Here is a 111,404-nt window from a genome sequence, read left to right as displayed (position 1 = left end):
CTGCGGGAGGCGGTCGCCGTCGACGACGCGCCCACGCTGGTCCGCTTCCCGAAGGAGTCGGTGGGACCCCGGATCCCGGCGGTCGACCAGGTCGGGGGCATGGACGTCCTGCACCGCTCCGCCGGGCGGCCGCAGGTCCTGCTGGTCGCCGTCGGTGTGATGGCGCCGGTGTGCCTCCAGGCCGCCGACCTGCTGGAGGCCCGCGGCATCACCTGCACGGTCGTCGACCCCCGCTGGGTCAAACCCGTCGACCCGGCGCTTCCGGGCCTGGCCTCGGCACACCGCCTGGTCGCCGTCGTGGAGGACAACAGCCGCGCGGCCGGGGTCGGCGCGGCGGTGGCGCTGGCGCTGGGCGACGCCGAGGTCGACGTACCGGTGCGGCGGTTCGGCATCCCGGAGCAGTTCCTCGCGCACGCCAAGCGCGGGGAGGTGCTCGCCGACATCGGCCTCACCCCCGTCGAGGTGGCCGGCCGGATCAGCGCGAGCCTGGCCGTCAGGGAGCGGGCCGGGGGCGGCCAGCACAGTCCCGCCGGCGTGCCGGTCACCGTCGTGCCAGTCAAGGAGAAGGCCGAATGACCAAGGAGTTCGACCTCGGCGCGCTGCTGGCCGAACGCGGGGCCGAGCGCTACGAGCTGCACAGCAAGTACCTCAACCACCAGCTCCCGCGCATGCTGCACACGATCGGCTTCGACAAGGTCTACGAGCGGGCCGAGGGCGCCCACTTCTGGGACGCCGACGGCAACGACTACCTGGACATGCTCGCCGGGTTCGGCGTGATGGGGCTGGGGCGCCACCACCCCGTCGTCCGCCAGGCGCTGCACGACGTCCTCGACGCCCAGCTCGCCGACCTCACCCGCTTCGACTGCCAGCCGCTGCCCGGGCTGCTGGCCGAGAAGCTCCTCACGCACAGCCCGCACCTGGACCGGGTGTTCTTCGGCAACAGCGGTACGGAGGCGGTCGAGACCGCGCTGAAGTTCGCCCGGTACGCCACCGGCAGGCCCCGGATCCTGTACTGCGACCACGCCTTCCACGGCCTGACGACCGGCTCGCTCTCGGTCAACGGCGAGGACGGCTTCCGGGACGGCTTCGCCCCGCTGCTGCCCGACACGGCCGTGCCGCTCGGCGATCTCGACGCCCTGGCGCGGGAGTTGAAGAAGGGCGACGTGGCCGCCCTGGTCGTCGAGCCGATCCAGGGCAAGGGCGTGCACGAGGCGCCGCCCGGATACCTGCGCGCCGCCCAGGAGCTGCTGCGCCGGCACAAGGCCCTGCTCATCGCGGACGAGGTGCAGACGGGTCTGGGCCGGACCGGCGACTTCTACGCCTATCAGCGCGAGGAGGGCGTCGAACCGGACCTGGTGTGCGTGGCCAAGGCGCTCTCAGGCGGCTATGTGCCGGTCGGGGCCACCCTCGGCAAGGACTGGATCTTCAAGAAGGTCTACTCGTCGATGGACCGGGTCCTGGTCCACTCGGCGAGTTTCGGGTCCAACGCGCAGGCCATGGCGGCGGGCCTGGCCGTGCTGTCCGTCATGGAGAACGAGCAGATCGTCGCGAACGCCCGCACCACCGGCGACCTGCTCAGGTCCCGGCTCGCGGCGCTGACCGACACGTACGAGCTGCTCGCCGACGTCCGCGGCCGGGGCCTGATGATCGGCATCGAGTTCGGCCGACCCAGGTCGCTGAAGCTGCGCGGCCGCTGGACGATGCTGCAGGCTGCCCGCAAGGGGCTGTTCGCGCAGATGGTCGTCGTGCCGCTGCTGCAGCGGCACCGGATCCTGACCCAGGTCTCCGGCGACCACCTGGAGGTGATCAAGCTGATCCCGCCGCTGGTCGTCGACGAGCGGGATGTCGACCGGTTCGTCGACGCGTTCACGGCCGTGATGGACGACGCGCACAGCGGCGGCGGGCTGATGTGGGACTTCAGCCGGACGCTCGTCAAGCAGGCGGTCGCGAACCGGTAGGACGGAGGCTTTTGCCTTTGGGGCAAAAAATTTGCCGCAGAGGCAAACCTGCGGCTCAATGGAGTGCATGAGCTCTCCGGAAGCCGAGAACCAGCTGCCGGCCGGAACGGTCGCCGACCTTCCCGCCGTCGCCCCGCAGCTCCGCTCGCTGCGCCGCCGGGCCTCCCTCACCCTGGAGGCCGCGGCCCGCACCGCCGGTCTGTCGCCCGCCCACCTCTCCCGGCTGGAGACGGGGCAGCGGCAGCCCTCGCTGCCGATGCTGCTGGCGCTCGCCCGTATCTACGGTACGACGGTCTCGGAACTTCTCGGCGAGACGCTCGCCGAACGGGACGCCGTCGTGCGCGGAGCCGACATGGAGCCCACCGAGGCGGGCGGCTGGACCTACTGGCCGGCCGGCGCCCCGGGGCGGGGCATGCAGGCCCTGCGGGTGCACGTCCCCCACGGCTCCCAGGGCGACATCGTGCGCGTACACCCCGGCGAGGAGTGGCTCCACGTCCTGCGGGGCCGGCTGCGGCTGCGCCTGGGGGACGCCACGCACCGGCTCGACGCGGGGGACAGCGCGCACTTCGACTCGCTGACCCCGCACCGCATCGCCGCCGTCGACCCGGACGGGGTCGACCTGCTGTTCGTCCACACCCTGCTGCAGAGCCCCACAGCCGCGCTGTGCCTGGGCCCCATCACTGGAGAGACATCATGAGCGAACGCAACATCGAGGAGAAGTTCCCCCGCGCCCTGTGGGTGCGCCTGATCATCTACATCGCGGTGGGACACGTCTTCGCCGCCTTCCTCTACCTGCTGTTCGAGGTGGGCGCGAAGTAACCGCGGCCTGCCGCACCGGGGCGGGGCGGCCTCGGTGGCGGGCGGCTCAGTCGAGCAGTCGCTCCCGCAGGCGTTCCCGGATCTCCGGGGTGATCCCCAGCCCCTGCTCCAGGTAGGCGTCGACGCCGCCCCAGGTCTCCTCGATGGTGTCGAAGGCCGCCGCCAGATACTCGGCGCGCGCGTCGAACAGGGGACTGAGCAGTTCCATGACCTCGGGGGAGTACGCCGAGGAAGAGCTGCCGCTGCGGCGCACCTTGTAGCGGCGGTGCCGGGCGTTGGACTTCAGGTAGTCGGCCACGATGGCCTCGCGCTCCACGCCCAGGGCGAGCAGCGTCACCGCCACGGACAGTCCCGCGCGGTCCTTGCCGGCCGCGCAGTGCATCAGGGCCGGGACGCTGTCCTCGGCCAGCGCGCGCAGAACCAGTGAGTGCACGGCGGTGCGCTCCTTGACGATCTTGCGGTAGGACCTGATCATCCGGCCCGCGCCCTTGCCGTCGTCGAGGATCGCGCGCAGTTCGTCGATCTCGCCGTCGCGGACCATCTTCCAGAACTCGGAGCCGTCGGCCGGGTCGCTCAGCGGCAGGTTCACATTGCGCACACCCCGCAGTTCGACGTCGGGGCCCTCGAGCCTCTGGTCGGCCGCGTTGCGGAAGTCGAAGATCGTGTGCAGGCCCAGGGTGTCGAGGAACGCGGCGTCCTCCGGCGTCGCGTGCGCGAGGTGACCGCTGCGGAACAGCACTCCGTGTCGCACCCGGCGACCGTCCACCGTCGGCAGTCCGCCCACGTCACGGAAGTTGCGCACACCGGCCAGCTCGGGCTCGGTGGACGGGACCTGCTGCGTCACGGGGCTCCTCCCGGTCGGTCCCGCCGACGCGGCTCATCGGCGGGCTCCCCGACGACCATACGACATGCGTTCCTGGGGCAATCAGTTGTCCACAGGCGTTGCCTCACAGGCCCATGGCCGATGATGATGTTGATCCTTGAGCGCACCTGTCCGTATCTGTGAGGGCCCGATGCTGGAAATCGCCGAAAACGGCCGTACGTGGCTTCTGTCCGGGCCGGCCAGCAGTTACGCCGTCCATCTGACCGAGACCGACGAACTGCTGCACCTGCACTGGGGTTCGCGGATCGCGCTCGCCGACGCCGAGGCCCTGGCCGTCCGTCCGCTGCCCGACTACTGGCCCTTCGAGTCCCCGCTCGACGGACGCGAGGAGTACCCGGTCGAGGGCGGCCCCCGTTTCACGCGCCCCGCGCTGTCCGTGCGCACGGACGAGCGGCGCGGCACCGAGTGGACCTTCGAACGGTACGAGGTCGAGGGCGACGAGCTGCGGCTCCGCTTCCGGGACGCGGGCCTCGCCGTCACCCTGCACTACCGGATGCGCGACGACGTCGTGGAGCGCCGGGTGACGCTGGACAACGACGGGCCGGCGGTCGAGCTGCTGCGCGCCGACTCCGCCACCTGGACCCTGCCCGACCGTGACGGCTGGCGCCTGTCCCAGCTGCACGGCCGCTGGGCCGCGGAGTCCCGGCTCGTACGCGGCGAGCTCACCTACGGGGAGAAGGTCATCGGCAGCCGCCGCGGCCACACCGGGCACCAGCACCTGCCCTGGGTCGCGCTCGACACCGACGCGACCGAGGAACGCGGCGAGGTCTACGGCTGCGCCCTCGGCTGGTCCGGCACCTGGCGTATCGCCGTGGCCCAACTCCCGGACGCGCGCGTGCAGATCACCGGCGGGGCCGGCTACGACGAGTCCGGGCTGCTCCGCCTGGAGACGGGCGAGTCCTTCACGACGCCCGTCTTCGCGGGCCTGTGGAGCGACGGCGGCTTCGGCGGGGCGAGCCGCGCCTGGCACGCCTATCAGCGTGCCTACGTCATCCCTGACGCCGGCCAGGACCGGCCCGTGCTCTTCAACTCCTGGGAGGCCACCGAGTTCGACATCTCCGAGGAGCAGCAGGGCACGCTCGCGCGCCGGGCCGCGGCGATCGGGGTCGAGCTGTTCGTGGTCGACGACGGCTGGTTCGGGGCCCGCACCAGCGACCGCGCCGGACTCGGCGACTGGACGCCCAACCCGGACCGGTTCGCCGCCGGGCTCACCCCCCTCGCCGACCACGTGCACGAGCTCGGCATGCAGTTCGGTATCTGGGTCGAGCCGGAGATGGTCAACCCGGACAGCGACCTCTACCGGGCCCATCCGGACTGGGTGCAGTTCCAGCCGGGACGAAAGCGGACGGAACTCCGCAATCAGCTCGTACTGAACCTCGCTCGTGAAGATGTCCAGAACTATCTCTGGGAGCAGCTCGACGGACTCCTGTCCAGCGCCCCGATCGACTACGTCAAATGGGACTTCAACCGCTGCTTCACCGACGCCGGCTGGCCCGGCGAGCCGTACCCGCAGCGGTTGTGGGTCGACCACGTGCACGCCCTGTACCGCCTGTTGGACCGGCTGCGGGCGGCCCACCCGGGAGTCGCCTTCGAGTCCTGCTCCGGTGGGGGCGGCCGGATCGACCTCGGCGTCCTCGGCCGTACCGACCAGGTGTGGACCTCCGACAACACCGACCCGCTCGACCGGCTCGCCATCCAGTACGGGTTCAGTCAGATCCACCCCGCGCGCGTGATGGCCGCCTGGGTCACCGACAGCCCCAACACGCAGCTCAACGGCCGGGTCAGCTCGCTGCGCTTCCGGTTCGTGAGCGCGATGGCGGGGGTTCTCGGGGTCGGCGGTGACCTCTCTCGGTGGACGGAGGAGGAACTCGCCGAGGCGCGGGAGTGGGTGGAGCTCTACAAGGAGATCAGGCCTCTCGTGCAGCGCGGCGAGCTGTACCGGCTCCGTCCCCCGAGCGGCGGGCTGAGCGCCGTGCAGTACGTGCTCGGGGACGAGGCCGTCGTGCTCGCCTGGCTCCAGGCGCAGAGCCACGGTGAGCCCGCACCGGCGCTCCGGCTGCGCGGACTGGACCCGACAGCGACGTACGAATGCCGCGAAACGGGCGAAGTGCACCGAGGTGCGGTGCTGTTGCATCACGGATTGCGTACGGGATTGCGCGGCGACTTCGATGCGACGCTTTTCCGTTTCCGTCGCATCTGATCTGTCTGTCCGAATTGGCGCCTTCATTCCAACTCCGTGTGGAATGTGGGCTCCTGGGGTGGCGTGCGTGAGCAGCGTCATATTCGTGACCGTGAGTCGCCCGTCATGTTCACGTAATTCGCATGCTTTTCCAGGGCGTTCGGTCAATGCGGGTGCCTTTTGTTCCACGGAGGGTGACCGGTAATTCCCCGAAATGCGCAAAGGAAACGCATGCGCGGGGAACCGCCGCTTGTTCCTTCGCGTCCCGGTCGCTTACGTTCACCACCGATCCGGACGGACGCCCAATCCTGCCACCGCCCGGAGCCCGCACACACCCACCCGTCCATGGCAGGAGCGGGGGACCCACAGGTACAACCGCCTGTTCCGGTCTCCGGAACGGCTAGGGGTAAAGCCGCGTTTCGGCGCGGCCGGGCATCTCCAGTCCGCACCCGACAGCTCACCTCGCAGGCGCCGGAGAGGAATTCGCCATGCCCGCGAAGGGTAAGCACCGCCGTCCCAAGAGCCAGCGTTTCACCCGCTCGATCGCCGTCGCCGGAACCGGCGGCGCCGCGCTCGCCCTCCCGCTTCTGGGGGCCACCGGCGCCCATGCGGCCACTCCCCAGTCGGTTGCCCAGAACGTTTCGGAAAAGGCCGCTCAGTCCGCTCCCGTCACCGGGACGAAGGCCGCCGAGAAGAAGAGCACCACCAACAACGCGGGCACGCGGACCTATTCGGTCCGGGCCGGTGACTATCTCTCGAAGATCGCCGACGAGCAGAACGTCAGCGGTGGCTGGCACCGGCTCTACCAGGACAACCGGGCGGCCGTCGGCGAGGACCCCTCGCTGATCCACCCCGGCCTGAAGCTGAGCATCGGCAAGAAGGCCGCGACGAGCACGCCGAGCACCACGAAGACCAAGTCGTCCTCGTCCTCGTCGGCCAAGTCGTCCTCCAAGTCGGCCGCGAAGTCCTCGTCGTCCGCCTCCTCCTCGTCGAACACGACGGCCGCGACCAAGGCCGCCGAGTCGACGAGCACCTCCGGCGGTGACGTCCTCCCGGTCAGCGGTGCCACCGTCGGCACGGGCTACCGCGTGGCGGGCGGTATGTGGTCCAGCGGCTACCACACCGGCGTCGACTTCGTCGTCCCGACCGGTACCTCGCTCAAGGCGGTCGGCGCGGGCACGGTCGTCTCGGCGGGCTGGGGCGGCGCCTACGGCAACCAGGTCGTCATCAAGCTGGCCGACGGCTACTACGCGCAGTACGCCCACCTGTCGCAGCTCTCCGTCTCGGCCGGCCAGGCCGTCGGCGCGGGCCAGCAGGTCGGCCTCTCCGGTGCGACCGGCAACGTGACCGGCCCGCACCTGCACTTCGAGATCCGCACCACGCCGGACTACGGCTCCGACGTCGACCCGATCGCCTACCTGCGCGCGCACGGCGTCGCCGTAGGCTGATCCCCGCACCACCCCTGCCTGACACGCTGCCGAAGGCCGGACCCCTATCCCCTGGGTCCGGCCTTCGGTGTGTGTGGCGTTCATGATCGTCGTGTTGCGGTCGTGTGGCGCGGGACCTCGGGGTGTCGACAGGAGGGACGGGGTGGGACACAGTGAACTCCGTTGCGGGCAAGCGCTTTCCGTCCGTCGGTGGAGGTCTGCCCGCGACCTCGACGGCAGCGGGGCCGGACGCGCCCCGGAGCCCTCCCGCACCACTCCCGCCCACCGAAGGAGCCGTACCCCCGTGACGACCACGCGCAGAGCCTTCGGCGCCCTGACCGCCGGCGCCGCCCTGGCCGCCCTCGCCCCGGCCGCCACCGCGAGCGCCGCGCCCCGCCACCGCCGCCTGATCGCCCACGACGACTTTCGTCACGGCCTCGGCCGGTGGGCCGTCGAACTGGAGCAGGGCGGGACCGTCACCGCCTCCCGCGGCACGCTGGACGTCGACGTGCCCGCCGGGGCGACGATCTGGTTCACGCAGCGGCTCACGGGGCCGTACGTCATCGAGTACACCGCCACGCCCGTCTCGGAGGGCGGGGTCAACGACCGGGTCTCGGACCTCAACAACTTCTGGAACGCCCTCGACGTCCGCTCGCCCGACGACCTCTTCGCCACCCCGAGGGGCGGGGCGCTCGCGGAGTACGACCACCTCAGGACGTACTACGTCGGCTACGGCGCCAACGGCAACACCACGACCCGGCTGCGCCGTTACGTCGGCGAGGCCGGCGTGCGTCCGCTGATCTACGACTACACCGAACCGCTCCTCGTGGCGAACCGGCCCCACCATGTCCGGATCGTGTCCGACGGTTCGACCGTGCGGTGGTGGAACAACGGACGGCTCGTCTTCGACTTCGCCGACCCGCAGCCGTACACGAGTGGGCACTTCGCGTTCCGGACCACCTGGAGCCACTTCCGGCTCGCCGGCTTCCGGGTGTGGCAGTCGTCGCGTCAACAGCGCTGACCAGAAGCCTATTCCTGGCTTGGTGAACACTTTACGAGTGGCTTATCTCACCGGTAGTCAACCCATTCTTACGATCGCGTAGGTCACATCCGAAGGTGAATCATGGCTCGATGTGGCAGACGATTCGAAGAGTGACAACAGATCAGTGATCGGGTCGTACGTGGCGCTGGGGGACAGCTTCACCGAGGGCGTCGGTGACCCGGGCCCCGAAGGGGCGTTCGTCGGCTGGGCCGACCGGTTCGCGGTGCTTCTCGCGGACCGGCGACCCGAGGGCGACTTCGACTACGCGAACCTCGCGGTGCGCGGCAAGCTGCTCGACCAGATCGTCGAGGACCAGCTTCCGCAGGCCGTCGAACTGGCCCCCGACCTGGTGTCGTTCAGCGCCGGCGGCAACGACATCATCCGACCCGGCACGGACCCCGACGAGGTCGCCGAGCGCTTCGAGCGGGCGATCGCCCGGCTCACCGCGGTCTCCGGCACCGTCATGGTGACGACCGGCTTCGACACCCGTGGCGTGCCCGTGCTCAGGCATCTGCGCGGCAAGATCGCCACCTACAACGGCCATGTCCGGGCCGTGGCCGACCGGTACGGCTGTCCGGTGCTCGACCTGTGGTCCCTCAAGACCATTCAGGACCGGCGGGCCTGGGACGGCGACCGCCTCCACCTGTCGCCCGAGGGACACACGCGCGTGGCACTGCGGGCCGGTCAGGTCCTCGGCCTGGAAGTCCCGGCCGACCCGGACCAGCCCTGGCCGCCGCTCCCGCACCGCGGCCCCCTCGACGTCCGACGGGACGACGTCCACTGGGCACGCGAGTACCTGGTTCCGTGGATCGGACGCCGGCTGCGCGGGGAGTCGTCGGGGGACCACGTGACCGCCAAGGGTGCGCTGTCGCCGGACGACATCAAGATGCGGATCGCCGCGGTGGCTTGAGGGCGGGGCGGGGCGGGAGCGACGGGGCGGGGCGCGGGGGCCGGTTCGGGCCGACGCCGTCCGTGGTCCGGGCCGGCACCCCCAGCCCAGGCCGGTCCATGGACCGGCCTGGGCTGGGGGTGCCGGCCAGGGCTGTCGTCCGGAGGTGTCCGGTGCTGAAGCGCGGCGGGCGCTGGCTGGGCTGGTCGTTCACCGTTGTGGTCGTTCGCTGTGCGGTCCGTTCCGGGGCGGGGCGTTTCACTGGGTCGGAGGCTCGGCGTGCCGCGGGCTCGCCGTGGCGGGCGCTGGTCGCGGCGGGCGGGCCGTCAGCGCTCCGGGCTGGTCAACGCCTCTCGCTTCAGGCCGAGTTCACGGGCCAGGGCGTCGTCCACCCACTCCTGCGCCCGCGTGCGCGACACCGCTCCCGCGTAGGACGTCATCTGTACGGCGAGGCCGTCGAGCAGGGCCGTGAGGCGCAGGGCCGTACCGGCGGGGTCCGGGCACCGGAACTCGCCCGCGGCCACGCCCTCCGCGACGACCTCGGCGATCGCCGCCTTCCACTGCCGGTCGAGGTCCCGGGTGACGTCCTGCAAGGCGGGCTCGCGCAGCGCGGCCGCCCAGCCTTCGATCCACAGCCGCCAGCCCTTGGCCTGGCCGGTCGGCGCGTACCAGCGCACGGCCGACCGCAGTCGGCGCAGCGCGGTGGTACGGCGGCCGAGAAGCTTGCGCAGGTGCGCGAGGTCGTCCTCGGCGGCGTAGGTGAACGCCGCGGCGACCAGCTTCTCCTTGGTCGAGAAGTGATACAGCACCAGCGCGTTGCTCACGCCGAGCGCCGAGGCGACGTCGGCGATCCTGACCGCCGCGATGCCCCGCGCCTGGATCTGCTCGATGGCCGCCCGCAGCAACTCCTCGCGCCGCTCCGCCACGCTCAACCGCACTCTCGCCACGCGGTCACCCTAATGTGTCGATCTGTGCGCGCCGGACGAGGCGGCCGCCGTTCGGCCTGTTCCGGACGGTGCCCACGGGCGGTGGCCGGCCCGTCAGCGATACCAGCCGAACCGCTCGGCGATCACCGGCAGCCGGTCCGCGACGAGGGCGTGCGCGGCGGCCCGCGGTGTCGTCCCGTCGGCGTCGGCGCGGGCCAGCATCTGTTCGACCAGTGCGCGCATCGAGCGACGGGTGTGCGCGAACGCCTCGTCCGCGTCCGCCTCGATGTCGCCGAACAGCGTCCACCACCACCACGCGTTCGTCCCCGAGTTGACGACCACGTCCGGCAGCACGGTGATCCCGCGCGCCGCGAGCAGTTCCTCCGCCTCGGGCAGCACGGGCATGTTGGCCGCCTCGACGATCCAGCGGGCGGAGATCAGCTCCTGGTTCGCGGTGTCGACGGCGTACGAGACCGCCGCCGGAACCAGGATCTCCGCCCCGGTCGACAGCCAGGCCTCGCCGGGCAGTTCCCGGTCCTGCGGACGCAGCGCGGAGCGGTCCACGGTGCCGTAGGTGTCCCGTGCGGCGAGCAGCGCCTCGACGTCGAGGCCCGCCGGATTGGCGATCGTGCCCTTGATGTCGGCTACGGCCACGACCGTGAGCCCCGCCCGCGCGAGGAAGCGGGCCGTGGCTCCGCCCATGGTGCCCAGGCCCTGCACGGCGACCCGCGTGCCCGCGTACGGCACCCCGGCACGGTCCAGGGCCGCCAGCGCCGACTCGGCGACACCGCAGCCGCCGACCAGTTCGTCCAGGCCGATGCCGTCCACTTCGACCGCGAAGGCGTCCGCGAGCCGGCGCCGGGCGGTGGTCTCGTCGTCCAGCAGGGGATACACGGCCTGGATGGACGAGACGAGTCCCGCCTCCACGGCCGCCCGGTCCACGAGGTCCTGACTGAGCCCGAGGTCCTCGCCCGTGGTCCAGCAACTCTCGACGTAGGGCCGCATGGCGCGCAGGTAGCGCACCAGCAGTCCGTACGCCCCCGGGTCCTGGGGGTCGCAGTCGATGCCGCCCTTGGCGCCGCCCAGCGGGATGTAGCGGCCGTCGGGGTTGTAGTGCAGTGCCTCTTTCATGGTCATGCCGCGGGCCAGCCCGGCGACCTCGTCCGGGGTGCAGCCCGCGCGCATGCGCAGCCCGCCACTGGAGACGCCGCGCACCAGTCGGTCGACGACCAGGAAGCCCTGGCGGCCGGTGACGTGATCGGTCCAGGTGAGCGACATCAGGGGAGTGGTCATGCGGTCCTCTCGCGAACGCGCGGGTCGGCGAAGCACTGATGTTACTGAATGACGAGTCAGTGGTGAGTCGGTGTCCGAGCCGCTCGGTGCCCGGTCGACGGGCCGGACGGATCACCGTTGGCAGCGTGCGCGACCCCCCTGGGACCGGGCAGGTCCCGCACTGTCGGTCGGGCCGACCATAATGGAACGTCTTACCGACTCCACCTGGAGGTACCGTGGCCGGATTCCGTTCCCTCAGCTCCGGGCTCCGAGCGCTGCGGCCCGTGGCCTTCGGCGCGGACCCCGAGGGTGAGCGCATGGCGCGCATCCGTAGATCGCCCCATTTCAAGGACGGCGTCTTCCAGAATCCCGGGGGCGAGGCCAGGACCCGGCCCTCCGGCTCCATGACGGCGTTCGCGAAGGTCTTCTTCGACAAGGACTCGCGGCCCCGTCGCGCACCCAGCGGCACGATTCCGCTGCACACCACCACCCTCGCCGACATCGCCAGGCCGCCCGCCACCGGGCTGCGGCTGACCTGGACGGGCCACTCCAGTGTGCTCGCGGAGATCGACGGACAGCGGGTGCTGTTCGACCCCGTGTGGGGCGAGCGCTGCTCCCCGTTCCCCTTCGCCGGGCCGAAGCGGCTGCATCCGGTGCCGCTCGCGCTGACCGCGCTCGGTCCGGTCGACGTCGTGGTCATCTCCCACGACCACTACGACCATCTCGACCTGCCCACCATCAAGGCGCTGGCCGGCACGGACACCGTGTTCGCCGTACCGCTCGGCGTGGGCGCCCACCTCGAGCGCTGGGGCGTGTCCCCCGACCGCCTGCGCGAGCTGGACTGGCACGAGACGACCAAGGTCGGCGGGCTCACCCTGACCGCCACCCCGGCCCGCCACTTCTGTGGCCGGGGCCTGCGCAACACCCAGCACACGCTCTGGGCCTCCTGGGTCGTCACCGGAGCCGAGCACCGGATATTCCACAGTGGGGACACGGGGTACTTCGAGGGCTTCCGGGAGATCGGCGCGGCGCACGGTCCGTTCGACGCCACGATGATCCAGATCGGTGCCTATTCGGACTTCTGGCCCGACATCCACATGACGCCGGAGGAGGGAGTCCGTGCCCACCTCGACCTGCAGGGCGGGGATCCGGCCGTCGGTGTCCTGATGCCGATCCACTGGGGCACCTTCAACCTGGCGACACATCCGTGGGCGGAGCCCGGGGAGTGGACGATGCGGGAGGCTCACAAGGCCGGGGTCACCATGGCGGCGCCACGGCCCGGCGAGCCGTTCGAGCCGGCCGACTCGCCGCCCGCGACCCCGTGGTGGCGGGCCGTGGCGCTCGCGCCTGCCGATGGCTGGCCGACCTGGCCACCGGTGGTCTCCGGTCCGGAGCAGGCGCTCGTGGGGGAGTAGCCCGCCGCTGGGCGCACTGAGCCAGTGAGCCACTGAGTCACTGAGTACCGGGCCACTGAGCCCCCGGACCACCGATGCACCGATGCACCGAGCCGCCGTTGCACCGAGATACCGAGCCGCCGAGTGGGACAGGGTCTTGCGGACGGAGACCTCGTCGCTGCGGGAGCCGCCCTCGGTGGCCCGCGTGCTGTTCGTGCCCGCGCGGGAAGAACGCCGGGCTGCCGCAGGGCAAGCACGGCGCTGCTCTGCCCTGCGTCAGGAGGTCGCGAGTCGGGCCCACCGTGCGTCGGCCCGCCGTGTCCTGCGCCGGCGCCCCTGAGGCGGCCCGTCGTGTCGTAGGAGTGGGGTCCGCGAGTTGGCCCGCCGTGCCGGGGGAGTGCGGCTCGCGAGTCGGCCCGCCGTGTCCTGCGCGGGCGGCCCCTGAGGCGGCCCGTCGTGTCGTAGGAGTGGGGTCCGCGAGTTGGCCCGCCGTGCCGGCGGAGTGCCGCTCACGAGACGGTCCGTCGAGCCGTGGGAGTGCGGCGCCCCCGCGCCGTGCCTTGGGAGTGCGACGCTCGCACCGCCCGCGCCGTGCCTTGGGAGTGCGGCGCCCGCACCGCCCGCGTCGAGCCGTGGGAGTCCGATGCGCGCACGTCTCGCCGTGCCACGGCGGAGTGCGATGCGCGTACGTCCCGCCGTGCCGCGGCGGAGTGGCTGCCGACACGGCCCGTGACATCGTGCGGGGCGGGGCCGAGGTGGGCGGAGGTCCCGGAAGCGTTCGGGAGGGCCGGTCGTAGGTGGGGAACGGCGCGGGGCGAGGGACGGGGCGCGAGATGCGCCCGAACCCTCGAATGTGTCGCGCGACCGCTTCTGACCAGGTCTGATCAGTCTCTTCTGCATTCCGAGCGGACGTGAGAATGGCCTATCGGTCTGTCGTACGAGGCCTCATACCAGAGCGGGACGCTCCCTGCGGGACTTTGTCAACTGCCCACCGCACTTGATGGCTTGCCGACTACTGTCAGTGTCCGTCGGGCGACGTAGGGCCTCATTCCTGGGCTCTCTCGACCGGCACAAGCGATGGCGCACGCCCGCGACGCGCGGAGCGCGCGAGCCCAGGCCCCGACCGACGGACCAGTACGAGGACGCCGATGTCTCATCTCCGCGCCCCGGCCGCCCGTGCAGACCGCCGTGAGGGCGGACGGCACGGCCGGCCGCCGGCCGCCCGCACCGCACCCGGGCTGCCCGAGACCCACATACGTCCCCAGCTGATGCGTCTCGCCGTGCTGCCACCCGTCGCGGTCGCCCTCAGCGCCTGCGCGGCCCTTCTGTTCACCCTGCGCTCCACCGGCACCCATCTGGGCCTCACGCTGTGCGGAGTGCTCGCGGGCGCGGCCTCGGTGGCCCTCGCGGGCATCCTGATCGCCGCGGTGGCCGCCGACCGCGCCGCGACCTCCGTACGCGACCGCATCGGCGCCCTGCGCCGCGGCAACGCCCGCGGCGAGGCCGAGCTCCGGGCCCTGGTCGAGGCCCTCCGCCGGGGCGAGGGCCCACCACAGCGAAAGGCGCGCAGCGGTCCGCCCGCGGACGCCGACGACTTCGAACTGCTCGCCGCCGACCTGGCCCGTGCGCACGACGGCGCCGTCACCGCCGTCGTGCAGGCGGCACAGCTCTCCAGCCAGGCGGGCAGCGAACAGAAACTCGAGGTCTTCCTCAACCTCGCCCGGCGCCTGCAGTCGCTGGTGCACCGCGAGATCTCGATCCTCGACGAACTCGAGAACGAGATCGAGGATCCCGACCTGCTCAAGGGCCTGTTCCACGTCGACCACCTCGCCACCCGCATCCGCCGCCACGCCGAGAACCTCGCCGTGCTCGGCGGTGCGGTCTCCCGGCGCCAGTGGAGCAACCCGGTGGACATGACCGAGGTGCTGCGCTCCGCCATCGCCGAGGTCGAGCAGTACTCGCGGGTCAAGCTCGTCCCGCCGATCGACGGCACCCTGCGCGGCCACGCCGTCGCCGACGTCATCCACCTGCTGGCCGAACTCGTCGAGAACGCCACGGTGTTCTCCGCCCCGCACACCCAGGTCCTGCTGCGCGCCAACCTCGTCACCTCGGGCCTCGCCGTCGAGGTCGAGGACCGCGGACTCGGCATGCCCGTCGGGGAACAGCACCGGATGAACGCCCTGCTCGCCGACCCCGACCAGGTCAATGTCGCCAGCCTGCTGGCCGACGGCCGCATCGGGCTCTTCGTCGTCTCCCAGCTCGCCAAACGGCACGGGATCCACGTCCGGCTGCAGAACAACATCTACGGCGGGGTGCAGGCCGTACTCGTCGTCCCGCAGGCGCTGCTGGGTACGGCGCCGGGTGCCGGCGGGACGTTGGGCGGGCAGTCGGTGCAGGAGACGCCGGGCATCCCGGGGACGGCCTTGCCTCAGGGGTCCCGGGGGCTTGAGGGGCAGCAACGCCAGGGGCAGGGTGCCTCGGGCGTTCCGGGGGCGGTGTCCGGGGCACCGGGGCCGTCGGTGCCGGCGCCCCGACGGCACGCGCAAGCCGGGTCCGGGTCCGGTGCGGGGAAGCGGGAGGCGTCCGCCAGACCTCCGAACGATCCGCGCCCGGGACAACGGGAGAGCGGCCGCTCCGCGGCGCCGATGGCCGGGAACGGCGGTCCGGCCCCGTTGCCCCGGCGCGGCGCCCACGACGAGCGGCCCAACCCGGCCGAGGCGCGGCCCGGTATCCGGCCCGACGACCGGCGGGTCGTCGCGGAGCACACGGCCACGCCGCCCACGCCTCGGGGCGCCGGCACCGTGCGCGGCACCATGGAGAGACCCCAACTGCCCCGGCGCCGCGCCCAGGAGCACATCGCGCCCCAACTGCGCGACGGCCCCGCACCCCGCCTGGAAACCGACCAGCCGGCCGGGCACGACCCGGGTCTGATGGCGGCCTTCCAACGAGGTGTCGGACTTGCCGAGGCCCAGCAACACCTGGAGACGACGTACACCGAGCCGACGCCCCCCACCAACCCGGCAGCCATGGAGACCGGCCACATGGAGTCCGTCCCCATGGAGTCCGCCCACACGGAGCACGTCCCCACGGAGTCGACGATCAGGAGCTCGCCGTCGGCTTTGGACGGGTCCCCACATGGGCGCGAACCCTATGACTCCGCCCCACTTCATGGACGTATCGGCCACGGGTGAACGGCCCATGGATGTCCGGCCGGTCGACGCGTCGGACCGCGACGTGCCGGCCCTGGACGCTTCCCACGCGGGCGCGAGCCTCATGACTCCGCCGCACTTCGTGGACGTATCGGCTACTGGGCAGCGACCCATGGCAGAGCCACCCATGGACGGACGCCCGACCGGCGAGCGATCGACGGGTGAGCGACCCATGAACGGGCGAGCCATCGGGGAGCGGTCGGTGGACGTGTCCCGTCCGGACGGGTCCGCCCTGGACGCCCCCGGCATAACCGACACGCGTCCCGCGCACGCGTCCGCGCCCCATGAGGCGCGCGGAGTGCGGGACGGCGTGGCCGCGCCCGGCCGCGACCGCCTCGACCACACCACCCGGCACGACGGGAGCGCCCCGGCCGGATGACCACCCCCCTCTCCACCCCCACGCCCAGCGCTCCCGCAGACCTTCGTACCTCAAGGAGTCGATCCACCATGGCGAGCGAAGCGCCGACCGGCCATGTATCCGATCTCGACTGGCTGATGAGCGGCCTCGTGCAGCGCGTACCGCACACCACCAGCGCGGTTCTCCTCTCCTGCGACGGGCTGGTGAAGTCGGTCCACGGCCTCGACCCGGACAGCGCCGACCACATGGCGGCCCTGGCCTCCGGGCTCTACTCCCTCGGCCGCAGCGCCGGCGTCCGGTTCGGCGACGGCGGGGACGTCCGCCAGGTCGTCGTCGAGCTCGACTCGACCCTGCTGTTCGTGACCACGGCCGGCTCCGGCACCTGTCTCGCCGTCCTGGCCGGCCGCGAGGCCGACGCGGCGGTGCTCGGCTACGAGATGGCGATGCTGGTCAAGAGCGTGCGCCCCTACCTGGTGACGGCGCCCCGGCAGCACGCCGTCGAACCGTCGGCGATGAGGCCTTGAGCGTGGCGACGGCCGGTGACGGGCCCTGGCTCGACGACGCGGCCGGTCGGCTGGTGCGCCCCTTCACGGTCAGCAACGGTCGCACCCGGCCCAGCGTCGTCTTCGACCTGCTGTCGCACGTGCGGGCCACCGGGGCCACACCCCTCGGCTATCTCGGTCCGGAGCACGCGCAGGCGCTCGACCTGTGCCGCGCGCCCGTCTCGATCGCCGAGGTCGCCGCCCATCTCAGGTTGCCCGCGGTGGTCACCAAGGTGCTGCTGTCGGACCTCGTCGACTGCGGGGCGCTGACCACCAAGCCACCCGAGTTCCACCACAACCCGACTGACCGGGCCCTTCTGGAGGCAGTGCTCGATGGACTACGACGACAGCTCTGACCCCTTCCCCACCGCGCTCAAGATTTTGGTGGCCGGAGGGTTCGGAGTGGGCAAGACGACCTTCGTGGGCGCGGTCAGCGAGATCGCGCCCCTCAGCACAGAGGAGCTGCTCACCACGGTCAGTGCGGCGACCGACAACCTCGACGGCATCGAGAACAAGGTCGAGACGACGGTGGCCATGGACTTCGGCCGCATCACCCTCGATCCGCAACACGTCCTGTACCTGTTCGGCACGCCCGGACAGGAGCGGTTCTGGTTCATGTGGGACGAGCTCTCGGAGGGCGCGCTCGGCGCGGTCATCCTGGCCGACACGCGGCGGCTGGAGGAGTGCTTCGCCGCAGTCGACTTCTTCGAACAGCGCGGCGTCGGCTTCATCGTCGCGATCAACGAGTTCGACGGCTCCTACCGGTACGACCCGGAGGAGGTCCGCGCCGCCATCGACCTCGACCCGCAGATCCCCGTCGTGCGCTGCGACGCCCGGATCTCCAGCTCGGGCGTACAGACCCTGCTCACCCTTGTCCGGCATCTCATCGCCCATTCTCCCGCCCCCGCGCCGAGCCACGGTGCCCACATGTGACCCCCGCACACCCCCGTACACCCGCCACGGAGCCCTTATATGACCCACGTCCACAGTGACGGAGCCCGCCCATGAGGTACGACCCGTCACGCCCGGCCGGTCGTCTGCTGCTCACGCCGGAGGACAAGGAGGCCCCGGCCCGGGCCCTACGGCTGCGCAGACTCGGCCTGGGGGGCGGCCCCGACCCCGTGCTGGACTCCTTCGCGGACCGCCTCGCCGAGTGCACCGGAGCGCCGTACGCCATGGTCAACTTCATCGGCGAGAAGGGTCAGTTCTTCGCGGGCCTGCACGCCCCGGCCACCGGGCCCGTCGCGAAGAGTGACGGCACCAGACCTCGGGTCGGGCGGTCCATGCCGCGCGACCATGGTTTCTGCCCCCATGTGGTGGTCCGACGCAAGGCGCTGGTCCTGGAGGACGTCAGCGACTACCCGCGGTTCGCGGGCAATCCGGTGGTCGACGAGTTCGGTATGCGTTCGTATCTCGGCGCCCCGCTCATCGACACCACGGGCATGGTGCTGGGGACGGTGTGCGTCGTCGACGTCGAGCCGCGCGCCTGGGGGAAGGCGGGTCTGGAGACCATCAAGTCGACCGCGGCGGATCTCGCGGCACGGCTGGAGCGGCGGGCCGACGACGGATTCCCGCTGTGAGCCACTGGGATAGGCGACCGGTCTAGTACCCGCCGGCCGACCGGCCGTACGCTCTTGGCATGGGACGGACCAGTGACGCCAGGGAGAAGATCGTCAGCGCCGGGCGGACACTCATCGAGGCGCGCGGCTACTCGGCCCTGGGGGTGGCCGAGATCTGTAGGACGGCCGGGGTGCCGAAGGGGAGTTTCTACTACTTCTTCGAGTCGAAGGAGGCCCTCGCGCTGGCCGTCGTGGACGAGCACTGGGCGGTCCAGAAGGAGGACTGGACGCGCGTACTGGGCAGTGAGGCGGAGCCGCTGCGAAGACTGCGGCGGCTGTTCGAGGAGACGGAGGCCGGTCAGCGGGCGGGCCGGGAGAGCTGCGGTGCCGTGTCGGGCTGCATGTTCGGCAACCTGACCCTGGAGCTGAGCAACCAGACCGAGGCGATCCGCGCCCGCCTGCAGGAGATCTTCGAGGCACAGGTCGACATGGTGGACGCGGTCGTCACCGAGGCCCGTGCACGCGACGACGTCGCCGTGACCGACAGCCGGGAAGCGGCGCGGTCCGTCGTCGCCCAGCTCGAGGGCCAGGTGATGTTCGCCAAGCTCTACAACGACACGGGCCGGATGGCTCCGCTGTGGCAGAACTGCCTGGCCCTGCTGGGGGCCGCCCCGGTCGCGCACTGACCCCGTCCGGCCGGGCGGTCACGATCGTGGCGCGACCCGACGTGCCCCCGCGCTCTCAGCGCTCGCGCGCCGCCCGTCGCCCGCGCCTCACTGGCCTCGCCAGATGTTGTCGAAGGCAGCGTCCTCGATGGAACGCCGCTGGCGTACCGACTCCAGTTCCGTCACCGCCTCGCCGACCGTGGCCAGTACGGTCACGACCGCCTCGTCCGTGAGGTCCTCGAAGTCGTCCGCGGGCTTCTCGTCGATCCCGAGGGAGGCTGCCAGGGCGGCCAGTACGGGCTCGTCCGCCGCCCGGCGTGCCTCGGCCTGGCGCCGGGCCGGCGAGTCGACCAGTTCCCTCCGCCCGGTCGCGACGGGAATCCAGCGGCCGCGTGCCCGGGTGACGAGTCCGTCCCTCTCCAGGTCGGCGTGGTAGGCCGAGGACAGCCCGCGGCCCCGGCGCCACAGCCAGTCCTCGACCGACTCGTAGGGTTCCTGCCGGACGAGCGCCGACGCGGCCTGGTCCAACAAGTGGTCGTCCGTCGCCGGATGAAGGGCGGGCACGATGCGGTCGCCGTCCAGGGTGAGGGATTCGGCTCCGAGGAGGTCGATCAGCTCGGCTCCCGCGAGCGCGAGGGAAAGATCACCCTGCTCCACGGGACGACCGGGCGCCGTCCCCATGGCGACGATCAACAGATCCCGTGCTGTGGTCATGGGAGGCTCCCCGTCGGTAGACCGGTTTCGGGCGGCAGCGCCGGGCCGGGTCTCCAGTACCTGTCGTACGTCCGATGGTGTCGTCAGGGTCCTGAAGGTTCCGTCGCCCGGGCCGGGGCGCTGTCCAAGGTTGTGCTGTTGCGCTGTCGTGCTGTTTGCGCTGTCGTGCCGGGGCGAGTGTCGCACGACCACCATGGCGCGCGGGATGCCGATCCGCAGGACGGCGCTGCTCGGGACGGTACCGCTCGGGCCGGGAGTATTCGGCGGCCCACGTCAGACGGTGGAGCCGGACCGGTCGCCCGGGTCGTTGGGGTGGGGCTCGAGCGGGGTGACGGTGAGCGACATCCACGGGCGCAGCGGCAGCGTGCCGAGTACCTTCTCGTGCAGTTCCTCCTCGTCGGCGGCACGCCACACCCCGATGCTGCGCAGTTCGCCGACCGGGCGCCACAGCCGCGCCAGGTGGCCGTCGGCGGCGAGTTCCGCGGCGCGGACGGCTTCGGCGGCACGCCGTCGACCGACCTCGTCCTGGCTGGTGCCCTCGGGCACGGTGGTGGTGATCTGGACCAGGAACTCTCGCATGATCTCTCTCCGTTCGCGCACGCACCGGCAGGCCGCCGCGACGACCGCGGGCCGGCGGTCACCGCACTTCCTTCCGCGGCCGGTGAAGGCGCGCGACCACGGTGACGCGCGACCACGTCGACACGCCGCCGCCGGAATTCCGTGCTCCCATCGTGGGCCCACACCGGCCCGGCCGCCACGACCAGCTTCCTCCCTGCTGAGAGGTGCGGCCTCCCAGCCCGCGTAGCATGGCGGTCGTGGAGCTGCGCCAACTGCGGTACTTCGTCGCGGTCGCCGAGGAACTCAATTTCGGCCGGGCCGCCGAGCGGCTCCTCATCGCCGGACCCTCTCTCTCGCAGCAGATCAAGGCGCTCGAACGCGACCTGGGGGTACGGCTGTTCGACCGCGACCGCCGCTCGGTGACCCTCACTCCGGCCGGAGCCGCGCTGCTTCCGCACACCCGCGCCCTGCTGGAGCGGGCCGACGACCTCCGGCACCGGGCCGGCCGGCTGTCGGGATCGCGGCCGGTACGCCTGGGCTATGTCAACTGGCTTCCCGCGGACCTCGCCGTGCGCACCGCCGAGGTGGCGCAGGTGCACGTCGACGCCTGGGTCGCGCCCTCCCACACCCAGGCCGACCGCGTCGCCGCCGGCAGCCTGGACCTCGCCGTGTGCTGGGTACGGAACGAGGATCTGGCACAGCGCGGACTGCGGGCCCGTCTGATCGGCGCCGACCGGCTCTACGCCGTTTCCGTGGGCGGGGACACCGGTGCCGTGGCCGCAGCGGACACCGTCGTCCTCCTCGACGACGACACCGCCTCCTGGTCGTCCTGGAACGCCTACGCCGAAGCGCTGTCCCGCGACACCGGGGCCCGTGCGCTGCGGATCTCCGACGGCGGCGTCACCGGGCCCGCCTTCTTCGACCACGTGCGCCGCTCCCGCCGTCCGCTCGTCAACTGCCCCAAGGGACAAACCACTTCACTGCCGCCCGATCTGGTGCGGCGAGAGATCGTCGCGCCGGAGGTCCACTGGACCTGGTCACTCGTCCGGCGCGAGAACGAGTCCCGGTCCGCAGTCCTCGAGATCGCCGACGTCCTCTGCGGAGGGGACGGCGACCATGGGATCCACGCCCCGGACGTCTGGCTGCCCGACGACGACCCGCACCGCCTGCCGACTGCCTGAACGCCTGCCGCCGACTGCCTGGGCCGCTTCCGGCCCCCAGAACGTCCGCAGGCTGCCTGGGGCTGCTTCCGGCGTCCGGAACGTCCGCCGACCGCCTGGGGCCGCTTCCGGCCTCACGTCCGCCGACCGCCTGGGTGCTGCCCCCGGACTCCGGAACGCTCGCCGACTCCCTGAATGCCTGCCGCCGGCCTTTGCACCACCCGCCGCCGACTCCCAGAGCACCTGCCGCCGACCCCCAGAGCACCCGCCGCCGACTCCCAGAGCACCTGCCGCCGACCCCCAGAGCACCCGCCGCCGACTCCCAGAGCACCGCCGCGTCGGCGCTCTGAGCTGCGCTGCGAGCCCCTGCCTACCAACTGGGAGGAACCAGGTCCCGGGCGGAGTCCCGTCGGCCTTTGACTTCGTTCTGCGGGCGACCTAGCTTCCAAATAGTCGACCGGTCGGCTAGTGATCGGTCGGAGTCGGACTCCCCTCTTGGAGAAGGTCGTCATGAGCTCTCAGAACCAGAAGGTCGCCCTCGTCACCGGAGCCTCGCAGGGCATCGGTGCCGCTCTCGTCGACGCCTACCGCAAGCTCGGTCACGCCGTCGTGGCCACCTCGCGCACGATCGCCCCCTCCGACGACGTGGACCTGGTGACCGTCCGGGGCGACATCGCCGACCCGGCCACCGCCGAGCGGGTGATCGCCGCCGGACTCGAGCGGTTCGGCCGTATCGACACCCTGGTCAACAACGCGGGCATCTTCGTCGCCAAGCCGTTCACCGACTACACGGCCGACGACTACGCCGCGGTGACCGGTGTGAACCTGGCCGGGTTCTTCCACCTCACCCAGCTGACGGTCCCGCACATGCTCGCCCAGGGCGGCGGCCACATCGTCAACATCACCACCAGCCTGGTCGACAACGCGGACGCCGACGTCCCCTCCGTCCTGGCCTCGCTGACCAAGGGCGGTCTGCAGTCCGCCACCAAGTCCCTCGCCATCGAGTACGCCACCCGGGGTATCCGCGCCAACGCCGTGTCGCCCGGCACCATCAAGACCCCCATGCACGCGGAGGAGACCCATCAGGCCCTCGCCGCCCTGCACCCGGTGGGCCGGATGGGTGAGGTGAGCGACATCGTCGATGCCGTGCTCTACCTGGAGACGGCCCCGTTCGTCACCGGCGAGATCCTGCACGTCGACGGCGGCATGAGCGCCGGCCACTGATCCCCCGAAGGAGCGCCCGCGATGGACGACAGCAAGAAGACGTCACACGCCACCGACAGCACGGCGGACGACGGAGAAGTGATCCTGCGCGGTGTCCTCGACCGGTGGAAGGCGGGTGTCGACGCGCACGACCCGCAGCGGGTGGCGGCCGCCTTCACCGAGGACGCGATCTTCCAGGGGCTGCACCCGTACAGCGTGGGACGGCAGGGCGTCGCCGACTACTACGACTCCCAGCCCCTCGGTCTGCGGGCGGAGTACCGCGTCCTGGAGACCCGACGGCCCGCGGACGGCCTGGTGCTCGGCTACCTGGACGTCGACTTCTCCTTCACCGACCGGCCCACGCTGGGGGTCAAGCTCTCCGTGCTGGTCCAGCGGACGGACGACGGCTGGTACATCGGCCACCACCAGGTCTCCCGCCTCGACTGACGGACCCTCACCTCGTGCGCGTACGGCACCCGGCGACCCGGCATGCCGTGCCGGGTCGCCGGGTGCCGTACGGGGTGGGGTGGGTGTGAAGCGCAGCTGTGGCGCCGCTTAAGAAAGTCTCGATGGACCGGGCGGCACCGGTGCGGCAGATTGCCAGGTGATTCCACCTCACCCCCTCCCCGGAGCGGCTGCCTCGGCGTGCCCGGACCCGGGACCTCACCCACAGGAGCCGTAGCGTGAAGGCGCTGGTCAAGGAGAAGGCGGAACCCGGGCTGTGGCTCGCGGACGTTCCGGAACCCGCCGTCGGACCCGGCGACGTACTGATCAAGGTCCTGCGGACCGGCATCTGCGGCACCGACCTGCACATCCGGGCCTGGGACGGCTGGGCGCGGCAGACGATCCGCACTCCCCTCGTGCTCGGGCACGAGTTCGTCGGCGAGGTGGTGGAGACCGGCCGGGACGTCACCGAGATCGGCGTGGGCGACACGGTGAGCGGTGAGGGCCACCTGGTGTGCGGCAAGTGCCGTAACTGCCTCGCCGGACGCCGGCACCTGTGCCGGGCCACGGTCGGACTGGGCGTCGGCCGGGACGGCGCCTTCGCCGAGTACGTGGCGCTGCCCGCGTCCAACGTGTGGGTGCACCGGGCGCCGGTGGACCTCGACGTCGCCGCGATCTTCGACCCGTTCGGCAACGCGGTGCACACCGCCCTGTCGTTCCCGCTGGTCGGTGAGGACGTCCTGATCACCGGTGCGGGACCGATCGGCCTGATGGCCGCCGCCGTCGCCCGGCACGCCGGCGCGCGCAACGTCGTGATCACCGATGTGAGCGAGGAACGGCTCGAGCTGGCCCGCAAGATCGGGGTGAGCCTCGCGCTGAACGTCTCGCAGTCGACGATCGCCGACGGTCAGCGCGAACTGGGCCTGCGCGAGGGCTTCGACATCGGCCTGGAGATGTCCGGCCGCCCCGAGGCCATGCGCGACATGATCGCCAACATGACGCACGGCGGCCGGATCGCGATGCTCGGCCTGCCCGCCGAGCAGTTCCCGGTCGACTGGGCCCGGATCGTCACCTCCATGATCACGATCAAGGGCATCTACGGCCGTGAGATGTTCGAGACCTGGTACGCGATGTCGGTCCTGCTCGAAGGCGGACTCGACCTCGCCCCCGTGATCACCGGCCGGTACGGCCACCGCGACTTCGAGGCGGCGTTCGCCGACGCGGCGAGCGGCCGCGGCGGCAAGGTCATCCTCGACTGGACCCTCTGAGGACGTAAGGAACCGATGATGTTCGACTCCGTGCGCGACGACCTGCGCGCCACCCTGGACGAGATCCGCGCCGCGGGGCTGCACAAGCCCGAGCGCGTGATCGGCACCCCGCAGTCCGCGACCGTCGCCGTCACGGCCGGCGGCCGTCCGGGCGAGGTCCTCAACTTCTGCGCGAACAACTACCTGGGTCTCGCCGACCACCCCGAGGTCGTCGCCGCCGCCCACGAGGCGCTGGACCGCTGGGGTTACGGCATGGCCTCGGTGCGCTTCATCTGCGGTACGCAGGAGGTGCACAAGGAGCTGGAGGCCCGCCTCTCGGCCTTCCTCGGCCAGGAGGACACGATCCTCTACTCCTCCTGCTTCGACGCCAACGGCGGCGTGTTCGAGACGCTGCTCGGCCCCGAGGACGCGGTGATCTCCGACGCCCTCAACCACGCCTCGATCATCGACGGCATCCGCCTGTCCAAGGCCCGCCGCTTCCGCTACGCCAACCGTGATCTCGCCGATCTGGAAAGGCAGTTGAAGGAGGCCACCGAGGCCGGCGCCCGCCGGAAGCTGGTGGTCACCGACGGCGTCTTCTCCATGGACGGCTACGTGGCGCCGCTGCGCGAGATCTGCGACCTCGCCGACCGCCACGACGCCATGGTCATGGTCGACGACTCGCACGCCGTCGGCTTCGTCGGCCCCGGCGGCCGCGGCACGCCCGAGCTGCACGGGGTGATGGACCGCGTCGACATCATCACCGGCACGCTGGGCAAGGCACTGGGCGGCGCGTCCGGCGGCTACGTGGCGGCCCGCGCGGAGATCGTCGCCCTGCTGCGCCAGCGCTCCCGCCCCTACCTCTTCTCCAACACCCTCGCCCCCGTGATCGCGGCGGCCTCGCTGAAGGTGCTGGACCTGCTGGAGGCGGCGGACGACCTGCGCGTCCAACTGGCCGAGAACACCGCCCTGTTCCGCCGCCGGATGACCGAGGAGGGCTTCGACGTGCTGCCCGGCGACCACGCCATCGCGCCGGTGATGATCGGGGACGCGGCGCGCGCGGGGCGCCTGGCGGAGCTCCTGCTGGAGCGCGGCGTGTACGTCATCGGCTTCTCGTATCCGGTCGTGCCGCAGGGCAAGGCGCGTATCCGGGTGCAGCTGTCCGCAGCGCACTCGACGGCGGACGTGAACCGCGCGGTCGACGCGTTCGTGGCGGCGCGGGCCGAGCTGGAGGCCTGAGCAGGCGGATTCCCGCCATTTGAGAGAATCGGTCCCATGATCGAGGCGCGGCGGCTCCACATCCTCCGTGCGGTGGCCGACCACCGCACGGTGACGGCGGCTGCCGCCGCGCTGTATCTCACCCCGTCCGCCGTCTCCCAGCAGCTCACCGCCCTGGAGCAGGAGACCGGCCACCGGCTGGTCGAGCGCGGCGCCAAGGGTGTACGGCTGACCCCGGCCGGCGAGATCCTGCTCGGCCACACCAACGCGGTCCTGGCCCAGCTGGAGCGGGCGGAGGCGGAACTGGCCGCGTACAGCTCGGGCGCGGCCGGCACGGTCACGGTCGCCGCCTTCGCGACCGGCATCGCCCTGGTCGTCGCCCCGGCGCTGGCCCGTCTGACCGTCTCGGCGCCCGGTATCCGCCTCCGTGTCCAGGACGCCGAGGGCGACGCGAGTCTGCCGATGGTGCTGGACCGGCTGGTGGACGTCGCGGTCGCCGTCGAGTACCGCGGGGCCCCGCCGGCCGACGACCCCCGGCTGACGCACGTGCCGCTGTACGCCGAGCCCTTCGACGCGGTCGTGCCGGTCACCCACCGTCTCGCCGACACCGACGAGGTCCCGCTCGCCGAGCTGGCGAAGGACCCGTGGATCGGCCCCTACCCCGGCAACCCGTGCCATGACGTGGTGGTGCTGGCCTGCGAGAACGCGGGATTCCAGCCTCGTCTGGAGCACTCCTCGGACGACTTCCGCGCGGTCGTCGCGCTGGCGTCCGCCGACGCGGGCGTCGCCCTCGTACCCCGCTCCGCGCTGCGTGGCATGGACCTCACGGGTGTGGTCGTCCGGCCGGTCGACGCGGTGGCGCCGACCCGACGGGTGTTCGCGGCGGTGCGGCGCGGCGCCGAGGACCACCCCTTGATCCGTCCGGTGCTGGACGCCCTGGCCGAAGCGGCCGGCCCGTAACCTGTCCGTCTCATATCCGGGATAGCATCCCGGATATGAGACGCGAGGCGACACCCGACCCGCCCGAGGCGAACTCGGCGCCCCTGCCGGATCCCGTGCCGGTGCCGCGTTCCGTCGACGCCGTGCGGCTGGACGCCCGACTCGACACCCGGCTCGGCGCCCGGCTTGCCGAGCTGAGGGCCGAACGCGGCTGGTCCCTCGGCGAGTTGGCCGAGCGCAGCGGGGTGAGCAGGTCCACCCTGTCGCGGGCGGAGCGGGCGGAGATCAGCCCCACCGCCTCCCTGCTGAACCGCCTGTGCGGTGTGTACGGCCGGACCATGTCCCAGCTGCTCAGCGAGGTCGAGACGGCCCCGGCGCCGCTGCTGCGGGCCGCCGAGCAGCCGGTGTGGGAGGACAGGGCCTCCGGGTTCGTACGGCGATCCGTGTCCCCGCCGCATGAGGGGCTGCGGGGTGAGCTCGTCGAGGGGCGGCTCTCCGCGGGCGCCGACATCGCCTACGACCGGCCGCCCGTGCCCGGTCTCGAGCAGCACATCTGGGTGCTGGAGGGGGCGCTCGAGGTGACGGCGGGAGAAGCCGGGCACCGTCTCGACGCGGGGGACTGTCTGCGGCTTCGCGTCTGGGGGCCGACCCGGTTCCGCTGCGCCGACGCCGCCGGGGTGCGCTATCTGCTGGCGGTGGTGCTGCCGTGACCGTGACCCGACTGGATGGGGATCAACTCGCCCAATGCATCGACGAGTTGGCCACTCTGCTGATCGACGCCGTGGACGGCGGCGCCTCCGTCGGTTTCCTCGCGCCGCTCGACCACGCGGCGGCCGCCACGTGGTGGCGGGGGCGTGCCGAGCCGGTGGCCACGGGCCGGCTCGCCGTGTGGGCGGCGCGCGACGGGGCCAGGGTGCTCGGCACCGTGAGTCTGGCCTTTCCCGACAAACCCAACAGCCGGCACCGTGCCGAACTGGTCAAGCTGATGGTGCACCGGGACGCCCGCGGCCACGGCCTCGGCCGCACGCTCCTGGAAACGGCCGAGTCCGCGGCCGCCGCGACGGGTGTCACCCTGCTCCACCTGGACACCGAGACCGACAGCCCCGCCGAGTCGCTGTACCGCTCGGCCGGTTGGACCCGGGCCGGAGTGATCCCGGACTACGCGGCGGAACCGGGCGGGCTCCTGCGGCCGACGACGCTCTACTACAAGCACGTGAAGGCGTTGCCGGCAGCCGTGGACGAGGCCGCCGGTGCCGCCGGGCGCCCTCTGGCCAGGTGACTGTCAGTGCGAGCGGCTACGGTGCCTGTCATGCCGGACGCCGAAGACGTACGCCGTATCGCCCTGTCCCTGCCGGAGACGACGGAGAAGACCGCCTGGAACATGCCCACGTTCCGGGTGGCGGGGAAGATGTTCGCCACACTCCCCGAGGACGAGACGTCCCTCGCGGTGCGCTGCCCCAAGGAGGAGCGTGACGAGCTGGTCCTGGCCGAACCGGCGAAGTTCTGGATCGCCGACCACGAGGCGCAGTTCGCCTGGGTGCGGGCCCGCCTCGCCGGCATCGAGGACGAGGCCGAACTGCGCGACATCCTCGCCGACTCCTGGCACCAGGCGGCCCCGCCCCGGCTGATCGAGGACCACCCCGAGCTGGGGTTGCCGGCGGACTGATGGCGACCGGGCCACGGGTCGTGCGGCTCGGGCCCGCACGAAAGGGGTGCGCGACCACCAACCCGAGTGCGGTATTGTTTCCCTGCACGTTCGGCCAGGGGAAACCCCAGGTCAGACGGACACCGGGACGTGGCGCAGCTTGGTAGCGCACTTGACTGGGGGTCAAGGGGTCGCAGGTTCAAATCCTGTCGTCCCGACGGTGCGAAGGGTCTTCGCAGGCGAGAGCCTGCGGGGGCCCTTTTTGCGTGGCCTTGTTCCGCGTGACCCCTTTCGCCTGAGGCGCGCCCGCCGTCCCTCTCCGCCCTTCGCCCTTCCTCGCTCCTCCTCCGCCCTTCCTCCTCCCCTATCCGCTAACATAGAATAATTAGATAGATGAATGAGCTAGTGGTGGCGAGGAGTGGCCGTGGACTTCGGGCTGACCGACGAGCAGGACATGTTGCGCGCGACGGCACGGCAGTTCGTCGCCGACGTGTGTCCGGCCGAGAAGGCGAAGCAGTGGGACGAGGAGGGCGTCGTACCCCCCGAGCTGTTCGGGGGCATGGCCGACCTCGGATGGTTCTCCCTCCCCTTCAGTGAGGACGAGGGTGGGGACGGCGGCGGGCCGATCGAACTCATCCTGATCGCCGAAGAGCTGGGACGGGCCAGTTTCGACGTCGCGATGTGCTACATCGGGGTGCTCATCCCCGGCATCACGGTGTTCCGGTGGGGCAACGAGGCCCAGCGCGCCTTCATCCGCGAGCAGGTCATGACGGGACGCCACCGGCTCGCCGTCGGACTCAGCGAACCGGACAGCGGGTCCGACGCCGCCGCGCTGCGCACCAGCGCCGAGGAACACGGCGACCACTTCGTGGTCCGCGGCCAGAAGGCGTGGTGCACCGGCGGCGGGCTGCCCGACACGACCATCGCCACCTATGTGCGCACGGGCCCGCGCGAACCCAAGCACGGCGGCATCAGCCTGCTGCTCGTCGACCCCTCGACGAAGGGCGTCGAGGTGCGCCGCACGCCCACCCTGGCCCGGCACATCCTGGGGACCAACGAGGTCTTCTTCAACGACGCCCTGGTGCCCAGGGAGAACCTGGTCGGACCGCGCGACGAGGGCTGGAAGGTCATGCTCTCCAACATCGAACTGGAGAAGGTGATCATCACCGGCGGTTACCTCGGCGCCGCCCAGGCCACCCTGGACGAGATGCTGGAGTACTCCCGTACCCGGCACGCCTTCGGCCGTCCGATCGGCAACTTCCAGGCGCTGGCCCACGCCATGGCCGACCTGCAGACCGAGATCGACTCCGCCCGGCTGCTCGCCTACCGGGCCGCCTGGCTGCTCGCCCAGGGCAAGCCGTGCACCCGCGAGGGCTCGATGGCCAAGCTGAAGGGTTCGGAGACCTACGTGGCCGCCGCCCGGCTCGGGATGCAGGTCTGCGCGGGCCACGGCTTCTCCACGGAGAGCGTGATGAGCTTCCGCTACCGGGAGTCGATCGTGGCCACGATCTCCGGCGGGACCAGCCAGATCCAGCGCAACGGCATCGCGCGCAGCATGGGGCTGCGGACCTACTGAGGACTACTCGGCTCCGGTGCCCGTGGACGTGTCGGCACCGGAGCCGCCCTGGCCGGCCAGCCACGCCTGGTGCCGGGCGAAGTGGCCCTGGTCCCGGGTCACCCAGATGCCGGAGGCCCGGGCCAGCACGGCGCGCGTCGGCAGCAGCACCATCTCGCCCCTGATGTACCAGCGCGAGCCCTCCCGCCGCTCGACCCAGGCCCGCACCTCCAGCGGCCGCAGTACCGGCACCGGTTTCACGAAGCTCACGGTCAGTTCAGCCGTCACGCTCAACACCCGGTGGAGCAGCGGGAGATGGCCGAGGCAGTCGTCCAGCACGGCAGCCGTCCAGCCGCCGTGCGCGACGTCGGGGCCGCCCTCCTGATCACGGGGGCAGGTGAGCTCGAAGAGGGCCGCGCCCTCCTCGTCGAGCCGCTCGTGCTGCACGCCGAGGCGGCAGGCGCCGGCGACGCGGCACGCACCGCACAGCGCCACCCCGCCGGGGGTGCGGGGCGGCTCCTGGAAGTCCGCTCCCGCCCAGTGACCGCCCGGCGGGGTGGCCGCCGGCTCGCCGGTACTCGTCGACATGCCGTAACTCCTCGGATCAGACATCGGCAAGCAGCGGGCGCAGCTTCCCGGCGATGAGCTGGACCTGGCGGGCCACCATCTCCTCGGGCATCCCGGCCAGTGAGGCCCACAGGAACACCCCTTCGGCCGGCAGTCCGGCGACGTACCCCTTGATCGCGTCGGCGATGTCCTGCGGGGTGCCGTAGAGGAACTGGCCGACGCCGGTGGACCGGAGGCCCTTCTCCCGCCACTTCTCGGGGTCGATCGGCCGCGGGGCGGGCTGGTCGGTGCCCTCGACCATGTACCGGCGGTAGCTGTCCCACTGGTAGGCCAGGTGCTTGCGCACCACCGGCCAGTCGCCGTCCGGGTCCTCGGTGACGAAGGTGGTGAACGAGCCCTGCATCCGGGCCGTCGACAGGTCGTATCCGCTCTCGGCGAGTCCGTCCCGGTACGGGGTCAGCAGGGCGGGGTTGAGCGACAGCAGCCCGGTACCCAGCCGGCCGGCCCGCCGGGCGCCCTGCGGGCCCTGGTAGCCGAGCCAGATCGGCAGCGGGTCCTGCACCGGGCCGGGGGTGACCAGGGACTCCGCCCACAGGCCCCGGATCTCCCGCACCCGTTGGTCGGTCGTGGAGTAGCGCTTGGTGAGATCGCCTCCGTACAGCGCGTACTCGGGCACGCGGTAGCCGGTGCCGAGCCCGAGGTCCAGGCGCCCGTCGCTGATGATGTCCACGATCGCGGCCTGTTCGGCCAACTCGGGTGCCGCGTGCAGCGGTGCGGGGATCACCGCGGTGCCCAGGCGCACCCGCCGGGTACGGGCGGCGACCGCGGCCGCCATGGTGAGCGGCTGCGGGAGGTACCCGTCCTCGAAGCCGTGGTGCTCGGAGAACCACACCGAGTCCAGACCCAGCCGGTCCGCCTCCTCGCACATCTCCAGCGCGAAGCCGTAGACCCGCGACCAACTCTGCCGCCACGGCGGGGGGTTGCGCAGATCGAAGTAGATGCCCACCTTCATGGGGGACCGCCTCCTGTGGTGTTGTCGGCCGCCAGCCGGACCGTCGCCCGGGCGACGGCGATGCCGCGCCCGGGCGGCAGCAGCCGTACCGGCCTCAGTTCCAGTGACTCGATCTCGGGCAGGTCCTCGACCATCGCCGAGATCCGCAGAACGGTTTCCTCCAGCGCCGCCAGATCCACTCCGGCACCGCCCGCCCGGCCGTCCAGCAGGGGAGCCGCCCGCAGCGAGCGGACCATCTCCCGGGCGTCGCGGTCGGTCAGCGGGGTGACCCGGTGGGCGACGTCCGCCATGAGGTCGGCGTAGTCGCCCGTCAGGCCGAAGGCGATCACGGGGCCGAACACCGGGTCCGCGCTGACCGAGAGGAACGCGTCCGGGCCGGGGCCGGGACCGGTGTCGCCGACGGCGATGCCGTACGCGTCCAGCAGCTCGGCGACGAGCGGTGCGGGCGCGGGACCCGGCGCCCGCCCGGCGACGAGAGCGCGGCCTCGGTCGGTGTCCACCCCCGGGAGATCCGGGACGACGCCCGCGGGCGTGCCGCGCCAGGCCTGGTAGGCCGCCGCGTGGCCGAGCGAGGTCGCCGCCGCCTCGGGGAACGTGTACGTCGGTACGACCAGGCCGTCCCGGTGCAGCAGGTCGGCGACGCCCGCGCCGCCGAGGAAACTGGTCACCACCGGCTTCGCGGGCGCGGCGGCCGCCGCGTCGAGGATCGCCGAGGCGACCTCGTCGGGCTTGTCCGCGAGCGGCGGCATGAACAGCACGACGGCGGCGTCGATGCCGTCGTCGGCGAGCACCGCGTCCAGGGCCTGCCGGTAGTGCGCGGCGGTGGCCATCGGAGTCAGGTCGACGGGGTTGGCGACCTCCGCCCGGGGCGAGAGGGCCGCCCGCAGCGTCCGCCGGGTGCGCTCACCGAGTGCGGGCACGCTCAGGCCGCTGCCCGCGCACGCGCCGACGGTCAGCGCCGCGGGGCCGCCCGCGTTGGTGATCACGGCGACCCGGTTGCCGGGCGGCGGGGGCTGGTGGGCCAGCAGCAGCGCCACGTCGAACAGTTCCTGGAGACTGCGGGTGCGGATCACCCCGGACTGCGCGAACAGGGAACTCACCGCCGAATCCCCGTGGCCGGGGTGCACCGCGACGATCGGCTTGCGCGGCGCGACCCGGCGGGCGATCCGGGCGAAGCGGCGCGGATTGCCGAAGGTCTCGACGTGCAGCAGGATCACCGAGGTCGCGGGATCCTCCTCCCACCACTGAAGGAGGTCGTTGGTCGACACGTCGACGGCGTGGCCCACCGACACGAAGCCGGAGAAGCCGAGCCGCAGCCGCCGGGCGAAGTCGAGCACCGCGAGCCCCAGCGGCCCGGACTGGCTGGACATCGCCACCCGGCCCGGCGTCGGCAGAGCGGGCGAGAAGGTCGCGGCCAGCCGGGCCGCGGGCGTCGTGTTGACCACGCCCATGCAGTTCGGGCCCACCAGCCGCATCCCGGAGGCGCGGGCGAAGCGGGCCAGTTCCAGTTCGGTCGCCCGCCCCGCGGCGCCGGCCTCCCCGAAACCGGCCGAGACGACGACCACCGCCTTGACCCCGGCCTCCGCGCACTCCCGTACGACCCCGGGCACCGCCTCGGCCCGCACGGCCACCAGCGCCAGGTCGGGCGGTTCGGGAAGCTCCCGCACGCTGGGGTAGGCGCGTGCTCCGGCGATGCGCCCGGCCCGCGGGTTGACCGGGAAGACGCCGCCGCGGAAGCCGCCCCGCAGCAGGTTGGCCACGATCTCGTGACCGATCGTCAGGGGGTCGCGGTTCGCGCCGATCACCGCCACCGAGCGCGGTTCGAGCAGCGGCCGCAGGGAGCGCCGTACGGCCGTGTGCTCGCGGCGTTCGGCCCGCGCCGTGGCCTGGGCCTGCGGGTCGATGGCGATCTCGAAGTGGATGATCTGGCCGGGCGGTCCGGTCTCGATCCGGTAGCCGGAGCTGAGGAACACGTTGATCATGCGGGTGTTGTCGGCGAGGACGTCGGCCTCCAGCACGCGGATGCCCCGGGCCCGCGCGGCCGCCGCGATGTGTTCAAGCAGCAGCCGGCCGAAGCCCTCGCTCTGGTGGTCGTCGCGGATGGTGAACGTGACCTCGGCGTGCTCCGGCTCCTCGGGGTCGCGGGTGTAGCGCACCAGGCCGGCGATCTCCTCGCCGGCCAGGGCGACCAGCGCGAGCTCGTTGAGGTAGTCCACGTGCGCGCCGCGCCGGATGACGTCGTCACGGGCGCGGACCACCGGGCCGAGGGAACGGTAGGCCAGGGTCGCCCGGGACAGACCGCCGACGAAGGTCACCAGGCGGTCGGCGTCCTCGGGCCGGATGGGCCGGACGAACGTCGACCGCCCGGTCCGGACGAGCCCGGGGCGTTCCAGGTCCTCGGGGTACGACGGTTCCCGGTCCTCGGGGTACGGCCGTTCCCCGTTCTCGGGGTGCGGGGGAGTGGTCACATGGTGTCCTGTCCGACGCGGGCGCCCTCGGCGCCGCTCAGACGGCCGCCTCCTGGGGGGTCTGCGCCGGCAGGTCGAAGAGCTCGTTGAAGGTGCCGCGGGTGACACGCTCGCGGATGTCGTCGGGCACACCGTCGAACAGCTCGTGCAGCGTGGACTGGGTGTGGCCGTAGGTGCCCTCGAGGTGGGGGTAGTCGTCGCCCCACATCACGTTGCGGTAGCCGGTCGACTCGACGATCTCCACCGAGCTCTTGTCGTGCTGGAAGGAGGCGTACACCTGTTGCCTGATGATCTCGCTGGGCAGCCGGTCCAGCTTCGGCCGGACGAACATGCCGTGCTGGCGGTAGGCCTCGTCCATCCGGTCGCCGATGGCCGGCACCCAGCCCGCGCCGCCCTCCGCGATGAGGATCTTCAGGTCCGGGTGACGGTCCAGGGCACCGCCCGCGACCATGTGCGACACCACGCGCATGCCCGGGTAGGTGGTCTCCATGTAGTTGACGACGGCGCCGCCCGGGCCGCGGAAGACGACGTTCTCGCCGCCGGTGCCGATGTGGAAGCCGAGCACCAGCCCGGTCCGCTCGGCCGCGGTCCACAGCGGCTCCCAGCGGTCGAGGGCGTACTCCTCGCCGGGGCGGGTCCCGCACGGCAGGAAGACCGACTGGAAGCCCATTTCGGCCACCCGCTCGATCTCGGTGACCGCGTCCTCGACGTTCGCGGTCGAGACGCAGGCGGGGGTGATGACGCGCTTGTTCTTCCCGAGGACCTCGGAGTGCGCCCAGTCGTTCCAGGCCCGCACGGTCTCCCGGGCGAGCTCCCGCTCGGTGATCGACGGCAGCCAGAACCCCATGGAGGGGAAGGCCAGTTGGCCCCAGACGCCTTCCTGGTCCAGGTCCTTGAGCCGGACCTCGAGGTCCCGGGCGCCCGGCGGCCGCATGGCGTCCATGAAGTCGTTGAGCTGGCGGTCGATGCGCTCCCCGTCGATGTAGAGCACCTCGTACTTCTCGCCGCGTTCGCTGCGCGGAGCCCGGTCGGCCAGGCGGGGCGGCAGCGCCTCGGTCCACAGGTCGTCCGGTTCCATCACGTGGGAGTCCCCCGAGTTGACCCAGATCTTCGTCATGGCACTCCTTCGGGTCAATGGATGCAATCAGTTAAACAGTTTAGGTGTATCGATGGCCGGGTGGAAGGCCGGGAGGGGCCCGGATCAGCTACGGCGCCGCTCGATCTCCTCGACCAGCTGGGGAAGGACCTGGAAGAGATCCCCCACCACGCCGTAGTCGGCGAGCTCGAAGAGGGGAGCGTCCGCGTCCTTGTTGACGGCGACGATCGTCTTGGAGGTCTGCATACCCGCGCGGTGCTGGATCGCCCCGGAGATGCCGGCGGCGAGGTAGAGCTGCGGCGAGACCTGGGTGCCGGTCTGCCCCACCTGGTGGCTGTGCGGGTACCAGCCGGCGTCCACCGCGGCACGGGACGCCCCGACGGCCGCGCCCAGGGCGTCGGCGACCCGCTCGATCACCGCGAAGTTCTCGGCGCCGTTGACCCCGCGGCCGCCGGAGACCACGATGTCGGCCTCGGTCAGCTCGGGCCGGTCGCCCCGCTCGCGCGGGGTGCGGGACAGGACCCGGACGGCGGCGGAGGCCGGCCCGAAGACGACGTCCGGCTTCTCCACGACGGGTGTCACGGGCGCCGCTTCGGGGGCGACCGCGTTGGGCTTGACCGTGATGACCGGCACGCCCTCGGTGACGTGCGCGGTGACCTGGTACGTCGCCGCGAACGCGGACTGCTCGGTGACCGGGCCGTCCGGGCCGGCCGTGACGTCGACCGCGTCGGTGACGAGCCCCGACCCCAGGCGGAGCGCGAGCCGGGCGGCGGTCTCCTTGGCGTCCGGGTCCGAGGGCAGCAGGATCGCCGCCGGGGCTGCCCCGGCGGCGATCGCGGTGAGGGCGTCGACGGCCGGGGTGACCAGGAACTCCTGGACCTCGGGGGCGTCCACGACGTAGATCTTCCGTGCGCCGTACCGGCCGAGGGCCTCGGTCGCGGTGTCCGCGCCCGGGCCCAGGAAGACGGCCGACGGTTCACCCAGGCGGCGTGCCAGGGTGAGCAGTTCGAGGGTCGTTTTGCGCACAGCGCCGTCGGTGTGGTCGACGAGGACGAGGATCTCGGCCACGGTGATGCACTCCTCTTGCCGGGAACGGGTCTGATGTGAGGGGGAGGGGGAAAGAGCCGGGGGCCGGGGTGGGCCGGCGCCGGTCAGACGAACTTCCTCGCGGTGAGGAACGCGGCCAGCGCGGTGCCGCCGGTACCGTCGTCGGCGACGATCTCGCCCTTCGTGCGGGCGGGGCGTCTGGTGGCGGTGTCCACCGCCGAGCGCGCGCCGCCGCGGCCGACCTGCGCGGGGGCGATGCCCAGGTCGGCGAGGTCGAGGGTCTCCACCGGCTTCTTCTTCGCGGCCATGATCCCCTTGAAGGAGGGGTATCGGGCATCGCCGGAACGGTCGGTCACCGACACCACGGCCGGCAGGGCCGCGTCGATCCGTACGGTCGCGCTGTCGCCCTCGCGGCGGCCGCTCACCGTGCCGCCCTCGACCGTCAGTTCCTCGACGTGGGTGACCGCCGGGACACCCAGCCGTTCGGCCAGCAGCGCGGGTACGACGCCCATCGTGCCGTCCGTCGAGGCCATCCCGCAGAGCACGAGGTCGAAGCCGTGCCGCTCGATGGCCCGGGACAGGACGAGTGAGGTGCCGAAGGCGTCGCTGCCCTCGATGTCCTCGTCGCTCACATGGATCGCCGAGTCGCCGCCCATGGCGAGCGCCTTGCGCAGCGCGTCCCGTGCGTCCTCGGGACCGACGGTGAGATAGCTGATCTCGGCGTCGACGCCCGACTCGGCGATCCGCAGGGCCTGCTCGACGGCGTACTCGTCGAGCTCGGACAGCAGGGAGTCCGCCGACTCGCGGTCGGTGGTGCCGTCCTCGGTGAAGGTGCGGTCCGCGCCCGCGTCAGGCACGTGTTTCACACAGACAACGATCTTCACAGCACCCTCCAAGAGGTCTAATGAGTGTTAATAGTTAACTATATATGCGGCCAGAACGCGAGGTCCGGGTTCGAATCCGTCGAATTGGTTGACTGATTGCGCTGATAGCTGGAAGATCTGGTGAGCTGAGCCGCGAGGAGGCGACATGGTCGACGACAGGGACACCAGTGACAGGTACTTCGAGCCACAGGTGGAGACCATGCCCCGCGAGGAGCTGCGGGCGCGGCAGGAGGAGCGGGTGGTCGAACTCGTCGAGTACGCCTACGCCAACTCCTCCTTCTACCGTGAGCTCTGGGACGAGCACGGGGTCCACCCGCGCGACGTCCGCTGTCTGGAGGACTTCCGGGCACGCGTCCCGTTCATCACCAAGGACATGGTGCGCGCCAGCCGGGCCCGCACCGGCGACCCCTTCGGCGGCCTGCTGTGCGTCCCCGCGGAGGAGCTGACCTCGGTCTCCTCCAGCTCGGGCACCACCGGCGCCCCGGAGTTCTTCGCCGAGATCTGGCAGGACGCGCCGCCGCTGGTGACCGCGCAGGTGCGTGACCTATGGGAGCTGGGCCTGCGCCCCGGCGACCGGGTGCTCAGTCCGCCCGGCACCATGCGCAACTTCATGGACTCCGGCTACCAGGCGCTCGGCGCGGTCGTCATCGAGGTGAACACCTGGCTCGGCAACATGCGCGAGGTCGTCGAGGCCCTGCGCACCTACCGCCCGGCCTACCTCCAGATGATGTATCCGCAGATGGTGGAGCTGGAGCGGCTGGCCGAGCAGGTCGACCTGAAGGAGGCCTTCTCCTCCCTCAAGGGCGCCTCCTGCGCCGGACAGCCCCTCAGTCGGAAGATGCGCGAGCGGATCCGCGACGACTGGGGCATCGACGTCTACGAGTACACCAGCGCCGCCGACACCGGCACCGCGTGGGAGTGCCGCGAGCACGACGGCTTCCACCTCTGGGAGGACACCGTCTTCGCGGAGTGCGTGGACGTCGGCGAACACGGCTGGCGCGACACCGCCGAGACGGACCTCGGCGAACTCGTCGCCACCGACCTGGACAACCGCGCCGCCCCGCTGATCCGTTACCGCAGCGAGGATTTGGTCCGGCTGTCCCGCGACACCTGCGGCTGTGGGCGCACGCACGCCCGCATGTGGGTGGCGGGGCGGCGCGGTGACGAGACGCTGGTCCAGGGGCGGTCCGTGGTCCTGCGGGACATCTGGCAGGCGGTGGAGGACCAGCCGGAGACGGCCGCCGGTGTCTTCCAGATCGTCCGGGACCGCCGCGAGGTCGACGAGCTGCGGCTGCGCGTCGGCTACGACCCCCATCTCACCGACGACGTGGACGCCCTGGCCGGCCGGCTGGGCGCGGCCGTGCGCGAGCGCACCGGGGTCAAGCCGGTGCTCGACATGCGCACCGAGGAGGACCTGTTGAAGACCATGACCAGCGTCGCCAAGTTCCCCCGGGTGGTGAAGAGCTGATGGCACGCGCCGACACCCTCGCCCGGGCGAAGACCCTCGACCGGCCCGAACTCGCCTACCTGGTCCGCTTCCGCGCCGCCGACGGCACCACCGACATGGAGCTGACCTGGGCGGAACTCGCCCGGGACACCGTGTGGGTCACCGAAGGCCTGCGCGGGCACGGCCTGGCCGCCGGGCAGCGGGCCCTGCTCAACAACTCCGGCTTCGAGGGCTTCTGGGGTCACGCCGTGATCGGCGCCCTGCGCGAGCTGAAGGTGACGTACGGCATCGCCGAGGCGATGGGCTGGGACCACCGCCGCACCGCGGTCTTCCACCGCGAACTGAACCCGCACGCGGTCATCGGGCTGTCCGCCGAGACCCTGGAGGGACTCGCGGGCGCCGCCGACATCGCCGAGATGTTCCGGTCGACGTCCGTCGTCCTGGCCCGGCCCGCCGCCCTGCCGGTACTGCGCGGACTGGGCGTCCCCGCCGCCCTGATCACGGCCGTCGGACCGGCTCTCGCCCTGGAGTGCCCCGAGCGCCGTGGCGGGCACGTCAACGCCGCCGAGTGGCGGATCGGCGAACGGGACGGGGAGCTGTTCGTGGCGGCGGGCGAGCAGCGCACGTCGTCGCTGCCCGAGACGCCGCTCGGCATCGCGGGCCGCGTGGTCACCGGCAGGTGTGCCTGCGGCGGCGAGGATCCGCGGGTCCTGCTCGCCGAGGCCGACCCGTCACTGTCACCAAGGAGCTGAGTATGTCTGAACGAGTGGTCGACGGCCGTGTCGTCGTCGTCACCGGCGCCGGCAACGGCATCGGGCGGGCGCACGCACTGGCGTTCGCCGCGCACGGCGCGAAGGTCGTGGTCAACGACCTGGGCGGCGGGCGGGACGGGGCGGGTGCCTCGGCCGGGCCCGCGCAGAGCGTGGTGGACGAGATCGTCGCGGCCGGCGGCGAGGCGGTGGCCAACGCCGACGACATCTCCTCCTGGGACGGTGCCGCCCACCTGGTCCGGCAGGCCGTGGACACCTACGGCGGCCTCGACGTGCTGGTCAACAACGCGGGCATCCTGCGCGACCGGATGATCGTGTCGATGACCGAGCGGGACTTCGACAGTGTGCTCGCCGTGCACCTCAAGGGCAGCTTCGCCACCCTGCACCACGCGGCCGCCTACTGGCGCGAGCGCGCCAAGTCCGGTCTGGCCAACGACGCCCGGGTGATCAACACGACGTCCCCGTCCGGCATCTTCGGCAACCCGGGCCAGTCCAACTACGGCTCGGCCAAGGCCGGAATCGCCGGCCTCACCCTCATCGCCGCGGCCGAACTCGCCCGCTACGGCGTGACGGTGAACGCCATCGCGCCCACCGCGCTGACCCGGCTCACCGAGGACATCGAGATGATGAAGCGGGCCGCCGAGGCCCAGGACCTCACCCCGGAGGCCATCTCCCCGCTGGTGGTGTGGCTCGGCTCGGCCGCCTCCCGCGAGGTCACCGGCCGGGTGTTCGGCGTCGTCGGCAGCCGCATCACGGTCCTGGAGGGGTGGGTCAACGGCCCCGCCGCGAGCACGGAGTCCCGGTGGACACCGGAGGAACTGACCTCCGTCGTCCCGAACCTGGTGGCCAAGGCCGCTCCCAACGCGGACGCCCTGGGCAACCGGAACGGAGCCTGAGATGACCACGGCACAACGACCGGTCGCCGAGGGCCTGTTCACCTGGCCGGCCACCGAGTCCGCCCCGCCCCGGCTGATCGCCTCCGAGTGCGCGGACTGCGGCCTGGTGAGCTTCCCCTCCGCCGCGGACTGCGTCAGGTGCGCGAGCCGGGAGTCGAAGGAGCGGCTGCTGTCGGACCGCGGAACCCTGTGGACGTACACGACCCAGGGCTTCCGGCCGCCGTCCCCGCCGTACGACGGCCCGGCGGCCTTCGAGCCGTACACGGTGGGCTACGTCGAGCTGCCCGGTGAGCTGCTGGTCGAGGCCCGGCTCACCGAACCCGACCCGGACAGGCTGCGGATCGGGCAGGACATGCGGCTCACGCTCGTGCCCTACACCGTGCAGGACGACGGAACCGAGGTCATGACGTTCGCGTTCGCCCCGGCCGAGGAGGAGACATCGTGACCGAGGCCGTCATCATCGGGGTGGGACTCCACCCGTTCGGCCGGTTCGCCGGCAAGCCCGCGCTGGACATGGGCGCGGACGCGGTACGGCTGGCGCTCGCCGACGCGGGCGTGACCTGGCCGCAGATCCAGGGCGGCTACGTCGGCAGCTACGAGGTCGCCAACCCGGACGCGATCGTCGGCCGCCTCGGCCTGACCGGAGTGCCGCTGCGCGGGGTGTTCAACGGCTGCGCCACGGCCGGTACGGCGGTGGCACTGGCCGCGCGTGCCATCGAGACCGGCGAGCACGACCTGACTGTCGCGATCGGCATGGACAAGCACCCGCGCGGCGCGTTCGCCGCCGACCCGTCGGTGGCCGGCATCCCCGCCTGGTACGGGCAGACCGGGATGTTCCTCACCACCCACTTCTTCGGCATGAAGATCAACCGCTACATGCACGACCACGGCATCTCCCACGAGACGCTGGCGCGCGTCGCGTCGAAGAACTTCGGCAACGCCGCCGGCAACGACAAGGCCTGGCGCCGCACCCCCCTCACCCCGGAGGAGATCCTCGCCTCCCCGGTCCTCAACCACCCGCTGCGCCAGTTCATGTACTGCGGCCCCAACGAGGGTGCCGCGGCCCTCGTGCTCTGCCGCGCCGACCAGGCACACAAGTACACCTCCACCCCCGTCCGGGTCCGGGCCACCGCCCTGCGCAGCCGCCGGCTCGGCGCCTTCGAGGTGCAGAGCCCGTCCTTCCCGGTCGGAGAGCTCGTCGAGAGCCCGACCGTGGACGCCTCCCGGGCGGCGTACGAACTCGCCGGCATCGGCCCCGAGGACGTCGACGTCGCCCAGCTCCAGGACACCGACGCCGGGTCGGAGGTCATCCACATGGCCGAGAACGGCCTCTGCAAGGACGGCGAGCAGGAACGCCTCATCGCGGAGGGCGCCACCACGATCGGCGGCCGGCTCCCGGTCAACACCGACGGCGGCCTGCTTGGCAACGGCGAACCGATCGGCGCCTCCGGGCTCCGCCAGATCCACGAGATCGTGCTCCAGCTGCGCGGCACGGCCGGCAACCGGCAGATCTCCGGCACGCCCCGCGTCGGCTACACCCACCTGTACGGCGCGCCGGGCGTGTCGGCGGTGACGATCCTCTCGACCTGACTCGTTCGGAGCGCACACGCGATGGCAGACAACACGCAGGACTTCGCCGCCGAGGCGCGCCGCTTCCTCGACGCGCACGTGGCGAAGGCCCCCGATCCCGCCGCCTTCACCTGGGGCGAGGGCGACGACTCGACGGCGTACTTCAGCAGCCTGCCGCCCGAGGAGGACCGGGAGCACGTGCAGCGGGCGCGGGAGTGGCAGCGGATCCGTCACGAGAACGGCTTCGGCTGGATCACCGGCCCGCCCGAGTACGGCGGCCGCGGCCTGACCCCCGTGCACGACCTGGTCTACGACGCCGTCGAGGCCGAGTACGACGTCCCCGACACCGGTGTGCTGAGCGTGGTGGGCCTCGGCATGATCGGCCCGACGATCCTCGCCCACGCCCAGCCGCACCTCAAGGACCGCTGGCTGCCGGCCATGTACCGCGGGGACGCCATCGCCTGCCAGCTCTTCAGCGAGCCCGGCGCGGGATCGGACCTGGCGAGCGTGGCCACCCGCGCCGTCCGGGAGGGCGACGAGTGGGTCCTCGACGGCCAGAAGGTGTGGACGTCGGTCGCCCAGCACAGCCAGATCGGCATCGCGCTGACCCGCACGAACACCGACGCGCCCAAGCACCGCGGCATCACGGCCTTCCTGGTCCCGATGGACGCGCCCGGCGTGGAGGTCAGGCCGCTGCGCCAGATGACCGGCGGCGCCGACTTCAACGAGGTCTTCCTCACCGGCGTCCGCATCCCCGACGACCACCGCCTCGGCGAGGTCGACGGCGGCTGGACGGTCGCCCTGACCACGCTGATGAACGAACGGGCCACGGTCGGCAGCGAGGGCGCGGGCCCGGTGGGCGCCGCCCTCTCCCCGGACCGGCTCTCGGCGCTGATGCGCGCCACCTGGACCTGGGACGACCGTGCCCTGCGCGCCCGCCTCGCCGAACTCCTGGTGGACGCCATGGCCACCGGCCACCTCAACGCGCGCGCCGGGCGGACCCTGCGGGCCGGGGTCGCGCCCGGCCCCGAGAGGTCCGTCTCCAAGCTGATGTACGCCCAGAACCTGACCCGCGCCGCGCACTTCGTGTCCGACGTGCTCGGCCCCCGCCTCATCGCCGACACCGGCCGGTGGGGCACCTACGCCTGGACCGAACTGCTGCTGGCCACACCGGCGTTGCGGATCCTCGGCGGCACCGAGGAGATCATGAAGAACATCCTCGCGGAACGCGTCCTCGGCCTGCCCAAGGAACCCGTGAGCACCGCTGCCAAGGAGGTGCGGCCGTGACCGCCGACGAACGTGAGCTGCGGGAACTGCGGTCCGCCGTCAGGGAGTTCCTGGAGGCCAAGTCGCCCGAGGAAGCCGTCCGCAAGCTGATGGAGAGCGAACCGCGCTTCGACACGGCGGTGTGGGCACAGGCCGCCGACCAACTGCGGCTGCCCGGCCTGGCGATCCCGGAGGAGTACGGCGGCGACGGCTTCGGCCTCGTCGAACTCGGCGTCGTCCTGGAGGAGACGGGCCGCGCCCTGCTGTGCGCGCCGCTCTTCTCCACCGTCGTCCTGGCCGCCCAGGCCCTGCTGGCCTCGGGTGACCGCGAGGCCTGCGCACGCCATCTGCCGGGCATCGCCGCCGGACGGACCACGGCCGCCCTCGCCGTCGCCGAGGACAGCGGCTCCTGGGACCCCGCCCTGATCTCCGCCCGGGCCCAACCCGACGGCGACGGCGGCTGGCGGATCGGTGGGGGCAAGTGCTTCGTCATCGACGGTACGACGGCCGACCTGCTCCTCGTGGTCGCCCGCACCGTCGCCGGCCCGTCCCTGTTCGCCGTCGACCGGCAGGCCCCGGGGCTGGCGGCCGAGCCCATGGAGACGCTGGACGCCACCCGCGCCATGGCCCGGCTGACCCTCGACGGCGTGCCCGCCGTACTCGTCGGCACGGAAGGGGCGGCCGGCCGCGTCATGGCCAGGGTCCTGGACATCGCCTCGGTCGGGCTGGCCGCGGAGCAGGCGGGCGGGGCACGCCGGTGCCTGGAGGCGAGCGCGGAGTACGCCCGCACCCGCTACCAGTTCGGCCGGCCGATCGGCTCCTTCCAGGCGGTCAAGCACAAGTGCGCCGACATGCTGGTCCAGGTGGAACTGGCCGAGGCGTCCGCCCGCGAGGCGGCACGGCTGGCCGCGGAGGACTCTCCCGAGTTCCCGGTCGCGGCGGCGGTGGCACACGCCTGCTGCTCACGGGCGTACGTGTTCGCGGCCGCGGAGAACATCCAGGTGCACGGCGGCATCGGCTTCACCTGGGAGCACCCGGCGCACCTGTACTTCCGGCGGGCCAAGTCCTCGCAGCTCCTGTTCGGCGGACCGGCGGTCTACCACGAGCGGCTGCTGGACCGCCTCGGCATCTGACCGGGCCGCCCGGTCACCGCACCGGGCGGCGGCCGCCGCTCACGACCACTTCCCCACCTGATTGGTGCTGCCCGCGCAGCGCCGGCCCTGGACCGTCCGGCCGTTCTTGCCGGACGGTCCAGGGCATCCGCCTCCAGGCAGAAGCCGTCCGGGACGCTGAGCAGCGTACGGCCGCCGCCGGCACCGGAGTCGCCGAGCGTTGCGCGGGGAGGCCGTCGCAGCTTCTGCCGCGGATCTTCTGGCCGTTCCGGCCGGTGAAAACGCCGAGTTGCCCCCCTCCCAGGGGAAGGGGGGGCGGTGGTCACCGGGTGTCTCAGCCGCGCGCGGCCTCGCCGAGCAGAGCCTTCGCGATGATGACCTGCTGGACCTGGCTGGTTCCCTCGTAGATGCGGAACAGGCGGGCGTCGCGGTAGAAGCGTTCGACGGCGACCCCGCGCATGTAGCCCGCGCCGCCGTGGACCTGCACCGCGCGGTCCGCGACCCGCCACACCATCTCGCTGGCGAAGTACTTCGTGCAGGACGGGCCGATCTTGGTGTCCTCGCCGGAGTCGAAGCGCCGCGCGGCCTCCAGAACCGTGGCGCGCCCGGCGTAGTAGTCGGTCTGCGAGTCGGCGATCAGGCCCTGGACGAGCTGGAAGGAGCCGATGAGCTTCCCGGACTGCCTGCGCGTGCTCGCGTACGCCACCGACTCGTCGACCAGCCGCTCGGCCATGCCGACCATCAGTGCCGAGATGTGCACCCGCCCGTGCGCGATACAGCCCATCGCGGTGCCGAAGCCCCGGTTGAGACCCTGCTCCTCGCCCCCGACCAGGGCGTCGGCCGGTACGCGTACGTCGTCGAAGAACACGTCCGCCGTCCAGGCACCGAACTGGCCCATCTTGTGGTCCTTGGGCGCCACGGTGAGGCCCGGCGTGCCGGCCGGGACCAGGAAGGTGGAGATGCCCCGGGTGCGCGGGGCGTCGGGGTCGGTGCGGGCGAAGACCATGAAGACGTCGGCGAGCGGGGCGTTGGTGATGTACCGCTTGGCACCGTTGATCACCCAGTCGTCGCCGTCCCGGTGGGCGCGGGTCGTCAGCGTCGACGGGTCGGAGCCGGCCTCGGGCTCGGTGAGCGCGAACGACGCCAGGACGTCGCCCGAGGCGATCCGCGGCAGCCACCGCGCCTTCTGTTCCTCCGTGCCGCCGACCATCAGCACGTGTCCCGCGATGCCGTTGTTCGTGCCGAACATCGAGCGCAGCGACGGTGTGGTGTAGCCCAGCTCGAACATCAGCCGGGCCTCCTCGTACATCGACAGCCCGAGCCCGCCGTACTCCTCGGGCAGCGCGAAGCCGAACAGGCCCATCTTCTTGGCCGCCTCGCGGATGTCCGCGGGCATCTCGTCCGTCTCGTCGATCTCCGCCTCGAGCGGTACGACACGCTCGCGCACGAAGCGCCGGACCTCGGACAGCACCGCGCTGAAGTCATCCGCGTCCATGTCGACTCCCTTGTTGCCCATATCCGATGTCAGTCATCTGTCCGCTCCGGCTCCGCCGTCCCGGCGGGCTCCGCGGGCTTCGGCTCCGGCCGGTAGCACGCGGCCAGCAGCGCCACGGCCCCGGCCGTACCGAGACCGGCTGCCAGCAACGCGGCCCCGGTGCCCGCGTGTTGGCGCTTCAGGAGCCCGTCGAGCGAGTACCGGCCGTGGCCCAGGGCGGCCAGCGCGACGGCCGCGCCGCCCACCACACCCGTGTACTCCCAGCCGCCCTTGAAGACGAAGAAGCCCTTGCCGCGGTGGTCGGTCCGGGCCGCCACGGTCATCAGACCGACGGCCGCCGCCGCCGGGAGCGGACCGGCCGCGCCCACGGCGATGCCCACGCCCGCCGCCACCTCGGTCGCGGCGGCCATCCGGGCGTGCGCCCGCGCGGGCCGCAGGCCGAGCGCCTCGAACCAGCCGGTGGTCCCGGTCAGCCCGCCCGGTCCGGCGACCTTGTTCCAGCCGTGGGCGACCAGCATCGGGCCGAGCGTCGCGCGCAGCACGAGTGCCGCGACGTCGTGGCCGCGGGCGGTCACTGCCCGGCCCCGGTGGCCCGGCCGGCCGGAGCGGCACCGTACAACTCGGGTACGGCGTCGATGAGTTCCTCGGTCGTCAGGGCCCCGCCCGACCGGCTGGGGTGCACGCCGGCGACCGTCCAGCCTCGCAGGCGGTTCAGCTTGTGGCCCTCGATGCGCAGCACCTGGCCGGTGAGCCAGGCCGCCTCGTCGGAGGCCAGGTAGACGACGACGCCGGAGGCGTTCGCGGGGTCGCCCGGGTCGAAGCCGCCCTGCGCCGGGACCGGTTGCCCCACCGCGAGGTCGGCCGTCATCCGGGTCGTGGCGATGGGCGAGATGGCGTTCGCGGTGACGCCGTACCTGCGCATCTCCAGGGCGGTGATGACGGTCAGCCCGGCCACCCCGGCCTTCGCGGCGCCGTAGTTGGACTGGCCCTGGTTGCCGAACAACCCGGTCCCGGACGTCGTGTTGATGACGCGGCCGGCCACGCGCTCACCCCGTTTGGAGGCCGCCCGCCAGTAGGCGCAGGCGTGCCGGGTGAGCGCGAAGGTGCCTTTCAGGTGCACCGCGATGACGGCGTCGAACTCGGCCTCGGTCATGGAGAAGAGCATGCGGTCGCGCACGATGCCCGCGTTGTTCACGATGACGTCGAGGCGGCCGAACTCCGTGACCGTGTCCGCCACCATCGCCTCGATGGCGTCCCAGTCGGTGACCGAGGCGTGGTTGGCCGTCGCCCGGCCGCCGAGCTTGGTGATCTCGGCGACGACGTCGTCGGCGGGGGAGTCCCCCGTCCGCTCGCCGTGCACGCCCGAGCCGAGATCGTTCACCACCACGGTCGCGCCGGCCTCGGCGAGCGCCAGGCAGTGCGCCCGGCCCAGCCCTCTGCCTCCGCCGGTCACGATGGCGACCTTGTCGTCGAGGATGCCCACGACCTACCTCCTGAGCTGATGTACGGGGTCAGTTGAGTTCGCGCAGTACGTCGTCGGTGTGCTCGCCGAGGGTCGGTGCCCCGGCGCGCGGCTTGTCGTCGACGCCCCAGAAGCTGACCGGTGTGGCCACCGTCCGCAGGGGCGGCGCGTCGCCCATGCCGGGCTGTTCGACGAACGCGCCCACCGCCTCGGCCTGGGGATCGGCCGCCACCTCCGCGAGGGTCTGCACGGGCGCCCACCACACGCCCTCGGCGTCGAACCGCTCGGCCCACTCGGCAAGCGGTCGCTTCGCGAACTCCTCGTCGAAGGCGGCGATGAGTTCGCGCACGTGGCTGCGGCGGGCCTTGCCGGTGGCGAAGCGCTCGTCCACCGCGAGGTCCTCACGCCCGAGCGCCTTGACGACGCCGGGCCAGTGCCGGTTGCCCTCCAGGCCGACCAGCCACAACCAGCGGTCGTCGGCGGCCCGGTAGCAGTTGTAGAGGGGGGACTCGTGTTCGGTCCGAGGGCGGGTACGGCCGCGCCTGCCGAAGAAGTTCTGCAGGGCGAGGTCGTTGCCGTTGGCGTAGGTCCCCGAGCGCAGCAGGGACACGTCGACCACCCCGCCCTCGCCGGTGCGGGCCCGGCGCAGCAGCGCGGCCAGCACACCGGCCACCAGGTTGGCCGCGGCCGTACGGTCGCCGAGGCCGGGCCGGATGCCGGGCGGGGGCTCGCCGGCCGGGTTGAGCATGGCGGCGATGCCGGGCCGGGCCCAGAAGGCGGAGACGTCGTAGCCGGCCCGGTCGCGCTCGGCGCCGCTCCAGCCGTAGCCCGTGAGCGTGCCGACGACCAGGCGGGGATGACGGACCCGCAGTTCGTCCGGGGCGAGGCCCAGCCGCTCCAGGGCGCCGGGGCGGAGGTTGGTGACGAACACGTCGGCGCGCGCCAGCAGTTGCTCCAGCACGTCCTTGCCCTCCTGCGAACGCAGGTCGAGGACGATGCCGCGCTTGCCGCGGTTGTCGGTCTCGAACGGGGGCGCGCTGTCGATGTCCTGGCCGACGTGCCGCAGTGTGTACCGGTTGGGGTCGCCGGTGGGTGCCTCCACCTTGACCACGTCCGCGCCCCAGTCGGCCAGCATGGTGGCCGCGGCCGGGGCCGCGACCCACATGCCCAGCTCGACGACGGTAAAGCCCTCCAGTGGCCGCACGGCCCACCTCCACGCCTGGTTCGGATCTGTCGGTCTGTCGGGACGGGGCTCGCTACACGCCGCGGAACTCTCCGGGCCGGCGCTCCCGGAAGGCCTTGAGGCCCTCGACCCGGTCCTCGGTGGAGAACAGCACCGAGACGGTCTCGCGCTCGTAGGCGATCGCCGCCGTGAGGTCCATGCCGAGCCCGTGGTCGACGAGCCGCTTGCCGGCCGCGAGCGCGAGCGGGGCGCCGGCCGCGAGCCGCACGGCCAGGGCCTCGGCGGCCGCGAGCGTGCCGCCGGGTTCGGCGACCTCGTTGACCAGGCCGAGCTGCCAGGCGCGTTCCGCGTCGAGGGGCTCGCCGGTGAGGATCATCTGCTTGGCGACGGCCGGCGGCAGCAGTCGCGGCAGCCGCTGGGTGCCGCCCGCGCCGGGGAGCACTCCGAGCTTCATCTCGGGCAGGCCCAGCCGGGCGCCGCGTTCCGCCACCCGCAGGTCGCAGGCGAGCGCGAGTTCCAGGCCGCCGCCGAAGGCGAAGCCGTGGACGGCGGCGACCGAGGGCTTGGGAAAGTCCTCGAGGAGCGCGTACGCCTCGGTCAGCCTGCCCACGAACGCCCGGAACTGTCCGGGCGTGGTGAACGACTCGATCTCGCCGAGGTCGGCACCGGCCGAGAAGGCGCGGCCCGCGCCGGCCAGCACGAGGGCGCGGACGTCGTCGTCGTGCCGCAGATCCTCCAGGGCCCGCGTCAGCTGCTCGGCGGTGTCCGACCCGACGGCGTTGAGCCGCTCGGGCCGGTCGAGGGTCAACACGGCTATGTGGTCGCGGAGTTCCACCCGCAGCACACTGCTCATCCGGCTCACCTCAGACCATCGTGAGGCCGCCGCTGACGGACAGGGTCTGTCCGGTCACGTACGCGGCGGCGTCGGACGCGAGGAAGGCCACCACGTCGGCGATCTCGGTGGGGCGGGCCACGCGGCGCAGCGGGATCGCCCGCACGGTGGCGTCGTACATCTTCTGGCTGTACTCGGCGACCTGGCCGAGCAGCGCGGTGTCGGTGGGTCCGGGGCAGACGGTGTTGACGGTGATGTCGTGCCGGGCGACCTCGCGGGCCAGTGCCTTGCCGAAGGCGATGACGCCGCCCTTCGTCGCGGAGTACACCACCTCGCCGGAGGAGCCGACCCGGCCGGCGTCCGAGGCGATGTGGATGACGCGGCCGCCGCCGCGCTCGATCATCGAGTCGAGGACGGCCCGGGTCACCGTGATGGTGCCGCGCAGGTTGACGGCGATGATCCGGTCCCAGGTCTCCTCGTCGCTGTCCACGAAGCGGCCGATGACGTCCACGGCCGCGTTGTTGACGAGGATGCCGACCGGGCCGAGTTCGGCCTCCGCCCGGCCGACCGCGGCGCGTACGGCCGCGCTGTCGGAGATGTCCGCGCCGACTCCCGCGGCCCGCACCCCGTACTGCTCGGTGAGCCGGGCGGCGACCTTTCCGGCGGCCTCCGCGTCCACGTCGCAGACGGCGACCGAGGCCCCGCCGACGGCCAGCGCTTCGGCGATCGCCTCGCCGATGCCCCGCCCCGCGCCGGTGACGAGTGCCACCTTCTCCCGTACGCTCACGCGTCCTCCCGCTCTCGTGACCGGACCGTCGACCATCCGACGTTTCAGCTCTATCATATAACTACTTCAGCTAAATAATCGAGATCGTTGAACACCGACCGATGGTCGCCGAGGGACTGGGGACGAGCATGCGCCGTACGATCTTCACCGAGGAGCACGACCTGTTCCGGGACACCGCCCGCACCTACTACCTGCGCGAATGCGCCCCCCACGCGGAGCAGTGGGAACGGGACGGCCAGGTCAGCCGGGCCGCGTGGGCGGCCGCGGGCAAGGCCGGACTCATCGGCTGGCAGTTCCCGGAGGAGTACGGCGGCCAGGACATCCAGGACTTCCGCTACAACGCCATCATGGCCGAGGAGATGCACGCCACCGGCACGGTCGGCATCGGGCTCGGGCTGCAGAACGACGTCATCCCGCCCTACCTCATGCGTCTGACCACCCCGGAGCAGAAGGCCCGCTGGCTGCCCGGGGTGATCAGCGGCGAGACGATCTGCGCGCTCGCGCTCTCGGAGCCGTCCGCCGGGTCCGACCTCAAGGGCATCCGCACCACCGCCCGCCGGGACGGCGACGAGTGGGTCGTCGACGGGTCCAAGACCTTCATCACCAATGGCATCCTCGCCGACCTCGTCATCGTCGCCTGCAAGACCGACCCCGAGGCCGGGCACAAGGGCATCAGCCTGATCGTCGTCGAGCGTGGCACCGAGGGCTTCGAGCGGGGACGCAAGCTCGACAAGGTCGGGATGAAGGCCCAGGACACCGCCGAGCTGTTCTTCCACGAGGTCCGCGTTCCGGCCGAGAACCTCATCGGGCAGGAGAACCGCGGTTTCTACCACATGATGGGCAACCTGCCGACCGAGCGGCTCGCCATCGCCGTCGCCTCGCTGGCCTCGGCCGAGCGGGCCTTCGAGCTGGCGCTGGACTACGCCAAGTCCCGCACCGCCTTCGGTCAGCCGATCGGCGAGTTCCAGGCCAACCGGTTCGCCCTCGCCGCGATCAAGGCCAAGCTGGGCGCCGCCCGGGTCTACCTCGACGGCTGCATCATGGCGCTGTTCCAGGGCGAACTGACCGCCGAGGAGGCCGCCGCCGCGAAGTACTGGACCTCGGAGACCGGCTGGGAGGTCATCGACCGCTGCATGCAGCTCTTCGGCGGCTACGGCTACGTCAACGAGTACGAGATCGCCCGCATCTGGCGCGACAGCCGGGTGCAACGGGTGTTCGGCGGGACCTCGGAGATCATGCAGGAGATCATCGGCCGTTCGCTGGGGCTGTGAGGAGGGGTTCCGGTGGTGCCCCACTCATTGACTGTAGTGGATAAATAGGTTAGCTATTTAAGCGAGATGGGTGAGGCGGGTTCGAGGAGGCATTCGTGGTCACGGTCGATGTGAAGCTGCACCAGGACAGGGCCGAGCACGACCTGCCGCAACCGCGGCTCGTCATCGGCGGCAAGGACGTCACCGACGCCAGCGGCGGGGTGCACGAGCACCGGAACCCGGCGACCGGCCTGGTCCAGGCGCACATCCCGCTGGCCGGCGCCCTCGAGGTGGACCGGGCGGTGGCCGCCGCCCGCCAGGCTTTCGAGGTGTGGGGCACCATGCGCCCCGCCGAGCGCCGCCGCCTGCTCACCCGCTTCGCGCAACTGCTGCGCGACCACATCCACGACTTCGCCGCGATCTGCCCGCTGGAGAACGGCGTGTGCGTCGGCGGCTGGGCGGACAACGTCGGACCGCACGTCGCCGAGTGGACCGAGTACTACGCCGGCTGGGCCGACAAGATCGAGGGCATGGTCGGCGCGGCCTACAGCCCGCACGAGAACCTCGAGTACACCATCGCCGAGCCGTACGGCGTCATCGGTCACATCATCACCTGGAACTCGCCCGCGCTGTCCCTGGCGATGAAGGTCCCGCCGTCGCTCGCGGCCGGCAACACCGTGGTCATCAAACCGGCCGAGTCCACGCCGTTCTCCGCGCTGCTCTTCGCCGACCTGGCCCGTGAGGCGGGCATCCCCGAGGGCGTCGTCAACGTCGTCACCGGACTCGGCGACGCGGGCGCGGCCCTGGTGAGGCACCCCGGCGTCGACAAGATCTCCTTCACCGGCGGCCCCGCCACCGCGCGCCGCATCATGGCGGACGCGGCGCTCAGCCTGAAGCCGGTGGTGTTCGAGCTGGGCGGGAAGTCCGCCAACCTGCTCTTCGCCGACACCGACCTCGACACCGTCGTCCCGTACTGCGCGGCCTTCGCCATGAGCAACACCGGCCAGGGCTGCGCGCTGCCCACCCGGCTGCTCGTCGAGCGGTCGATCTACGACGAGGTCGTCGCGCGCGTCACCGGGGTCGTGGCCCACCTCCCCGTCGGCGACCCGCTCGACCCGGCGACGTACATCGGACCGCTGATCGACGCCGCCGCCCGCGACCGGGTGCGGGGTGTGGTCGACAAGGCGATCCAGGAGGGGGCGGGACGGCTCGTGTACGGCGGCGAACACATCGACGCCGACGGCTACTTCGTCACCCCGACCGTGTTCGCGGACGTCGACAACCGCAGCGACCTCGCCCAGCATGAGGTCTTCGGCCCGGTCCTGGCCCTCACCCCGTTCGACACGGAGGAGGAGGCCGTCGCCCTGGCCAACGACACCGAGTACGGCCTGTCCGCGTACATCCAGTCCCGTGACATCGCCCGGGTCAACCGCCTGGTGCCGCGCCTGAAGGCCGGCACGGTCTACGTCAACCCGGGCCCGAACCCGATCACCTCGCCGGCCACGCCGTTCGGCGGCGTCGGCCTCAGCGGGTTCGGCCGGGAGGGCGGCAGGGCCGGCCTGGACGAGTTCATCAACGTCAAGGGCGTCGGCATCGGCCGCGTCTGACCGCGCCCGGCCCTTCGCGGCAACTCGCACACCCTGTACGGCCGTCACGGCATGGCAGCCCTCACAGCCCTCGCAGCCTTCCGAGCTTTTTGGAGCAGACAGCATGCTGAGTTCTCCCGGGGGACAGGACCCCCGCGCCCGCCGGCTGACGTTCGGCGACGTCATCCGTGACCACCGGCGGTCCTTTCCCGAGGGTGTGGCCCTCGTCGACGGCGACGTCAGGACGACCTGGCCGGAGCTGGACGAGCGCACCAACCGGCTGGCCAACGCCCTGACAGACGCGGGCGTCGGCGCCGGCGACCGGATCCTGTGGCTGGGGCAGAACTCCTTCCGCGTCTGGGAGCTGCTCGGTGCCGCCGCGAAGGTCGGGGCCATGGTGTGTCCGGGCTACTGGCGCTGGGCCGCCCCCGAAATGGCCTTCGCCGTCCAGGACTTCGACCCCCGCGTGGTGGTCTGGCAGGACGAGGAGATCGGCGACACGGTCCGCAAGGCGCGCGCCGAACTGGGCGACGACCACCGGGCGTTGTGGCTGCGGCACGACACCGGGGGCGAGGAGTCCGAGGGCCCGGACACCTACGAGTCCTTCCTGGCCGCCGGCTCGCCCGAGGACCCGGCCGCCGACGTCGACCCCGACGCCGCGCTCCTGGTCATCTACACCGCGGCGATCTCCGGACGGCAGTCCGGTTCGATGCTCTCGCACCGCAACCTGCTCGCCATGGGCGCGAGCGCCGCCTGGATGGGCGACATCGGCCGGGAGACCGCCTTCCTCGGCGCCGGGCCGATGTTCCACATCGGCAACTACCAGTTCTGGGGCGTCCCGGCCTTCGTGCACGGCGGCAAGAACGTCGTCGTCCGCCGCGTGGTGGCCGAGGAACTGCTTCCCCTGCTGGCGGCGGAACAGTGCACCCACGCCTATCTGATGCCCCCGACCATCGCGCAGCTGGTCGCCCTCAACCGGGAGGCGGGCCACGACCTCTCCCATCTGCGGGCGAGTGTGGCCGCACCCCTGTGGCAGGGCACCGTGCCCACCGACCAGAGCCGCTTCACCCGCAACGGCGGTGGTGAGGGCCGCGGTTACGGACAGACCGAGGTCACCGGCTTCGCCGTGACGGGCGCCTACGGCGGCGCGGGCACCGGCAACGCGGGACGGCCGGGACCCTTCACCGCCGTACGCGTCCTGGACGGGACCGGTGCGGAGTGCGCGGCCGGTGTGGCCGGCGAGATCTGCGTCCGCGGCGACCTGGTGCACCTCGGCTACTGGAACCGGCCGGAGATCAACAAGGAGCGGTTCCGGTTCGGCTGGTGGCACACCACCGACCTCGGCCGGCGTGAGAGCGACGGCACGATCAGCTTCCTCGGGACGACGACCCGCATGCTGAAGTCGGCGGCCGAGAACATCTTCCCCGCCGAGGTGGAGAACTGCATCGAGTCCCACCCGGGCGTCCGGGAGGCCGCCGTGATCGGCGTGCCCAACGAACGCTGGGCACAGGACGTCAAGGCCGTCGTCGTCCTGGCGCCGGGAGCCGAACCGGTCACCGCCGCGGACGTCATCGAGCACTGCCGGGCGCGGATCGCCTCGTACAAGAAGCCCAAGACGGTGGAGTTCGTCGAGGCGCTGCCGCGTACCAAGGACTTCGCCAAGGACTACGAGGCGCTCGACGAACGGTTCGGCGGCGGCGGATATCCGGGCGGCGCCACACTGGGCGCCGGACGCTGAGGGGGTGCGGACGATGCAGGATCCCCGTCAGCCGGTCGTCGTGGGGGTGCACGCCACCGAACAGGCGCTGACACTCCCGGACCGCGACGCCATGGACCTCGCGCTCGAAGCGGTGCGCGGCGCGATCGAGGACGCCGGTCTTTCCCCGTCGGACGTCGACGGCGCCCAGGTGGACTGGCCCGGCCCGGGCGGGGTGCCCGGCGAGGGCAGCTCCTGGGCCCGGATGCTCGGCCGGGACCTGCGCTGGACCAGCGACTCGATGCTCGACAACGCGGGCTCGCGGGGACTGCTGAAGGCGGCGGCGGCCGTCCGGGCCGGATTCGCCGACACCGTCGTGGTCGGCGGCTGCAAGCTGGTCTCGCGCGGAGGAGGCCCGGTGGGTGCCGGGGTGCCGCTGGAGTTCGCGGACGTGTGGGGCAGCTATGTGGTCGCCCAGTTCGCGCTGGTGGCGGCACGGCACATGCACGAGTACGGGACCACCTCGCGCCAGCTCGCGGAGGTCGCGGCGACCATCCGCAACAACGGCACGACCAACCCGGAGGCGATGATGTACGGCCGGGGCCCGTACACCGCCGACGACGTGCTCGCCTCCCGCATGGTGGCCTCGCCGTTCCGTCTGCTGGACTGCTGCATCGTGGGGGAGGGCGGGGCGGCGCTCGTGGTGACCACCGCCGAACGGGCCCGCGACCTGCCGTCCACGCCCGTCGCCGTGCTCGGCGGCGCGATGGAGTACCACCAGGCCGCCTACGCCAACCCGGCACTGCACCGGGAGGTCGGCGGGCTCGGCCGGGAGGCGGCCCGCCGCGCCTACGCGATGGCCGGGATCGACCCGCAGGACGTCGACGTGTTCTCCCTCTACGACCCCAACTCCTTCGAGATCATCCGGCAGTTGGAGATCCTCGGACTGTGCGGCGAGGGCGAGGGCGGGCCGCTGGCCGCCAGTGGCGCCATCGCCGTGGACGGCAAGCATCCGGTCAACCCGGACGGCGGCTGTCTGGCCTACGCGTGGAACGGGACACAGCAGATGACACTGAAGGTCGTCGAAGCCGTACGGCAGCTGCGCGGCGGCGCCGTGCACCAGGTCGCGGGCGCCGGGCTCGCGGTGGTGGGCAACGCCGGATCGGGCGCGCAGCACTACGAGATGAGCGTGCTGGGGAGGATGCGATGAGTGCCAGGCCCGTCCCGCAGCCCACCGTCCTGTCCGAGCCGTTCTGGGCGGCCGCCCGGCGGGGTGACCTGGTCGTCCCGCAGTGCGCCTCCTGCGACCTGCGGTTCTTCGTACCCGAGCCCGCCTGCCCCGGGTGCATGTCCCGCGACTGGCGCTACGTGCCGAGCGCCGGGCGGGGCACCGTCTACTCGGTGACCGTGGTGCACCGGGCGCCCGGGCCCGGCTTCGACACCCCCTTCGCGCTCGCCGTGGTCGACCTGGACGACGGGGCCACCCTGCTGTCCCACGTCGACGCCGGTGACCCGGACGACGTCCTGATCGGTATGCGGGTACGGGTCGACTTCCGGGTCCTCACGGACACCATCACGCTGCCCTACTTCATGCCGGACAACTGACGCGCTGCGACGCCACGCTGAGACGAATTGGTGCTTCGTCACATTTTAAGCGTTGATTGCTCTAAGCGTATTTAGTTAGCGGTTTCTTGGGATAGCGTCTGCGCATCGCGCGGGCCCGTCGAGGCGGCCCGCCCTTCTGACCATCGCTGGGGACCCGAAGTGGCAGTGCATGCGCGTGCGTCGAAGAGGCAGGACCAAAGACAGGACCAGCGGGACCGGGCGGCCGGGCGGCAACTTTCGCTCCGCACGGTCCTGCTGGTGCTCGCCCTGGTGCCCATCGTGACCCTGGTGGCGTTGTGGGCCACGAGTTCGGCGCAGCTCTACACGGACTGGCGGCGGCAACAGGACCGCAACAACGTGTCGACCACGGCCGCCCGCCCGATCCTGGGAGCCTTCTTCAGCCTCCAGGAGGAACGCCGGCTCAGCGGCGCCGCGCTGGCCGACCCGGCCGCCTACCAGAAGCGGCTGCGCGAGCAACGCGCCCGCACCGACGTGGTCGTCAAGACCGTCGAGGAACTGCCCGCCAAGGGGTGGAGCGCTCCGGAGGACATCCGCGCCGCCGTCGTCGACCTGGGCCAGGACCTGCGGAAACTGGCCGACTACCGGACCGGTGTGGACGAGCGGACGGCCTCGCAGCAGCAGACGTTCGACCACTACACGGCTCTCGTCGCCCAGCACCTGAACGTCTTCAACACGCTGAGCAACGTGGGTCTGACCGGCATCGACCACCTCGCCAGGCCGGCCATCGACGAGGACTGGGGCCTGGAGATGATCTCGCGTGAGGACGCGCTCTTCACCCGCGCCTCCGTGACCGGCCGGCTCTCCGGCACCGACCGCGGTCAACTGGCCGGCTGGATCGGCTCCCAGCAGTTCGTCTACGACAGCAAGGTCGTCCCGCTGCTCCCGGACCACCAGGCGAAACTCTTCCGCGAGCTCATGACGAGCAGTGCGTGGCAGAAGAAGACCGACGTGGAGGAAGCCGTCCTGGCCGGCTCCGCGAGCGGGTCCGCCACCGACACCTTCCCCGCCACGCTCGGCAAGAGCTGGCGCGGCAGCGTCCAGCAGGTCACCGCGGGCCTTCAGGAGCGCAACACCGACTACGCGAAGATCCTGACGGCGGCCACCGACGACAAACTGCACGCGACGCAGACCCGCCTGATCGTCACCAGCGTGCTGAACGCGGTGGCCGTGGTCCTGGTGGCGCTGGTCACCGTGCTGTTCACCCGCCTGCTGCGCCGCCGCATCAAGGCGCTGCGCACGGCCGCCCTGGACCTGCAGACCCGGCTGCCGGACGTGGTCCGGCGCATGCGCAGGGGCGAGTCCGTCGACCCGGACGCCGAACTCCCGGTGATCCGCCACGGAGGCGACGAACTCGGCCAGTTGGGTCAGGCGCTCAACCTCGCGCGCCACACCGTCCTGGACACCACGGTGGCCCAGGTGGGCCAGTTCCACGGCTTCGAGAAGCTGCTCCAGCGCATCGCCCGGCGCACCCAGCTGCTCATCGGCCTGCAGATGAAGAAGCTCAGCGAACTGGAGCGCAAGCACGAGGACCCGGAGGTCCTGGAGGGCCTGTTCGACCTCGACCACCTGACCGCCCGGCTGCGCCGCTACGAGGAGAACCTGGTGATCCTCGGCGGTGGCCAGCCGCAGCGACGCTGGCGCAAGCCGGTGCTGCTGCTGGACGTGCTGCGCTCCGCCCAGAGCGAGGTGCAGGACTACCGGCGGATCCAGATCGAGGTGGAGAGCCGGGTGTGGCTGTCCGAGCGCGCGGTCGGACTGGTGATCCACGTACTGGCCGAACTCATGGAGAACGCCGTCGGCTTCTCCCGGCCGCCCACGCCGGTGGAGGTGTACGCGGCCCGGGTGGGGCGCGGGCTCGCGGTGGAGATCGAGGACCGCGGTGTGGGCATGGACGCCGAGCAGTACGAGGCGCTCAACCGGCTGATGGCCGAACCGCCCCGGATGGACGTCATGTCGCGGGCCGACGACGTCCGGCTCGGTCTGTACGTGGTCGCCCGGCTGGCGCAGGGCCTGGGCATCCACGTGGAACTGCGGCCCTCCGCGTTCGGCGGAACGCGCGTGGTCGTCCTCATCCCCGACGAACTCGTCGTCGCCGACGCCGTCGAACCGGCGCCCGCCGGACCGGCCGAGGCCGTCGCCTCCTGGCCACCGGCGTCGGAGCACGCCGTACCGTCCGGCCCCTCCGCGCACGCCGCGCCGTCCGGCCCCTCCGCGCACGCCGCGCCGTCCGGCCACTCCACGCCCTCCGCGCACGCCGTGGCGCCGTCCGCGCAGGCCGGGCCCTTCGCGAGGCGGGGGAACCCGCCGGGGCACGGAGTCGAGGTGGGCGCCCAGCACCCGGTCCCGGCCGCCGGACCGCCGGACGGCGCGCGGACCGGGCCGCCGCGGCCGTACGGAGTGCCGCGGCTGCCCGACGCGGTGCGCGCCGGCGCTCCGCCCGGAGACCTCGGGCCGGGGGTGGTACGGCCGTTGCCCAAGCGGGTGCGGCAGGCCAGCCTCGTCGACGAACTGCGGAGCCCGGACGCCGGCGTCCGGGCGCGCCCCGAGGGCGAGCCCCCCGGCCCACGTCCCGCTCCGGCCCGCTCCGGCGCCACGGTCGGCGCCTTCCAGCGCCAGTCCAGGATGGCGCGCCGTACGACTCCCACGGCAGACCACGGCCCCGCGGACGGCCTGCCGATCCGCCGACGGTTCACGACGGAAGACTGACCATGACACTGCGAACGACCGCCACTCATCAGGATCTCGACTGGCTGCTGGACGGCCTGGTCGAGCAGGTCCCCGGCACCCGGCACGCCATCGTGCTGTCCGACGACGGTCTGGTGGTGAGCCAGTCCGGCACCATCGCCCGCGGCGACGCCGAGCGGCTGGCCGCCGTGGCCACCGGCCAGCAGAGCCTGGCCCGAGGGGTCGGCACGCTGTTCGGCGGCGGTCCGGTGCACCAGGTGATCGTCGAACTGGCCGAGCTGTGGCTGTTCATCTCCGCCGCCGGCCGGGGCACGCACCTGGCCGTCGTGGCGTCCCAGGAGGTGGACGCCGAGCTGATGGCCGTGGCCATGCACACGCTCATGCAGCAGGTGGGCCAGCGGCTGGGCACCGAAGCACGCATGGTGACGCCCGCCGGCGAGGGCGGTGTGCGTGAGTGAGCCACTGGACGGACGGCATGGAACCGGGTGACGCGGAGGAACTGTCCGTACGGCCTTACACGATCACGCAGGGCCGGACCGCGCCGGCCCGTGACGACCTCACCCTGATCACGCTGGTCTCGACCGTCGAGCCCGAGCCCACCCGGGCGGGCTCCCGCGGCCTGCAACCCGAGCACCGGGCGATCCTGCGGCAGTGCCGGGCGCCCGCGGCTGTGGCCGAGATCGCCGCCGAACTGGACCTGCCGGTGTCGGTGACGAAGATCCTGATCGACGACCTGGTCGCCCTGGGCAGGGCGACCACCCGTCCGCCGCTCGCCGTAGCGGCAGGAAGCAACTGGGACATGAACCTACTTCGGGCGGTGAGGGATGGACTTCGCAGACTCTGACCTCGTCGAACGCACCCCGCGCGGCACGGCCCCCGCGGCGGTCAAGATCCTCGTGGCCGGCGGCTTCGGCGTCGGCAAGACCACCCTCGTCGGAGCGGTCAGCGAGGTGCCACCGCTGCGCACGGAGGAGTACCTGACCGTGGCGAGCGTCGGTGTCGACGACGTCGAGGGCGTCGAGCGGAAGACCACCACCACGGTGGCCATGGACTTCGGCCGCATCATGGTCAACCCCCAACTGGTGGTCTACCTCTTCGGCACGCCCGGTCAGGAACGCTTCTGGTTCATGTGGAACGACCTGGTGCAGGGCGCCCTCGGCGCGGTCGTCCTCGCCGACACCCGGCGCCTGGAGACGAGCTTCGCGTCCATCGACTTCTTCGAGAGCCGCAGGATTCCGTTCGTGGTCGGAGTCAACTGCTTCCACGGCCGCCGGGACCGCGACGAGCGGGAGGTCCGCGAGGCGCTCGACCTCGACCCCGAAGTCCCGCTGCTGATGGGGGACATGCGGGAGCGGTCGGTCGGCCGCGAACTGCTGCTGTCGCTGGCCGAACATCTCATCATGACGAACTCGATGACCTAGTTCAAAGAGTTATCTAGTTGTAGAGTGGGATCCACCCGGCGGGCGGGCTGTGTTTCACGCCCGCGGGCCGGACGGAGGTGGGCCCCGCGATGAGTGCGATGGGCAGACAGGGCGGTGGCGGGCTCAACGGCGTCCAGGTACGGGTGCCCAAGATGGCCGAGCTGGTCGCGGCACGGCTGCGCCGCATGATCGTGCGCGGCGAACTCGCCGAGGGCGACGCGCTGCCCTCCGAGACGGCCCTCATGGAGGAGTTCGCCGTGTCGCGGCCGACGCTGCGCGAGGCGTTCCGGGTCCTGGAGTCGGAGTCGCTGATCAGCGTGCGCCGAGGGGCCCGGGGCGGAGCACGGGTCCAGGTCCCGGAGGGCACGGTGGCCGCCCGCTACGCCGGGGTGGTCCTGGAGTACCGGGGCACGACCCTCAAGGACGTCTACGACGCCCGTACGGTGATCGAGGCGCCCTGCGCCGGACTGCTGGCCGAGCGGCGCACCGAGGAGGACCTGGAGCGGCTGCGCGCGGCCGTCGCCGAGGCGGAGCGGCTGATGGACGATCCGTCGGCCTTCATCCGGGCCCACATGGAGTTCCACGCCCTTGTCGTCGAACTGGCGGCCAACCAGACGCTGAACGTCCTCAACGGCATGGTCCGGCACATCATAGACCAGGCGAACTGGTCCCACGTCGACCTCGACGCCGGCAGCCCCGAGAACCTCCGGGCCAACCGCAGGGGCTTCCGCGCCCATGTCGCGCTCGTCGAGCTGGTGGCCGCCCGCCGGGCCGAGGACGCCGAGGAGCTGTGGCGCGTCCACCTCCAGGAGGCTGAGGACTACCTGCTGCAGAACAGGTCCATGACCACCGTCCTGGACCTGCTCGGCTGACCCCTCGGTGCCTGATCGCCCGTCAGTTGTCGCGCAGATCCCGGACGATGGGCTCCCACACCTCGGCGTCGATCTCGTAGGCGGTGTAGAAGGACACGCGGTCGACCAGCGCCCCGTACCGGCGGCGGATCTCGGCGGCCACCCGGTCCGGCTCGGCCACGACGGCGAAGGCGTGCAGGACCTCGTCGTCGACGAGATGCCCCATCGCCTCCCACTTGTCCTCGCGCGCGGACTTCGACAACGCGTTGAGCTCGTCGCCGAGTTCGCCCCAGCCGTGCAGTTCCAGCACACCGCGGTAGGCCGGGGTGCTGCCGTAGAAGGCGATCTGGCGGCGGGTGCCGTCGATCGCGCGGGCCAGCTCCTCCTCGGTGCGGCCGGTCGCGGTCAGGAGCAGGTGGGAGACGGAGAAGTCGGCGCGGGTGCGGCCCGAGGCCGTCAGGCCCGCCTCGAGGGTCGGCAGGGTCACCTCGCGCAGGTAGCGCTCGGTGGTGAAGCCGTGTGCCAGCAGCCCGTCCCCCACCTCGCCCGCCACCCGGGTCATCGCCTCCCCGACGGCGGCCACGAACACCTTCGGCGCTCCGCCGGGCGCGGGCGGAGGCGAGAAGAAGGGGGACATCAGGGTGTGCGTGTAGAAGTCACCCCGGAAGTCGAGCCCGGCGCCCTCGTTCCAGGCGTCCCAGATGGCGTGCAGCGCGCTGACGTACTCCCGCATGCGGGCCGCGGGCCGGCTCCACGGCATGGCGAAGCGGCGCTCGATGTGCGGTTTGATCTGGCTGCCGAGGCCGAGCGAGAAGCGTCCGCCGGAGTAGCTCTGCAGATCGTGCGCGGTGTACGCGAGCTGCATCGGGGAGCGGGCGAAGGCCACCGCGATGGCCGTGCCCACCTCGAGCCGGTCGGTGTGCTCGGCGGCGAGCAGCAGCGGCAGGAAGGGGTCGTGCTTGGACTCCGAGGCCCACAGGCCGTCGTAGCCGGCCTTCTCGTGGTGCCGGGCCTCCTCGACCACCTCGGCCGTGCCCCAGACGTTCAGTTTGCCGTCGACCTTCATGCCACTCCCTCGACCGTGTCCGTGTCCAGTCCGATGCGCCGTGCGAGCAGTTCCCGGTGGTACGCGGGATCGCCGAACAGCAGCTGGGACGTCTTGGCCCGCTTCAGATACAGGTGGGCCGGGTGTTCCCAGGTGAAGCCGATGCCGCCGTGCACCTGGATGTTCTCCGTCGTCGCCTGGAGGCAGGCGTCGGAGCAGAACGCCTTGGCGAGGCTCGCCGCGGCGGGCAGCTCCGGGTCCTCGTGCTCGGCCGCGAGCAGCGCGGAGTGGGCGGCGGCGCGCGCCGACTCCACCTCGAGCAGGACGTCGGCCAGCAGGTGCTTGACGGCCTGGAAGGAGCCGATGGGCCGGCCGAACTGCTGCCGCACCTTGGCGTACTCCACCGCCGTGTCCAGGGCGCGCGAGGCCACTCCGACCTGTTCGGCGGCCAGTGCCACCGCGGCCCGGTCCAGCACCTGCGACACCAGGTCCCAGCCGTCGCCGTCGTCGTGCGTGCGCAGCCGGGTCGCCCGTACGCCGGTGTACTCCAGCCGCGCCTGGCGACGCGTCGGGTCCAGGGTGGGCAGCGGCGTACGGGCGAGCCCCGCCGCGTCGCCCTCGACCAGGAACACGCCGATGCCCTCGTCGGCGGTACGGGCCACGGTGAGGACGACGTCGGCGGCGGCTCCGTCGAGGACGAACGTCTTGTGGCCGTCCAGCAGCCAGCTCCCGTCCGACGGGCGGGCGGTGAGCGCGACACCCGCCGCGTCCCAGCGGGCGGAGTCCTCGGTCAGGGCCAGGGTCGCGACCAGTTCGCCGGCGGCCAGTTGTGGCAGCAGCCGCTTGCGGGCGTCCTCGTCGGCGCAGCGCAACAGCGTGGTGGTCGCGAGGACGGCCGAGGAGAGGAACGGGGCGCACAGCAGCGCCCGGCCCATCTCCTCCATGACCACGCCCACCTCGACCGGACCGCAGCCGGCGCCGCCGTACTCCTCGGGGACGGCCAGGCCCTGCAGGCCCAGCTCCGTGCCCATCCGGCGCCACAGTCTCCGGTCGAAGCCCTCCGGGGTCTCCATCAACCGGCGTACCTCGGTCTCGGGCGAGGTGTCGGCGAGGAACGCCCGGACGGTACGCCGCAGTTCCTCCTGCTCGTCGCTGAACGCGAAGTCCATGCCTCGGTCCTCCTCTTCCTCTCGCGGCTCAGCGACGACCGCGGGCGGCGATGATCTTCTCGACGGCGGCGATGTGGTCCGGGGTGCGCATGCTGTCCCGCTCGGCGAGCAGGGCCGGTTCCAGCACGGTGGCGAGGGCCTGCTCCAGGTGCAGGTTCACCGCCCGCTTGGTCTCGCGCAGGGCCTGCGCCGGGAGGGCGGCCAGCCGTCCGGCGAGGTCCATGGCCTCGTCGAGGAGCTTGTCCTTGGGGACGGCGCGGTTGGCGACGCCGAGCCGGACCGCGTCCTCGGCGCTCACCCGGTCGCCGAGGAACAGCAGTTCCTTCGCGCGGGTCAGGCCGACGAGCAGGGGCAGGACGAGGGCCCCGCCGTCGCCCGCGACCAGGCCCACCTGGACGTGCGGGTCGGCGAGATAGGTGTCGTCGGCGATCAGCACCAGGTCGCTCAGCAGGGCCAGGCTGCAGCCGAGTCCCACGGCCGGCCCGTTGACCGCCGCGATGACCGGCAGCGGGCAGCGGACCATGCCGGTGATGATCCGGCGGGCCTCGTCGACGTTCCGCTGCCGGAAGACGCTGTCGCGCTGGACCCGGGTCATGATGTCGAAGTTGCCGCCGGCGCTGAACGCCCGGCCGCGTCCGGTGAGCACCACGGCCCGTGCCTGCGGGTCGGCGGCGAGCTCGTCCCAGACCGAGGCGAGGGCGGAATGCAGCTCCTCGCTCATCGAGTTGAGCTGCTCCGGCCGGTTCAGTTCGACCAGCCTGACCGGCCCGACCGCCGTCACCACGAGATCCGTTTCCACCAGGTCCGCCATCTCCACCGCCGTCGATCATGAATGGGTCAGTAGAGTTGAATGCTATAACTAATTAAGCTTTCTGAGAACCGGACAGCCGAGTGACGGAGGACGCGCCATGTCGAGTCGGACCTACGAGACCGTGCGTGCGGAGGTCGAGGACCGGATCCTCACCGTCACCCTCGACCGGCCCGAGAAGCTGAACGCCTTCAGCCCGCGGATGATGCAGGACCTGCTCGACGTCCTGGACGAGGCCGACGCCGACGACGAGGTACGGGTGATCGTGGTGACCGGGGCGGGCCGGGGCTTCTGCGCCGGCGCCGACGTCAGCGCCGGCCGGTCCACCTTCGACCACCGTACGGCGGGCGCCTGGCACCGGGACACCGGCGGCCGGGTCGCGCTGCGGATCTTCGCCAGTGCCAAGCCGGTGATCGGCGCGGTCAACGGGCCCGCCGCCGGAGTCGGGGCCAGCATGACCCTGCCCATGGACATCCGGCTCGCGTCGACCTCGGCGAAGTTCGGGTTCGTCTTCGCCCGCCGCGGCATCGTCCCCGAGTCCGCCGCGAGCTGGTTCCTGCCGCGGGCCGTGGGCATGCAGCGTGCCATGGAGTGGGTGGCCACCGGCAGGGTCTTCGGCCCCGACGAGGCCCTCGCGGCCGGCCTGGTGCGATCCGTCCACGCGCCCGACGAACTCCTCCCGGCCGCCTACGAACTGGCCCGTGAGATCGCCGCGAACACCTCCGCCGTCTCGGTCGCCCTGTCCCGCCAGATGATGTGGCGGATGCTCGGGGAGCCGCATCCCATGGCGGCGCACCCCCTCGACTCGCGGATCATGAGCCAGATCGGCGGCGGCCCGGACCCCACCGAGGGCGTCGAGTCGTTCCTCGCCAAGCGCCCGCCGGAGTTTCCGGGCCGGGTCAGCAAGGACATGCCGGCCGTCTATCCCTGGTGGCAGGAAGAGGAGTTCCGCCCCCTCGGGGAGTAGTCCCCTCGGGAGCAGGCCCCACGGGGAGCAGGCCACAGGCGAGCAGGTCCCCACGGGGGAGCAGGGCCCCTCGTGGTGCGTGACACCAACGGAGCAGGGGGATCGGATGACGACGTACGACTACATCGTGGTGGGAGCCGGATCGGCGGGGTGCGTGCTGGCCAACCGCCTCTCCGCGGACGCCGGGACGAGCGTGCTGCTGATCGAGGCGGGCGGCCGGGACGCCACCCCGCTGATCAGCATGCCCAAGGGCTTCGGCAAGCTGCTGGGCGACCCGCGGTTCGCCTGGCACTACCCGGTGGAGCCGGTGGGCCCGGCCGGCCGGGTCGAACACTGGGTCCGGGGCCGCACCCTCGGCGGCTCGAGCTCGGTGAACGGCATGGTCTACAACCGCGGCGACCGCGCCGACTACGACGAGCTGGAACGGCTCGGCAACCCCGGCTGGGGCTGGGACACGATGCTGCCCATCTTCCGGAGCATCGAGGACAACGCGCTCGGCGCCTCCGAAGTCCGGGGCGTGGGCGGGCCGTTGCACGTGTCGACCGCACCGGGACCCGAGCCGCTGTGCGAGGAGGCGATCGCCGCGGGGACGGCACTCGGCTGGCACCGCAGCGACGACCTCAACGCGAGCGACGACGAACGCATCGGCTACGCCATGGCCACCATCAGGAACGGGCGGCGGTTCAGCGCGGCCCGGGCCTTCCTGCACCCCGTCGCGCACCGCCCGAACCTCACCGTGACGGTGGACACGCACGTGACCAGCGTCCTGGTGGAGGGCGGCCGGGCGGTGGGCGTACGCACCAGGACCCAGGGCGGGGAGAGCGACGTCCGCGCCCGGCGCGAGGTGATCCTCTCCGCCGGCAGCATCGCCACGCCCAAGATCCTCCAGCTGTCGGGCATCGGCCCGGCCGGGACGCTGAAGTCGGCGGGCGTGGACGTGCTGGTCGACAGCCCGCACGTCGGCGGCCGGATGCGCGAACACCGCTGCTTCGTCGTCCAGTATCGGCTCAAGGACAACCTCGGCTACAACAAGGCGCTCAGCACCCCGCTGCGCCAGGGCCTGTCGGGCCTGAGGTACCTGGCGACCCGCCGTGGACCGCTGGCCGCGCCCGCCTTCGACGTGATCGCCTTCTTCAAGTCGCGGCCCGAACTCACCCGCCCGGACGCACAGCTGCTGATCGCCCCGGTGTCCCTGACGCCGGACGTCCCCGGCAAGGAGACCGGCGTGGAGCGCGAGCCCGGGGTGATGGGCCTCGGCTACATCCTGCGCCCCGACGCCGAGGGAAGCCTGCACATCACCTCCGCCGACCCCGACGCGCCCCTGACCATCACACCGAACTACTACGGCTCCGACCACGACCGCGCGGTGGGCACCGCGCTCTTCCGCCGGATGCGGGAACTGTTCGCGGCCGAGCCGATCGCCGGCCGGATCACCGCCGAGACACTGCCCGGCCCCGGCGTACGGGAGGACCAGGAGATCATCGACGCGGGTCTCGACCACGGCCGGTGCGGTTACCACGCCGTCGGCACCTGTGCCATGGGTCCGGACGAGGACGACGTCGTCGATTCCGAACTGCGCGTACGCGGTCTCGACGGCCTGCGGGTCGTGGACTGTTCGATCATGCCCACCATGGTCTCCGGCAACATGAACGCGCCGGTCATGGCCATGGCATGGCGGGCGGCGGATCTCATCCTCGGGGCTGCCTGATTTCGTGAGATGTGGCCGAAACATTGTCGTAGTTTGTTTGAACTGTTAGCGTCCGGATGGCGGGCATTCAGTTGAATGCGCTGGACCATTTACCGCCTGGACGGTAACCATGCACGATGGTTTCCTGCACGAATCCCTTCGCGGTGTCGACTGGGGAGTCGCCACCGCGGACTGCCTCGCGGCCCCGCCGCCGCCCCCGTCGGAACGCGTCGGGCACTTCCGGCAGTGGACCGAGGACATGCGGCAGCTGTTCGGCGTCACCCCCGACACGCACCGGATGGCCGCCGGCTGGCCGCGGCTCCAGCCCGACGGCCCCGGCACCTGGGACCGCGAGGCGCTGGACCGCTTCGACCGCGCCCTCGACGCCCTGCTCGCGGGCGGTGCGCGGCCCGCCGTGACCCTGCTCGACCGGACCCTCCCGCCGTGGCTCGACGCCGCCGGGGGCTGGCTGGACCGCGACACCGCCGAGCACTTCGCCGGGTACGCCGCCGAGCTGGGCCGCCGCTTCGGCGACCGGGTGGAGCGCTGGATCACCTCCACCGACCTGGCCGGCCCCACGCTCGCCGACCATGTGGCCGGAATGTATCCGCCCAGCCGGGGCATCGGCCGGGCCGGGCTGGCCTCGGTGCACCACATCCTGCTGGCCAACGGGCTCGCCGTGCGGGCCCTGGCCGCGGAAGGTGTGCGCGGCCGGATCGGGACCACCGTGACACTCGTCGGGGGCTACCCGGCCACCGACGACCCCTTCGACCGCCTCGCCCTGGAACGCCTGGAGAGCTGGACCAACCGGCTCTTCCTCGACCCGCTGCTGCTCGGCGAGCACATGGTCACCGAGGACGACGTCTCACCGGTCGAGGCCACCGGCTGCGTACGCCCCGGAGACCTGGAGACCATCGCCACCCGGCAGGGCCTGCTGGGCCTGTCCTGGCACACCCCGTTCCGCGTCACCGCACCGGAGAACCTGCCCCGGGTGCTGCCGACCACGAGGTGTCCCAGCGCCCTGAACGAGGTGAACCGGCTGCTGGTGGGCCTCGGCTTCGCCATCGTCCCGTTCGCCGACGTGGAGACCACGGCGTACGGCTGGCCGATCATTCCCGAGGGGCTCGCCGACGCCGTCGCCGGGCTGCACGACCTGTACGGCGACCTGCTGCCGCCGCTGTCCGTCATCGACAACGGCATGGCCGACCTGGACCTCGTCGACGCGAACGGACACAGCGACGACGCCCGGCGGCAAGCCCTGCTGCGCGCGCGGCTGTCCTGGCTCGCGGGGCTCGTCGCGGCCGGGGTCGAGGTGTGCGGCTACGAGTACTGGTCGGTGCTGGACAACCTGGAGGCGAAGTTCCGCTACACCCGCCTGTACGCGATGGCGGTCCCGGACCACGAGGCCCCGCCGCGTCCCGCGATCCCCTCGGACTGGGTGCACGGGGGAGCGTTCGCGGACGCGGTCGTGACCGGCCCCACGGGCAGACTGACCCTGGTGCCGGCCGCCGCCCGGGCTTCTCAGAGCGTCTCGGCCACGTAGTCCCGGCCCCGGATCAGCCGGACCGGCGTGTAGACGAGCACGGTCTCGTCCCGCTGGTTGCGCACCGTGATCCGGCTGGTCACCACACCCCGGCCGGGCTTGCTGGACGGGCGGCAGGCGGTGGTCTCCACGACGGCGTACAGCGTGTCGCCGACGTACACCGGGCCCTGCACGGTCAGCTCCATGTGCAGGAAGGCGAGACCGGTGCCGTGCAGCACGTTCGTCTGGAGGACGAGCCCCTCCGCGAGGCAGTACGTCAGCGCGCCCGGCACGAGCCGACCGGTGTAGCCACCGTCCGCGGCGTGCGAGGCGTCCCAGAAGAGCGGTTCGTTGAAGCCGCCCCAGGTGATGAAGTTGACCAGATCGGTCTCGGTGACGGTGCGGCGGGCGGTCCGGAAGACCTGCCCCACCGGCATGTCCTCGTAGGTCAGCCCCCGCACCAGCGGGGGGATCTCGGTGATGGTGTGCTCGGTCGTCATCGCGGGTTTCCTTTCGTGGGTCAGGACGTCACAGGTCGATCGGGTGCTTGCCGCCGACGCCCTCGAAGTCCGGGCTGCGCTTCTCGCGGTGGGCGGCCAGCCCCTCGACGACCTCGTGTCCCCCGAAGCCGAAGAACTCCAGCCCGAGCGAGGCCTCGAAGATCGGCTGGGCGGTGCGGTACCAGTGGTTGAGCGAGCGCTTGGTCCAGCTGATGGCGCTGGCGGGCCCGGCGGCCAGCGCGGTGGCCACCCGCAGTGCTTCGGCGTGCTCCTCGCCGGCGTCCACGCACTTGGAGACCAGGCCGATCCGCTCTGCCTCCTCGCCCGTGAGCACCTCGCAGGTGAGCAGGTAGTACTTGGCCTTCGCCATGCCGCACAACAGGGGCCAGCAGATGGCCGCGTGGTCACCGGCCGCGACGCCGAGGCGGGTGTGCCCGTCGACGATCTTCGCCGTACGGGCGGCGATCGAGATGTCCGCGAGCAGGCCGATGACCAGCCCCGCGCCGACCGCCGGGCCGTGGATCGCGGAGACCACCGGCTTGGAGCAGTTCATCACTCCGTAGACCATGTCCCTGGCCTCGCGCATCACCCGGGCGCGGACCGCGTAGTCCCCGGTCATTGCCTCGATGGAGTCGAAGGTCCCGCCGGCCGAGAACGCCTTGCCCGCTCCCTGGACCACCACCGCGCGGGTCTGCTCGTCCCGGTCGACGACCGGCCAGATGTCGGCCAGTTCCCCGTGCATCCGGGGATCGACGGCGTTGAGGTTCGGGGCGTCGAGCACGATGCGGAGCACGCCGGGCGCGGGCCGCTCGAAGGTCAGGCTCGTGAACTGGTCGTAGAGATCGGTCACGTCACGCTCCTGGTGCATTCAGTGTGGATACTATAATTATCTAACTGTATCGAGGGCGGGTCGACAAGCCGCCCGACAGGGCGAGCGGACCACACCGAGGACGGGAAGCGCGGCATGGATCTCACCTTCAGCGAGGAGCAGGACGAACTGCGCAAGGTCGTGCGGTCCTTCCTCGGCAAGTACTCCGGCGAGCCGGACGTGCGCCGGCTGGCCGACGACCCGCGCGGCTACGACCTCGTCGTCTGGCGGCGCATGGCCGCCGAACTCGGCCTCCAGGGACTCGCCGTACCGGAGGAGTACGGCGGCTCCGGCTTCGGCTACGTCGAACTCGGCATCGTCTTCGAGGAGGCGGGCCGCGCGCTGCTCGGCGGCCCGTACTTCGCCACCGTGGCCCTGGCCGCCGAGGCGCTGCTGCGCTGCGACGACGAGCGGGCCCGGGCCGACCTGCTGCCCGGCATCGCCGCCGGCTCGACCGTGGCCACACTGGCACTCACCGAGGACGGCGGCCGCTGGGACGAGCGCGGCATCGGGCTCACGGCCACCGGGGGACCGGACGGCTGGCGGCTGACCGGCGCGAAGACCTACGTCCCCGACGGCCACCTCGCCGACCTGCTCCTGGTGGCCGCCCGCACCCCCTCGGGCATCAGCCTCCTCGCGGTCGACGCCGGCGCGCCGGGCATGGTCCGCACCCCCCTGGCCACCCTCGACCAGACCCGCAAGCAGGCCAGGGTCGAGTTCACGGACACGCCCGCCCGACTCCTCGGCACCGAGGGCACGGCCTGGCCCGTCCTCGAACGCACCCTCGCCACCGCCTCCGTCCTGCTGGCCGCCGAACAGGCCGGCGGAGCCGCGGCCGCGCTGGACGCGGCGGTGGGCTACGCCAGGATCAGGGTGCAGTACGGCCGGGCCATCGGCTCGTTCCAGGGGATCAAGCACAAGTGCGCGGACATGCTCGTGGAGATCGAGTCCGCCCGCTCGGCCGCGTACGGCGGGCTGTGGGCACTGGAGGCCGGCGACGAGACGGAGATCGCCGTCGCGGCGGCCCTGGCCCAGACCTTCTGCTCGGAGGCCTTCACCAAGGTCGCCGGCGACAACATCCAGGTCCACGGCGGCATCGGTTTCACCTGGGAACACCCCGCCCACCTGTACTTCAAGCGCGCCAAGAGCTCCGAGGTGCTGCTCGGCACGCCCTCGTACCACCGTGAGCTGCTCGCCACCCGGCTCGGCATCTGAGCCGCGGCTTCCGAACCTCATCATCCGAACCGTCCGACTGTTACTGAAGGAGCCGGCATGGAGCTCGACTTCGGGCCCGCGGTACGCGACTTCCGCCAGGAGCTGCGCGACTGGCTGGCGGACCACCTCGTGGGCGAGTTCGCCGAGCACCGGGGCGTGGGCGGTCCCACCGACGGCGCGGCCTGGGAGGTCCGCCTCGCCTGGGACCGCGAACTGTCCGCCGGGAACTGGCTGGGCGTGGGCTGGCCGCGGGAGTACGGCGGCCGCGGCCTCGGCCTCGTCGAGGAGATCGTCTTCGAGTACGAGTACGCGCGTGCCAACGCCCCCTACCGGGCCACCGTCAACGCCCTGGACCTGCTCGGACCCATGCTCCTCAAGGCGGGCACCGAAACGCAGCGGAAGCGGTTCCTGCCGCCGATCCTCGGTGTCGAGGAACTGTGGGGCCAGGGCTTCAGCGAACCGGGCGCCGGCTCCGACCTGGCGTCGGTCCGGACCCGGGCCGCGCTGGACGGAGACCAGTGGGTGGTCGACGGCCAGAAGGTGTGGACCTCCTTCGGTCTGCACGCCGACTGGCTCTACGTCCTCACCCGCACCGACCCCGACTCCCGCCGGCACAAGGGGCTGACCATGCTGCTCGTCCCGGCCCGCCAGCCGGGCGTGGAGATCCGGCCCATCCGCAACCTCGCCGGCCAGGACGAGTTCGCCGAGGTCTTCCTCTCCGGCGCGCGCACCGGCGCCGACATGGTCGTCGGCGAGGTCGGTGAGGGCTGGCGCACCGCGATGGCCACCCTCGGCATCGAGCGCGGCACCACCCTGCTGCCCCAGCAGCTCGGCTTCGAGCGGGAGGCGGAGGCACTGATCGAACTGGCCCGGCGGCGGGGCGCGCTGGACGATCCCATGCTGCGCGGCCGGATCGTGGACGCCTGGATCTCCGTACGCATCATGCGCACCACCAATCTGCGGACCATCGGCGAACTCACCGCCGGGCGCACGCCGGGCGCGCAGGCCACCACCGCGAAGCTGTACGCCTCCACGCGTCACCAGCGGCTCGGCCACCTTGCGATGGAGCTGGCCGGACCCGCCGGACAGATCGTCGGGGAGGACTACGGCCTGGACACCCGGCAGCGCTCGTTCCTGCTCTCACTCGCGGAGACGATCTACGGCGGGTCGAGCGAGATCCAGCGGAACATCATCGGGGAGCAGCTCCTCGGTCTGCCGAAGGAGCCCCGGCCGTGACGCCGCCCGAGAACCGCGCCGGACGGTCGCTCGAGGACCGGGTCGACCGCATCGAGTCGCACCTGGCGATCCAGCAACTGCCGGTCCGCTACGCCCTCGCCGTGGACGCCCGTGACCTCGACGCCTGGGCCGGCTGTTTCCGGCCCGACGTGGAGATGGGGCGCCTGGGCCGGGGCCGGGAGGCGCTGCTGTCGTACATCGAACCCCTGGTCCGCGGCTTCCACCGGTCCGTTCACCAGATCTGCGGCCACCACATCGAGTTCACCGGCCCCGACACGGCCACCGGATCGGTGTACTGCCGGGCCGAACACGAGGTGGAGGAGCGGTGGATCGTCATGGCCATCCGCTACCTCGACGACTACGCGCGCGTGGACGGTGAGTGGTACTTCTCCCGGCGCCGCGAGCAGCACTGGTACGCGGCCGACACGACCGAGCGCCCGCAGGCGGTGGGATTCAGGGGTTGGGACGGGGCCGGCGAGCCGGCGCTCCCGGACGCCTTTCCCTCCTGGGCGGCCTTCTGGAAGGAGACGAAGTGACAGGGCGAGGAACCCGGCTGACCGGGCGGACGGCACTGGTGACCGGCGGTGGGCAGGGGGTGGGCCGCGGCATCGCGCTCGCGCTGGCGGCCGAGGGGGCGGCCGTGGCGATCACCGGCCGTACCGAGGGCAAGCTGAAGGACGTGGCCGAGGAGATCGCCGGGCGCGGCGGGCGGGCGCACACGGTGGTCGGGGACGTCGGCGAGCGGGAGGACGTCGACCGCATGGTGGCCGAGACGGTGGAGCGGTTCGGCGGGCTGGACGTGCTCGTCAACAACGCGCAGTCCTCCGTCCAGCGCCGACTGGCGGAGACCTCGTACGACGACGTCGAACTCACCTACCGCAGCGGTCCGTTGGCCGCGTTCCACGCCATGCAGGCGGCTCTGCCGCATCTGCGGGCCAGCCGAGGCAGTGTGGTGAACCTCGGTTCCTCGGCCGCCGTGCAGGGCGAGGTGACCTTCGCGGCGTACGCGATGGCCAAGGAGGCGGTCCGGGGGCTCACCCGGGTCGCCGCGCGCGAATGGGGGGCGTACGGGATTCGCGTGAACGTCGTCTGCCCGGCGGCGCTGAGTCCGGCGGCGGAGGAGTACCTCGCCGCCAACCCGGAGAAGGCCGAACGGGTCCTGGCCGGCATCCCGCTCGGACGGATGGGCGACCCGGAGACCGACATCGGCCGGGCGGTGGCCGCCCTCGTCAGCGACGACATGGCCTACCTGACCGGCGCGACGCTGATGCTGGAGGGCGGCCGAACCCTGATCGGCTGAGACACCGGGCCACGACCGGCCGTGGGGCCGGGCTGGGACATGGGGCAGGACCGGCCGTCGGGCCGGGCTGGGACATGGGGTCAGGGCCGGCCGTCGGGCCGGGCTGGGACATGGGGGCAGGACCGGCCGTCGGGCCGGTCGAGACACCGGGTCAGGACCGGTCCTCGGGCCGGCCGAGGCACCCGTCGGCGACCGGCCGTAGCACCCGGCTGAGGCTCCAGGCTACGACCGCCCGAGTCGCTGGCCGGGCCGCGAGCGGCCGTGGCGTCTGGCCGTGGTGGGCGGCCTCCGTCAGACGACGCCCCGCGCCCGCAGCTCGGCGAGCTGAGGCTCCGTCACATCGGCCAGCTCGCCCAGCACTTCCGCCGTGTGCTCGCCCAGTGCGGGTGGCGGGGTGTAGCCCTCGACCGGCGTCGCCGAGAAGCGGATCGGGTTGGCGAGCAGTGGCAGGCGGCCCGACACCGGGTCCTCGACCTCGACCAGCATCTCGCGGTGCCGTATCTGGGGATCGGCGAAGACCTCCGGCATCTCGTTGAACGGGCCCGCCGGCACGTCGTGTTCGGCCAGCACGGCCAGCCACTCGTCCCGGGTCCTGGTGCGCAGTACCCCCTCCAGGACCGGCAGGATCTCCTCGCGGTGGGCGATCCGGGCGGAGGTGGTGGCGAACCGCTCGTCCTGGAGCAGGTCGGTGCGGCCGGCCGCCGCGCAGAACCCGGCGAACTGCTTGTCGTTGCCCGCCACGAGGAAGATCGGCTGGTCCGCGCACGCGAAGGCCTGCGACGGGATGCCGCCGTAGCCGCCGTTGCCGCGGCGGCGCGGTACCTCGCCGGAGACGAGGTAGTTCATCGCGAAGTGCGACAGCGAGGCGAGCCCGCAGTCGAGCAGGGAGAGGTCGACGAACTGTCCCTCGCCGGTGGCGTCCCGGTGCCGCAGCGCCGCCAGCACGGCGGTGGAGGCGTACAGGCCGGTGAGGATGTCGACCATGCTGACGCCGACCTTCATCGGCTCGTCGGGGTGCCCGGAGACGCTCATCATGCCGGACATGGCCTGGAAGATGCCGTCGTAGCCGGGGCGTTCGGCGTACGGCCCGGTCTGCCCGAAGCCGGTCACGGAGAGGTACACCAGCCGCGGGTTGAGCGCCCGCAGGCTCTCGTGCCCGAGCCCGTACTTCGCCAGGGTTCCCGCGCGGAAGTTCTCGACGACGACGTCCGACCGGGCGGCCAGCGCGCGGATCAGGTCCTGCCCCGCCAGGGTGGCGTGGTTGACGGTGACCGACCGCTTGTTGCGGTTGCAGGAGAGGTAGAAGGCGGCGGTGTCCGTCCGGTCGCCCTCGGGTCCGACGGCGAAGGGCGGGCCGTAGGTCCGCGAGTCGTCGCCGCTGCCGGGGCGCTCGACCTTGATCACCTCGGCTCCCAGGTCGGCCAGCATCTGGGTGGCCAGCGGGGCCGCGAGGATGCGGGACAGGTCGAGGACGCGGATCCCGGCCAGGGCGGTCGACGGCATCGAAGGGGCCCCTCTCTGGGTGACGAACAGGCGAATGAGTTATATAAATAATACATCTAGCGCTCGGGCTCGTCCCGTACGATTGCCTCATCTGTTTAATCATGTAACTATATCGATCGGCCTGCTGGCCGAGACCGGAGGGCGTGCGGATGACCGTCGCGGCGAGGACCCTCACCGAGCAGGAACAGCGCGAACGCCGCGAGTGGTTCCGGGCCCGCTGGGAGCGCGGGGTCCCCTTCAACCGCCGTTGCGGGCTGCGGGTGACGCGCTGGGACCCGGACGGCGTGGAGATCGTGCTGCCCTACGCCGAGTCCCTCTCCGCCCACGAGGGCATCTTCCACGGCGGGGTGATCTCGGCGCTCATCGACACCGCGGGCGCCGGCGCGGTGATCGCCGGACACGACTTCGACAAGGGCAGCCGGCTCAGCACCGTGTCGATGTCGGTGCAGTTCCTCTCACCCGCCCGAGGCCGCGAGGCCGTGGCGTACGCCCGCTGTGTGCGGCGCGGCCGCAGGGTGCACTTCGCCGACGTCGACGTGATGACCGACGGACGCATCTGCGCCCGTGGCCAGGTGGTGGTGACCATCTCCGGGGAACGGCCGGGCGTCGGCGACCCCATCGAACCGCTGACCGAGGAGTGACGTGATGCCCGAGGAGCCCGAGGTGGCCCAGGACCCGGATCCGGACCTGGACCTGGTGCTGTACGAGGTGGACGAGGACGGAGTCGCCACCGTCACCCTCAACCGTCCCGAGCGCAAGAACGCGTGGAGCCTTCCCATGGAGCGCCGCTTCTTCGCCCTCCTGGACGAGGCCGCGCACGACCCCGCCGTCCGGGTCGTGATCGTCACGGGCGCGGGCCGGGCGTTCTGCCCCGGCATGGACGTGCAGCGGCTGGCACAGAACTCCCAGCCCGGCCAGTCCCTCAACCTCCAGGCCCGCGTGCCCATGTACAGCCGGCGCGACATGCCGAAGCCGATGATCGCCGCCGTCAACGGCGCCTGCGCGGGCATCGGCCTGATCCAGGCACTGATCTGCGACGTCCGCTTCGCCGCCCGCGGAGCCCGCTTCACCACCGCCTTCACCCGCCGCGGCCTGGCCGGCGAGTACAACCTGCCGTACGTCCTGCCCCGCGTCATCGGCCTGGAGAACGCGCTCGACCTGCTGCTCTCCGGCCGGGTCTTCGACGCCGACGAGGCCAGAGAACTCGGCCTGGTCAGCCGCGTGGTGGAACCGGAGAACCTGCTGGACGCCGCCCGCGCCTACGCCCGGGACATCGCCCGCAACTGCTCCCCGCGCGCCATGGCCGTCGTACGGCACCAGGTGTACGGCGATCTCGACCGGACCTTCACCGACGCCCTCGCCCGCTCCTACTCCGCCATGGAGTTCTTCGCGGGCTCACCCGACTTCCGCGAGGGCGTGGCCAGCTTCACCGAGAAGCGGGAGCCCAAGTTCGAGGGGCTCCCCGCGGACTTCGACCCCGACGAGGCGACGCGCGACGCGTTCCTGCCGTACTGACCCCGCAGCTCAGATCTGCCGTACCGACCGAGGAGACTGGACGATGACAGGGCAGCCGTTCCCCGTCGAAGCCGGGCACATCATGATGTTCGCCCGTGCCATCGGCGACGAGAACCCGGCGTTCCAGGGCGAGTCGGCGCTCGCGCCGCCGACCTTCACCATGGCGAGCGCCCACTACGACCCCGACTACCACCTGCGGCCCAAGCCGGACCAGGAGTGGTTCGGCTCCGGGGCGGGCCCCGGGGTCATGGTGGAGGGCGGCGGCGGGCTGCACGCCGAGCAGCACTTCGAGTACCACCGGCCGGTGCGCGCCGGCGAGACGCTGCACGCGCACACCGTCCCCGGACGCAGCTGGGAGAAGCAGGGCCGTACCGGCCGTCTGCTGTTCAGCGAGCGCATCACCGAGTACCGGGACGCCGACGGCGAACCGGTCGTCAGCGCCCGGACCGTGGCCGTCGTGCCCGAGGGCCCCGCAACCCCGAAGGACGCCTGATGAGCGTGAACGCGGCCGACATCAAGATCGGCGAGACCCGTGAGAGCGTGCTGGTCGACGACCTGAAGCGGACCCGGATCGTGCAGTACGCCGGTGCGTCCGGCGACTTCAATCCGCTGCACACCGACAACAGGTTCGCCACCGAGACCGCCGGGTACCCCGGTGTCTTCGCGCACGGCATGCTGACGATGGGCATGACCGGACGGGTCCTGACCGACTGGGTCGGCCCCGAGGCGCTGCTGCGCTTCGGTGTGCGCTTCAAGGCCCAGGTGTGGCCGGGGGACACCCTGACCGCCACGGCCACCGTCGAGTCGGTCGAGGTCACGCCGGACGGCCCGGTCGCCCACTTCGCCCTGCGCACCGTCACCCAGGACGGCGCCGAGGTGGTCACCGGCACCGCGACGGCCCGCCTGGAGCCCTGAACCGGTGGGCGCCGCGCAGGACACCGGGACGGCGGCCACCTGGACCGCCATGGTCGGCCGAGCCTACGACCACGCCCGCCCCGCCGTCCGGTTCGGCGACCTCGCCTGGACCGGACGCGAACTCCTCGACCGGGCGGGCGGCGCCGCCGACTGGCTGGACACGCTCGGCCTGGAGCCCGGCGCACCCGTGCCCGCCCTGGTGGCCACCTCCGCCGAGGCCCTCGCGCTGGTGGTCGGCGGCGCCGGATCGGGTCACCCGCTCGCGCCGCTCGGCGTGCGCATGACGGCGTACGAGATCGCCACGGTCGTCGAGGCGACGGGGTCACAGGTCCTCGTCGTCCAGCCGGAGTTCGCCGCACTGGGCCGCCAGGTGGCCGAACTCTCGGGCCGCCGCGTGGTACTCGTACCCGAACTGCGGCCCACCGCACGCATGTTGGCCGCCACCCCGGACGACCTCGCGGCCGTGCTGCACACCTCCGGGACGACGGGTCGGCCCAAACCCGTCACCATGACACAGCGGCGACTGGCCGCCCGCGCCCGCGTCAACGGCCGCCTCTGCGCCCTCGCCTCCGACAGCTTCTACGGCGGCAGCGCGCCCTTCCACCACATCGCGGGTCTCGGCAACATCGCCGTGGCCCTCGCCGCGGGCGCGCTGGTCACCGGACTGCCCCGCTTCACCGTCGAGGGCTGGACCCTGCTGGGGGAGCTGGGCACCACACACACCAGCATGGTCCCGGCGATGCTGGAGACCCTGCTGGCCGCCGGACAGGCCCGCCACGAAACCCTGCGGGTGCTCCAGTACGGCGGCGCGCCCGTCCGCCCCGAGACGCTGCGGCGGACCTACGAGGCCATGCCCGGGGTCCGCATGCTCAACATGTTCGGGCAGACCGAGGGCTCCCCGATCAGCGTGCTCACACCGGAGGACCACCGGGAGGCGGTCGCCGGACGCACCGAGCTGCTGCGCTCCGTCGGACGTGCCGCGCCCGGCGTCGAACTGCGCCTGCACGAGACCGGCCCGGACGGGATCGGTGAGATCCACGCCCGCGCGGACCACCTCTTCCGGGTGGACGCCGGTGGCTGGCTGCACAGTGGCGACCTCGGCCGGGTGGCGGCGGACGGCTACCTGTACCTGTCCGGCCGGCACTCCGACATGATCATCCGCGGCGGTGAGAACGTCCACCCGCTGGAGGTCGAGACCGTACTGGCCGCGCACCCCGGTGTCGCGGACGTGGCGGTCACCGGTGTACCGGACGAGCGGCTCGGCCAGACCGTGGTCGCCTTCCTCGTCCCGGCCGACCCCGGCGCCCCGCCGGACCCCGTGGCGCTCAGGACGTACGCCCGTGCCCGGCTGTCCGGGTTCAAGGTCCCCGTCCGCTGGTGGTTCACGGACGAACTGCCGCGCAACGCCAACGGCAAGGTCCTGCGGCGTGGTCTGCGGGAGCCGGCCACACGCGAAGGAGAGACACGTGACGCCTGACCACACGCTCGTCGCCCCCGAAGCCGTCGGCGTCGACCCGCACCGGCTGGACGTCCTGCTGCGCCGCGTCCGCCTGGAGGTCGAGCACGGACCGCTGCCGTCCGCGCAGGTCGCCGTCGCCCGCGGCGGCCGGCTCGTGGCTTTCGAGACCTGGGGCGACGCCGACCGGGACACCCGTTACGTCCTGCAGTCCGTCGGCCGGTCGATCGTCGCGGGCGTCGTCTGGAAGCTGATCGGTGACGAACTCCTCGACGTGAACGAGTACGTCGCCGCGATCATCCCGGAGTTCGCGCCGAACGGGAAGGAGACGGTGACGGTCGAGCAGGTGCTCACGCACACCGCCGGCTTCCCCTTCGCCCCCCTCGGCCACCCCAAGATGCTCGACCGTGAGCAGCGGCTCGCCGCCTTCGGGCGCTGGCGGCTCGACTACCCGCCCGGCAGCCGCTTCCAGTTCCATCTCACCTCGGCGGCCTGGCTGGTCGCCGAGATCGTGGAGCGGCGTACCGGACTGGCCTTCGCCGACTACCTGCGCGACCACATCGCCGGGCCGCTCGGTCTGTCGTCGGTCGAACTGGGGGTCCCGGTGGAGCGGCAGCCCGGCACCGTCGCCCCGATGACCGCCACCGACCGCACCAGCGACGACCAGGAGGCCGACCCGTGGGGGCCCTGGTACCTGTCCGACCCGCACGTCCTGGCGGCGGGCGAGCCGAGTCACGCCCTGGTCGCCACCGCCGCCGACGTCGCGCTGTACTTCCAGGCGCTCGAGCACTCGGGCCTGTGGAAGCCGGGGGCGGTGGCGGAGGGCACCCGGATCCGGCTGACCGACCATCCGCACGGAGAGCGCATCTACGGGGGCGGCGGTGGACCGCGGACCAGCATGGGGCTGTTCGTCACGGTGGCCGGACCCGACGCGGGCAGCGGGCTGCCGTCCACCGGTTCGGCCGCGCTCTTCGGCAGCGCCGGAGCCGCCTACCAGCTGGGCTTCATGGACCCGGAGACCGGCCTGTCCTTCGCCTGCCTGAGCAACGGCTATCCGCTCGCCGGCTACGACCACTCCCCGCGCGGCAAGGCGCTGTTGACGGACGTGGCGAACCTCGCGGCGGATCTCGTCGCCGGCTGAGTTCCGGCGGTCGGCGCCGAACGGGCCCGGTACCGAGTTCGGTACCGGGCCCGCTTCCGTGTGCCGTGCGGCTCAGCGGCTGATCAGCTGCTGGGCGTTGTTGTACATGATGTCGTCCTGGACCGACTCGTCGAGCTCCGCGAGGAGCTTGCGGTAGTCCGCCGGGTTGGCGATGCCCTCCGCGTGCGGGAAGTCGGAGCCCATCACGATGGACTCGTGGTATCCGAGACGCTTCACCAGGCTCGGGATGTCGTCCTCCGGGTAGGGCACCACCCGGATGTGCTTGCGGAAGACCTGGCTGGGACGCTCGGCCAGCTGGCCGCCGATCCAGGGTCCGTTGCGGCCCATGCCCCGGCTCTTGTCCATGTGCCGGACGAAGTGCGGCACCCACTCGGCGCCGAACTCGGACACCAGGACGTTGATGTCGGGGAAGCGTCCGAAGAGGTTGTCGAAGATCAGCGCGGACAGCGTCTCCTCGATCGGACGCTGGCCGTAGGTGTTCATCCACTGCCACGCCGACATCCGGAAGTGGATCGGGCTGGCGTCGTGGCCCCAGGCCGGGGCGACGTGCGAGTTGTAGTAGAACTCGCTGATGTGGTAACACACGCTGGCCTTGGCCTCGTTGACCAGTTTCCAGAACGGGTCGAAGTACGGGTCGCCGGGTGAGCGGCCGTACTGCGGTCCGGTCGGCAGCATGATGAACCGCGCGCCCTCGTTCAGGACGTACTCCAGCTCCTTGACCGCGCTGGGCAGGTCGCGCAGCGACAGCAGCGCGGGGGAGTAGATGCGGTCCTGGTGGTTGAAGCCCCAGACCTCGTTCATGTAGCGGTTGAACGAGTGGTAGTTGGCGTAGAGCGGTTCGACGCCCTGCACGTACTCCTCGGCGACCAGTGCCCAGCCGCCGGGGTAGATGATCGTCTGGTCCAGGCCCTGCTCGTCCATGACGCGCAGCCGGGCCTCGCGGTTCTGGTACGACTCGTGCATCGGCTCGAACTGGTACGTCTCGTCGGGGTTGCCCGAGGCCATGGCCTTGAGCATCTCCTTGAGGGAGCCGGGCCGGTAGACCTGCCCGAACTCCGGTTCCAGGCATACGACGATCCGGTCCCCGGCGAGGATGACCTCACGGCCGTCGGGCAGTGTCACCGGGGCCACTGCCTGGCTGAGGAACTCCTTCGGGAGATACCGGGTGAAGGAGTCCCTTTCCTCGTACATGTGCTGGTCGCAGTCGAAGATTCGCTTGCGCTGTTCGGCCATGGCCGTCGCCTCCGGACACCCCTGAGCTATTCAGTACGCCTTCTATAATTATCTAACTGATTGAAAGGCGCAAGGGGTGCGGGGGAGGCGGTGCGGGGAAGGTGGCCGGCCGGGTCAGTCGAGGAGTTCGAGCACCGTCTTGGGGCCGGCCGAGTTGACGACGTCGTCGGCGCTGGAGATGTGCCGCTGCCACAGCTTCTCGGCCTCGTCCGCCTTGCCGGACTCGATCAGGCCGACCAGCCGGACATGGGCCCGGTGTCCCTTGAGGGCCTGCGCCTTCTGGGCCTCCGCGTCCGTGGCGCCCGCGGTGTAGGAGGCGTTGGCGCGGTCGATGATGTTGCGCAGCATGCCGCACAGCAGGATCAGCGTCTGGTTGCCGGTGAGCTCGATCAGCAGGGCGTGGAAGGCGTCCTGCGCCTCCACCAGGGCGAGCGGGTCGTCCATGGCGGCCTTCTCGGTGGCCAGCGCGTCCCGCAGTCGCTTGATGTCGTCCGGCGAGTTCTTGGTGGCGAGCTGCCGGGCGCAGGGCGGCTCGATGACGGCGGCCGCGCGGTAGATGTCGCCGAGGGTGGCACCGCGGTACTCGAGGATCAGGCCGGCGAAGCGGGCCGCGACGTCGGAGTCCGGGGCGCTCACCCGGGCGCCGCCGTGGGCGCCGCGGCGCACGGTGATCAGGGACTCCGACTCCAGCACCCGGAACGCCTCGCGCAGGGTCGGCCGGGAGATGCCGAACTGCTCCATCAGGCCCGACTCCGGCGGCAGGGCGTCGCCGGGCTGCAGTTCGCCCCGTACGATCTGGCGGCGCAGGTGGGCGGCGACCAGCTCGGCGGTCTTCGGTACGCGCACCTGGCGCCCGACACGGCCGCGGAAGGGTGTCGGCACGGTCGGCGTTTCTGCTGCACGGGCTGCCTCGGCCACGGTGCACTCTCCTCGCTGGTGGTCTGCCCTGTTCAGTTTCGCCGTATATAGCAAAATGAATCTGCTTAGTGCATCGAGGGTACCAGGTCAAGGGGGCAATGATCACCTCTCGGACGCGGTTCTCTCTGGTGCCGGGGCTGCCCTTGGGTATATAGATGATTCATCTATCTATTAGCCCCCAATGACGGGCCGCCTCACGGGGAGTGACCTCGATGGACTCGACGGACTCGACGGACTCCATGGATCCGACGGACTCGACGGACTCGATGAACGAGAGCCCCGCCCCGGTGATCCTCACCGAGCTCACCGACGACGGGGTCCTGCTGCTCACCCTGAACCGTCCCGAGCGGCACAACGCCTGGACCCTGGAGATGGAACTGCTCTACAACGAGCTGTTCGACCGCGCCGAGCGGGACCCGGCCGTACGGGCCGTGGTGCTCACCGGCGCCGGCCGCAGCTTCTGCCCCGGGATGGACATGAGCGTGCTGGACGGAGCCTCGTCGGGCGCCCGCCCCTGGCCGACCGGCCAGTTGCCTCCGCGCACCCGGCCCATGTCCTTCCCCAAGCCCGTGGTGGCGGCCGTCAACGGCGCCTGTGCGGGCATCGGGTTCAACCAGGCGCTCATGTGCGACGTGCGGTTCGCCGTGCCGCACGCGAAGTTCGCCGCCGCCTTCAGCGCGCGCGGCCTGGTGGCCGAGGACGGTGTGTCGTGGCTCCTGCCCCGGCTCGTCGGCTACGGCAACGCCAGTGACCTGCTGCTGTCCTCGCGCCGGTTCACCGGCACCGAGGCGCTGGCCATGGGGCTGGTCAACCGGCTGGTCGAGCCGGCGGAGCTGCTCCCGGCGGCGCTCGCCTACGCGACGGAACTGGCCCGCTCGGCCAGTCCGTACGCGATGTCCCTCATCAAGCGGCAGCTCGCCGACGACCAGGCGAAGACCTTCGTCGAGAGCAGTGACGGCGCGGCCGCGCTGCTGGCCACCGCGAAGCAGGCCCCGGACTACCGCGAGGGCGTGCTCAGCTTCATCGAACGCAGACAGCCACAGTTCGCGGCGCTGCCCGGACAGAGCGCGCCGGTACCGGGAAAGGCCTTGTCATGACAGGCGCAGAACCCCTGCTGCACCGCCGCACCATCACCCTCACCGCCCGCCAGGAGGACGGCGACGAGATCTCGGTGGAGGCGGAACTGAGTGACGAGCGGCCCTGGGCGGAGCCGGCGGCCGCCACCGTGCACCGGATGGTGCTCGCGGTCCGCGTCCGCGTCACGGACATGGTCGTGGTGGCAGCCGAGGCCGACATGCTGACCTTCCCGCACGCCGAGTGCCCCCTGATCGCCCCGGCCTTCGACGGCCTGGTCGGACTCAGTGTCGCCGCCGGGTACAACCGGGCCATCCAGGAACGGTTCCGGGGCGTACTGGGCTGCTCGCACCTCTACGAGCTGGCCCGGCTGCTCGGCCCCGCGGTCGTGCAGGCCGCCATGTCGGCCAACGTCCGGCGCCGCGACGCGGGCGAGCCGGCCAACGGCCCGCGCGCGACCGCGGGAGTCCTGAACAGCTGCCACATCTGGGCCCCGGACGGGGTGGGCCTGCGCAAACTCGACGCGGGCTGGAATCCGGGGACCGGGCCACGTCCGGTCCCGGAACTCCACACCTTCGAACGGCCCTGATCCCCTGGGGGCTGTCCGGCCGATCACGGCGGGAGCGCCCGACGGACTCCCTGCTTTCCTCCGCCACGATCGGCCGGGCAGCTCCTAACCGGCCTGCGTCCGCGGCTCGCGCGGCAGCCCCAGCACCTTCTCCGCGAGGATGTTCCGCTGCACCTGGGAGGTCCCCGCGTAGATCGTGCCGGAGCGGGCGATCAGATACGTCGTCGACCAGGACGCCGAGGAGTTGGCGGCGCCGGGGTCGTCGGTGCGGTAGGTGCGCAGGGGCGGCCGCCCGGCGGGCACCTGGCCGTGCAGGCCCATGATGTCCAGCGCGAGGTCGGTGACCTTGGTGTGGTACTCGCTCCAGTACAGCTTGGCGATCGACGTCTCGGGGCCCGGCTCGGCGCCCTTGAGCCAGCCGGTGAGGATCCGGTAGCCGAGGAAGCGCATGATCTCGACCTTGGACCAGCACCAGGCGATCCGCTGCCGGATCACCGGGTCCTGGTCCTTGCCGTACTGGCGGGCCAGGGCGACGAGACGCTCCACCTCGGCCCGGAACAGGATGGGATTGGTGGCCGCCTCCTCGCCGCGCTCGACGCCCAGCAGGCTCTGGGCGACCGTCCAGCCGTTGTCGACGCCGCCGACGACGAGGTCGGCGCGGGTGCGGGCGCCGTCGAAGAAGACCTCGTTGAAGTGCAGCTGGCCGCTCATCATGCGAAACGGCCGTACCTCGACGCCGGGCTGGCGGAGCGGGACGAGAAGGAAGGAGATGCCCCGGTGCTTCGGGGCCTCGCGGTCGGTGCGGGCCAGCACGAAGATCCAGTCGCTGTGATGGGCGCCGGAGGTCCACACCTTCTGGCCGTCGATCACCCACTCCTCGCCCTCGCGCGTGGCGCGGGTGGTGAGCGAGGCGAGGTCCGAGCCGGCGTCCGGCTCCGAGTAGCCCTGGCACCAGGTGTCCTCGCCGCTGAGGATGCGCGGCAGGAAGTGGCTCTTCTGCTCCTCCGTGCCCCAGCGCAGCAGCGGTGCGGGTCGCGCCGTACGCCACCTTCGGCACCCCGGAACTCGCCGAGTCGGTACTCGCCGCGCTCGACGGCCGCGGCGCCGCGCTGATGGCCAACCACGGTGCGCTCACCCACGCGCCCACGCTCGACAAGGCGGTCGAGCACGCGCTGCTGCTGGAGTGGGCCTGCGGCGTCTACCAGCGCGCGGCCGCTCTCGGACCGCCCCGCGTCCTCGACGAACAGCAGCAACTCGCGGTGATCGAGGCCGCGATCGCCCGTGACTACGGCACCACCCAACCCGTACCACCCGCGCAGGAGGGAAAGCGATGAAGGTCGTGACGATGGGCGTGCACGTCCTGGACGTGCTGGTACGGCCGGTGGAGGCCATACCCGAGGGCCAGGGCGCCACACTGGTGGACGACATCAGGATGACCGCCGCAGGGACGGCCGGCGGAACCGCGCTGACCCTCGCCAAACTCGGCGCCTCGGTGCGCAGCGCCGGCGCGATCGGCACCGACCCCACCGGCGACATGCTGGTGCAACTCCTGGGCCGGGCGGGCATCGACACCGAGTTCCTCGTCCGCCGCGCGGACACCGCCACCTCCGCGAGCGTCCTGCCCATCCGCCCGAACGGCGACCGGCCCTCGCTGCACCTGCTCGGCGCGAACATCACCTACGGCCTCGACGACGTTCCCTGGGAAGCGCTCGCCGAAGCCACCCACCTGCACCTCGGCGGTCCCGAGCTGATCGGCGTCGACGTCGCCGCACGCGTCCTGTCGTACGCGAAGGAACACGGCGTGGTCACCTCCGTCGACCTCCTCGCACCCGGCGTGCTCGGCAGCTTCGAGCAGCTCGCGGCGGCCCTGCCGTACGTTGACCACCTGCTGCCCAACGAGGACCAGGTGCTCGGCTTCAGCGGCGAGGACGACCTGGTGACGGGCGCACGCAGGTTCCTCGACGCCGGTGCCGGCGCCGTCGCGGTCACCCGCGGCGGTGACGGGGCGGTCCTGGTCACCGCGGAGGGCACCGAAACCGTGCCCGCCTTCGAGATCGACGTGGTGGACACCACCGGCTGTGGCGACGCGTTCTCGGCCGGGTTCCTGCGCGGGGTCGGTCTGGGCCGAAGCCCGCGTGAGGCCGCCGTCCTCGGCAGCGCCGCGGCCGCGCTGGTCGCCCAGGGTCTCGGCAGCGACCACGGCGACTTCGACCTCCAGACAGCCGACGAGTTCGCCGCGACGCACAAGCCCCGCCCCTGAAGCGAGACGCCGGCGGCCGTCCCCCACGGGTGCCCGCACGCTCGGCGACCTGGCCGGGTCCCGCCCTTCATGGGGGCGGGACCCGGCCCTTCGCGTTTCCCCGTCCGCAGCCGGCCCTCGGGCAAGCGACGCGGACGGCGGGCGAACCTTGACCTCGTCGGCCGCCACCTGGTCCGTTTCGGCACCCGGGACGAGCTGGTCGTCGAGTGGCTGCGCGACACCGGTGAGCCGGGCAGTACGCAGCGCGACACCGCCGATCCCGCCCGATCCGACGGGGACCCGGCCGCGGCTGCACCGGCCCGGTGGCCCGAGTGGTGCCGCCGGTCTGGCGGGCCCCGCCCGCGTGTGCCTGACTGGGGGGAGCGGACGAAGGAGAGCGGCCATGACGATCCTGCCCACCGAGCGGTCCATCCGCAGCACCCCGGAAGGCCTCCTGTGGGAACCGAGCACCCGCTGGGTGCGCGGGTCCAAGAACGGCGTCACCGTCGTCGACAGCCGCCGTCCCGTCCTGGTGTGGGAGCCGGACCTGCCCGTCCCGCAGTACGCCTTCCCGCGCGAGGAGGTCCGCGAGGACCTGCTCCGCCCGGCGAAGAACCCGCCCACGGGCACCCACACCGGATCGCAGGTCTTCTACGACCTCGAGGTCGGCGGCGATCCGGTGGAGAACGCGGCCTGGACCTTCCCCGCCGAGGACCTGGCCGGCCACATCGCCTTCGAGTGGTTCCGGCGCTGGGGCACGGGCCTCGACCACTGGTACGAGGAAGAGGAGGAGATCTTCATCCACCCGCGCGACCCGCACAAACGGGTCGACGCCCTGTCGAGCAGCCGGCACGTCCGGGTCGAGATCGACGGTACGACGGTCGCGGACACCCGCCGTCCGGTACTCCTCTTCGAGACCGCCCTGCCCACCCGGTACTACATCCCCCGCGAGGACGTCCGCCTCGACCTGTTCGCGCCCACCGAGCACCACACCGGCTGCCCGTACAAGGGCACCGCCCAGTACTGGTCCTGGCGCGGCGACGCCGACGTCCCGCCGAACCTCGTCTGGAGCTACCCGGACCCGCTGCCCCAGGTGGCGGCCGTCCAGGGACTGCTCGCCTTCTTCAACGAGGCGGTGGACATCACCGTGGACGGCGAACGCGCGGCACGCCCGGTCACGCCGTTCAGCGAGATGCTCTCGAAGCGGACGGCCGAACAGGACAGGTCTTAGGGACGGTACGGTCCGGCGGCCCTGCCGCACCGCCTCAGATCACGCAGCCCACATGGGCCAGCGCCTGCTTGAGCAGCACCCCGTGGCCGCCGGGCATCTCGCTCGCCACCGCCGGCGACAACGCCTCCTGCGGGCTGAACCACACGAGGTCCAGGGCGTCCTGACGGGGACGGCAGTCGCCGGTCACCGGGACGACGTAGGCGAGCGAGACGGCGTGCTGGCGCGGGTCGTGGTACGGCGTCACCCCGTGCGTCGGGAAGTACTCCGCCACGGTGAAGGGCTGCAGTGAGGCCGGAACCCGGGGCAGTGCCACGGGTCCGAGGTCCTTCTCCAGATGCCGCAGCAGGGCGTCGCGCACCCGCTCGTGATGCAGCACCCGGCCGGAGACCAGGGTCCGGCTGACCGTGCCGTCCGGTCCGATGCGCAGCAACAGGCCGACGCTGGTGACTTCGCCGCTGTCGTCCACCCGCACGGGTACGGCCTCGACGTACAGGATGGGCATGCGGGCGCGGGCCATCCCGAGTTCGTCGTCGGTCAGCCAACCCGGCGTGGTATCGGTCATGTCAGACATTGCTTGATCATACTTTCCGGTCGGGGCGGGCGCCCAGTCGCCTTCGGATGCGCCTGCGAGCCTGGAAGGCGCCGCACCCGCGTGGAGTGCCGTCGCCCCGTCGGCCGACGGCCGCGGTGCGTCAGGGTTTCACGGCCACCGCGCCGAACTGCGGTACCGGGGCGGGAGAGTCGGGTTCCGCACGCCACTGCGCACACGACACCAGTCCCGGTTCGAGCAGTTCCAGTCCATCGAAGAACGCGGCGATGTCCTCGCGGCTGCGGGCGGTGATCGGCGGGGTGGCGTTCTCGTTCCAGAACGTCATCGCCGGGATCTGTCCCTCGCCGCCCAGGTCGGCCTCGAACGTGGGATGCGTCAGGACCAGGAAGCTGCCCGAGGGCGCCGCGGCCATGATCCCGCGCACGATGTCCCGCGCCTTCTCGGTGTCCAGCACGAAGTTGAGGATGCCGAGCATCATGACGGCGACCGGCCGCGTGAAGTCGAGGCTGCGGGCGGCGCGTTCGAGGATGGCCTCGGGGTCGTGCACGTCCGCGTCGATGTAGTCGGTGACGCCGTCGCGGCTGCCGGTCAGCAGCGTGCGGGCGTGGACGAGCACGATCGGGTCGTTGTCGACGTACACGATCCGTGCGTCGGGCGCGATCCGCTGGGCGATCTCATGGGTGTTGTCCGCCGTCGGCAGCCCGGTGCCGATGTCGAGGAACTGCCGTACTCCGCGCTCCTCGGCCAGAAACCGCACCGCGCGCCCGAGGAACTCGCGGTCCGCGCGGGCTATGTCCCTGATCAGCGGGAACATCGTGGCCACGTGCTCGCCGACCCGCTGGTCGACCTCGTAGTTGTCCTTGCCGCCGATCCAGTAGTTCCACACGCGGGCGTTGTGCGCCACACCGGTGTTCAGCCTCGCGGACCCGCCTGCCGGGGTGCGGCTCTCGCTCACGTCTCAGCTCCTTCGTACGCCTGTTGCCCTCACCGCCATTGTGCCGTCCGGTGATCACGTTGTCCGCTGAACGCGTGGAGCGGCCGCGGCCCGCGCGGGGGGAACGCCGGAGTCAGTCCTGCTCACCGGGGTCGGCCGAGGGTGTCTTGCCGGCCTGTACGTCCTTCAGACGCTGGGTGCCCAGCTTCGCCGCCTGCTTCGTGGAGTCGGACTCGTCCCCGTCGAGGCCGCCGGCCGTCACGGTGAGGGCGTCGCTGCCGACGCGCACGGCGGCGACGTCCAGGGTCAGCGTGGTGGGCGCGCCGTCGACCGTACCCCGCACGGTCACCCGCAGGCCCTGCCGGGCGTCGCCCTCCTCGGGCAGCGAGGTCTCGATCACCTCGACCGTCCGCTTGTCCTTGCCGTCGGTCACGGTGAAGCTGTCGCATTCGGTGGGGAGGGACTTCAGCCAGGTGAAGGAGTCGTCCAGCGCGGCCCGGTCGTACGCGGCGACCTGGTAGAGCAGGCGGGAGTCGCCCTGCTCGAAGCCGGTGAGCGCGGACGCCCCCGACGGCTTGCCCAGCAGGTCCTCCCCGTGGAGGGAGTCGAGCAGCTTCTGGCAGTCCGCGGCGTCCGCCTTCGCGGTGAGGAAGTCGGCGACGTCGACCGTGCCGACGAGCAACTTGTCGCGCCAGGTCGCGGCGTCCGTGACCTTCGACCAGTCGTCCTCGAGGTCGGCCTCGGTGACCAGGGCGGCCTGGGCGCCGGCCTCGGTGAGGGCGGCGCCGGACGCTGCGGCCGGGGAGTCGGCGCTGGGGGAGCCGGTCACGTCGGCGGAGCCCGAGCCGCCGTCGCCGTCGTCCGAGCAGGCCGCGGTGATCAGCAGCGCGCCCGCCGTCAGGGCCGAGGCGAGGAGTCGGACGGGACGGGACGGACGAGGGGTCATCGCGGCTGCCTCCTGAGGACGCGGTACATGTCCTCAGCGCACCATCGGCCGCGCCGGCCCACCAGTGCGTGGGACCGTCCGGGTGAGCGTCCGGTCACCGCGCGTCGACGTCGTGGATGCGCACCCGGCGCCCGCCGCAGCGGGGGCAGACCGCCTCGGACAGCGGTGACCTGACCGCCCGGCCCGTCTCGTCGACGTACTCCTGAGTGGTCAGGCCCCAGGGGTCCAGGGGGTCGGTGAAGAACATGACCAGGAAGGCGGTCCGCCAGGTGTTGCCGCACGTTCCGCAGGCGAACGCGAAGGTCTCCGGCACGGATCGGGGCTCCGCCGGCATGGCGCGGTCCTCCGTCGAGTCGGTCGTGCGGGCGCCCCCTGCCCTCCAGCGCACAGCACCGCACGTCGTACGGCAACTCGAACGCCGCGCCCGGCATGCCCGCACACGTCCGCGCGAGGACACTGGCCGCACCGCCGGCGCCCCGAGGTCCGGCCGCAGGCACGGCATTCCCGACCCGAAGGAGCGGCCATGCTGCCCGCATTCCTCGCCCGGGCGGTCGAGTCGCTGCTCGCCCGCGAGGGCCGTTCGCTGCATGTGAAGGCGGCGGGCGGCGCCACGCTCGTCCTCCTGGTGGTGATGCTCACCGGCTCATGGGCCGTGGTCGCGGCCGAGCGGGGCGCGCCGGGCGCCAATCTGACCTCGTACCCGAAGGCCGTCTGGTGGTCGGTGGAGACCGCCACGACCGTCGGATACGGCGACTTCTACCCGGTGACCTGGTGGGGCCGGACCGTCGGCGCGGTGATGATGGTCGTCGGCATCACCACCTACGGCATGGTCACCGCGGCCCTGGCGACCTGGTTCGTCGGACGGGAACGAGGGCGTCGGCACCGGCTCGCCCACGGCGCCCACGAGATGGGCGAGGAGGCCGTCCACGCCCTCCATGAGCGCTTCGACCGGCTGGAACGGCTGCTGGCCGAGCGTGACGGCGGGTGACCCGGACCGGGGCGGGCACGGCGGTCGCCGGGCACAGGCCGGCCGGACGCCCGCCTCCTCGGCGGACGCCCGGCCCTGTGCGGTGAGGATCTTCCGCGGCGGTCGCTCCCGGCGGCCTACGGCTTGAGCGGATCGTGGCCCAACGTCATCAGCCGGTGCCGGCGGCGCGTCTCCACGGCCTCGGGCTCGTTCTCGACGTCCACCTGCTCGGTGACCGTGTCCACGACCTTGTACATCACCCGTACGTCGTCGTCCGTGAGGTCGGTGCGCCGCTTCTGGAGGATCGCCAGGACGTGCTGCCCGGTCGGGGAGCCCGCGGTCTCCGGCAGCGGCTCCGCGTTCTCGTCGGCGTCACGGACCCGCAGCCAGGCGGCCAGCTCCGCGGAGGTCATGTTCACCACACGGTGGAAGTCCTCCCACAGCGCGTCGAGTTCAAGGGCGTCGGTCATCAAGGGGCCCCTTCCGTAGGTACGTGTCCGGGTTGTGCGCGGGTCAGTCGCGCGGCCAGTTCTCCGCCTCGAACATCCACCGCTGCTTCTCGAGCTCCGCGGTGATGCCGATCAGCAGGTCCTGCGTCACCGGATCCGGCTCCTCGGTCGCCGCGATGCGCTCGCGCAGCCGTCCGATCGCCGCCTCCAGGCCGTCGACCATCACCTGGACGACCTCCGTGTCGCGCAGCCAGCCCTCCTTGGGGCTGGGCAGACCGAAGGCGGCGGCCACCGTCTCCGGGCGGCCGTCCGGCGGCACGCCGAGAGCGGCGGCGCGCTCGGCCACCGTGTCCGCGAAATCACGTGCGGCCGTGACCACCTCGTCCAGCTGGAGGTGGATGGAACGGAACCTCGGCCCCACCACGTTCCAGTGCGCCTGCTTTCCCGTGAGGGACAGTCCGAGCAGATCGACCAGGGTGTCCTGGAGCGCGTCGCCGGCGACCCGGCGCGCGTCGTCCGGCAGCGTGCTCTTCACGACCGTCATAGCGCGCTTCTCCTTCTCGTGTCGTCCATGGTCATCCGGAGCAGTGCGTCGCGTTCCTCTTCGCAGGTCCCGCCCCACACTCCCGCGGTCTGGCCCGCGCTCAGCGCGAAGTCCAGACACTGGGTGCTCACCGGGCAGCGGGCACAGACGCGTTTCGCCGACGCGGCATCCCGCATGGCGGGGCCCCGATTGCCCACGGGAAAGAACAACTCGGGGTCTTCTCCCACGCAGGCGGCCTGCCGCAACCACTCCATGCGAACGCGGGTGCCCCGAGCGAATCCGTGCAAACGCGACGCGCCCCGCACCCGTCCCGGACGTTTCGGCAGGCGGGGCAGCCGCTTCCCAGGCGGCCGAGCGGCGGGCTATAGTCCCAAAACTAGCAGTGCTAATTAAGGTCGGCCGGGCGATCCGCCCGTGACCGCCCGGCTCGTGAGCGACGACTGTCAGGAGTCTGCCGTGCGTCCCGTCCACTTCGCGGCCGCCCGCCGCACCCCCATCGGCAAACTGCGCGGGGCCCTGTCCGGAACACGGCCCGACGACCTCGCCGCGACCGTGATCCGCGGCCTGGTCGCCGACGTCCCCGCGCTGGACCCGGCCCGGGTCGACGACGTCTACTGGGGCGCCGCCAACCAGGCCGGCGAGGACAACCGCAACGTCGCCCGGATGGCCGCGCTCCTGGCCGGCCTGCCCGAGACCGTGCCCGGCGCCACCGTCAACCGGCTGTGCGCCTCCGGACTGGAGGCGGTCACCACCGCCGCCCGCACGATCGCCGCCGGAGAGGCCGACGTCGTTCTCGCCGGCGGCTCCGAGTCGATGAGCCGCGCCCCCTTCGTGCTGCCCCGCCCCGACGAGGCCCTCCCGCACCGCATCGAGACCGTCGACACCCGGCTCGGCTGGCGCCTGGTCAACCCGGCGATGGCGGAACTGCACGGTCTGCTGTCGATGGGGGAGACGGCCGAGGAGGTCGCCGAACGGTACGGCGTCCCGCGCCGGCGGCAGGACGAGTTCGCCCTCCGCAGTCACCGACTGGCCGCCCTGGCCCGCGAGAACGGTCACTTCGACGACGAACTCCTGCCCGTCGAGCGCCCGGACGGCGTGGTCGTCGACCGCGACGAGTGCGTCCGCGAGGACACCTCGTACGAGAAGCTGGCACGGCTGAAGCCGGTCTTCCGGACCGGAGGCACAGTCACGGCGGGCAACGCCTCACCGATGAACGACGGCGCGGCCGGACTGCTCCTGGTCAGCGAGGAGGCCCTGAACGACCTGGGGCTGGAGTCCCTGGGCCGCTATGTCGCCGGTGCCTCGGCCGGGGTCCACCCCGACGTGATGGGCATCGGGCCGGTGCCCGCCACCCGCAAGGCGCTGGCCCGCGCCGGCTGGGACGTCGGCGACCTCCAGGAAGCCGAGTTCAACGAGGCGTTCGCCGCCCAGGCCCTGGCTTGCGTGGACCAGCTCGGCATCGACGAGGACCTGGTCAACCCGAGCGGCGGCGCGATCGCCCTGGGCCACCCGCTGGGCTGCTCGGGCGCCCGCATCCTGACGACCCTCCTGCACCGCATGCGGCGGACGGGAGCGGCCCGGGGACTGGCGACGATGTGCGTGGGCGTGGGCCAGGGCAGCGCGGTCCTGGTCGAGAGGCACTAGGAGCGGGCCTGTCGGACGAGGGGGACGGCGAGGGACGGACGAGGACGGAACGGGTCGGACGGCGTCGGACGGGGAGGCCGCCGCACGGTCCACCTCCCCTGACACCGGCCACCTGTCGAGACACTCCTTACGCGCTCTCGATGCATGCGCATAGCATCGGCGTCCGCATGAACACCATGACGCTCTGGTACATCACCGGCTGGGAGTTCGCCGCCCTCGCCGCCGCGGCCCTGCTCGTCGGCTTCTCGAAGACCGCCGTGAGCGGGGCCAACACGGTCAGCCTCGCGATCTTCGCGGCCGTGCTGCCGGCCCGCGCCTCCACGGGCGTACTGCTGCCGATCCTGATCGCCGGGGACGTCCTCGCCGTCCTCACCTACCGGCGGCACGCGCACTGGCCGACGCTGTGGCGGCTGTTCCCCGCGGTCGCGGCGGGCGTGGTCGCGGGCACCCTGTTCCTGGTGTGGGCCGACGACGCGATCGTCCGGACCTCGATCGGCGCGATCCTGCTGCTGATGGCCGCGGTGACGCTGTGGCGCCGCCGCACGGCCGACGCGCTGCGGGAGCCGGAGTCGGTCACCACCCGGGCCGGACGGGCCAAGGCGGGCTCGTACGGCGTCCTCGGCGGCTTCACCACGATGGTCGCCAACGCGGGCGGTCCGGTGATGTCGATGTACCTCCTGTCGGCGGGCTTCCGGAAGCTCGGCTTCCTCGGGACCTCCGCCTTCTTCTTCCTGATCGTCAATGTCTCCAAGGTGCCCTTCAGCATCGGCCTCGGGCTGATCGACGGCCACTCACTGCTGCTCGACGCGGCGCTCGTGGTGTTCGTCGTGCCCGGAGCGTTCTTCGGCAAATGGGCTGTGAACAGGATCAACCAGCGACTGTTCGAGCGACTGGTGATCGCGGCGACGGTCGTGGGCGGCGTGCAGCTCCTGCTGCGCTGAGCCGGTCGGCGTCGCGGTAACCGGCGTCACCCCGCGCGGGCCCACCACCCCGGGCCTCGTACGCTCGTCCCATGTCCCCCCACGTCCTGATCCTCGGCGGCACCGCCGAGGCCCGCGAGCTCGCCGCCGCACTGGTGGCGCGCCCCGGGACCCGCGTCACCACCTCCCTCGCGGGCCGGGTGGCACGGCCGGGGGCGCTCGCCGGCGAGGTGCGCGTCGGGGGGTTCGGCGGCGCGGAGGGGCTCGCGGACTGGCTGCGCGAGCACCGGGTGGACGCCCTCGTCGACGCCACGCACCCCTTCGCGGAGACGATCACGGCGAACGCGGCGCGAGCCGCGTCGGCGACCGGAGTCCCGGCGCTGGTGCTGCGCCGCCCGGGCTGGCGGCCCGGCCGGGAGGACCGCTGGCATCCGGTACCGTCCCTGGCCGCGGCGGCGGACCTGCTGCCACGGTTCGGCAGCCGGGTGTTCCTCACCACGGGACGGATGGGCCTGGCGGCCTTCGCTCATCTGACGGACCATCACTTCGTCGTACGGTCCGTGGAGTTGCCCGAGCCGCCGCTGCCGCCGCACACCGAAGTGCTGCTCGCCCGCGGCCCCTTCACCGTGGCCGACGAGTCGGCGCTGCTGCGCGAACACCTCGTCGACGTCCTGGTGACCAAGGACAGCGGCGGAGCTGCGACGGCGGCCAAACTGACGGCCGCACGTCACCTCGCGCTGCCCGTCGTGGTCGTACGACGGCCGCCCCTGCCCGACGGCGTGCAGGCGGTGCCCGACGTGGCGGGCGTCCTCGACCGACTCGGCCTCAGTCCGTCCTGATCACCGAGACCCGCATCCGGTCGACGACACGGAGCACCTCGGCGCGGTTCTTCGCGCTCTTGACCCAGGCGGGCAGGCGGCCGACGTAGGTCATCTTCCGCCCGTGCTCGTACCAGGGAGCCCGCTCCCGGAGTGACGCGGCCACGAACCGCCTGAGCAGGTCCAGGTGTTCGAGGTTGTACGCCCAGATCTCGCCGTGCCGGGTCCCGGCGCGCAGCCACAGCACCGGCCGGTCGGGCCGGCCCGGCGGGTGTCCGGCGCCCCTCGACGCGGTCGGACGGGTACGGCACAGGCCGCAGGACCGGCAGACCAGCCGCCACTGCGGGCACGATCCGCTCCGCGCGCCCGCGACCGTCGGCGCCCCGCGTGTGCTGTGGGCGATCCGTGCGCAGCGCGGACAGCGCACCAGTGCGTAGCCGGCGAAGTCGCCGGCCAGGACACCGGGGTCGTGGAAGCGGACGGGCGCGGGGGACATGCCGCGAGTATGCCGACCGCGGACCCCGCGCCGCCCGTGCTTTTTCCGGTGGCCACCGGTACCGCCCGGTTCGTTGCAGCGGTGGTGCCCGCTCTCGCTGCCCGGGGGTGCCGCCTGCCGGACGGCCGCGCCGGTGTCCCGCGGGTCCCGGGCCTCACTCCGGCCGGTGCCGGCGCAGCAGATAGGTGTCCATGATCCAGCCCTTGCGCTCGCGGGCCTCGGCCCGCAGGCGCTCGATGCGCGGCGCTGTCTCGGCGATCGGGCCGGAGGCGAGGATCTCGTCCGGGGTGCCGATGTAGGCGCCCCAGTAGATGTCGATGTCCTGGTCGGCGTACTGACGGAAGCTCTGGTGGGCGTCCAGCATCACGACCACGTCGTCCACGCCCTCCGGGAAGCCCTCGGCCAGCCGCCGACCGGTGGTGATCTGCACGGGCCGTCCGACCCGGTTGAGTCCGGTCCGGTGCCGCGCGACCAGCGCGGAGACGCTGCTGACGCCCGGGACGACGTCGTGGGTGAAGGCCACCGCGCCGCGCTCGCCGATCTCGTCGAGGATGCCCAGCGTGCTGTCGTACAGCGCCGGGTCGCCCCACACCAGGAACGCGCCGGTCTCGCTCTCGCCCAGCTCCTCGGCGATCAGTCGCTCGTAGATGTCGGCGCGGGCGCTGCGCCAGTCCCCGACGGCGGGGGAGTAGGCGGCGCCGCCCGCCGACCGGTCCCGGTCCGGGTCGCGGGCCTCGACCACGCGGTACGTCCCCTCCGGTACGTGCGTGTCCAGCAGGTCCCGGCGAAGCTGCACGAGGTCGTTCTTCACCTCGCCCTTGTCGAGGAGGAAGAACACGTCCGTGCCGCGCAGCGCCCGCACCGCCTGGAGGGTCAGCTGGTCGGGGTCGCCCGCGCCGATACCGATGACATGAATCTTTCGCACGCCCCGAGTCTGCCGCACGCCACTGCCGGCGGGTACACCGCGTCCGGGCTGCCGGGCCGGTGACCGGCGGTGCGGTGCACGGCCGGCCGCCGCGGAGGGGTCAGGGAAGCGCCCGGGGCCGCTGTCCCGCTACGCGCCCGGGTCTCCCCGCAGCCGTGGCGCCCGCTCCCGCGCGTCCACCGGGCCGGCACCCCCCTCCACGGCCTCCGCCAGCGTCCGCGCCCAGTCGGCCAGCGCCGCCAGGTCCATGTCGTACGGCCGCCGCCGCCCGGTGGACGACGCCCAGCCCTCCACCGCCCCGGCCCCGCGCCGCAGCAGCCGGGCGCCGCCCGTGACATTGCCGCGCGCGGAGTGCGTGAGCCCCACGGCGAGCTGGGCGAGACCGCGCCACAGCTCCCGTTCCTCCGCGGGCCCCGACTTCCAGGCGTCCTCGAACACCTCGTGCGCGTGGAAGGGACGGCCGGCGTCCAGCAGCTCCTGCGCCTCCGCGACGCTCGCCCGCGGCACCCGGACGACGCCCTCGGCCTGCCGGGCCACGCCCGTCGCGCCGTACGGCAGAGGCCGCCCGAGCCCGTCCCGCGGCCGGGCGTTCCGCGCCCGCCCCTCGTTGTCCCGGTCCCGCGCGTCCACCGGCCGTCCTGACGATGTGCTGCCCATGGACCGATTGTCCCGCGCCTCGGTCCGCTTCGGCGGGCCCCCCACGTGGGGTAAAGTACTGTCCGCGCGATCACGCGGTTCTGCCGCGGGCAGCGCACCGGGACGTGGCGCAGCTTGGTAGCGCACTTGACTGGGGGTCAAGGGGTCGCAGGTTCAAATCCTGTCGTCCCGACTTGGGAAGTAGCAGATCAGAGGTCGTTTCCTCAGAGGCTGAGGAGACGGCCTCCGCTGTGTGCGCACCCGTCACCCCAGCGGCAGCCATCGCGGGGTCCGCGGTCGGCCGATGGCCGGGAAAAACGCTTGGACCGCGCGGACGCCGTCACGGGACACTACGGAAATCCGGCCTCCCGTACTCGCTCTCCTCTCACCCCGCGAGCCGCGTGGAGGCTCCGTCGTCGTGCCCGCCCGCCGGATGACGCTCCGCACGGGGGCACCACTCGAACCGCGGCTTCGCACGGCCAATGACGAGAGCGGCGTCCCCCGGACACGCGGGCGGGTGCCGCACCACACCACGGAGTGGGGATGGGAACGCCTGAATCGCGCGAGTCCGCGCCGGGCAGGGGCGCGGTGCTGCTCGCCCTGCGTTACTACGGACGGGAGTTGGCCCGCCTGCGGCGGCTGACATTACCCGCGATGCTGCTGCCGGCGCTGGGCACCATCGGCATCAACTACATCGCGCCGCTGATCGTCGCCAAGCTCGTCGGCCGTATCGCCGGCGACGCCGGGATCGGCTTCGGCTCGACGCTGCCCTACGTCCTCGGCTTCGGCGGCGTCCTGCTGCTCGCGGAGGGACTGTGGCGCGTCGGCCTGCACTACCTGAACCGCCTGGACGCCCTCGGCATCGAGCACCTCTACGTGATCGGCATGGACGAACTGTTCGCCAAGGACGCCGCGTTCTTCCACGACAACTTCGCCGGATCGCTCACCAAACGGGTCCTGAGCTTCGCGTCCCGCTTCGAGGAGTGGGTCGACACCATGACATTCCAGGTCGTGGGCAGCTTCGTGCCGCTCGTCTTCGGGGCGGTGGTGCTGTGGCGCTACGAACCGCTGCTCGTGGTGGGACTGCTGGCGATGATCGCCCTGACGGCGCTGTGCGTGGTGCCGCTCATCCGCCGCCGCCAGGCGCTCGTCGACCAGCGCGAGGAGGCGATCGCACGGGTTTCCGGCCATGTCGCCGACAGCCTGATGAACATGGACACCGTCCGGGCGTTCGCCGCCGAGGAACGCGAGGCCGCCGAACACCGGTCACGCGTCGCGGCCTCACGCCGGCTCACCCTCCGGTCGTGGGACTACGGCAACCTGCGCATCGACACGCTGGTCGCGCCCATGTCCGTGCTGACCAACGCGCTGGGCCTGCTGCTCGCGGTCACGTTGGCCGGGGGCGGACACGGCGTGGAGGCGGTCGTGGTCGCCTTCACCTACTACTCGAACGCGACCCGCATCATGTTCGAGTTCAACCAGATCTACCGTCGGCTGGAGAGTTCGATGACGGAGGCAGCGCAGTTCACGGAACTGCTGCTGATCCCGCCGACCGTGCTCGACCCGCCGTCGCCCGAGCCGGTGCCGGGGACCGCCGACGTCCGCTTCGAACAGGTGACGTTCTCCCACGGGGGCGCGCGGCCGCTCTTCCAGGGCCTCGACCTGGCCGTGGCCGGCGGGGCGAGGATCGGGCTCGTCGGCCGGTCCGGCGGCGGCAAGACCACGCTGACCCGGCTGCTGCTGCGGATGACGGACATCGACGGCGGCCGGATCCTGATCGGTGGCCGGGACATCAGCCGCCTGCGCCAGGCCGACCTGCGCGGTCTGCTCGCCTACGTGCCGCAGGACCCGGCGATGTTCCACCGGAGCCTGCGGGACAACATCGCCTTCGCCCGGCCGGACGCCAGGGACGCCGAGATCCGACGCGCCGCCGAAGCGGCTCACGTCACCGAGTTCGCCGACGCGCTGCCGGACGGCTTCGACACCATGGTGGGCGAGCGGGGCGTCAAGCTGTCCGGCGGACAGCGTCAACGGGTCGCCCTCGCCAGGGCGATCCTGCGGGACGCGCCGATCCTGCTGCTCGACGAGGCGACCAGTGCCCTGGACTCCGAGAGCGAGATCCTCGTCCAGGAGGCGCTGTGGCGGCTCATGGAGGGGCGGACGGCGCTGGTGGTGGCGCACCGGCTGAGCACGGTCGCGACCATGGACCGGCTCGTGGTGCTGGACCGAGGACGCATCGTCGAGCAGGGCACCCACCAGGAGCTGCTCGCCTCGGACGGCGCCTACGCGAAGCTCTGGCAGCACCAGTCGGGCGGTTTCCTCGACGACAGTCCCGCCCGCGCCGACCTGCGCTGAACGACGGCACCCCGTTACGGCACGGGCCGGGCGGGGTTCCGGGACGGGCGCGCGGGGGAGCGCGGGCGACCGCGGTGTCGTACGGATGGTAGAAGCGAGCATGACCACCTTGTTCTTCTTCCGCCTCCCGCCCACCGCGGGTGACCGATGACCGCCGGCCTCGACACCCCCGACCGCCGGGGCCGCACCGGGCTGGACCGGACCGGCCGGGACCTGACCGGGAACCCACGCGTCAAGGTCCGGGACGTGACCCTCCTGTCCAGCCACTGGTACGTCGAGCGCACCACGACGTTCGACGTCCAGCGCGCCGACGGCACCTGGAGCACCCAGGAACGCGAGACGCACGACCGCGGCAACGGCGCCACCATGCTGCTGTACGACGCGGAACGCGAAACCGTACTGCTCACCCGCCAGTTCCGGTTCCCGGTGTACGTCAACGGGCACCCCGACGGAATGCTGGTCGAGACGCCGGGCGGGCTGCTCGACGACGATGACGAGCACCCGGAGGTCGCCGTGCGGCGCGAGGTGGTCGAGGAGACCGGGCACACCATCGGTGAGGTCCGGCACGTCTTCGACGTCTACATGAGCCCGGGCTCGGTCACCGAACGCGTCAGCTTCTACGCCGCCGCCTACGGCTCCTCGACCCGCACCCACGAGGGGGGCGGCCTGGACGAGGAGGGCGAGGACATCGAGATCCTCGAACTGCCCTTCCGCAGGGCGCTGGAGATGATCCGCACCGGCGAGATCGCCGACGCGAAGACCATCATGCTGCTCCAATGGGCGGCGCTGGACGGGCCGTTCGTCCGTCCCGCGTAGGTGGCAAGTCGTCGCGCGCGTACTTGACTTGAAGTGCGCTTCAGCACGAATACTCCCGTTCGTGCCCCGGACACGGGCGCGAACGGGAGGGATCACCATGAAGTACCGCACGATGGGCGCCGACCCGAAAACCCGGCGTGAGGTGAGCGTGCTCGCGCTCGGCGCGATGCTGTTCGGCTCCCGCACGGACGAGAAGACCTCCTTCGCCGTCCTCGACCGGTACGTCGAGGCCGGCGGGAACTTCGTCGACACGTCCGACAACTACGCGTTCTGGGTCGACGGCGGCCAGGGCGGGCAGAGCGAGGAACTGCTCGGCCGGTGGCGGCGCAGCCGCGGGATCGGCGACGAGATCGTCATCGCGACCAAGCTCGGCGCCCGCCCCCTGGCACCCGGCACCAGCTACACCGACAACCCGGAGGGACTGTCGGCGAAGGTCATCCGGGAGTCGGCGGAGCGCAGCCGCGAACGCCTCGGAGTGGACCGGCTCGACCTCCTCTACGCACACATCGACGACCCCGCCGTGCCGCAGCGGGAGACCGTCGAAGGCTTCGCCGCACTCGTCGCCGAGGGCACGGTCGGGCTGCTCGGCGTCAGCAACCAGGCCGTGTGGCGGGTGGAGCGGGCCCGCGCCCTGGCCGCCGCGGCCGGACTGCCCGGCTACGAGGTGGTCCAGTACCAGCACAGCTATCTGCGGCCCCGCACCGACGTGCCCAGCGACCTCTTCCCCGACGGCAGCCTCGGCCACGCGGGCGCGGAACTGCTCGGCTACCTGCGGGCCGAGCCCGGCCTGACCCTGGTCGCCTACTCGCCCCTGCTGACCGGTGCCTACGTCCGCCCCGACAAGCCGCTGCCGCCGGACTACGACCACCCGGGCACCCCGGCCCGGCTGGCGGTGCTGAACGAGGTGGCGCGGGAGACCGGGGCCACCGTCAACCAGGTGGTGCTGGCCTGGCAGATCGGCCACGAGCTGCCGGTGGTGCCGCTCGCCGGGGCCTCGTCGGTGGCGCAGTTGGAGGAGAACCTGGCCGCGGTGGACCTCGAGCTCACGCCGGAGCAGCGGGAGCGCCTCGACGGGGTCGTCACGGTCTGACGAGCAGCTGGAAGTCGAACGCGTACCGGGACGCGCGGTAGATGTGCGTGCCGTACTCGACCGGGCGCCCGGTGTCGTCGTACGCGGTCCGCTGCATGGTCAGCAGGGCTGCCCCCTCCTGTTCGTCGAGGCGGGCCGCCTCCCGCGCGGTGGCGCTGCGGGCGCCGATGGTCTGGCGGGCGCTGTGCAGGGTGATGCCGGCGGTGCGCATCATGCGGTAGAGGCCGGTCGACTCCAGCCGTTCGGTGTCGAGTTCGAGAAGGGCCGCGGGCAGGTGGTTGCAGAGGAGGGCGACGGGCTGGCCGTGCGTGCAGCGCAGCCGTTCCAGGAGCGTGACCTCGGCGCCCTCCGCGACGCCGAGGGCGGCCGCCACGTCGGCGGAGGCCGCCACCGGCTCGTTGCGCACGACCCGCGTGGTGGGCCCCTGCCCGGCCGCCTCCAGGTCGTCGTACAGGCTGCTGAGTTCCAGCGGGCGTTTCACCTGGCTGTGCACGACCTGCGTGCCGACCCCGCGGCGGCGCACCAGCAGGCCCTTCTCCACCAGGTTCTGGATGGCCTGGCGGACCGTGGGCCGGGACAGTCCGAGGCGTACGGACAGGTCGATCTCGTTGCCCAGGAGGTTTCCCGGGGCCAGCGCGCCGTGCTCGATCGCCGCCTCCAGCTGCTGCGCGAGCTGGTAGTACAGCGGCACCGGACTGCCCCGGTCCAGGGCGAAGTCCAGGGAGTCGAGTGCGGAGGCGGTCACGGCACGTGGGTGGCCGCGGGTCTTCGCCATGGACGTACCTCCCTCGAGAAGAGTCGGGAATGGCCGGGGAGCGGGGCGGTCACAGGTGGCGGCGGCGGGCGGCGACGTCGCGCTCGTACCGCTCGCGGGCGTTCGACGCCGCCTCGCGGGAGGCCACCTCGGCCACCGGCACGTCCCACCAGGCCTCGGCCGGGGGAGCGGTGGCCGCCGGGTCGGTCTCGACGTACACGCACGTCGGCCGGTCGGAGGCGCGGGCGGTGACCAGTGCCTCGCGCAGCTCGCGGACGGTCTTGGCGCGCAGTACGTCCATGCCGAGGCTGGCCGCGTTGGCGGCGAGGTCGACGGGGAGCGGGGCCCCGCTGAAGGTGCCGTCGGCGGCCCGGTAGCGGTAGGCGGTGCCGAAGCGCTCGCCGCCCACCGACTCCGACAGCCCGCCGATGGAGGCGTAGCCGTGGTTCTGGACCAGGACCAGGTTGACGGGCAGACCCTCCTGGACGGCGGTGACGATCTCGGTGGGCATCATCAGGTACGTGCCGTCGCCGACCAGGGCCCAGACGGGGGTGTCCGGCGCGGCCTGCTGAACGCCGATCGCGGCCGGGATCTCGTAGCCCATGCAGGAGTAGCCGTACTCCAGGTGGTACTGGCGCGGGCTGCGGGCCCGCCACAGCTTGTGCAGGTCCCCGGGGAGCGAGCCGGCCGCGTTGATCACCACGTCCTCGTCGCCGACGACCGCGTCCAGCGCGCCGAGCAGCTGCGTCTGGGTCGGTACGGCGCCGTCGTCGTCGGCGCGGTAGGCGGACTCGACGACCCGCTCCCACGCCTCCTTCCCGGCCCGGTACTCGGCCTCGTACGCGCTGTCCACCCGGTGCCCGTCCAGGGCCGCGCCGAGAGCCTCCAGGGCCGCCCTGGCATCGCCCACGACCGTACGGGCCGCGAGCTTGTGGGAGTCGAAGGCGGTGATGTTGAGGTTGAGGAACCGGACGCCCGGATGCTGGAAGAGCGTGCCGGAGGCGGTGGTGAAGTCGCTGTAGCGGGTGCCGACGCCGATCACCAGGTCCGCGGTGCGGGCGGTGGCGTCGCAGACCGCCGTGCCGGTGTGGCCGATGCCGCCGAGGTCGGCCGGGTGGTCGTGGCGCAGGGACCCCTTGCCCGCCTGGGTCGAGGCGACCGGGATGCCGGTGGCGTCGGCCAGCGCCCTCAGCGCCTCCTCGGCCTCGCTGTGGTGCACCCCGCCGCCCGCGACGAGCAGCGGGCGGGCGGCGGACCGGATCGCGCGGGCGGCCTCCTCCAGTTCGACCGGGTCGGGCACGGGACGCCGGACGCGCCAGACGCGGTCGGCGAAGAACTCCTCCGGCCAGTCGTACGCCTCCGCCTGCACGTCCTGCGGCAGTGCGAGGGTGACCGCGCCGGTCTCGGCCGGGTCGGCGAGCACGCGCATGGCGTTCAGCGCGGAGGGGATCAGCGCCTCGGGACGGGTGACGCGGTCGAAGTACCGCGACACCGGGCGCAGGGTGTCGTTGACGGACAGGTCGGCCTCGACCGGATGCTCCAGCTGCTGGAGCAGCGGGTCGGCGGGGCGGGTGGCGAAGTAGTCGCCGGGCAGCAGCAGGACCGGCAGGCGGTTGATCGTCGCGAGGGCCGCGCCGGTGACCAGGTTGGTGGCGCCCGGGCCGATGGAGGTCGTGACGGCCTGCGCCGACAGGCGGTTCAGCTGGCGCGCGTACCCGACGGCCGCGTGCACCATGGCCTGCTCGTTGCGGCCCTGGTGGAACGGCATCGCGGCGCCGTCCCCGATGCCCGCCTCCATCAGCGCCTGGCCGAGCCCCGCCACGTTGCCGTGGCCGAAGATGCCCCAGGTGCCGGCGATCAGCCGGCGGCGGACACCGTCCCGCTCCGTGTACTGGACGGACAGGAACCGCACCAGCGCCTGGGCGACGGTCAGGCGCCGGGTCGTGGACTCGCTCATCGGGGACCTCACGGAGAAGGGACGGGGAAGCGGGGGGTGTCGCCGGGAGTCACAGCGGGCCGGGTCCGGGGGCGGTCCGGTCGCCCGCGGTGGCGTACCGGACGGTCCTGGCCAGCTCCCAGCCGGACAGCAGCCCGTGGCACAGCGAGCCGCCGAACTCGTCGTCCGCGCCCGGGTCGCCGGCCGTCCCGTCGGGCGCGGGCGGGACCTCGGCGGTGGTGCCGTCGCGGTGCACCGCGAGCACGCCCCCGGAGCCCTGCCGGACCAGCGCCAGTTCCACGCCCGCCGCCAGCAGCGCCTCCGCGCAGGCGTGTGGTTCGCGCCGGCCGGTGGCCATCTCGCACTCGTCGAGGTCGCCGACCGCGACGGTGGCGTGGCGCAGAACCTCGGCGTAGTACGGGCGGGCCTCCTCCGGGTCCTTCCAGGCGGTGTCGTTCCACAGGGCCGGGCGCCAGTCGAGGTCGAAGACGGTGGTGCCGGCCCGCCCGCGTGCCTTGAGGGCGGCGAGGGTGGCGGATCGGCTCGGCTCCTCGCTGAGACCGGTGCCGGTGATCCAGAAGATGCGGGCCGCGCGGATGGCGAAGTAGTCCGGCGCGTCGGCGTGGATCACGACGCTGGTCCGGCCCAGGCGGGCGGCGGCGACGGCGACCCGAGCGGGCGAACGGCCGGGGAAGCTTCCGAACGACTCCGTACGGGCCAGGGGTACACCCGGTCGCAAGGGGTAGAGATCGACTCCGATACGGTCGATCGTGATCAGATCGAAGGACTGGGCTGACTCGGCCATGCGCGACGCTCCTCGAACTCTGCCGGGGCTGCGGGTCCCAAGGGGCCTGCCGCCCCCCAGGTGTAGGTCTCGGAGGGCGACGCTGTCAATACTTTGTACTTACATTCGGACCTGAGCGTGAAATGATGTCTTAACAAAGTATTGACAGCGGGCGCGCCAAGGGGTGGAATCCCGTCCCAGCGCATCAGCCGCTTTTGCGGCGCACGACCCGGACTTTTGCAGATCCAGGGCCTCGGATCCCGGTGATCCGCCTTGCCTTTCCCCCGTAGCACAGTGAGGTGCAGGACAGATGGACCGCTCTTCGCACTCCCGCTCCCGCAGATTCGCCCCCGTTGTGGCCGTGGCCGCGGCAGCGGCCCTGACCCTCGCGGGCTGCTCCAGCAGCTCCGGCGGCAAGAAAGCAGAGGAAAGCGCGGCCGGCGCCTCGGCCGGCAAGGCCGACACCCCGCAGATGACGATCGCCCTGGTCACCCACCAGTCGCCCGGCGACACCTTCTGGGACATCGTCCGCAAGGGTGCTGAGGCGGCCGCGGCCAAGGACAACGTCAAGCTCGTGTACTCCGCCGACCCCAACGCGGGCAGCCAGGCCACCCTGGTGCAGAACGCGATCGACCAGAAGGTCGACGGCATCGCCATCACCCTCGCCAAGCCGGACGCCATGAAGGACGTCGTGAGCAAGGCGAAGACTGCGGGCATCCCCGTGGTCGGCCTCAACTCCGGTGTGAGCGAGTGGCAGAAGCTCGGCCTCATGTCCTTCTTCGGCCAGGACGAGACCGTGGCCGGCGAGGCGCTGGGCAAGCGGCTCAACACCGCCGGCGCCAAGAAGGTCGTCTGTGTCGTGCAGGAACAGGGCAACATCGGCCTCACCCAGCGCTGCGACGGCGTGAAGAAGACGTTCACGGGCTCCACCCAGACGCTGTTCGTCAACGGCACCGACATGCCGTCCGTGAAGTCGACGATCACCGCCAAGCTCAAGCAGGACAGCGCCATCGACTACGTCGTCGCGCTCGGCGCCCCGTTCGCGCTGACCGCGGTGCAGTCGGTGGGCGACGCCGGCAGCAAGGCCAAGATCGCCACCTTCGACCTGAACAAGGAACTGACCGGCGCCATCAGCAAGGGCACGATCCAGTTCGCGGTCGACCAGCAGCCCTACCTCCAGGGCTACCTGGCCATCGACTCCCTGTGGCTCTACAAGAACAACGGCAACTACATGGGCGGCGGCGAGCAGCCGGTGCTGACCGGCCCCGCCTTCGTCGACAAGACCAACGTCGACACCGTCGCGCAGTTCGCCGCGAAGGGCACCCGGTGATCGGAATGTCCCAGCAGGCTGAGCCGGCGGTGACCTCACCGCCGGCCCCCGGCCCCAGGAGTACCGACGGGCGCACCTCGCGGCGCCCCCTGGTGTTCCGGCTGCTCGCGCGGCCCGAGGTCGGGGTCTTCCTCGGCGCGGTCGCCGTGTACGTGTTCTTCCTCGTCGCGGCACCCCCGGTGCGCGACGGCAGCTCCATGGCCAACATCCTGTACCAGTCGTCGACCATCGGGATCATGGCCCTGCCGGTCGCGCTGCTGATGATCGGCGGCGAGTTCGACCTGTCGGCCGGTGTCGCCGTGCTCACCTCGGCGCTCACCGCCAGCATGCTCAGCTACCAGCTCACCATGAACGTCTGGGTCGGCGTGTTCGTCGCCCTGCTGGTGTCCCTCGGTATCGGCGCGTTCAACGGCTGGATGCTCGTCAAGACGGGCCTGCCGAGCTTCCTGGTCACCCTGGGCACCTTCCTGATCCTCCAGGGCGTCAATCTTGCCGTCACCAAGCTGGTCACCAGCAACGTGGCCACCGACGACATCAGCACCATGGACGGCTTCGACCAGGCCAAGAAGGTCTTCGCCTCCTCCTTCGACGTCGGCGGCGTCCAGGTGAAGATCACCATCGTGTGGTGGCTGGTCTTCGCGGCCATCGCCACCTGGGTGCTCCTGCGCACCAAGTACGGCAACTGGATCTTCGCGGTCGGCGGCAACAAGGAGTCGGCCCGCGCGGTCGGTGTCCCGGTCACCTTCACCAAGATCTCCCTGTTCATGCTGGTCGGCTTCGGCGCCTGGTTCGTCGGCATGCACCAGCTGTTCACGTTCAACACCGTCCAGTCCGGCGAGGGCGTCGGCCAGGAGCTGATCTACATCGCCGCGGCGGTGATCGGCGGCTGTCTGCTGACCGGCGGCTACGGCTCGGCGATCGGCCCGGTCTTCGGCGCCTTCATGTTCGGCATGGTGCAGCAGGGCATCGTCTACGCCGGCTGGAACCCCGACTGGTTCAAGGCATTCCTCGGCGTGATGCTCCTCGGCGCCGTCCTCATCAATCTGTGGGTCCAGCGCACCGCGACCCGGAGGTGACGTGATCCCATGACAACCACCAACGGAACCGGCACGCACGGGGCCATCATCGAGGACACCGCCCAGAGCGCGGACGGCGCCATCGTCGAACTGCGCAACGCGGGCAAGTCCTACGGCAACATCCGCGCCCTGCACGGAGTCGACCTGACCGTCCACGCCGGCCGGGTGACCTGTGTGCTGGGCGACAACGGCGCGGGCAAGTCCACCCTCATCAAGATCATCTCCGGGCTGCACCAGCACACCGAGGGCGACTTCCTCGTCGACAACGCCCCGGTGCGCTTCTCCACCCCGCGCGAGGCCCTCGACAAGGGCATCGCCACCGTCTACCAGGACCTGGCCACCGTCCCCCTGATGCCGGTGTGGCGCAACTTCTTCCTCGGCTCCGAGATGACCAAGGGCCCCTGGCCCGTGCGCCGTCTCGACATCGAGCGGATGAAGAAGACCGCGGACGAGGAACTCCGCAACATGGGCATCGTCCTGGACGACCTGGAACAGCCCATCGGCACCCTCTCCGGCGGCCAGCGCCAGTGCGTGGCGATCGCCCGCGCCGTCTACTTCGGCGCCCGCGTCCTCATCCTGGACGAGCCCACCGCCGCCCTCGGCGTCAAGCAGTCCGGCGTGGTGCTGAAGTACATCGCCGCCGCCCGCGAACGCGGCCTCGGCGTCATCTTCATCACCCACAACCCCCACCACGCCTACATGGTCGGCGACCACTTCAGCGTGCTGCGCCTGGGCACCATGGAACTCACCGCCTCGCGCGACCAGGTCAGCCTCGAGGAACTCACCAACCACATGGCCGGCGGCACCGAACTCGCCGCGCTCAAGCACGAGTTGTCCCAGGTGCGGGGCGTCGACGTCGAAGAGCTCCCGGAGGAGAACGACCTCACCGCCCCCGTCGCGACGGCACCCGAGAAGACCCTCTGACAACCACCGTCCACCGCAAGGGAGTCGGGACCGGGCGGCCACCCGGTGACGGCCCCCGCGCGGCGGTCCGGCCGACGCCCGCCGTCGGTGAAGCCGACCGGTCACGGCCGGCCCCGGCGCGCACGCCGCCGAGCGCGCGCGGGGACGCACACCTGCGGGCACACCGCCCACCGGGCCCGCGTGCCACCGCCGACAGGCGGTCGCGCGCGGGCGCTTTTATGCTGGGAGGGACTCGGCCGCTCACGGCCTTCGCCTCATGACGGCTGTGGTCCGCGGCGTATTTCTCCTCGTGTGGGAGTACCCATGACACACCCGTGCAGCCGACTGCGCAGGGGGGTCGTCGTCGCCGCCGCGGTGGGAGCGCTGGTGGTGCCGGCCGCGAGTGGGGCCGCCGTGGCGCTGCCCCCCTCCGCCGCCCCGACCGGACAACCCTCGCCGCCCCCGTCGGGGGACGCCGTCCGCGAACTCACCCCCGATGTGCAGCGGCAGATCGACGCCGCCGTGCAACGGGTCATGAAACAGGCGAACGTGCCCGGCGTGAACGTGGGCATCTGGACACCCGACAAGGGTGAGTACGTCAAGTCCTTCGGCGTCGCCGACAAGAGCACCGGCGAGAGGATGTCGACCGACCTGTATCTGCGGATCGGCAGCGAGACCAAGACGTTCACCGTCACGGCACTGCTCGAACTCGTCGACCAGGGCAAGGTCGATCTGGACGACACGATCGACCAGTACGTCGACGGCGTCCCGAACGGCGACAGGATCACCCTGCGTCAGCTGGCCGGCATGCGCAGCGGACTGTTCAACTACAGCGCGGACGACGACTTCTTCAAGGCCCTGACGTCCGACCCGCAGCGGCAGTTCACCCCGCAGGAACTGCTCGACTACTCCTTCAAGCACCCCGTGCTGTTTCCGCCGGGCAAGGAGTTCTTCTACTGCAACACCAACCTGATCCTGCTCGGCCTGGTCGTGGAGAAGATGTCCGGGCAGTCGCTCTCGGACTACATCCACGACAACGTCCTGGAACCGACCGGCCTGAACCACACGGTGTTCCCCAACGGCGCGGAGTTCCCCGAGCCGCACGCCCAGGGGTACACGAACCAGACCGCGTCCGGGAACGTCGAGGGCACCGCCGACTGGAACCCGTCCTGGGGCTGGGCCGCCGGTGCCATGGTCTCCCAGCTGCAGGACCTCCGGGTCTGGGCCCGCACGGTCGCCACCGGCCAACTGCCCGACGGTGACCGGCTGATCAGTCCCGCCACCCAGAGGCAGCGCCTGGTCACGCCCCCGACCCCGATCCCGGGCGCCGGATACGGCCTCGGCATCTTCAACGTGCAGGGCTGGATCGGGCACAACGGCTCACTGCCGGGCTACGAGTCGCTGACGATCTATCTCCCGTCGGCGCAGGCGACCCTGGTCGTGATGCTGAACACCGACATCAACTACAAGAACACCGAGCCCAGCACCCTCTTCGGCGACGCGATCACGAAGATCATCTCTCCGGACCACATCTTCAACCTCCCGGCCGTACCGGCCGCCAGGTGAAGGCACCGGGTACGGACACGGCGTGACTCCCGCAGGGGCCGGGCCCCTGCGGGAGCGGCCCGTCAGACGGAGCGGACCTCCGCGATCGTCACCGGCCGGTGCTCGTGCAGGGACAACGTGCACGCCTCCGCGATCCACCCCGCCTCCAGCGCGTCCGCCACCGTGCACGGCGAAGGCCGGCTCCCGGCCACCACCTCGGTGAACGCCGTGAGTTCGGCGCGGTAGGCCGCGCTGAAGCGGTCCATGAAGAAGTCGTGCGGAGTGCCGGCCGGGAAGGTCACGCCGGGTTCCACCGACCGCAGCGGCAGCTTGTCCTCCAGCCCTACGGCGATGGAGTCCTGGAATCCGTGCAGCTCCATGCGGACGTCGTGACCCCGGGCGTTGTGGCGGCTGTTGGAGATGACGGCGATCGTGCCGTCGTCCAGGGTCAGCAGCGCGCCCGTGGTGTCGGCGTCGCCCGCCTCCCTGATGTAGTCCGCGCCCCGGTTGCCGCCCACGGCGTACACCTCGGTCACCTCACGGCCCGTCACCCAGCGGATGATGTCGAAGTCGTGCACCGAGCAGTCCCGGAAGATGCCGCCGGAGCCGGCGACGTACGCGGCCGGCGGCGGCGCCGGGTCCAGCGTGGTCGACCGTACGGTGTGCAGCTTGCCCAGCTCGCCGCCGCGCACCGCGGCCCGCGCGGCCACGAAGCCGGCGTCGAAGCGACGGTTGTAGCCGATCTGGATGGGGACGTCGCTGCCCTCCACCGCCTTCAGCACCGCGACGCCCTCCGGCATCGTGCGGGCGACGGGCTTCTCGCAGAAGACGGGGATGCCCGCCTCCACGGCGGCGAGGATCAGACCGGGGTGGGCGTCCGTCGCGGCGGCGACCACCACGCCGTCGACGCCGGCGGCGAGCACCGCCTCGGGCGAGTCCGCGACCTCGCCGCCGAACCGCTCGGCGGCCGACTTGGCGGCGTCCGCGAACGGGTCGGCGAGGACGAGCGAGTCGACCACGTCGAGTCCGGAGAGGGTCTCGGCGTGGAAGGCGCCGATGCGGCCGAGGCCGAGAATTCCGATGCGCATGAGCTCCGCTGCTTCCTTGTGTGTGGGTGCTGTCCGTTGCCGGGGCTCCGCCCCGGACCCCGATCGCCCTTCGGGCTCGTCCTCGGACGCGGGACGGGCTCGGTACAGGTCAAATCGGTTCAGTTCAGTTCAGTCCAGTCCGCCGAGGACGTTCTGGTCCCAGTCGATCACCGATCCGGTGACCACGCCCGACCGCTCGGACAGGAGGAACACCGCGAAGTCGGCGATCTCGTCCGGCTGGCCGAGCTTTCCCATCGGGAGCCGGGTGGCCGCCTCCTCGCGCCAGTCGTCCCCGGCGCCGTGGAAGGCCTTCTGCGTGGCGTCCTCGCCCTCGGTGGCGGTCCAGCCGATGTTCAGGCCGTTGATCCGGACGCGGTCCCAGCGGTGCGCGTGCGCGGCGTTGCGGGTCAGCCCGATCAGCCCGGCCTTGGCCGACACGTACGGCGCGAGGAACGCCTGCCCGCCGTGCGCGGACGACGTGATGATGTTGACGATCGTGCCGGGCGCCCGGCGCGCCACCATGTCCGCGACCGCCGCCTGCATCGCGAAGAACGGCGCCCGGAGGTTGATCGCGATGTGCTGGTCGAACAGCTCGGGCGTCGTGTCGAGCAGTGTGCCCCGCGAGGTCAGCCCCGCGGAGTTGACCAGGCAGTCGACGCGGCCGTACGCCGCCACCACCTCGGCCACGGAGGCCTTCGCCTGCTCGGCGTCGGAGAGGTCGGCCCGGACGTACATCGCCTTGCCGCCGAGGGCCGTCAGCTCGGTCACCAGTGCCTCGCCCGGTTCCGGACGCCGCCCGGTCACCGCCACCAGGGCTCCTTCGCGGGCCGCGGCCCGCGCGATGGCGGCGCCGACCCCCTGGCTGCCGCCGTTGACGAGGACGACCTTGTCGTCGAGAAGTCCCATGGATGAACGGCCCTTTCAGCTCTGGCGCCGCACCGCGGCGGCCCTCAG

113 protein-coding genes, 2 tRNA genes, 1 pseudogene and 1 riboswitch (2 of these 117 cut by a window edge) are annotated in these 111,404 nt (G+C 71.9%); of the genes and pseudogenes, 74 read left to right on the top strand and 42 right to left on the bottom strand.

Translation table 11 applies throughout. The features are described 5' to 3' along the window. The 4 genes from dxs to OG985_RS10655 form a co-directional block, all read left to right on the top strand. A protein-coding gene (gene dxs / locus OG985_RS10670; protein WP_371668033.1) for a 1-deoxy-D-xylulose-5-phosphate synthase crosses the window boundary here: on the top strand, positions 1–576 show its final stretch. 1,371 nt of this gene lie to the left of the window's left edge; only the last 576 of its 1,947 coding nucleotides appear in the window; its start codon lies off the left edge, out of view; its stop codon occupies positions 574–576. Next, entirely contained in the window at positions 573–1,958 is a 1,386-nt protein-coding gene (locus tag OG985_RS10665) for an aspartate aminotransferase family protein (RefSeq protein WP_371668032.1), read from the top strand. Before dxs ends, OG985_RS10665 begins: the two co-directional genes overlap by 4 nt. A gap of 67 nt (positions 1,959–2,025) precedes the next feature. Beyond that, positions 2,026–2,655, top strand: a complete 630-nt coding sequence (locus OG985_RS10660) for a helix-turn-helix domain-containing protein (protein ID WP_371668031.1) — start codon at positions 2,026–2,028, stop codon at positions 2,653–2,655. Beyond that, positions 2,652–2,777, top strand: coding sequence for a DUF6126 family protein (locus tag OG985_RS10655; RefSeq protein ID WP_371668030.1), 126 nt, complete (start codon positions 2,652–2,654; stop codon positions 2,775–2,777). Before OG985_RS10660 ends, OG985_RS10655 begins: the two co-directional genes overlap by 4 nt. 46 nt (positions 2,778–2,823) lie before the next feature. On the opposite strand, the gene OG985_RS10650 is transcribed toward OG985_RS10655, so the two are convergent. Further along, positions 2,824–3,621 (bottom strand): tyrosine-protein phosphatase, encoded by a 798-nt coding sequence (locus tag OG985_RS10650; RefSeq protein ID WP_371668029.1) that lies wholly within the window; start codon positions 3,619–3,621, stop codon positions 2,824–2,826. Positions 3,622–3,790: 169 nt separating this feature from the next. Between OG985_RS10650 and OG985_RS10645 the strand changes: the two genes are divergently transcribed. From OG985_RS10645 to OG985_RS10630, 4 genes are all read left to right on the top strand, one after another. Next, the gene (locus OG985_RS10645) at positions 3,791–5,860 is read left to right on the top strand and encodes an alpha-galactosidase (RefSeq protein WP_371674329.1); all 2,070 of its coding nucleotides are present in this window, start codon (positions 3,791–3,793) and stop codon (positions 5,858–5,860) included. A 305-nt stretch (positions 5,861–6,165) separates the two neighbouring features. After that, a riboswitch (cyclic di-AMP (ydaO/yuaA leader) is annotated at positions 6,166–6,323 on the top strand. A gap of 4 nt (positions 6,324–6,327) precedes the next feature. Beyond that, positions 6,328–7,287, top strand: a complete 960-nt coding sequence (locus OG985_RS10640) for a peptidoglycan DD-metalloendopeptidase family protein (RefSeq protein ID WP_371668028.1) — start codon at positions 6,328–6,330, stop codon at positions 7,285–7,287. Between the two features lie 283 nt (positions 7,288–7,570). After that, positions 7,571–8,287 (top strand): DUF6250 domain-containing protein, encoded by a 717-nt coding sequence (locus OG985_RS10635; RefSeq protein ID WP_371668027.1) that lies wholly within the window; start codon positions 7,571–7,573, stop codon positions 8,285–8,287. Between the two features lie 145 nt (positions 8,288–8,432). Next, positions 8,433–9,218 carry an SGNH/GDSL hydrolase family protein gene (locus OG985_RS10630; protein ID WP_371668026.1) on the top strand — a complete coding sequence of 262 codons (786 nt, stop codon included), beginning with the start codon at positions 8,433–8,435 and terminating at the stop codon, positions 9,216–9,218. A 305-nt stretch (positions 9,219–9,523) separates the two neighbouring features. On the opposite strand, the gene OG985_RS10625 is transcribed toward OG985_RS10630, so the two are convergent. Further along, entirely contained in the window at positions 9,524–10,144 is a 621-nt protein-coding gene (locus OG985_RS10625) for a TetR/AcrR family transcriptional regulator (RefSeq protein ID WP_371668025.1), read from the bottom strand. 93 nt (positions 10,145–10,237) lie between these two features. After that, the gene (locus OG985_RS10620) at positions 10,238–11,416 is read right to left on the bottom strand and encodes a Glu/Leu/Phe/Val dehydrogenase dimerization domain-containing protein (RefSeq protein ID WP_371668024.1); all 1,179 of its coding nucleotides are present in this window, start codon (positions 11,414–11,416) and stop codon (positions 10,238–10,240) included. 215 nt (positions 11,417–11,631) lie between these two features. Here OG985_RS10620 and OG985_RS10615 point away from each other — a divergent pair, with 215 nt between their 5' ends. From OG985_RS10615 to OG985_RS10580, 8 genes are all read left to right on the top strand, one after another. Then, a complete protein-coding gene (locus OG985_RS10615; protein WP_371668023.1) occupies positions 11,632–12,810 on the top strand; it encodes an MBL fold metallo-hydrolase in 1,179 nt (392 codons plus the stop codon). Positions 12,811–13,937: 1,127 nt separating this feature from the next. Beyond that, positions 13,938–15,980: an ATP-binding protein gene (locus tag OG985_RS10610; RefSeq protein WP_371668022.1), complete on the top strand. Its 2,043-nt coding sequence runs from the start codon at positions 13,938–13,940 to the stop codon at positions 15,978–15,980. A gap of 190 nt (positions 15,981–16,170) precedes the next feature. Continuing rightward, positions 16,171–16,377 (top strand): hypothetical protein, encoded by a 207-nt coding sequence (locus tag OG985_RS10605; RefSeq protein ID WP_371668021.1) that lies wholly within the window; start codon positions 16,171–16,173, stop codon positions 16,375–16,377. 68 nt (positions 16,378–16,445) lie between these two features. Further along, the gene (locus OG985_RS10600; protein WP_371668020.1) at positions 16,446–16,880 is read left to right on the top strand and encodes a roadblock/LC7 domain-containing protein; all 435 of its coding nucleotides are present in this window, start codon (positions 16,446–16,448) and stop codon (positions 16,878–16,880) included. Positions 16,881–16,882: 2 nt separating this feature from the next. After that, entirely contained in the window at positions 16,883–17,254 is a 372-nt protein-coding gene (locus OG985_RS10595) for a DUF742 domain-containing protein (RefSeq protein WP_356037987.1), read from the top strand. Further along, entirely contained in the window at positions 17,232–17,831 is a 600-nt protein-coding gene (locus OG985_RS10590) for an ATP/GTP-binding protein (protein ID WP_371668019.1), read from the top strand. Before OG985_RS10595 ends, OG985_RS10590 begins: the two co-directional genes overlap by 23 nt. A 71-nt stretch (positions 17,832–17,902) precedes the next feature. Beyond that, positions 17,903–18,478, top strand: a complete 576-nt coding sequence (locus OG985_RS10585) for a GAF domain-containing protein (protein ID WP_371668018.1) — start codon at positions 17,903–17,905, stop codon at positions 18,476–18,478. 59 nt (positions 18,479–18,537) lie between these two features. After that, on the top strand, positions 18,538–19,143 hold the full coding sequence (locus OG985_RS10580; RefSeq protein ID WP_371668017.1) for a TetR/AcrR family transcriptional regulator: 606 nt from the start codon (positions 18,538–18,540) through the stop codon (positions 19,141–19,143). Positions 19,144–19,230: 87 nt separating this feature from the next. Here OG985_RS10580 and OG985_RS10575 read toward each other — a convergent pair whose 3' ends face one another. Next, entirely contained in the window at positions 19,231–19,836 is a 606-nt protein-coding gene (locus tag OG985_RS10575) for a GPP34 family phosphoprotein (RefSeq protein WP_371668016.1), read from the bottom strand. A gap of 273 nt (positions 19,837–20,109) precedes the next feature. Next, positions 20,110–20,415 carry a muconolactone Delta-isomerase family protein gene (locus tag OG985_RS10570; RefSeq protein WP_371668015.1) on the bottom strand — a complete coding sequence of 102 codons (306 nt, stop codon included), beginning with the start codon at positions 20,413–20,415 and terminating at the stop codon, positions 20,110–20,112. A gap of 227 nt (positions 20,416–20,642) precedes the next feature. On the opposite strand from OG985_RS10570, the gene OG985_RS10565 reads away from it, so the two are divergent. From OG985_RS10565 to OG985_RS10515, 11 genes are all read left to right on the top strand, one after another. Continuing rightward, on the top strand, positions 20,643–21,575 hold the full coding sequence (locus OG985_RS10565) for a LysR family transcriptional regulator (RefSeq protein WP_371668014.1): 933 nt from the start codon (positions 20,643–20,645) through the stop codon (positions 21,573–21,575). A 489-nt stretch (positions 21,576–22,064) separates the two neighbouring features. Continuing rightward, positions 22,065–22,778 carry an SDR family NAD(P)-dependent oxidoreductase gene (locus tag OG985_RS10560; RefSeq protein WP_371668013.1) on the top strand — a complete coding sequence of 238 codons (714 nt, stop codon included), beginning with the start codon at positions 22,065–22,067 and terminating at the stop codon, positions 22,776–22,778. Between the two features lie 21 nt (positions 22,779–22,799). Beyond that, a complete protein-coding gene (locus OG985_RS10555) occupies positions 22,800–23,204 on the top strand; it encodes a hypothetical protein (protein WP_371668012.1) in 405 nt (134 codons plus the stop codon). Between the two features lie 236 nt (positions 23,205–23,440). Then, complete coding sequence (gene tdh, locus OG985_RS10550; protein ID WP_371668011.1) at positions 23,441–24,469, top strand: L-threonine 3-dehydrogenase; 1,029 nt, start codon at positions 23,441–23,443, stop codon at positions 24,467–24,469. An 18-nt stretch (positions 24,470–24,487) separates the two neighbouring features. Beyond that, the gene (locus OG985_RS10545; RefSeq protein ID WP_371674328.1) at positions 24,488–25,687 is read left to right on the top strand and encodes a glycine C-acetyltransferase; all 1,200 of its coding nucleotides are present in this window, start codon (positions 24,488–24,490) and stop codon (positions 25,685–25,687) included. Between the two features lie 36 nt (positions 25,688–25,723). After that, a complete protein-coding gene (locus OG985_RS10540; RefSeq protein ID WP_371668010.1) occupies positions 25,724–26,626 on the top strand; it encodes a LysR family transcriptional regulator in 903 nt (300 codons plus the stop codon). 35 nt (positions 26,627–26,661) lie between these two features. Next, complete coding sequence (locus tag OG985_RS10535; protein ID WP_371668009.1) at positions 26,662–27,315, top strand: helix-turn-helix domain-containing protein; 654 nt, start codon at positions 26,662–26,664, stop codon at positions 27,313–27,315. Beyond that, positions 27,312–27,884 (top strand): N-acetyltransferase family protein, encoded by a 573-nt coding sequence (locus tag OG985_RS10530; protein ID WP_371668008.1) that lies wholly within the window; start codon positions 27,312–27,314, stop codon positions 27,882–27,884. The genes OG985_RS10535 and OG985_RS10530 overlap by 4 nt, the downstream gene beginning before the upstream one ends. A 30-nt stretch (positions 27,885–27,914) precedes the next feature. Further along, positions 27,915–28,271, top strand: coding sequence for an MmcQ/YjbR family DNA-binding protein (locus OG985_RS10525; RefSeq protein WP_371668007.1), 357 nt, complete (start codon positions 27,915–27,917; stop codon positions 28,269–28,271). Between the two features lie 123 nt (positions 28,272–28,394). Then, positions 28,395–28,468, top strand: a tRNA-Pro gene (locus OG985_RS10520). Between the two features lie 206 nt (positions 28,469–28,674). Then, positions 28,675–29,826 carry an acyl-CoA dehydrogenase family protein gene (locus OG985_RS10515; protein WP_371668006.1) on the top strand — a complete coding sequence of 384 codons (1,152 nt, stop codon included), beginning with the start codon at positions 28,675–28,677 and terminating at the stop codon, positions 29,824–29,826. A gap of 3 nt (positions 29,827–29,829) precedes the next feature. Here the strand turns inward: OG985_RS10515 and OG985_RS10510 are convergent, their stop codons facing one another. The 6 genes from OG985_RS10510 to OG985_RS10485 form a co-directional block, all read right to left on the bottom strand. After that, complete coding sequence (locus tag OG985_RS10510; RefSeq protein WP_371668005.1) at positions 29,830–30,393, bottom strand: PaaI family thioesterase; 564 nt, start codon at positions 30,391–30,393, stop codon at positions 29,830–29,832. Between the two features lie 16 nt (positions 30,394–30,409). After that, entirely contained in the window at positions 30,410–31,384 is a 975-nt protein-coding gene (locus OG985_RS10505) for an LLM class flavin-dependent oxidoreductase (protein WP_371668004.1), read from the bottom strand. Next, on the bottom strand, positions 31,381–33,852 hold the full coding sequence (locus OG985_RS10500) for a GNAT family N-acetyltransferase (protein WP_371668003.1): 2,472 nt from the start codon (positions 33,850–33,852) through the stop codon (positions 31,381–31,383). The genes OG985_RS10505 and OG985_RS10500 overlap by 4 nt, the downstream gene beginning before the upstream one ends. A 37-nt stretch (positions 33,853–33,889) precedes the next feature. Continuing rightward, on the bottom strand, positions 33,890–34,969 hold the full coding sequence (locus OG985_RS10495; protein WP_371668002.1) for an amidohydrolase family protein: 1,080 nt from the start codon (positions 34,967–34,969) through the stop codon (positions 33,890–33,892). Positions 34,970–35,053: 84 nt separating this feature from the next. Next, on the bottom strand, positions 35,054–36,016 hold the full coding sequence (locus OG985_RS10490; protein ID WP_371668001.1) for an electron transfer flavoprotein subunit alpha/FixB family protein: 963 nt from the start codon (positions 36,014–36,016) through the stop codon (positions 35,054–35,056). A gap of 83 nt (positions 36,017–36,099) precedes the next feature. Continuing rightward, positions 36,100–36,861 carry an electron transfer flavoprotein subunit beta gene (locus tag OG985_RS10485; RefSeq protein WP_371668000.1) on the bottom strand — a complete coding sequence of 254 codons (762 nt, stop codon included), beginning with the start codon at positions 36,859–36,861 and terminating at the stop codon, positions 36,100–36,102. A 163-nt stretch (positions 36,862–37,024) separates the two neighbouring features. On the opposite strand from OG985_RS10485, the gene OG985_RS10480 reads away from it, so the two are divergent. From OG985_RS10480 to OG985_RS10450, 7 genes are read left to right on the top strand one after another with little or no spacing between them, the layout of a single operon-like run. Next, positions 37,025–38,347 carry a phenylacetate--CoA ligase family protein gene (locus tag OG985_RS10480; RefSeq protein ID WP_371667999.1) on the top strand — a complete coding sequence of 441 codons (1,323 nt, stop codon included), beginning with the start codon at positions 37,025–37,027 and terminating at the stop codon, positions 38,345–38,347. Further along, complete coding sequence (locus OG985_RS10475; RefSeq protein WP_371667998.1) at positions 38,347–39,078, top strand: hypothetical protein; 732 nt, start codon at positions 38,347–38,349, stop codon at positions 39,076–39,078. The genes OG985_RS10480 and OG985_RS10475 overlap by 1 nt, the downstream gene beginning before the upstream one ends. 2 nt (positions 39,079–39,080) lie before the next feature. Further along, entirely contained in the window at positions 39,081–39,992 is a 912-nt protein-coding gene (locus OG985_RS10470) for an SDR family oxidoreductase (RefSeq protein ID WP_371667997.1), read from the top strand. 1 nt (position 39,993) lies between these two features. Continuing rightward, the gene (locus OG985_RS10465) at positions 39,994–40,437 is read left to right on the top strand and encodes a Zn-ribbon domain-containing OB-fold protein (protein ID WP_371667996.1); all 444 of its coding nucleotides are present in this window, start codon (positions 39,994–39,996) and stop codon (positions 40,435–40,437) included. After that, positions 40,434–41,582, top strand: coding sequence for a thiolase family protein (locus OG985_RS10460; protein ID WP_371667995.1), 1,149 nt, complete (start codon positions 40,434–40,436; stop codon positions 41,580–41,582). Before OG985_RS10465 ends, OG985_RS10460 begins: the two co-directional genes overlap by 4 nt. 21 nt (positions 41,583–41,603) lie before the next feature. Beyond that, complete coding sequence (locus tag OG985_RS10455) at positions 41,604–42,848, top strand: acyl-CoA dehydrogenase family protein (protein WP_371667994.1); 1,245 nt, start codon at positions 41,604–41,606, stop codon at positions 42,846–42,848. Beyond that, positions 42,845–43,960, top strand: a complete 1,116-nt coding sequence (locus OG985_RS10450; RefSeq protein WP_371667993.1) for an acyl-CoA dehydrogenase family protein — start codon at positions 42,845–42,847, stop codon at positions 43,958–43,960. The genes OG985_RS10455 and OG985_RS10450 overlap by 4 nt, the downstream gene beginning before the upstream one ends. Positions 43,961–44,273: 313 nt before the next feature. On the opposite strand, the gene OG985_RS10445 is transcribed toward OG985_RS10450, so the two are convergent. Genes OG985_RS10445 through OG985_RS10420 form a run of 6 tightly spaced genes read right to left on the bottom strand, consistent with a single transcriptional unit; the run spans position 44,274 to position 49,698 of the window. Continuing rightward, positions 44,274–45,434, bottom strand: a complete 1,161-nt coding sequence (locus OG985_RS10445) for an acyl-CoA dehydrogenase family protein (RefSeq protein ID WP_371667992.1) — start codon at positions 45,432–45,434, stop codon at positions 44,274–44,276. 29 nt (positions 45,435–45,463) lie between these two features. Further along, complete coding sequence (locus tag OG985_RS10440) at positions 45,464–46,009, bottom strand: DoxX family protein (RefSeq protein WP_371667991.1); 546 nt, start codon at positions 46,007–46,009, stop codon at positions 45,464–45,466. Beyond that, positions 46,006–46,917 (bottom strand): SDR family NAD(P)-dependent oxidoreductase, encoded by a 912-nt coding sequence (locus tag OG985_RS10435; protein ID WP_371667990.1) that lies wholly within the window; start codon positions 46,915–46,917, stop codon positions 46,006–46,008. Before OG985_RS10435 ends, OG985_RS10440 begins: the two co-directional genes overlap by 4 nt. 28 nt (positions 46,918–46,945) lie before the next feature. Next, positions 46,946–48,100, bottom strand: a complete 1,155-nt coding sequence (locus OG985_RS10430; RefSeq protein WP_371667989.1) for a CaiB/BaiF CoA transferase family protein — start codon at positions 48,098–48,100, stop codon at positions 46,946–46,948. Positions 48,101–48,152: 52 nt separating this feature from the next. Further along, complete coding sequence (locus OG985_RS10425; protein ID WP_371667988.1) at positions 48,153–48,932, bottom strand: enoyl-CoA hydratase/isomerase family protein; 780 nt, start codon at positions 48,930–48,932, stop codon at positions 48,153–48,155. A gap of 10 nt (positions 48,933–48,942) precedes the next feature. After that, positions 48,943–49,698, bottom strand: coding sequence for an SDR family NAD(P)-dependent oxidoreductase (locus tag OG985_RS10420; protein WP_371667987.1), 756 nt, complete (start codon positions 49,696–49,698; stop codon positions 48,943–48,945). A 128-nt stretch (positions 49,699–49,826) separates the two neighbouring features. Here OG985_RS10420 and OG985_RS10415 point away from each other — a divergent pair, with 128 nt between their 5' ends. The 10 genes from OG985_RS10415 to OG985_RS10370 all read left to right on the top strand — a co-directional run bounded on the left by OG985_RS10415 (position 49,827) and on the right by OG985_RS10370 (position 60,834). Beyond that, complete coding sequence (locus tag OG985_RS10415) at positions 49,827–50,969, top strand: acyl-CoA dehydrogenase family protein (RefSeq protein ID WP_371667986.1); 1,143 nt, start codon at positions 49,827–49,829, stop codon at positions 50,967–50,969. Positions 50,970–51,064: 95 nt separating this feature from the next. After that, positions 51,065–52,555 carry an aldehyde dehydrogenase gene (locus OG985_RS10410; protein WP_371667985.1) on the top strand — a complete coding sequence of 497 codons (1,491 nt, stop codon included), beginning with the start codon at positions 51,065–51,067 and terminating at the stop codon, positions 52,553–52,555. Between the two features lie 103 nt (positions 52,556–52,658). Then, complete coding sequence (locus OG985_RS10405) at positions 52,659–54,272, top strand: AMP-binding protein (protein WP_371667984.1); 1,614 nt, start codon at positions 52,659–52,661, stop codon at positions 54,270–54,272. Between the two features lie 13 nt (positions 54,273–54,285). Beyond that, complete coding sequence (locus tag OG985_RS10400) at positions 54,286–55,440, top strand: thiolase family protein (RefSeq protein ID WP_371667983.1); 1,155 nt, start codon at positions 54,286–54,288, stop codon at positions 55,438–55,440. Continuing rightward, complete coding sequence (locus OG985_RS10395; RefSeq protein WP_371667982.1) at positions 55,437–55,835, top strand: Zn-ribbon domain-containing OB-fold protein; 399 nt, start codon at positions 55,437–55,439, stop codon at positions 55,833–55,835. Before OG985_RS10400 ends, OG985_RS10395 begins: the two co-directional genes overlap by 4 nt. Before the next feature lie 258 nt (positions 55,836–56,093). Next, positions 56,094–58,562 (top strand): nitrate- and nitrite sensing domain-containing protein, encoded by a 2,469-nt coding sequence (locus OG985_RS10390; protein ID WP_371667981.1) that lies wholly within the window; start codon positions 56,094–56,096, stop codon positions 58,560–58,562. Between the two features lie 2 nt (positions 58,563–58,564). Continuing rightward, positions 58,565–58,999 carry a roadblock/LC7 domain-containing protein gene (locus tag OG985_RS10385; protein ID WP_371667980.1) on the top strand — a complete coding sequence of 145 codons (435 nt, stop codon included), beginning with the start codon at positions 58,565–58,567 and terminating at the stop codon, positions 58,997–58,999. A gap of 17 nt (positions 59,000–59,016) precedes the next feature. Continuing rightward, positions 59,017–59,385: a DUF742 domain-containing protein gene (locus OG985_RS10380; RefSeq protein WP_371674327.1), complete on the top strand. Its 369-nt coding sequence runs from the start codon at positions 59,017–59,019 to the stop codon at positions 59,383–59,385. Next, positions 59,366–59,962: an ATP/GTP-binding protein gene (locus OG985_RS10375; protein WP_371667979.1), complete on the top strand. Its 597-nt coding sequence runs from the start codon at positions 59,366–59,368 to the stop codon at positions 59,960–59,962. The genes OG985_RS10380 and OG985_RS10375 overlap by 20 nt, the downstream gene beginning before the upstream one ends. Before the next feature lie 89 nt (positions 59,963–60,051). Then, complete coding sequence (locus OG985_RS10370) at positions 60,052–60,834, top strand: FadR/GntR family transcriptional regulator (RefSeq protein ID WP_371667978.1); 783 nt, start codon at positions 60,052–60,054, stop codon at positions 60,832–60,834. Between the two features lie 22 nt (positions 60,835–60,856). On the opposite strand, the gene OG985_RS10365 is transcribed toward OG985_RS10370, so the two are convergent. From OG985_RS10365 to OG985_RS10355, 3 genes are read right to left on the bottom strand one after another with little or no spacing between them, the layout of a single operon-like run. After that, a complete protein-coding gene (locus tag OG985_RS10365) occupies positions 60,857–61,879 on the bottom strand; it encodes a TIGR03617 family F420-dependent LLM class oxidoreductase (RefSeq protein ID WP_371667977.1) in 1,023 nt (340 codons plus the stop codon). Further along, positions 61,876–63,027: an acyl-CoA dehydrogenase family protein gene (locus tag OG985_RS10360; RefSeq protein WP_371667976.1), complete on the bottom strand. Its 1,152-nt coding sequence runs from the start codon at positions 63,025–63,027 to the stop codon at positions 61,876–61,878. The genes OG985_RS10365 and OG985_RS10360 overlap by 4 nt, the downstream gene beginning before the upstream one ends. A 28-nt stretch (positions 63,028–63,055) precedes the next feature. Next, positions 63,056–63,838, bottom strand: coding sequence for an enoyl-CoA hydratase/isomerase family protein (locus tag OG985_RS10355; protein ID WP_371674326.1), 783 nt, complete (start codon positions 63,836–63,838; stop codon positions 63,056–63,058). 97 nt (positions 63,839–63,935) lie between these two features. Between OG985_RS10355 and OG985_RS10350 the strand changes: the two genes are divergently transcribed. The 3 genes from OG985_RS10350 to OG985_RS10340 all read left to right on the top strand — a co-directional run bounded on the left by OG985_RS10350 (position 63,936) and on the right by OG985_RS10340 (position 68,032). Continuing rightward, positions 63,936–64,802, top strand: a complete 867-nt coding sequence (locus tag OG985_RS10350; RefSeq protein ID WP_371667975.1) for a crotonase/enoyl-CoA hydratase family protein — start codon at positions 63,936–63,938, stop codon at positions 64,800–64,802. Positions 64,803–64,908: 106 nt separating this feature from the next. Next, positions 64,909–66,510 (top strand): GMC family oxidoreductase, encoded by a 1,602-nt coding sequence (locus OG985_RS10345; protein WP_371667974.1) that lies wholly within the window; start codon positions 64,909–64,911, stop codon positions 66,508–66,510. 109 nt (positions 66,511–66,619) lie between these two features. Next, positions 66,620–68,032, top strand: a complete 1,413-nt coding sequence (locus OG985_RS10340; protein WP_371667973.1) for a glycoside hydrolase family 1 protein — start codon at positions 66,620–66,622, stop codon at positions 68,030–68,032. Here the strand turns inward: OG985_RS10340 and OG985_RS10335 are convergent. Both OG985_RS10335 and OG985_RS10330 read right to left on the bottom strand, forming a co-directional pair. Beyond that, positions 68,011–68,511, bottom strand: a complete 501-nt coding sequence (locus tag OG985_RS10335) for a MaoC family dehydratase (protein WP_371667972.1) — start codon at positions 68,509–68,511, stop codon at positions 68,011–68,013. The genes OG985_RS10340 and OG985_RS10335 overlap by 22 nt on opposite strands. 28 nt (positions 68,512–68,539) lie before the next feature. Then, positions 68,540–69,361: an enoyl-CoA hydratase/isomerase family protein gene (locus OG985_RS10330; protein WP_371667971.1), complete on the bottom strand. Its 822-nt coding sequence runs from the start codon at positions 69,359–69,361 to the stop codon at positions 68,540–68,542. Positions 69,362–69,475: 114 nt separating this feature from the next. Between OG985_RS10330 and OG985_RS10325 the strand changes: the two genes are divergently transcribed. Genes OG985_RS10325 through OG985_RS10310 form a run of 4 tightly spaced genes read left to right on the top strand, consistent with a single transcriptional unit; the run spans position 69,476 to position 73,130 of the window. Next, the gene (locus OG985_RS10325) at positions 69,476–70,594 is read left to right on the top strand and encodes an acyl-CoA dehydrogenase family protein (protein WP_371667970.1); all 1,119 of its coding nucleotides are present in this window, start codon (positions 69,476–69,478) and stop codon (positions 70,592–70,594) included. A 57-nt stretch (positions 70,595–70,651) separates the two neighbouring features. Further along, positions 70,652–71,830, top strand: a complete 1,179-nt coding sequence (locus OG985_RS10320; protein WP_371667969.1) for an acyl-CoA dehydrogenase family protein — start codon at positions 70,652–70,654, stop codon at positions 71,828–71,830. Further along, positions 71,827–72,366, top strand: a complete 540-nt coding sequence (locus OG985_RS10315; protein ID WP_371667968.1) for a nuclear transport factor 2 family protein — start codon at positions 71,827–71,829, stop codon at positions 72,364–72,366. The genes OG985_RS10320 and OG985_RS10315 overlap by 4 nt, the downstream gene beginning before the upstream one ends. Then, positions 72,363–73,130, top strand: a complete 768-nt coding sequence (locus OG985_RS10310) for an SDR family NAD(P)-dependent oxidoreductase (protein WP_371667967.1) — start codon at positions 72,363–72,365, stop codon at positions 73,128–73,130. The genes OG985_RS10315 and OG985_RS10310 overlap by 4 nt, the downstream gene beginning before the upstream one ends. 291 nt (positions 73,131–73,421) lie before the next feature. On the opposite strand, the gene OG985_RS10305 is transcribed toward OG985_RS10310, so the two are convergent. Beyond that, on the bottom strand, positions 73,422–74,633 hold the full coding sequence (locus tag OG985_RS10305) for a CaiB/BaiF CoA transferase family protein (RefSeq protein WP_371667966.1): 1,212 nt from the start codon (positions 74,631–74,633) through the stop codon (positions 73,422–73,424). A gap of 149 nt (positions 74,634–74,782) precedes the next feature. Here OG985_RS10305 and OG985_RS10300 point away from each other — a divergent pair, with 149 nt between their 5' ends. Genes OG985_RS10300 through OG985_RS10275 form a run of 6 tightly spaced genes read left to right on the top strand, consistent with a single transcriptional unit; the run spans position 74,783 to position 79,660 of the window. Beyond that, a complete protein-coding gene (locus tag OG985_RS10300) occupies positions 74,783–75,274 on the top strand; it encodes a PaaI family thioesterase (RefSeq protein WP_371667965.1) in 492 nt (163 codons plus the stop codon). Positions 75,275–75,278: 4 nt separating this feature from the next. Next, complete coding sequence (locus OG985_RS10295; RefSeq protein WP_371667964.1) at positions 75,279–76,148, top strand: enoyl-CoA hydratase-related protein; 870 nt, start codon at positions 75,279–75,281, stop codon at positions 76,146–76,148. Positions 76,149–76,191: 43 nt separating this feature from the next. Beyond that, complete coding sequence (locus OG985_RS10290) at positions 76,192–76,641, top strand: MaoC family dehydratase N-terminal domain-containing protein (RefSeq protein ID WP_371667963.1); 450 nt, start codon at positions 76,192–76,194, stop codon at positions 76,639–76,641. Continuing rightward, positions 76,641–77,063, top strand: a complete 423-nt coding sequence (locus OG985_RS10285) for a MaoC/PaaZ C-terminal domain-containing protein (protein ID WP_371667962.1) — start codon at positions 76,641–76,643, stop codon at positions 77,061–77,063. Before OG985_RS10290 ends, OG985_RS10285 begins: the two co-directional genes overlap by 1 nt. 4 nt (positions 77,064–77,067) lie before the next feature. After that, positions 77,068–78,540, top strand: coding sequence for a class I adenylate-forming enzyme family protein (locus OG985_RS10280; RefSeq protein WP_371667961.1), 1,473 nt, complete (start codon positions 77,068–77,070; stop codon positions 78,538–78,540). After that, positions 78,530–79,660, top strand: coding sequence for a serine hydrolase domain-containing protein (locus tag OG985_RS10275; protein ID WP_371667960.1), 1,131 nt, complete (start codon positions 78,530–78,532; stop codon positions 79,658–79,660). The genes OG985_RS10280 and OG985_RS10275 overlap by 11 nt, the downstream gene beginning before the upstream one ends. Positions 79,661–79,732: 72 nt before the next feature. On the opposite strand, the gene OG985_RS10270 is transcribed toward OG985_RS10275, so the two are convergent. Further along, complete coding sequence (locus OG985_RS10270; RefSeq protein ID WP_371667959.1) at positions 79,733–80,914, bottom strand: amidohydrolase family protein; 1,182 nt, start codon at positions 80,912–80,914, stop codon at positions 79,733–79,735. A 114-nt stretch (positions 80,915–81,028) separates the two neighbouring features. Continuing rightward, complete coding sequence (locus OG985_RS10265; protein ID WP_371667958.1) at positions 81,029–81,832, bottom strand: FadR/GntR family transcriptional regulator; 804 nt, start codon at positions 81,830–81,832, stop codon at positions 81,029–81,031. A gap of 212 nt (positions 81,833–82,044) precedes the next feature. On the opposite strand from OG985_RS10265, the gene OG985_RS10260 reads away from it, so the two are divergent. Beyond that, complete coding sequence (locus OG985_RS10260) at positions 82,045–82,929, top strand: enoyl-CoA hydratase-related protein (protein WP_371667957.1); 885 nt, start codon at positions 82,045–82,047, stop codon at positions 82,927–82,929. Continuing rightward, positions 82,926–83,495 (top strand): DUF2889 domain-containing protein, encoded by a 570-nt coding sequence (locus OG985_RS10255; RefSeq protein ID WP_371667956.1) that lies wholly within the window; start codon positions 82,926–82,928, stop codon positions 83,493–83,495. The genes OG985_RS10260 and OG985_RS10255 overlap by 4 nt, the downstream gene beginning before the upstream one ends. A gap of 84 nt (positions 83,496–83,579) precedes the next feature. Here OG985_RS10255 and OG985_RS10250 read toward each other — a convergent pair whose 3' ends face one another. Next, a complete protein-coding gene (locus tag OG985_RS10250) occupies positions 83,580–84,449 on the bottom strand; it encodes an acyl-CoA dehydrogenase family protein (protein WP_371674325.1) in 870 nt (289 codons plus the stop codon). A 50-nt stretch (positions 84,450–84,499) separates the two neighbouring features. Between OG985_RS10250 and OG985_RS10245 the strand changes: the two are divergent. From OG985_RS10245 to OG985_RS10235, 3 genes and pseudogenes are all read left to right on the top strand, one after another. After that, positions 84,500–84,808, top strand: a pseudogene (locus OG985_RS10245) (class II aldolase/adducin family protein); the annotation flags it as partial. Then, complete coding sequence (locus OG985_RS10240) at positions 84,805–85,734, top strand: carbohydrate kinase family protein (protein ID WP_371667955.1); 930 nt, start codon at positions 84,805–84,807, stop codon at positions 85,732–85,734. The pseudogene OG985_RS10245 and the gene OG985_RS10240, both read left to right, overlap by 4 nt. Positions 85,735–86,116: 382 nt before the next feature. Then, positions 86,117–86,944: a DUF427 domain-containing protein gene (locus OG985_RS10235; RefSeq protein WP_371667954.1), complete on the top strand. Its 828-nt coding sequence runs from the start codon at positions 86,117–86,119 to the stop codon at positions 86,942–86,944. 34 nt (positions 86,945–86,978) lie between these two features. Here OG985_RS10235 and OG985_RS10230 read toward each other — a convergent pair whose 3' ends face one another. The 4 genes from OG985_RS10230 to OG985_RS10215 all read right to left on the bottom strand — a co-directional run bounded on the left by OG985_RS10230 (position 86,979) and on the right by OG985_RS10215 (position 89,708). Further along, positions 86,979–87,506 carry an NUDIX hydrolase family protein gene (locus OG985_RS10230; protein ID WP_371674324.1) on the bottom strand — a complete coding sequence of 176 codons (528 nt, stop codon included), beginning with the start codon at positions 87,504–87,506 and terminating at the stop codon, positions 86,979–86,981. 130 nt (positions 87,507–87,636) lie between these two features. Next, the gene (locus OG985_RS10225; protein ID WP_371667953.1) at positions 87,637–88,449 is read right to left on the bottom strand and encodes an SAM-dependent methyltransferase; all 813 of its coding nucleotides are present in this window, start codon (positions 88,447–88,449) and stop codon (positions 87,637–87,639) included. 112 nt (positions 88,450–88,561) lie between these two features. Beyond that, positions 88,562–89,374, bottom strand: a complete 813-nt coding sequence (locus OG985_RS10220) for a hypothetical protein (protein ID WP_371667952.1) — start codon at positions 89,372–89,374, stop codon at positions 88,562–88,564. A gap of 94 nt (positions 89,375–89,468) precedes the next feature. Continuing rightward, on the bottom strand, positions 89,469–89,708 hold the full coding sequence (locus OG985_RS10215; protein ID WP_371667951.1) for a hypothetical protein: 240 nt from the start codon (positions 89,706–89,708) through the stop codon (positions 89,469–89,471). 189 nt (positions 89,709–89,897) lie between these two features. On the opposite strand from OG985_RS10215, the gene OG985_RS10210 reads away from it, so the two are divergent. After that, complete coding sequence (locus OG985_RS10210) at positions 89,898–90,362, top strand: potassium channel family protein (protein WP_371667950.1); 465 nt, start codon at positions 89,898–89,900, stop codon at positions 90,360–90,362. Between the two features lie 116 nt (positions 90,363–90,478). Here OG985_RS10210 and OG985_RS10205 read toward each other — a convergent pair whose 3' ends face one another. From OG985_RS10205 to OG985_RS10195, 3 genes are read right to left on the bottom strand one after another with little or no spacing between them, the layout of a single operon-like run. Continuing rightward, on the bottom strand, positions 90,479–90,811 hold the full coding sequence (locus OG985_RS10205; protein ID WP_371667949.1) for a DUF3140 domain-containing protein: 333 nt from the start codon (positions 90,809–90,811) through the stop codon (positions 90,479–90,481). A 43-nt stretch (positions 90,812–90,854) separates the two neighbouring features. Further along, positions 90,855–91,334 carry a Dps family protein gene (locus tag OG985_RS10200; protein WP_371667948.1) on the bottom strand — a complete coding sequence of 160 codons (480 nt, stop codon included), beginning with the start codon at positions 91,332–91,334 and terminating at the stop codon, positions 90,855–90,857. Continuing rightward, positions 91,331–91,588, bottom strand: a complete 258-nt coding sequence (locus OG985_RS10195) for a WhiB family transcriptional regulator (protein ID WP_371667947.1) — start codon at positions 91,586–91,588, stop codon at positions 91,331–91,333. Before OG985_RS10195 ends, OG985_RS10200 begins: the two co-directional genes overlap by 4 nt. A 202-nt stretch (positions 91,589–91,790) precedes the next feature. Between OG985_RS10195 and OG985_RS10190 the strand changes: the two genes are divergently transcribed. From OG985_RS10190 to OG985_RS10180, 3 genes are all read left to right on the top strand, one after another. Continuing rightward, the gene (locus OG985_RS10190; protein WP_371667946.1) at positions 91,791–92,978 is read left to right on the top strand and encodes an acetyl-CoA C-acyltransferase; all 1,188 of its coding nucleotides are present in this window, start codon (positions 91,791–91,793) and stop codon (positions 92,976–92,978) included. A 167-nt stretch (positions 92,979–93,145) separates the two neighbouring features. After that, entirely contained in the window at positions 93,146–93,919 is a 774-nt protein-coding gene (locus OG985_RS10185) for a sulfite exporter TauE/SafE family protein (RefSeq protein WP_371674323.1), read from the top strand. 71 nt (positions 93,920–93,990) lie between these two features. Beyond that, positions 93,991–94,737, top strand: coding sequence for a cobalt-precorrin-6A reductase (locus OG985_RS10180; RefSeq protein WP_371667945.1), 747 nt, complete (start codon positions 93,991–93,993; stop codon positions 94,735–94,737). On the opposite strand, the gene OG985_RS10175 is transcribed toward OG985_RS10180, so the two are convergent. From OG985_RS10175 to OG985_RS10165, 3 genes are all read right to left on the bottom strand, one after another. Further along, on the bottom strand, positions 94,724–95,212 hold the full coding sequence (locus OG985_RS10175) for a hypothetical protein (RefSeq protein ID WP_371667944.1): 489 nt from the start codon (positions 95,210–95,212) through the stop codon (positions 94,724–94,726). The two genes, OG985_RS10180 and OG985_RS10175, sit on opposite strands and share 14 nt — an antisense overlap. Before the next feature lie 154 nt (positions 95,213–95,366). Beyond that, entirely contained in the window at positions 95,367–96,137 is a 771-nt protein-coding gene (cobF, locus tag OG985_RS10170) for a precorrin-6A synthase (deacetylating) (protein ID WP_371667943.1), read from the bottom strand. 129 nt (positions 96,138–96,266) lie between these two features. Then, entirely contained in the window at positions 96,267–96,794 is a 528-nt protein-coding gene (locus tag OG985_RS10165; RefSeq protein ID WP_371667942.1) for a DUF309 domain-containing protein, read from the bottom strand. 98 nt (positions 96,795–96,892) lie between these two features. On the opposite strand from OG985_RS10165, the gene OG985_RS10160 reads away from it, so the two are divergent. From OG985_RS10160 to OG985_RS10145, 4 genes are all read left to right on the top strand, one after another. Then, a tRNA-Pro gene (locus OG985_RS10160) sits at positions 96,893–96,966 on the top strand. 350 nt (positions 96,967–97,316) lie between these two features. Further along, a complete protein-coding gene (locus OG985_RS10155) occupies positions 97,317–99,128 on the top strand; it encodes an ABC transporter ATP-binding protein (RefSeq protein WP_371667941.1) in 1,812 nt (603 codons plus the stop codon). 147 nt (positions 99,129–99,275) lie between these two features. Next, entirely contained in the window at positions 99,276–99,944 is a 669-nt protein-coding gene (locus OG985_RS10150) for an NUDIX domain-containing protein (protein WP_371667940.1), read from the top strand. 97 nt (positions 99,945–100,041) lie between these two features. After that, positions 100,042–101,034, top strand: coding sequence for an aldo/keto reductase (locus OG985_RS10145; protein WP_371667939.1), 993 nt, complete (start codon positions 100,042–100,044; stop codon positions 101,032–101,034). On the opposite strand, the gene OG985_RS10140 is transcribed toward OG985_RS10145, so the two are convergent. From OG985_RS10140 to OG985_RS10130, 3 genes are read right to left on the bottom strand one after another with little or no spacing between them, the layout of a single operon-like run. Beyond that, positions 101,024–101,809, bottom strand: a complete 786-nt coding sequence (locus OG985_RS10140) for a GntR family transcriptional regulator (RefSeq protein WP_371667938.1) — start codon at positions 101,807–101,809, stop codon at positions 101,024–101,026. The genes OG985_RS10145 and OG985_RS10140 overlap by 11 nt on opposite strands. Positions 101,810–101,858: 49 nt before the next feature. After that, entirely contained in the window at positions 101,859–103,745 is a 1,887-nt protein-coding gene (gene iolD / locus OG985_RS10135) for a 3D-(3,5/4)-trihydroxycyclohexane-1,2-dione acylhydrolase (decyclizing) (protein WP_371667937.1), read from the bottom strand. 49 nt (positions 103,746–103,794) lie between these two features. Next, positions 103,795–104,529 carry a PfkB family carbohydrate kinase gene (locus OG985_RS10130; RefSeq protein WP_371667936.1) on the bottom strand — a complete coding sequence of 245 codons (735 nt, stop codon included), beginning with the start codon at positions 104,527–104,529 and terminating at the stop codon, positions 103,795–103,797. A gap of 289 nt (positions 104,530–104,818) precedes the next feature. Here OG985_RS10130 and OG985_RS10125 point away from each other — a divergent pair, with 289 nt between their 5' ends. The 4 genes from OG985_RS10125 (at position 104,819) to OG985_RS10110 (ending at position 109,383) form a co-directional block, all read left to right on the top strand. Beyond that, positions 104,819–105,838 (top strand): sugar ABC transporter substrate-binding protein, encoded by a 1,020-nt coding sequence (locus OG985_RS10125; protein WP_371667935.1) that lies wholly within the window; start codon positions 104,819–104,821, stop codon positions 105,836–105,838. Beyond that, the gene (locus tag OG985_RS10120) at positions 105,838–106,914 is read left to right on the top strand and encodes an ABC transporter permease (RefSeq protein WP_371674322.1); all 1,077 of its coding nucleotides are present in this window, start codon (positions 105,838–105,840) and stop codon (positions 106,912–106,914) included. The genes OG985_RS10125 and OG985_RS10120 overlap by 1 nt, the downstream gene beginning before the upstream one ends. 9 nt (positions 106,915–106,923) lie before the next feature. Then, positions 106,924–107,838: an ATP-binding cassette domain-containing protein gene (locus OG985_RS10115; protein ID WP_371667934.1), complete on the top strand. Its 915-nt coding sequence runs from the start codon at positions 106,924–106,926 to the stop codon at positions 107,836–107,838. Positions 107,839–108,141: 303 nt separating this feature from the next. Next, on the top strand, positions 108,142–109,383 hold the full coding sequence (locus OG985_RS10110; protein WP_371667933.1) for a serine hydrolase domain-containing protein: 1,242 nt from the start codon (positions 108,142–108,144) through the stop codon (positions 109,381–109,383). A gap of 62 nt (positions 109,384–109,445) precedes the next feature. Here OG985_RS10110 and OG985_RS10105 read toward each other — a convergent pair whose 3' ends face one another. From OG985_RS10105 to OG985_RS10095, 3 genes are all read right to left on the bottom strand, one after another. Beyond that, entirely contained in the window at positions 109,446–110,450 is a 1,005-nt protein-coding gene (locus OG985_RS10105; protein WP_371667932.1) for a Gfo/Idh/MocA family oxidoreductase, read from the bottom strand. A 129-nt stretch (positions 110,451–110,579) separates the two neighbouring features. After that, entirely contained in the window at positions 110,580–111,356 is a 777-nt protein-coding gene (locus OG985_RS10100; RefSeq protein WP_371667931.1) for an SDR family oxidoreductase, read from the bottom strand. A gap of 15 nt (positions 111,357–111,371) precedes the next feature. Then, a protein-coding gene (locus OG985_RS10095; protein ID WP_371674321.1) for a phytanoyl-CoA dioxygenase family protein crosses the window boundary here: on the bottom strand, positions 111,372–111,404 show its final stretch. Its footprint extends 1,134 nt past the window's final position; 33 of the gene's 1,167 nt are visible here — the last part of the coding sequence; its start codon lies off the right edge, out of view — the gene reads right to left on this strand; the stop codon is at positions 111,372–111,374.

Source organism: Streptomyces sp. NBC_00289 (genome assembly GCF_041435115.1).
Lineage (GTDB): Bacteria > Actinomycetota > Actinomycetes > Streptomycetales > Streptomycetaceae > Streptomyces.
This window is presented reverse-complemented; position numbering and strand designations above follow the sequence as displayed.

Excerpts from the sequence above, each read along its gene's own strand:
- OG985_RS10125 (WP_371667935.1), top strand. The coding sequence starts at position 104,819 with ATGGACCGCTCTTCGCACTCCCGCTCCCGCAGATTCGCCCCCGTTGTG.
- OG985_RS10240 (WP_371667955.1), top strand. The coding sequence starts at position 84,805 with ATGAAGGTCGTGACGATGGGCGTGCACGTCCTGGACGTGCTGGTACGG.
- OG985_RS10475 (WP_371667998.1), top strand. The coding sequence starts at position 38,347 with ATGGCACGCGCCGACACCCTCGCCCGGGCGAAGACCCTCGACCGGCCC.
- OG985_RS10130 (WP_371667936.1), bottom strand. The coding sequence starts at position 104,529 with ATGGCCGAGTCAGCCCAGTCCTTCGATCTGATCACGATCGACCGTATC.
- OG985_RS10140 (WP_371667938.1), bottom strand. The coding sequence starts at position 101,809 with ATGGCGAAGACCCGCGGCCACCCACGTGCCGTGACCGCCTCCGCACTC.
- OG985_RS10335 (WP_371667972.1), bottom strand. The coding sequence starts at position 68,511 with ATGACGACCGAGCACACCATCACCGAGATCCCCCCGCTGGTGCGGGGG.
- OG985_RS10590 (WP_371668019.1), top strand. The coding sequence starts at position 17,232 with ATGGACTACGACGACAGCTCTGACCCCTTCCCCACCGCGCTCAAGATT.
- OG985_RS10340 (WP_371667973.1), top strand. The coding sequence starts at position 66,620 with ATGCACGATGGTTTCCTGCACGAATCCCTTCGCGGTGTCGACTGGGGA.
- OG985_RS10445 (WP_371667992.1), bottom strand. The coding sequence starts at position 45,434 with ATGGACGCGGATGACTTCAGCGCGGTGCTGTCCGAGGTCCGGCGCTTC.
- OG985_RS10495 (WP_371668002.1), bottom strand. The coding sequence starts at position 34,969 with ATGACGAAGATCTGGGTCAACTCGGGGGACTCCCACGTGATGGAACCG.
- OG985_RS10210 (WP_371667950.1), top strand. The coding sequence starts at position 89,898 with ATGCTGCCCGCATTCCTCGCCCGGGCGGTCGAGTCGCTGCTCGCCCGC.
- OG985_RS10300 (WP_371667965.1), top strand. The coding sequence starts at position 74,783 with ATGACCGTCGCGGCGAGGACCCTCACCGAGCAGGAACAGCGCGAACGC.
- OG985_RS10165 (WP_371667942.1), bottom strand. The coding sequence starts at position 96,794 with ATGGGCAGCACATCGTCAGGACGGCCGGTGGACGCGCGGGACCGGGAC.
- OG985_RS10665 (WP_371668032.1), top strand. The coding sequence starts at position 573 with ATGACCAAGGAGTTCGACCTCGGCGCGCTGCTGGCCGAACGCGGGGCC.
- OG985_RS10375 (WP_371667979.1), top strand. The coding sequence starts at position 59,366 with ATGGACTTCGCAGACTCTGACCTCGTCGAACGCACCCCGCGCGGCACG.
- OG985_RS10470 (WP_371667997.1), top strand. The coding sequence starts at position 39,081 with ATGTCTGAACGAGTGGTCGACGGCCGTGTCGTCGTCGTCACCGGCGCC.
- OG985_RS10350 (WP_371667975.1), top strand. The coding sequence starts at position 63,936 with ATGTCGAGTCGGACCTACGAGACCGTGCGTGCGGAGGTCGAGGACCGG.
- OG985_RS10415 (WP_371667986.1), top strand. The coding sequence starts at position 49,827 with ATGCGCCGTACGATCTTCACCGAGGAGCACGACCTGTTCCGGGACACC.
- OG985_RS10400 (WP_371667983.1), top strand. The coding sequence starts at position 54,286 with ATGCAGGATCCCCGTCAGCCGGTCGTCGTGGGGGTGCACGCCACCGAA.
- OG985_RS10565 (WP_371668014.1), top strand. The coding sequence starts at position 20,643 with ATGGCGGTCGTGGAGCTGCGCCAACTGCGGTACTTCGTCGCGGTCGCC.
- OG985_RS10580 (WP_371668017.1), top strand. The coding sequence starts at position 18,538 with ATGGGACGGACCAGTGACGCCAGGGAGAAGATCGTCAGCGCCGGGCGG.
- OG985_RS10260 (WP_371667957.1), top strand. The coding sequence starts at position 82,045 with ATGGACTCGACGGACTCGACGGACTCCATGGATCCGACGGACTCGACG.
- OG985_RS10270 (WP_371667959.1), bottom strand. The coding sequence starts at position 80,914 with ATGGCCGAACAGCGCAAGCGAATCTTCGACTGCGACCAGCACATGTAC.
- OG985_RS10405 (WP_371667984.1), top strand. The coding sequence starts at position 52,659 with ATGCTGAGTTCTCCCGGGGGACAGGACCCCCGCGCCCGCCGGCTGACG.
- OG985_RS10345 (WP_371667974.1), top strand. The coding sequence starts at position 64,909 with ATGACGACGTACGACTACATCGTGGTGGGAGCCGGATCGGCGGGGTGC.
- OG985_RS10640 (WP_371668028.1), top strand. The coding sequence starts at position 6,328 with ATGCCCGCGAAGGGTAAGCACCGCCGTCCCAAGAGCCAGCGTTTCACC.
- iolD (WP_371667937.1), bottom strand. The coding sequence starts at position 103,745 with ATGAGCGAGTCCACGACCCGGCGCCTGACCGTCGCCCAGGCGCTGGTG.
- OG985_RS10660 (WP_371668031.1), top strand. The coding sequence starts at position 2,026 with ATGAGCTCTCCGGAAGCCGAGAACCAGCTGCCGGCCGGAACGGTCGCC.
- OG985_RS10110 (WP_371667933.1), top strand. The coding sequence starts at position 108,142 with ATGACACACCCGTGCAGCCGACTGCGCAGGGGGGTCGTCGTCGCCGCC.
- OG985_RS10185 (WP_371674323.1), top strand. The coding sequence starts at position 93,146 with ATGAACACCATGACGCTCTGGTACATCACCGGCTGGGAGTTCGCCGCC.
- OG985_RS10610 (WP_371668022.1), top strand. The coding sequence starts at position 13,938 with ATGTCTCATCTCCGCGCCCCGGCCGCCCGTGCAGACCGCCGTGAGGGC.
- OG985_RS10620 (WP_371668024.1), bottom strand. The coding sequence starts at position 11,416 with ATGACCACTCCCCTGATGTCGCTCACCTGGACCGATCACGTCACCGGC.
- OG985_RS10295 (WP_371667964.1), top strand. The coding sequence starts at position 75,279 with ATGCCCGAGGAGCCCGAGGTGGCCCAGGACCCGGATCCGGACCTGGAC.
- OG985_RS10325 (WP_371667970.1), top strand. The coding sequence starts at position 69,476 with ATGGATCTCACCTTCAGCGAGGAGCAGGACGAACTGCGCAAGGTCGTG.
- OG985_RS10290 (WP_371667963.1), top strand. The coding sequence starts at position 76,192 with ATGACAGGGCAGCCGTTCCCCGTCGAAGCCGGGCACATCATGATGTTC.
- OG985_RS10100 (WP_371667931.1), bottom strand. The coding sequence starts at position 111,356 with ATGGGACTTCTCGACGACAAGGTCGTCCTCGTCAACGGCGGCAGCCAG.
- OG985_RS10180 (WP_371667945.1), top strand. The coding sequence starts at position 93,991 with ATGTCCCCCCACGTCCTGATCCTCGGCGGCACCGCCGAGGCCCGCGAG.
- OG985_RS10205 (WP_371667949.1), bottom strand. The coding sequence starts at position 90,811 with ATGACCGACGCCCTTGAACTCGACGCGCTGTGGGAGGACTTCCACCGT.
- OG985_RS10505 (WP_371668004.1), bottom strand. The coding sequence starts at position 31,384 with ATGAAGGTGGGCATCTACTTCGATCTGCGCAACCCCCCGCCGTGGCGG.
- OG985_RS10145 (WP_371667939.1), top strand. The coding sequence starts at position 100,042 with ATGAAGTACCGCACGATGGGCGCCGACCCGAAAACCCGGCGTGAGGTG.
- OG985_RS10285 (WP_371667962.1), top strand. The coding sequence starts at position 76,641 with ATGAGCGTGAACGCGGCCGACATCAAGATCGGCGAGACCCGTGAGAGC.
- OG985_RS10645 (WP_371674329.1), top strand. The coding sequence starts at position 3,791 with ATGCTGGAAATCGCCGAAAACGGCCGTACGTGGCTTCTGTCCGGGCCG.
- OG985_RS10360 (WP_371667976.1), bottom strand. The coding sequence starts at position 63,027 with ATGGACTTCGCGTTCAGCGACGAGCAGGAGGAACTGCGGCGTACCGTC.
- OG985_RS10655 (WP_371668030.1), top strand. The coding sequence starts at position 2,652 with ATGAGCGAACGCAACATCGAGGAGAAGTTCCCCCGCGCCCTGTGGGTG.
- OG985_RS10370 (WP_371667978.1), top strand. The coding sequence starts at position 60,052 with ATGAGTGCGATGGGCAGACAGGGCGGTGGCGGGCTCAACGGCGTCCAG.
- OG985_RS10480 (WP_371667999.1), top strand. The coding sequence starts at position 37,025 with ATGGTCGACGACAGGGACACCAGTGACAGGTACTTCGAGCCACAGGTG.
- OG985_RS10465 (WP_371667996.1), top strand. The coding sequence starts at position 39,994 with ATGACCACGGCACAACGACCGGTCGCCGAGGGCCTGTTCACCTGGCCG.
- OG985_RS10605 (WP_371668021.1), top strand. The coding sequence starts at position 16,171 with ATGAACGGGCGAGCCATCGGGGAGCGGTCGGTGGACGTGTCCCGTCCG.
- OG985_RS10155 (WP_371667941.1), top strand. The coding sequence starts at position 97,317 with ATGGGAACGCCTGAATCGCGCGAGTCCGCGCCGGGCAGGGGCGCGGTG.
- OG985_RS10600 (WP_371668020.1), top strand. The coding sequence starts at position 16,446 with ATGGCGAGCGAAGCGCCGACCGGCCATGTATCCGATCTCGACTGGCTG.
- OG985_RS10425 (WP_371667988.1), bottom strand. The coding sequence starts at position 48,932 with ATGAGCAGTGTGCTGCGGGTGGAACTCCGCGACCACATAGCCGTGTTG.
- OG985_RS10525 (WP_371668007.1), top strand. The coding sequence starts at position 27,915 with ATGCCGGACGCCGAAGACGTACGCCGTATCGCCCTGTCCCTGCCGGAG.
- OG985_RS10540 (WP_371668010.1), top strand. The coding sequence starts at position 25,724 with ATGATCGAGGCGCGGCGGCTCCACATCCTCCGTGCGGTGGCCGACCAC.
- OG985_RS10395 (WP_371667982.1), top strand. The coding sequence starts at position 55,437 with ATGAGTGCCAGGCCCGTCCCGCAGCCCACCGTCCTGTCCGAGCCGTTC.
- OG985_RS10200 (WP_371667948.1), bottom strand. The coding sequence starts at position 91,334 with ATGACGGTCGTGAAGAGCACGCTGCCGGACGACGCGCGCCGGGTCGCC.
- OG985_RS10235 (WP_371667954.1), top strand. The coding sequence starts at position 86,117 with ATGACGATCCTGCCCACCGAGCGGTCCATCCGCAGCACCCCGGAAGGC.
- OG985_RS10585 (WP_371668018.1), top strand. The coding sequence starts at position 17,903 with ATGAGGTACGACCCGTCACGCCCGGCCGGTCGTCTGCTGCTCACGCCG.
- OG985_RS10355 (WP_371674326.1), bottom strand. The coding sequence starts at position 63,838 with ATGGCGGACCTGGTGGAAACGGATCTCGTGGTGACGGCGGTCGGGCCG.
- OG985_RS10305 (WP_371667966.1), bottom strand. The coding sequence starts at position 74,633 with ATGCCGTCGACCGCCCTGGCCGGGATCCGCGTCCTCGACCTGTCCCGC.
- OG985_RS10195 (WP_371667947.1), bottom strand. The coding sequence starts at position 91,588 with ATGGAGTGGTTGCGGCAGGCCGCCTGCGTGGGAGAAGACCCCGAGTTG.
- OG985_RS10255 (WP_371667956.1), top strand. The coding sequence starts at position 82,926 with ATGACAGGCGCAGAACCCCTGCTGCACCGCCGCACCATCACCCTCACC.
- OG985_RS10510 (WP_371668005.1), bottom strand. The coding sequence starts at position 30,393 with ATGTCGACGAGTACCGGCGAGCCGGCGGCCACCCCGCCGGGCGGTCAC.
- OG985_RS10535 (WP_371668009.1), top strand. The coding sequence starts at position 26,662 with ATGAGACGCGAGGCGACACCCGACCCGCCCGAGGCGAACTCGGCGCCC.
- OG985_RS10555 (WP_371668012.1), top strand. The coding sequence starts at position 22,800 with ATGGACGACAGCAAGAAGACGTCACACGCCACCGACAGCACGGCGGAC.
- OG985_RS10455 (WP_371667994.1), top strand. The coding sequence starts at position 41,604 with ATGGCAGACAACACGCAGGACTTCGCCGCCGAGGCGCGCCGCTTCCTC.
- OG985_RS10570 (WP_371668015.1), bottom strand. The coding sequence starts at position 20,415 with ATGCGAGAGTTCCTGGTCCAGATCACCACCACCGTGCCCGAGGGCACC.
- OG985_RS10150 (WP_371667940.1), top strand. The coding sequence starts at position 99,276 with ATGACCGCCGGCCTCGACACCCCCGACCGCCGGGGCCGCACCGGGCTG.
- OG985_RS10230 (WP_371674324.1), bottom strand. The coding sequence starts at position 87,506 with ATGACCGATACCACGCCGGGTTGGCTGACCGACGACGAACTCGGGATG.
- OG985_RS10320 (WP_371667969.1), top strand. The coding sequence starts at position 70,652 with ATGGAGCTCGACTTCGGGCCCGCGGTACGCGACTTCCGCCAGGAGCTG.
- OG985_RS10115 (WP_371667934.1), top strand. The coding sequence starts at position 106,924 with ATGACAACCACCAACGGAACCGGCACGCACGGGGCCATCATCGAGGAC.
- OG985_RS10105 (WP_371667932.1), bottom strand. The coding sequence starts at position 110,450 with ATGCGCATCGGAATTCTCGGCCTCGGCCGCATCGGCGCCTTCCACGCC.
- OG985_RS10575 (WP_371668016.1), bottom strand. The coding sequence starts at position 19,836 with ATGACCACAGCACGGGATCTGTTGATCGTCGCCATGGGGACGGCGCCC.
- OG985_RS10175 (WP_371667944.1), bottom strand. The coding sequence starts at position 95,212 with ATGTCCCCCGCGCCCGTCCGCTTCCACGACCCCGGTGTCCTGGCCGGC.
- OG985_RS10385 (WP_371667980.1), top strand. The coding sequence starts at position 58,565 with ATGACACTGCGAACGACCGCCACTCATCAGGATCTCGACTGGCTGCTG.
- OG985_RS10220 (WP_371667952.1), bottom strand. The coding sequence starts at position 89,374 with ATGACCCCTCGTCCGTCCCGTCCCGTCCGACTCCTCGCCTCGGCCCTG.
- OG985_RS10560 (WP_371668013.1), top strand. The coding sequence starts at position 22,065 with ATGAGCTCTCAGAACCAGAAGGTCGCCCTCGTCACCGGAGCCTCGCAG.
- OG985_RS10545 (WP_371674328.1), top strand. The coding sequence starts at position 24,488 with ATGTTCGACTCCGTGCGCGACGACCTGCGCGCCACCCTGGACGAGATC.
- OG985_RS10365 (WP_371667977.1), bottom strand. The coding sequence starts at position 61,879 with ATGAAGGTCGACGGCAAACTGAACGTCTGGGGCACGGCCGAGGTGGTC.
- OG985_RS10380 (WP_371674327.1), top strand. The coding sequence starts at position 59,017 with ATGGAACCGGGTGACGCGGAGGAACTGTCCGTACGGCCTTACACGATC.
- OG985_RS10215 (WP_371667951.1), bottom strand. The coding sequence starts at position 89,708 with ATGCCGGCGGAGCCCCGATCCGTGCCGGAGACCTTCGCGTTCGCCTGC.